The sequence below is a fragment of the Variovorax glacialis genome, from assembly GCF_051216375.1.
In the GTDB taxonomy this organism is placed as follows: Bacteria; Pseudomonadota; Gammaproteobacteria; order Burkholderiales; family Burkholderiaceae_C; genus Variovorax.
Genome location: NZ_JBPJZT010000011.1, coordinates 1 through 115,343, shown reverse-complemented (window position 1 = coordinate 115,343; position 115,343 = coordinate 1). Strand labels below are relative to the sequence as shown.

Below are 115,343 nucleotides of genomic sequence, written 5' to 3'. Positions count from 1 at the left end.
CTTTCTCGTGCTGCTGTTCCCGGCCGCCTTGCTGGCTGCGCTCGCCGCGTGGACCCTGGACGATGGCCGCGTCGATGGCGAATCCCTCTCGAAGCCGCACCTGACTGGCCTTCTGGTCTTGTTGAGCGGCAGTTTCTTGCTCCTGCATGCGCTGCAGCGCTCGGGCTTCGATTTCTTCGTGGAACCCGCCATGCTGGGCGTGGCGGCGGTCCTCGCGGCCGCGGCCCTGTGGTTCTTCATCAACGTCGATGGCCAGCGCAGCCGGCCGTTGTTCCGACTCGGCGACCTCGCGCAACGGCGCTATCTCGCGGGGCTGGGCGTGTTTGCCTTCAGCTACATCGTGCTGGGCGCGAACAACATGGTGCTGCCGGTCCTCCTGCAGCGGGCGCTCGGCCTGCCCCTGGAGCTGATCGGCCGCTACCTGGGCACGGGTGCGCTCGCCGGCGTCGCGAGCTGGATCGTGCTCTCGCGGTTGTTGCCTCGCAGCCCAGGGCCGACGCGCTACTACGTCGTGGGGTTCTCGGCCCTGCTGCTGTGCGGCTGGCAACTCTCGCACCTGAGCGAATCGGCCAACCCGCTGCACAGCGTGGTCCCGGCGCTGCTGTGCAACGGCGCCTTCGTGATCGTGGTGCTGGCGACCACGGCCATGCAGACCTTCCAGACGCTGCAGCGCGACGACACGACCTTTTCGCATGCCAACCAGGTGAAGAACATCCTCGCCCAGTTCGGCGTGGCGGCCGGCACCGCCCTCGCGACGCTGTGCATGCAATGGCGAAGCACCGTGCGCTACACCCGGCTCGGTGAAAGCCTGTCGCCGTCGAATCCGGCGGTGCAACAGACGCTGGACCTGCTGACGCGCCATTTCGCAGCCACGCACGATGCGACGGAAGCGTCCCGGCTCGCGCTCGCCCAACTCGGATGGCAGACGGCGCAGGAAGCAACCTTCATGGCCGCGCTCGACTACTTCCACATGGTGATGCTGGTCGCCGCGGCCTGCCTCGCGCTCGTTCTCCTGGTCAAGGTCGTGCGCAAGCCCTGACCGCGCGCCGCCTCAGGACTTGAGGGTGTTCTTGTGGATCTTGCCGTCCTTCATGACGATCACAAGGCTGCTGCCAGGATCCGCCAGCAGCGCGATGTTCTCGACCGGGTTGCCGTCCACGAGCAGCAGGTCCGCATAGGCGCCTTCCTCGATGACGCCGAGCTTCCCCGGATAGGGATTGCGCGGACCCGACAGGTTCAGCAACTCCGCGTTGGTGGAAGTCGCCATCGTCAGGATCTCGCTGTTCGAATACCACCGCGTCAGATGCGACAGCATGATGCCCTGGCGCGTCGCCAGCGCCGCATTGAACAGCATGTCCGAACCCCAGGCCGTCTTGATCTTGTACTTCCGGGCGAGCTTGTAGGCGTTGTCGGTTCCCGCGAAGACTTGCAGGGCGGACACGAGACTCCCGCCACTCATCGGGCCGGTGTCTTCCTGCGACAGGAATGGCTGGATGCTGAGCCAGACGCCCTTGTCCGCCAGCATCTTCGCCGTCGTCTCGTCCATCAGATGCGCATGCTCGATGCAGCGTGCGCCCGCAGCGATCGCGCGCTGCACGGTCGTGGGCGCATACGCGTGCACGGTCGCATAGGTGTTCCAGTCCTTCGCAACCTCCACGCCTGCACGCAGCTCCGCCTCCGTCAACGTGGTGAGGTCCAGCGGACTCCGCGGTGAAGACACGCCACCACCGCCCACGAGCTTGACCTGCGACGCGCCTTGCGCCAGCTGCTCGCGCGCGCGCAACCGGATTTCGTCGGGGCTGTCGACGATGAACGCCGCGCCGGACCGTTCCATGAAGCTCGGCGTGCCCGGGTTGCGCGGAAGGTCGGACGGGGGACGCATGTCGGTGTGTCCGCCGCTGCCGGTGATCATCGCGCCGGAGGGGTAGATCCGCGGGCCCGGTATGAGTCCTTCGTCGATCGCCTGCTTGAAGGCGAACGCCGGCCCGCCCATGTCGCGCACCGTCGTGTACCCGCGCAACAGCGTTCGCTCCGCCTCGGCGGCGGCCGCGAGATGGATGTAGCCGAGGTTGCCCTGCAAGAGCATCTGCAGCGGCAAGCCTGCAAAGAGCGCGTGCCAATGGGCGTCGATGAGCCCCGGCATGACGACCCGACCGCCGCAATTGATCGTCTGGGCACCTTCGGGCGCCGCCGGCGCTCCGCTGGCCACCGACTTGATCCGGTTCGCCTCGACGACGAGGTGGAGGCCATCGCGGAGCGTGGCGCCCTTGCCGTCGAAGAGGCGGAAGTTGGTGAGGACGATCGGCCTGGGCGGCGCAGGCTGTGCAGGCTGCGCGCTCACACGGAACGGAAGCCCCAGCGTCGCCACCGAGGCGGCCATGCCGACGACGAAGCCGCGCCGCGAGAGATCGGCGTTGATCCGACGGGTCAGGGCCCCGATTTCAGGTCGATGGCAAAAGCAGACGGCACGACTGACCTCGGAGCCGTCGGCCATGGATTCGCATGCGTACATGAATAACCTCCAGTGCCCGACAGTCTGCCGTCGCCCGCACTGGATGCCAAGGCGAACGAGCGGCCTGCACCCAGCGGCGGATCGGCGAACCCGCCAAGCCGGTCGTGCAACCGGAGCCCGCTCGAAGCGGTCCCGGATCTTGAAACCGTGAAAAACGCCCTTATCATTAGCACTCGTTGAAGTTGAGTGCTAACAACACCGGTCTTCAGACGATGTGGCGCCGGCACCACGCCTGTGCCCGAACAAAACCCCGTTTCTTATCAGGAGATGCAATGAAACTTCGTCCTTTGCACGATCGCGTGATCGTCAAGCGCATTGAAAGCGAAACCAAGACCGCCTCGGGCATCGTGATCCCGGACAACGCGGCAGAAAAGCCCGATCAGGGCGAAGTGCTGGCCGTCGGCCCGGGCAAGAAGAACGACAAGGGCGACCTGATCGCCATGAACATCAAGGTCGGTGACCGCGTCCTGTTCGGTAAGTACAGCGGCCAGACCGTCAAGGTCGACGGCGACGAACTGCTGGTCATGAAGGAAGACGACCTGTTCGCGGTCGTCGACAAGTAATTTCTCGCCCCGTCATCCCCCCATCCAACTGAATCTCGGAGAAATCTCATGGCAGCAAAAGACGTAGTCTTCGGCGGCGAAGCCCGCGCGCGCATGGTCGAGGGTGTGAACATCCTCGCCAACGCAGTCAAAGTGACCCTGGGCCCCAAGGGCCGCAACGTGGTGCTCGAGCGCTCCTTCGGCGCCCCCACCGTGACCAAGGACGGCGTGTCGGTCGCCAAGGAAATCGAACTCAAGGACAAGCTGCAGAACATGGGCGCCCAGCTCGTGAAGGAAGTGGCTTCCAAGACGTCCGACAACGCCGGTGACGGCACCACCACCGCGACCGTGCTGGCCCAGGCCATCGTTCGCGAAGGTTTCAAGCTGGTGGCTGCCGGCATGAACCCGATGGACCTGAAGCGCGGCATCGACAAGGCGGTCACCGCCCTGGTCGCCGAGCTGAAGAAGGCCTCCAAGGCCACGACCACCTCCAAGGAAATCGCGCAAGTCGGCTCGATCTCGGCCAACAGCGACGAAACCATCGGCAAGCTCATCGCTGACGCGATGGACAAGGTCGGCAAGGAAGGCGTGATCACCGTGGAAGACGGCAAGTCGCTCGACAGCGAACTCGACGTCGTCGAAGGCATGCAGTTCGACCGCGGCTACCTTTCGCCCTACTTCATCAACAACCCCGAAAAGCAAAGCGCGATCCTGGACAACCCGTTCGTGCTGCTGTTCGACAAGAAGATCAGCAACATCCGCGACCTGCTGCCCACGCTGGAGCAAGTGGCGAAGGCCGGCCGTCCGCTGCTGATCATCGCGGAAGAAGTCGAAGGCGAAGCCCTGGCAACGCTGGTCGTGAACACGATCCGCGGCATCCTGAAGGTCGTGGCCGTCAAGGCACCTGGCTTCGGCGACCGCCGCAAGGCCATGCTGGAAGACATCGCCATCCTGACGGGCGGCAAGGTCATCGCTGAAGAAGTGGGCCTGACGCTCGAGAAGGTGACGCTGGCCGACCTGGGCCAGGCCAAGCGCATCGAAGTGGGCAAGGAAAACACGATCATCATCGACGGCGCCGGCGCCGCTGGCGACATCGAAGCCCGCGTGAAGCAAGTGCGCGTGCAGATCGAGGAAGCGACCAGCGACTACGACCGCGAAAAGCTGCAAGAGCGCGTGGCCAAGCTGGCCGGCGGTGTTGCAGTGATCAAGGTCGGCGCTGCCACCGAAGTCGAAATGAAGGAAAAGAAGGCACGCGTCGAAGACGCCCTGCACGCCACCCGCGCTGCAGTGGAAGAAGGCGTGGTTGCCGGTGGTGGCGTGGCCCTGCTGCGCGCCAAGCAAGCCGTGGGCGACACGCTCAAGGGCGACAACGCCGACCAGGACGCCGGCATCAAGCTGGTGCTCAAGGCCATCGAAGCGCCCCTGCGCGAGATCGTCAACAACGCCGGCGGCGAAGCATCGGTGGTCGTGAACGCTGTGTTGGCCGGCAAGGGCAACTACGGCTTCAACGCCGCCAACGACACCTATGGCGACATGCTCGAGCTGGGCATCCTGGACCCGACCAAGGTGACCCGCACCGCACTGCAGAACGCCGCTTCGGTGTCCTCGCTGCTGCTGACGACCGAAGCCATGGTCGCCGACGCACCGAAGGACGAAGCTGCCGGCGGCGGCGGCATGCCCGACATGGGCGGCATGGGTGGCATGGGCGGCATGGGCATGTAAATCGCCCCCGGCTTCCAGCCAACTGAAAAACCCCCGAGGCTCGCGCCGCGGGGGTTTTTTTCTTTTGGGGACGAGCCCCGGAGTCAGGCGCCGGCGGGCACCGGCACGGGCGGCGGCCCGTATTCGTTCGACTCCGGCTGGCTCGGCTGCACCGCGAAATACAGGAGCACCAGGCCGCCGATGACCGGGATCAACCCCAGCAGCAGCCACCAGCCGCTCTTGCCGATGTCATGCAGGCGGCGCGCGCCGGCCGCCAGTTGCGGTAGCAGGAAGGCAAGCACCACGATCAGATTGACGTACTCGTGGATGAAGCCGCTGACGAACGCGGCGATGAAATACGCCAGGATGAACCACCAGTACTCGGGACGCGATGCCCGGCCCGAAAAGTCGACGTACTTGCGAAAGCAGGTCTGGACGGCCTGTTGAAAGTTCATGTGCAAACTCCTCTCGTTGATTCCCACGGGAAAACCCCGCGGCCATCATATCGAGCGGCCCGCCGACCTCGAATGCTTCAAACAGGCTGGCGCAAGCGTCCAAGCAGCCCGGCGGTGGACGGATCCAGCCCCTGGGCGTTGCCGGAGGCCAGGCGCGGTTCAATGTCCTTGGCCAGCACCTTGCCGAGTTCGACGCCCCACTGGTCGAAGCTGTTGATGCCCCAGAGCGAGCCGCTGGTGAAAACGCGGTGCTCGTAGAGCGCAAGAAAGGCACCGAGCGATTCCGGCGTCAGCTTTTCCATGACGAAGAAAGTGCTCGGGCGGTTTCCGGGGAAGTTCCGGTGGCCGCCCTCGTCGCTCTTGCCGAGCATCAGCGCCTGGGCCTGCGCGAGCGCATTGGCCAGCAGCTTGGGGTGATGTCCTTCAAGGTCGTGCGCGGCATCACGCACCGCGATGAATTCCATCGGGACCACGTCCGTCCCCTGGTGCAGCATCTGGAAGTAGGCATGCTGCCCGTTGGTGCCCGGTTCGCCCCACAGCACGGGCGAGGTGCCGAAGGTCAGTGTCTTGCCGGCCATGTCCACCTGCTTGCCGTTGCTCTCCATTTCGAGCTGCTGCAGGTAGGCAGGCAGGCGCTTGAGGGCGCTGTGGTACGGCGCGATGCCGCGGCTGGTGAAGCGGTGGAAGTTGCGGTACCAGACGTCGAGCAGGCCCAGCCGCACAGGCAGGTTCTGCGCGAGCGGCGCGGTGCGGAAATGTTCGTCCATCGCATGCGCACCGGCGAGCAGGCTGCGAAAGCCTTCCGCACCGATCGCCAGCGCAATCGGCAGGCCGATGGCGGACCACAGCGAATAGCGGCCGCCGACCCAGTCCCAGAAGCCAAAGGTCGTCTCGATCCCGAAAGCGCGCGCCGCCTCGACGTTGGTCGTGAGCGCGGCGAAATGACGCGCGATGTCCACGCTGCCGGACTGCTCGAACCAGCGCTTGGCCGACTGCGCATTCGCCATCGTCTCGGCCGTGGTGAAGGTCTTCGACGCGATCAGGAACAGCGTGTGTTCGGGCGCCAGCCCGCGCAGCACGCCCGCCAACTCGTGCCCGTCGACATTCGAGACGAAGTGGAATCGCTTGCCGGGCGCCGCGTACTCTTCGAGCGCCAGCCCCGCCATCTGGGGCCCGAGATCGGACCCGCCGATGCCGATGTTGACCACGTCGGTGATCGTGTGGTCGGCGCGGATTTCCTCCGCGTAGGCCAGCATCGCGGTCAGCGTCGACTGCACGTCGCCGAAAGCCCCGGCGAGGTTGGCAGGGACGGATGCAGACGCAGGCTGCCTCAGCAGCGTATGCAGCACCGCGCGGTCTTCGGTCGCGTTGATGTGCTCGCCCGCGAACATCGCGTCCCGATGCGCTTCCAGACCCGATTCGCGCGCGACCGCCATCAACAGCTCTTCGGTCCGCGCGTCGGTCAGGTTCTTCGACAGATCGGCGAAGAGGTACGGCGCCGACTGGCTCAAAGCGTCGAAGCGCTTCGGATCGGCGGCGAAAGCCTTGCGCACATCGAAGCCCAGGCCCGCCTTGTCGTAGTGCAACTGGAGGTCGGCCCATGCGGCCGTGCGATCGCAACGCGTTCTGGTCATGAGGCCCCCATCAGCTTCTCGAGCTTCACCGCATCGGCCGCGAAGGCACGAATGCCCTCGGCCAACTTGTCGGTCGCCATCGCATCCTCGTTCAGCGCATAGCGGAAAGCCGCTTCGTCGAGCGTCACCTTGGGGATGTCGAGGCTCTTCGCGGCGCTGGCGTCCAGCGCGTGCGTCAGGGGCGCGTCGCTGGCGGCCAGTTCGGCCAGCAGGTCGGGGCTGATGGTCAGCAGGTCGCAACCTGCGAGTGCGGCGATCTGTCCGACATTGCGGAAGCTCGCACCCATGACCTCGGTCGCAATGCCGTTCTTCTTGTAGTAGTCGAAGATCTGGCGCACCGACTTCACGCCCGGGTCGTTGGCGCCCGCGCTGGCGGCTTCGTTCCAGTTGCTGCCGGCCGATTTCTTGTACCAGTCGTAGATGCGCCCGACGAAGGGCGAGATCAGCTGCACGCCGGCGGCACCGCAGGCCACCGCCTGCGCGAAGGAGAACAGCAGCGTGAGATTGCAGTGGATGCCCTTTTTCTCGAGCTGGCGCGCCGCCTCGATGCCTTCCCAGGTCGACGCGATCTTGACCAGCAGCCGCTTCTCGACATCGACGCCTTCCGCGCGATAGAGCGCCACGATGCGCTCCGCGCGTGCGATGGTCGCCTTCGTGTCGAAACTCAGCCGGGCGTCGACTTCGGTCGAGACGCGACCGGGGATGATGGAAAGAATCTCGGTCCCGAAACGCACCAGCAGACGATCGATCACCTCGTCGACAGGCAGGCCTTTGTGCTTCGTGATGGCTTCGTCCAGCAGGGGACGGTAGTCCGGCTTCTGGACCGCCTTCAGGATCAGCGACGGATTGGTCGTCGCGTCCCGGGGCTTGAACTGCGCCAGTTGACGGAAATCACCGGTGTCGGCCACGACGGTGGTCCATTGACGGAGGGCATCGAGTTGGTTCATGCGGCCATTATCCCGCCGCAAAACTACAGATCGTGTGGTCCCTGGCTGACGCGCCGACAGGCAAGCGGTAACTAATCTTGCGATTTGATCGACCGTCCCCCGGAGGATTTCCATGCCGTCTCGCACCCAACAGCGCCCGCCGCCCACCGTCGTCTTCGATGACCGCGTCCACAGCGCGTCGATCGGCACACTGGCAACGGCCTTCTGCCTCGGCGGTGCTTTGACTTTGCTGGCACTCATGAGCACGCGCGCGGCGCGGGCATCGACCGTGGCCGGCCCCGCCGACGGCGCACCGCTGATGCGTGCCCCCCTCCAGGTGGTGGCGCCGGTCGACCTGAAGCGCTACGCGGGCCTGTGGCACGAACAGGCCCGCCTGCCCAACCGCTTCCAGAAGCAGTGCACCGGGCCCGTCACGGCCGAGTACACCTTGCTCGACGACGGCACGGTGGAGGTGCGAAATCGCTGCATCCTCCCGGACGGAAACTTCAATGAATCCGTGGGCTCCGCCCACGTCGTTCCCGTGGCGGGGCAACCGGGTGCCGGCCGCCTGGAAGTGCGCTTCGCACCCGAATGGCTCGGCTGGTTGCCACTGGTGTGGGGCGACTACTGGATCCTGAAGCTCGACCGCGACTACCAGGTGGCCCTTGTCGGCACGCCGAACCGCAAGTATCTGTGGGTGCTGTCGCGCGCGCCTCGTCTGGACGAAAGCGCGCTGCAGGCCGAGCTCGACTACGCCCGCACGCTGGGCTTCGATGTCGACCAGGTCGAGTTGACGGGCAGGTAGGCGGCCAGCTGCGCCGGTACGGCGCTGGGCCGTTCGCAATGGATGGCGTGCCAGCCGAGTTCGCGCGCGGCAATCACGTTGGCGAGCGAATCGTCGATGAACACGGTTTCGGACGCGACCAGGTCGTAGCGGCTGGCGAGCAACTCGTAGATTTCCCGTTGCGGCTTGATCATGCGCACGTCTCCCGAGAAGATGCCGCCGTCGAACCACTGGAAGAACGCATGGCGGTACTCCAGCACGCGCGCATAGGGCGAGGGCATGTTGGACAGGTAGTAGAGCCGCAGGTCCTCCCCCGCATCCCGGCGTGCCCGCAGGGAAGCCAGCAGCTCCACCGTGACGGCGATGGGCTCCAGCCGCTCGCCCATCGGCGCCAGCACGTCGCTGAGGCGGTCCGAAGGAAGCGCGAGACGCAGGGCCATGCGGCCGATGGCGTCGTCGAGGCTGTGCGTGCCACGGTCGAAGCCGAGCCAGTCCTCGTGATGGAACATCTGCATCGCCAGCGCATGGGCGGCCTCGGCGGTGGGCGCATGCGGCTCGAAGTTCGATTGCACCAGCGCCACCGGCTCCCAGGTCAGGAGCACGGCGCCAAGATCGAAGACGACATTCATAGTGCGGCGGGAACGACGGAGACGCCGTGGTTGGTGAGGGACAGCGTGGTCTGCGCGCCGGCAGCCAGGGGATGGGCCAAGTCGGTCGACACCACGAACACCGAGCCGAGCGCTGTATCGAAAGCGTACTCGTAAAAGTTGCCCAGAAACGCCGCCTTGCGCAAAGTTGCCTCCAGGCCGACGGCCGCGCCGATGTACCAGGCCTCCGGCCGCACGGCGACCTTGACGATGCCCGGGGCGATCGGGTGGCCCGGCGTCAGCATCAGCGGCCCCATCTGCACCCGCCCGTCCGGATGAGCCAGCGCGGGGAACACCATCGCCTCGCCCATGAAGCCTGCGACGAACTCGCTTTCGGGGTGGCCGTACAACTGCTCGGGCGTTCCGCGCTGGGCGATGACGCCATGGTCCATCACGATGATCTGGTCGCTGACCGCAAGCGCCTCGCTCTGGTCGTGCGTGACGTAGGCGACGGTGAGCTGCAATCGCTGCTGCAGGTTGCGGATCTCCTCCCGCATCTCGCGGCGCAGCCGCGCATCGAGATTCGAGAGCGGCTCGTCGAACAACAGCACCGCCGGCTCCAGCACCAGCGCGCGCGCCAGTGCGACCCGCTGCTGCTGGCCGCCGGACAGTTCGCTCGGCAGCCGCTCGTCGAAGCCGACCAGCCCCACGCCCTTGAGCGCATCGCGTGCACGCGCCGCGGCCTCGGTCTTGCGCGCGCCGCTCATCCGCAGGCCGTAGCCCACGTTCTCGATCACGTTCATGTGCGGGAACAGCGCATAGCTCTGGAACATCATGCTCACGTTGCGCTCGGCCGGCCCCAGCGTGGTGACGTCGCGCCCGTGCATGAGGATCGATCCCGACGTCGGCGACTCCAGGCCCGCGATCATGCGCAGGATGGTGGTCTTGCCGCAACCCGAGGGGCCGAGGATGGTGGTCAGCGTGCCCGCGGGCACCTCGAAGCTCACCCCCTTCACCGCCAGCGGTGCGCGCGCGTCGTTGCCGTAGCGCTTGGTGATGTCGCGAAGCTCGATGCCGTTGCTCATTGTTTCCTTCGTCATCAATGCACCGGTGCCGCGATGGCCGGCATCCCGACCTTCCGCCGCCCCAGTTTGCGCTCGCCGACGAGCAGCTGGACGAGCGCGATCGCGACCGACATCAGGATCATCAGCACCGTGCAGTAGGCCAGCGCGAGGCCGTAGTCTCCGTTGCCCACGCGGCCGATGATGTAGGTCGTCGCCAGTTCGTTCTCCGCCGTGACCAGGAAGATGACGGCGCTCACCGTCGTCATGGCGCGGACGAAACTGTAGACCAGCGCGGCCACCAGCGCCGGCTTGAGCAGCGGCAGGACCACCTTGAACAGCGTCTGCGATGTCGAGGCACGCAGCATCAGCGATGCCTCGTCGAGCGAGCGGTCCAGTTGCTTGAAGGCTGCGGTGCCCGCGCGCACGCCCACCGGCAGATTCCGGAACATGAAGCACAGCACGATGATGAGCCCGGTGCCCGTGAGTTCAAGCGGCGGCACATTGAACGCCAGGATGTAGCTCACGCCGAGCACGGTGCCGGGAATCGCGAAGGCGAGCAACGCCGCGAACTCGAAGGCGCCCTGCCCCTTGAATTCATTGCGCGCCAGCAGCCACGCGATCAGCAGCCCGAAGCCCGCCGTCAGCGGCGCCGAGATGGCGGCGAGCTTCACGGTCGTGATCAGCGAGTTCCACGCCGTGCCCGCCCACACCAGGCCGAACTGGCCCCATTCAAGCGCGAACGCATTGCGGAAGTGGTTGAGCGTGAAGGTGTAGTCGCGCCCCCAGGTCTGCACGAAACCGCCCGCGAAGGCAAAGAGATAGACGACCACCGTGAATGCGATCCAGGGCAGCGCGATGCAGTAGATGGTCCAGCGCACGCCGTCGGGCAAGGCCATGGCGATGCCCGCGTCGCCCTTCCCGCTCACCGTGGTGTAGACCTGCTTGCCGAGCACCCAGCGCTGGATCGCGAACACGCCGAGCGCGAAGATCGTCAGCACCCACGCGAGCGATGCGGCCCGGCCCTGGTCGTACTGCGCGCCGACGATCGCGAAGAAGATGTCCGTGGACAGCACGGAGAACTGCCCGCCGACGACGACGGGATTGCCGAAGTCCGCAATGCTTTCGATGAATCCGACAAGGAATGCATTCGCCAGCCCCGGCTTGATGAGCGGCAAGGTGACGGTGAAGAAGGCGCGCCGGCGGTCGGCGCGCAGCATCTGCGCGGCCTCCTCCAGGCTCGGCGACACGCCTTGCACCACGCCGCGCATGATCATGAAGGCGATCGGCGTGAACGCGAACAGCTGGGCAACCAGCACGCCCGGCATGCCGTAGAACCAGCGCGTCGGCTCGATGCCGAAGGTGCTTTCCAGCAGCTGGTTCACGACTCCGGCGCGACCGAACAGCAGGATGAGGCCGAGCCCGACCACGAAGGGCGGCGTGATGATGGGCAACAGCGCAAGCACGCGCAGCGGCCCCTGCCAGCGCCTGCCGCCGCGCTCGGCCATGAGCGCCATCAGCGTGCCGAGGAAGGTCGTGCCCGCGGCGGTCAGCAGCGCCAGCACCAGCGTGTTCCACGCCACGCCGCACCAAACGCCACCCGCGAGACAGCCCAGCCCCCAGATGCGCTCCGTGCCGATGCGCGCGAAGAATGCAACCAATGACCACCGACCGTCTTCATCGAGAAAAGCCCCCGCAAGCGCCTTGCTCACTGGGTACGCGATGAACAGCGCCATCAGCACGCCGCAACCGATCACCGCCGCGGAAACGAACAGGTCGCCCTTGAAGAAGCCGAGTCGTGCCAAGCCGAAGGCGGCGAGCAGCACCAGCGCCGCTATCGCCACGGCGCCCCCTGCGCCGATGCCGAACTGATTGAGCGGCAACTCGCCCAGATAGCTGTTCAGGAAGGGATAGCTCCACCCGCGAGCGCCGATGAGGAACCCGGTCAGCGCCAATCCGATCGCGCCCACCGCGCCACCGACAAGGAGCAACTGGCCTTGCGTACGCCCGGCGCGCAGCAGACCACCGAGGGCGCACACGACGAGGCCGATCAAGCCGATGTAGAGCCAGCTCCGGCCCTGCAGTGCCGCCTGCATCACGCCATTCGCACCCTCCGCCTGGCCGAAGACCTGCGGCAGCGCCTCGTACCACGAGGTGTCCTGGATCGCATACCAGGGCAGCGCGACGTACCCGGCCACGCCGGCTGCGATGCAGGCCCAGACGGGTGCGTTGGCGTGACGGCTCATTCAGCGGGGCAGCGAGTTGACGTCCTTCTCCCAGCGCGCGATCAGCCGGCGACGCTCGGCGCTCGCGCCGTACTTGGCGTAGTCATAGTCGATCATCTTGATCTTCCTGAAGTCCGGTACGTTGGGGTCCACCGGTGTCGCCTTGTTCGAAGGCAATTGGAACTGCTTGGCGGCGGCGCCGAAGGTCTGCGCCTGGGGCGTGAGCGCCCATTCGTAGAACTTCTTGGCCTGCTCCAGGTTGCGCGCGCCCTTCACGATGCTCATGGAACCGATCTCCGCACCCGTGCCTTCCGAAGGCGTGGAGGTCTCGACCGGGAAGCCCTGCATCTTTTCCTGCGGCGCATCATGCACGAAGCTGATCGACACTGCCGTCTCGCCGCGGGCCACCGCCTTGATCGGGCCGGTGCCGGAGCGGGTGTACTGGCCGACGTTGCGATGCAGTCCCTTGAGGTAGTCGAAGGCCTTGTCCTCGCCCATCAGTTGCACGAGCGTGGCGATCATCGTGTAGGCCGTGCCGCTCGACGCCGGATTCGCCACCTGGATGTCGCCCTTGTATTCGGGCTTCAGCAGATCGGCCCAGCTGCGCGGCACCGGCAGCTTCTTCTTCGCCAGAAGCTCGGTGTTGTAGCCGAAGCCGAGCGGCCCGGAATAGATGCCGACAGTCTTGTAGCCCGACTGCTGCGCCTGTTGTTGCGCCCATGGGTAGAGCTGCGACAGCGTCGGCGACCTGTATTCGAGCGTGAGGCCCGACTCGGCCGCCTGCAGGTGCGGATCGCCGGTGCCGCCGAACCAGACGTCGGTCTTTGGGTTGTCCTTCTCCGCGATCAATTGCGCGAGCGCCTCGCCTGAACCCTTGAGCGCCATGTTGAGCTTGACGCCGGTGGTGCGCGCGTAGACCGTCGCGATCATGTTGCACCAGTCCGCCTGGACCGAGCAGATGACGTTGACGGTCTGGGCCGATGCTGCAGTCGACGCGCCCATCAGCGCGATCAATGCCGTGACACTCAGGAGTTTCTTCATCAGGACCTCGAATCAAAACAAAAAAAGGCCCCGCGGGCCGCCTCGCAGCTTAGCGTCGCGTCATGGACGGCCGGATCGGTACAAGTACCATTCGCTGGCGAGCATGCTCGCTCTTCACTACACAAACGGATGTATCCATGAGTTTCGATCTCGTCCTCTTCGGCGGCACCGGTGATCTCGCATGGCGAAAGCTGATGCCCGCCCTGTTCCAGGCATTCCGTCACGGCAGCCTGCCCGAAGACGGCCGCATCATCGGCGTGGCGCGCGACGACCTGTCCGACGATGCCTACCGCGAATTGATCCAGTCGCGCTTCGAGGCCGTCGAAGGCGCCAAACGGCCATCGCCCGAGGAGTTCAAGAAGTTTGCGTCGATCCTTTACTTCCTGCGCATGGACCTCTCGCAGCCGGCGGACTACCAGAAGCTGGCCGAAAAGCTGAAGGCACGCAATGCCGGCACGGTGGTGATGTACCTGGCGACTGCGCCTGCGCTCTTCACGCAGGTCGTCGAGCAGATCGCCGCGGCCGGCCTCAACGGGCCGCAGACGCGCGTCGTGCTCGAGAAGCCGCTGGGCCACGACCTGGCCTCGAACCGCGCCATCAACAAGGCCGTGTGCAAGGTGCTCGGGGAGCACCAGGTGTTCCGCATCGACCACTACCTCGGCAAGCCCTCGGTGCAGAACCTGTTCGCGATGCGCTTCGGCAATGCGCTCTTCGAGCCGATCTGGCGCCGCGAACACATCGCGAACATCCAGATCACGATCGCCGAGGATCTGGGCGTGGAAAAGCGCGGCAGCTTCTACGACCAGACCGGCGCGCTGCGCGACATGGTCCAGAACCACGCGTTGCAACTCGTCTGCGCGATCGGCATGGAGCCGCCGATCAACGCGCATGCCGATGCAATCCGGGACGAAAAGCTCAAGGTGTTGCGCGCCCTGAAGCCATGGACCGCCGAATCCATCGGCCTGCATGCCATTCGCGGCCAGTACGCCGCGGGCACGGCCTACGGCGAACGCGTGCAGGGCTACCGCGACGAACCGGGCGTCGACCCCGAGAGTCGCACCGAGACCTTCGTGGCGCTGCGCACCGAAATCGCCAACTGGCGCTGGGCCGGCGTGCCGCTCTATATCCGCACAGGCAAGCGCCTGGCCTCGCGCGACGCGCGAATCGAAGTGAACTTCAAGCCGACGCCGCATGCCATCTTCCGCGCGCCGGCCAGTTCGGTGAACAAGCTGGTGATCAACCTGCAGCCCAAGGACGGCCTGGAACTGCACATGCTCGCGCAGGCGCAGGACAACCGCCAGCGCAACGGCAATCGCCATGCGGGTCCGCAACTGGCACCGGTGCAACTCGACCTCGATTTCGACAAGCGATTCGGGTCCGAGCGCGTGGGCGCCTACGAGCGGCTGCTGCTCGATGTGATCGATGGCCGGCTGAACCTGTTCGTGCGCAGCGACGAGCAGGAAGAGGCATGGCGCTGGGTCGAGCCGCTGATCGACAGCTGGGCCTCGGACGGTGTGCCGCGCCCGTATGCGGCCGGTACCTGGGGACCGAGCGCATCGAGCGCCATGATTGCGCGCGACGGCTACGCCTGGGGAGAGGAGCAGTAACACCCCCAGGCTTCGCGCACTTCGTGTCGCTTCGCCTACCCCCTTGCAGGGGGCGCCGCCTTGCGGCCCGGCGGAGCCGGTTCCGTGGCGGCTCCCGGATGGGGGAACCTGTTCAGGCTCTGTTTTCTTCTACTGCGTGGCAGGCGACCTGGACGCCGCGCAGCATCTGGAGCGCGGGGCGCTCTGTCTTGCAGCGCTCGTTGGCCAGGGGGCAGCGGGGATGGAAGGTGCAGCCCGTGGGTGGATTGAGGGGGTTCGGAACCTCGCCTTGCACCGGCGTGCGGCGGCGGCCGGTGTGCTTCATCTGCGGGATCGCATCCAGCAGCATGCGCGTGTAGGGATGCTGCGGTGAATCGAAGAGCGCGTGCTTGTCGGCCACCTCGACCAGGCGGCCCAGGTACATCACGCCGACCTGGTCGGCGACGTGGCGCACCACCGCGAGGTTGTGCGAGATGAAGAGGTAGGTCAGTCCCTGCTCGCGCTGCAGGTCCTTCATGATGTTGAGTACCTGGGCCTGCACGCTGACGTCGAGCGCGGACGTGGGCTCGTCGCACACGAGGAACTCGGGCTCTGTCGCCAGCGCGCGCGCGATGGAAATGCGCTGGCGCTGGCCGCCGGAGAACTGGTGCGGGTACTTCACCATGTCGAGCGGACTGAGGCCGACCGACTTCAGCAGTTCGCCGACGCGCGCCTTGAGTTCGGGGCCCTTGTCCAGGATGCCGTGCTCGCGCAGGGGTTCGCCGACGATGTCCTCGACGATCCATCGCGGGTTGAGGCTGGCATACGGATCCTGGAAGATCATCTGGATGCGGCGACGCAAGGTGCGGCCCTGCGGTGTCTTGAAGGCCGCGTGCGCGTCCTGGCCGTCGAACTGCATGCCGCCCCGCGTGGGTGCGTACAGGCCCACCAGCAGGCGTGCCACGGTGCTCTTGCCGCATCCGGATTCACCCACCAGCGCGAGCGTCTTGCCGCGTTCGATCGAGAAGCTCACGCCATCGACGGCCTTCAGCATCACGCGCGGCTTGCGCTCCAGCACGCGGTTGAGCCAAGGCGGCGAGACGTCGAAGCTCTTCGCGAGATCGTGGGCCTGCACCAGCGTGGTCATGCCAGACCTCCGTAGGCAGGCGAAGCCGTGTGGGCTTCGTGCAGCCAGCATGCGGCCCGGGTCGCGCCGGCGTTGAGCAGGTCCGGGCGCTCGACCAGGCAGTGGTCGAACACGCGCGGACAGCGCGGGTTGTAGGCGCACCCCCTGGGGATGGCATTGAGCCGGGGCATCGCGCCGTCGATCTGGTTGAGGCGTTCGCGGTCCATCGTCATGTCGGGGATGGCGGCCATCAGGCCCGAGGTGTAGGGATGGGCGGGTTGATGGATGACTTCATGCACGGGCCCGATCTCGGCCACGCGGCCCGCGTACATCACGGCCACGCGATCGCAGGTCTCGGCAATCACGCCCATGTCGTGGGTGATCAGCATCACGGCGGCGCCACGCTCCTTGCAGATGCCCTTGAGCAACTGGATGATCTGCGCCTGGATCGACACGTCCAGCGCGGTGGTGGGCTCGTCCGCGACGATCAGCTTCGGCTCGGCCGCGAGCGCCAGCGCAATCACGACGCGCTGGCGCATGCCGCCGGAGAACTGGTGCGGAAAGTGATCGATGCGTTGCGAGGCACCTGGAATGCCGGTGTCCTCCAGCAGGCCGATGGCGCGCCGGCGCGCCTCTTCCTCGGTAACCGGGAGGTGCGTGCGGATGGTTTCGATCAGCTGCCGGCCGATCGTGTAGAGCGGGTTCAGCGACGTCAGCGGATCCTGGAAGATCGCGCCGATCTTGCGTCCGCGGATGTGGCGCATGGCCTCGTGGCCGAGGTTGTCGATGCGCTGGCCTTCGAGCACGATCTGCCCGCCCGCCACGCGACCGGGGGGTTCGAGCAGCCCGATGATCGCGGCGCCCGTGAGGGACTTGCCCGCCCCGGACTCACCCACCACGCCGAGGATCTCGCCCGGCGCGATGTCGAAGGAAATGTCGTCCAGCGCGCGCAGCGCACCGCGGCGGTTCGGGAATTCGACAACGAGGTTGCTGACCTGGAGAAGGCTCATGGACGTGCTTCCTTCGTGGTCAGCGCAGCCGCGGGTTGAGCGCATCGCGCAACCAGTCGCCGAGCAGGTTCACGCTCAGCGAGATGAGCACCAGCATCAGGCCCGGGAAGACGGTGATCCACCATTCGCCGGAGAACAGGTAGTCCCGGCCGGTGTTGATCAGCGTGCCCAGCGACGGCGAGGTCGGCGGCACGCCGACGCCCAGAAAGGAAAGCGTGGCTTCGGTGATGATCGCGGTCGCGACGTGGATGGTCGCGAGCACCATCACCGGCCCCATCACATTGGGGAGCACGTGCCGCAGCATGATGCGCACGGAGGGTACGCCGGTGACGCGCGCGGCCTGCACATATTCCTTCTGGCGCTCCACGAGGGTCGAGCCGCGCACCGTGCGCGCGTACTGCACCCATCCGGTGAGCGCGATCGCGATGATGAGCACGCCGAAGGCAAGCGAGCCATGGGCATCGGGAAAGAGTGCGCGGCCGATGCCTGCGATCAGCAGCGCGACAAGGATCGGCGGGAAGGAGAGCATCACGTCGCACAGGCGCATGAGGAAGGCATCGAGCCAGCCGCCGAAGAAGCCCGCCGCGAGCCCCAGGGACACGCCCACCACCATCGACACCAGCACCGACACCACGCCCACCACGAGCGAGATCCGTGCGCCGTACATGAGCGCCGACAGGATGTCGCGCCCCTGGTCGTCGGTACCGAAAACGAACTTGCGCGTACCCTCCGCGCTCCAGGCTGGCGGCAGCCGTGCATCGCCCAGTTCGAGCGAGGCGAGATTGAACGGATCGTGCGGCGCGACCCAGTTGGCGAAGATGGCGCAGAACACGCAGACGAAGGCGATCACGGCCGCGAGCATTGCGACGGGCGAGGTGCGGAAACTGTGACCGACATCGCTGTCCAGCCAACGGGCAAGGGTTTTGTTCATCGTGGGAGCGACAGCAAGCGAAAACGGGGCCCGCGTGGCGGGCCCCCGCACGGATCATCGGGCCATCAAGGCTGCTGTTGCGGCTTGATGCTCATCCACTTGAAGAACATGAAGTTGTCGGCGAGTTGCGTCAGCTCGACCTTCTTGCTCACGCCCCAGGCCAGCGACTGCTGGTGCAGCGGCAGGTGACCGACGTCGTCCGAATGGATCTTGAAGGCTTCCTTGATCATCTCGTTGCGCTTGTCCTTGTCCGTCTCCGACTGGATTTTCTTGGTGAGCTCATCGAGCTTCGGATTGCAGTAGGCACCGAGGTTGAACTGGCCCGTGCCCTTGTCGTCGGGGCAGGCCATCAGCGAGCTCAGCGCGTTGTGCGAGTCGTAGGTGGTGGGGGTCCAGCCGAGCATGTAGAAGCTGGTGTCGCGGCGCAGCACCTTCGGGAAGTAGCTGCCCTTGGTCTCGGCCACGAGATTGACCTTGACGCCGATGCGCGCGAGGCCGGCGGCGACGCCCTGGCAGATCTGGGCATCGTTCACGTAGCGGTCGTTCGGGCAGTTCATCGACACTTCGAAGCCGTTCGGATAGCCCGCGTCGGCGAGCAGCTTCTTGGCGGCTTCGACGTCGTAGGGCAGGCGCTTGTCCTGGTCGGCCGTCCATCCGTTGATGCCGGGACCGACCATCAGCGCGGTCGGCCGAGAGGCGCCGCGCATCACGGTGCGCTGGATGCCGGCGATGTCGATGGCCTGGTAGAACGCCTGGCGGACACGCTTGTCCTTGAACGGGTTCTTGCCCTTGATGTTGGAGTAGAGCAACTCGTCACGCTTCTGGTCCATGCCCAGGAAGATGGTGCGCAGCTCGGGCCCGGTGATGACGCGCGCATTGGGGCTCGAATTGATGCGTGCGATGTCCTGCACCGGCACCGGCTCCATCACGTCGACTTCGCCGGACACCAGCGCGGCGACGCGCGTGGCCGGATTGGCGATGGGCGTGAAGATGATCTCCTGCGCGTTGCCCTCGATCTTGCCCCAGTAGGTCGGGTTGCGGGTGAAGACGGTGCGCACGTCGGGCTGGCGTTCGCGCACGCGGAACGGGCCGGTGCCGTTGGCCTTGAAGGACGCGGTGTTCTCGACGCCCTTGCGCTTGTCGACCGGCTTGGCGGCACCGTTCTCCTCGCACCACTTCTTGCTCATGATCATGGTGAGCGTGATCACGTCGGGCAGGATCGGGAACGAGCCGTTGGTCTCGATGTCGACGGCGTAGTCGCCCGCCTTGCGCACTTCCTTGATGTCGCTGAGCGTGGCTTTCATGTCGGAGCCATCACCCTTCGCGCGTGCGAAAGTAAACACGACGTCATCGGCTGTGAACGGGGTCCCGTCATGGAACTGCACGCCCTTGCGCAGTTCGAAGCGCCAGACGGTCGGCGAGGTCTGCTTCCAACTCGTCGCCAGTAGCGGCGCGAGGCTCAAATCCTTGTTGCGGCCAACCAACGGCTCGTAGGCGTTGGCGGTCACGCTGAGCTGGAGCGACTCGTTGAGCGAATGGGGATCGAGCGAGAGTGCGTCTCCCTGGTTCGCGATGCGGATGGTTTGCGCACCGGCCATCAAGCTCGCCGTCGCCAGGATGGACAAGACTGCCGCGGCGACGATGTTTTTTTTCAGACTCATGAGAGCACTCCTCGGGGTTGGAAAATCTTCAAGTGGCCGCAGAGGCCATCTCGCTTCGGGATGCCCCGGCCGCGGCGGCCAATGGCATGCCTTGTTCGACCAGGCCCGCGTGCAAGGCAGCACCAAGCGGCAGGATCTCGTCGTTGAAGTCGTAGCGGCTGTTGTGAAGGAAGGCGCCGCCGCGCGCGTCCTGCCCGATGCGCAGATAGGCGCCCGCCTTTTTCTGCAGCATGAACGAAAAATCTTCCGCACCCATGCTCGGCTCCATGTTGCGCTCGACGTTGTGCGCGCCGACGAGCGACTGCGCGACGTCGCCGGCAAACTGGGCCTCCGGCGCGGTGTTGATGGTGGCGGGATAGATGCGCTCGAAGCTCACGCGCGCCGTGGCACCGAAGCCGGTGGCAACTGCGGCACAGAGCTCGGACAGGCGACGCTCCACCTGCTCCTGCACCCGCGAGCTGAAGGTGCGCACCGTGCCCACCAGCGTGGCCTTGCCCGGCACGACGCTCATCGCGCCGAGGTCGCCGGCATTGACCGCGCAGATGCTGATCACCGCCGCATCAATCGGCCTCACATTGCGCGACACGATGCTCTGCACGGCAGTGATGATGTGCGCCGACACCAGCACCGGGTCGACCGTCAGGTAGGCGTGAGCGCCGTGTCCACCCTTGCCGGTGACTTCGATGGTGATGCGATCGGCCGCAGCCATCATCGCGCCGCGGTTGATGCCGACAGTGCCGGCCGGCATGCCCGGCCAGTTGTGCATCGCAAACACTGAGTTGACGGGGAAGCGATCGAAAAGGCCGTCCTCGATCATCACGCGCGCACCGGCAAAGCCCTCTTCGCCGGGCTGGAAGATCAGGACGGCCGTGCCATCGAAGTTGCGCGTCTCCGCAAGATAGCGCGCCGCGCCGACCAGCATTGCCGTGTGACCGTCATGGCCGCAGCCGTGCATGAGGCCCTGTTTGGCGGAGCGCCAGGAGAAATCGTTGTCCTCGCACATCGGCAAGGCATCCATGTCCGCCCGCAGGCCCAGCATGCGGCCGCTGGCCGTCGATGCGCCTCGGATCACTCCCACCACGCCGGTCTTGCCGATGCCTGTATGGATTTCGTCGACCCCGCAGGCCTTCAATGCTTCTTTCACACGGCCGGATGTGTAGACCTCTTCGAAACCCAGTTCCGGATGCGCATGCAGGTCGCGGCGAAACGCGGTGATCTCGGGGTAGAAGCGGGAGATGTGGGCGAAGGCCCGCCCCGATGCCTGCAGGCGCTGCTGCGTCATTAGTGACCTCCTGCGTTGCCGATCCGCAACCGGGGATCGACAACGAAATAAAGCAAATCGACCACGAGATTGATGACGACGAATATCAATGCAATCAGGCAGAGATAGGCAGCCATGACCGGAATATCGGCATAGGTGACGGACTGGATGAACAGCAGGCCCATGCCGGGCCACTGGAATACCGATTCCGTGATGATCGAGAAGGCGATCAGACCACCGAGTTGAAGCCCGGTAATGGTCATGACAGGCACCAATGTGTTCTTCAATGCATGTCCAAAATGGATCGCACGGTCGGAAAGGCCGCGTGCGCGAGCGAACTTGATGTAGTCGGTGCGCAGCACTTCGAGCATCTCGGCGCGCACGAGCCGCATGATCAACGTGAGTTGGAAGATGGCGAGTGTGACCGCGGGCAACACGATGTGCATCCAGCCATCGGTCCTCAGCAGGCCTGTGCTCCACCAGCCGAGCCGCACGGTGTCGCCGCGCCCGAAGCTCGGGAACCAGCCGAGCAGCACGGCGAAGACGAGGATCAGCAGGATGCCGATCAGGAAGGTGGGCAACGACACGCCGAGCAGGGAAATCGTCATGAACACCTGGCTCATGAAGGTGCCGCGGCGCAATGCCGTGTAGACGCCCATCGGGATGCCGATGGCCAATGCAAGGACGGCAGCGACGAGTGCCAACTCCAGCGTGGCGGGAAAGCGTTCGCCGATCAGGCGCGACACCTTCGCGCCCTGACGCAGGCTGAGACCGAACTCGCCTTGCGCGGCATTGACCAGGAAATGCCAGAACTGCACGAAGAAGGGCTTGTCGAGACCGAGGCCTTCGCGGAGTTCGCGAATCTGCTCGGGCTTGGCGTCCTGCCCCAGCAGGAACACGACCGGGTCACCGACGTACTGGAAGAGAAGGAAGGCGATGAAGGCGACCGCGACCATCACGATCACGGCCTGGATCAGGCGGCGCAGTACGAAAGCGATCATTCAACGGACGAAGTTTTCAATCATGCTAGCAGAGCAAAGTACGTGCCCATGCGGGGGTTCCCCGGGGGTGCGATGCATGGCTCGCCGCAACGAAAAAAGCCATCCGACTTTCGTCGGATGGCTTTCAAGAACTTCCCTTGATGCTGGCTTGCGCCAGCGTCAGATCAGAAAGCGTGACGGATACCGAAGTCGTAACCCATCGAGCTCTTCGGGGTCACCGGGCCGGTCAAGGCAGAGGGCTGGACGAATTGCGGGCCGCCGGTCACGAGGTCAGCGCCATCCTTGTTGTTGACGTAAGCAGCCGTTGCGTACAGAGCCGTGCGCTTCGACAGGTTGTGCACGTAGCCAACAGCAATCTTGTCAGCCTTCGGATCGGCGAACACACCGAAAACCTGGTTCAGAGGTTGGCGGGTGTTGTCGTACTTGACGGCCGAGTAGGCGATGCGGATCAGGCCAGGACCGACCGGCACGGTCGCACCCAGCAGCCAGCCCTTGGCACGCGGGTCAGAGAAGCCGAACGAATTGAACACCGTAATGGTGGAATTGTCGGTCTTCAGCTTGGCGTCCGAGTATTCGCCGAACAGCTTGACAACGCCGAAGTCGTACGAAGCGCCGATGTTGGCGGTATCGAGGTTCTGCGTGGTACCTGCGTAGAAGTTGCTGGCCACGGTGGATTCACCGTAGGCGATAGCAACGTCGAGCGGGCCGTTGGCGTAGCCGACGCGACCACCGACATAGCGACCGGCACGTGCGTTGTTGCCAACGGCAGCGAGTGCCGGATTGGCGATGATTGCGGCAGTGGTCGGAGGCGTCAGGTTGCCCGGATCGTAGCTCACGTTCTCGTTGAACGCATACATCAACTGACCGTAGAAGCCACCCAGGTTCGGCGGCAGGAAGTAGCCGACCGAGTTGCTGGCGCGCACGTACTGGTTGTTAGCGGTGAAACCGTTGGTGAGCTGGCCGCTGGAGCTAAAGCCGTTCGCCGTCGAGATCAGGTTGGTACCAACGCCGTTGGTGCCGAACGGATCGAACACGGTGTCGTTCCAGAACGTCGGGGTGTAGTCGCGACCGATGCGGACTTCACCGAATGCACCCGACAAGCTCACCGTCGAACGACGGTTGAAGTTCAGGCCACCGCCAGTGACGAACGGAGCATTGCTGCCACCTGCGCCGGTGTCGTTGTTCAGACCGGCTTCCAGCCAGAAGCTGGCTGCCAGGCCACCACCGAGGTCTTCCGTGCCACGGAAGCCCAGACGGCTGGAGTTGTAGCCCGAGGTGGATTGCGCCCACTGGCTCGTCTTGAACTGCTGGCCGAAAGCGTTTTCGGTCTTTTGTTCGTAGTAGCTGACGCCAGCGTCAACCACACCGAAGAGGGTGACAGACGACTGAGCCGAGGCAACACCGGCAACAGCCAGAGCAGCCAGGGCAACTAGAGATTTTTTCATTGCAAGTTTCTCCAAGGTTAAACATAGGGCTCCGGTGCGAAGGGCTCACCGTGACTGGCACTTTCGTGCTCCCACCGGACCCCGGGCCAACCTCCTTTTGGGAAGTTGTCGCTATTGCACCAGAGCCGCTTCATCAGGGCAAAACAATTCGCCCGAAAACATGGGCGCTCCGGGCGTTTCGTTGCAGCAGTGCAACAAAGGTTCTGAGGCATTTGCGACACCACCATGCGGAAGGAATCCATCCCGCAGTTGTGTCTTTTTGTGTTTGGGGTCCAATCCGTTCATGACCCCATCCCTCGACTCCGCCCTGACAGTGGCAGACGCGGCGCTGCGCACACTTTTTGCCAAGCCTCATGCCACCCGGGAAGCCCCCGCGCCGGCAAGCCCCGAAGGCACGCTGACCGAATCCGAGCGACGTGAAGCCGGGGCCTTGATGCGCGTCAACCACGTGGGAGAAGTCTGCGCGCAGGCGCTCTATACAGCGCAAGCGGCCGTGACCAGGGATGCAGGGTTGCGGATGCACTTCAGCGAGGCGGCGCGCGAAGAAACCGACCACCTCGCCTGGACCCAGCAACGGCTCGATGAACTCGGCGCCCATCGCTCGGCGCTGAATCCGTTGTGGTACCTCGGCGCATTCGGCCTCGGCCTTGTTGCCGGGCGGCTCGGCGATTCGCTGAGCCTGGGCTTCGTGGCCGAAACCGAGCGCCAGGTGGAAGCTCACCTCGACGGGCACCTCGACCGCCTGCCCGCGGGCGATACGGCATCGCGCGCGGTCATCAACCAGATGAAACTCGATGAAGCGCGGCACGCGGCGCAAGCCTGGAGCGCGGGCGCCACGGAACTCCCTGCACCGGCCAAGGCCATGATGCGCCTGGCCTCGAAGGTCATGACCACCGTCGCTCACCGCATCTGAGCGACGGCTCCTGCGCCGGCGCTCAGGTTTCGAGCAGATCGAAACTGGTCGTGATCTCCGCGGTCTTGGCCAGCATGACGCTGGCAGAGCAATAGGTGTCGTGACTCAGGGCAATCGCCCGTTCCACGGCGGCCGACGGAATGCCTTTGCCCGCGACGGTGAAATGCATGTGGATCTTCGTGAAGACTTTGGGATCCTTTTCGGCGCGTTCGCTGGTCAGCTTGACGCTGCATCGCTCGACCTGATGACGTCCACGCTTGAGGATGAGCACCACGTCGTAGGCCGTGCATCCGCCGGTCCCGGCAAGCAACGTCTCCATGGGGCGCGGCGCGAGGTTCTGCCCGCCGTTTTCGGGCTTCGCGGCATCGGGCGCGCCATCCATCATGAGGACGTGGCCCGTGCCGGTCTCGGCGACGAAGCCCATCGCCGACCGCGTTCCGGCATTGCCGGTCCAACTCACTGTGCATTCCATCTTTGCTGACTCCGGGACGCGCAACGAGGCCAGGGCGCCCTCGTCGGCGAGATTAGTGTTCGAAAAGCGCAACTCGCTTGTTGCAATGCAACAAACAGTCGATATACTTTATTTCATTGCACACCGACGCGTGTGCGCAGGTTGTCTCCTCCACCCTCCCAATTGGTGGATTTAGCCCCGAGCCGCAAGGCCCGGGGCTTTTTTCTTGGGGCTCCGATCCCCGGCGTCCGCGGGCCTATGATCGCGGCCCTATGTCCACGCCGACCCCGCCTCTCACCCCCGCCGACTACCTCAAGAAAATCCTCAACGCGCGCGTCTACGACGTCGCGGTGGAGTCGGCCCTGGAGCCCGCGCGCGCGCTGAGCGCAAGGCTCGGCAACACCGTCCTGCTCAAGCGTGAAGACCAGCAGCCGGTGTTCAGCTTCAAGCTGCGCGGCGCATACAACAAGATGGCGCATCTCAGCGCGGAGCAGCTCGCCAAGGGCGTGATCTGCGCTTCGGCCGGCAATCACGCGCAGGGCGTGGCCCTCGGCGCCCACAGACTCGGCGCCCGCGCGGTCGTCGTCATGCCGGTGACCACGCCCCAGCTCAAGGTCGATGCCGTTCGGGCGCTCGGCGGGGAGGTGCATCTGCACGGCGACAGCTACTCCGACGCCTATGTTTACGCGCTCGAGCAGCAGAAGCAGCAGGGACTGACCTTCGTCCACCCCTTCGACGATCCGGACGTCATCGCCGGACAAGGCACGATCGCGATGGAGATCCTTCGCCAGCACCAGTCGCCGCTGGACGCCGTGTTCGTCGCCATCGGCGGCGGCGGGCTGATCTCGGGCGTCGCCAACTACATCAAGGCCGTGCGTCCCGAGATCAAGGTCATCGGCGTGCAGATGAGCGATTCGGACGCGATGATGCAATCGGTCGCGGCGCATGAGCGCGTGACGCTGTCCGACGTCGGTCTCTTTTCCGACGGCACCGCGGTCAAGCTGGTTGGCGAGGAGACCTTCCGCGTCGCCAGCCAGTTGGTGGACGAGTTCATCACCGTCGACACCGACGCCGTCTGCGCCGCCATCAAGGACGTGTTCATCGACACGCGCAGCATCGTCGAGCCCGCGGGCGCGCTCGCGGTGGCGGCGATCAAGCAGTACGTCGAGGCCCGCGGCACGCGCGGCGAAACCTACGCGGCCATCCTCTGCGGCGCGAACATGAACTTCGACCGACTCCGCTTCGTCGCGGAGCGCGCCGAAGTGGGCGAGGAGCGCGAGGGCCTCTTCGCCGTGACCATTCCCGAGGAGCGCGGCAGCTTCCGGCGTTTCTGCGAGCTGGTCGGCCAGTTGCCGGGTGCCTCCCGCAACGTGACGGAGTTCAACTACCGGATCAGCGATTCGAAAGAGGCCCACGTCTTCGTCGGCCTGACGACCACGACGCGCGGGGAATCGAAGACGATCGCCGACACCTTCGTTGCGCACGGCTTCGGCGCCATCGACCTCACGCACGACGAACTCGCCAAGGAACACATCCGGCACCTGGTCGGTGGCCGCACCGGCCTGGCCCACGACGAGCGACTGCTGCGCTTCGTCTTCCCGGAACGCCCCGGCGCGTTGCTGAAGTTCCTGAGCCTGCTGCGGCCGAACTGGAACATCAGCCTCTTCCACTACCGGAACCAGGGTGCCGACTACGGACGCATCCTCGTCGGCCTGCAGGTGCCCAGCGCGGACAACGCAGCCTTCGACGAGTTCCTGCAGGCGTTGGGCTACCCCTTCGTCGAGGAAACCGCCAACCCCGCCTATCGACTGTTCCTGCAGGCCTGAGCGGCTAGCGCGGCGCACCCGGCGCGACGACCGGAGCCACCGTCGGCACGGGCGGCGGCGACATGACGGCCAGCGGCCGCGTAGGCAACTGGAGCGTGAATGCCACCGCCGAATTCGCGCTGGCGCCGAAAGACGCGGCGCGCGTGGTGACCGACTGCAGCACGTATCCGTCTGCAACCTTCGCACCAACACGAAACGGTTTCGGCGGCTTGCCATCGACCACGAGGAGCGCCGCGCCCTGCCCGTCGCTGTCCGCGATGACGCCGAGCAGCGAGAAGCGGCTGGCGGCCTCCGGCGTGGCCACCACCGTGGCCTGGCTCGGCACGGCGCCCAGCAATTGCGCCACTGCGGCGGGATCCGCGACCGCCTGGGGCGCGGCCACCGCGGGCGGCGCAATGGCATCGGAAGGCGCAGCCAGCCTCAGTCCCCAGAACACGATGCTCGCAGCGGCAAGCGCCCAGAGACCGGTCGTTGCAGTGGCTACAGGCCAGCGGGCAGGGGCATAGGGAACTGACATGGGGCCGGATTATCATTCAGCGAACGAGGCACGTGCTGCCTTCCTACCCTCTCACCCATCTTTCATGTTCCCTTCTCATCGTTCTCTTTCGCGCAGGCTTCAGCGCGGCTTCACCCTGATCGAACTGATGGTCGTCCTGGTCATCATCGGCGTGCTCGCCGCGCTGATCGTGCCCAACGTCATCGAACGCGCCGACGACGCGCGCGTGACGGCGGCCAAGACCGACGTCAACAACATCATGCAGGCGCTCAAGCTCTACCGGCTCGACAACCAGCGCTATCCCACGGCCGAGCAGGGACTGCAGGCCCTGCTCACCCGCCCCACGAATGGCCCCGCAGCGCCCAACTGGAAGCCCTACGTGGAGAAGCTGCCCAACGACCCGTGGGGCCATCCCTACCAGTACCTGAATCCGGGCATCAAGGGCGAGATCGACGTGTTTTCGCTCGGCGCCGACGGCCAGCCCGGCGGCGAAGGCAAGAATGCCGACATCGGCAGCTGGCAGTAACACGCGCTGCCGCTCACCCGAAAACGCTCGCCGCGGGAACGGCGGCTTCACGCTGTTCGAACTACTCGTGGTGATCGCAATCATCGCGCTGGCCACGGCCGGCGTCGGGATGGCGATGCGGGATTCGGGCCAGGCCACGCTGGATCGCGAAGCGGAGCGGCTTGCCGCCCTGCTCGAAGCCGCGCGCGCGCAATCGCGTGCCGCGGGCGTGGCGGTGCGCTGGCGCCCGACGCCCGACGGGCCGGGCAACTTCAGCTTCGATGGGCTGCCATCCAATTCGCTGCCCACGGGCTGGCTCTCCGACGGGATCACGGCCCAGCCGATGACCGCAGATGGCGTCGCAGCACCGGCACTGCAGCTGGGTCCCGATCCGATCATCGCCGCGCAACAGGTGCTGATCACGTCCGACGGTCCGCCGAGCCGCAGCTTGCGCATCGGCACCGACGGCCTGCGTCCCTTCGCCCTGGTGTCGCCATGATCCGGCAACGTCGCCACCGCATGCTCGGCTTCACCCTCATCGAGGTGCTGGTCGCGCTCGGCATCGTCGCCATCGCGCTCATGGCGGGCACGCAGGCGACGATGGCACTCACGCGCAACGCACAGCGCCAGTCCGACGTGATGCTGGCCCAGATGTGCGCCGAGAACGAGCTGATCAAAGCGCGCCTCGCGCGGCAGCTTCCCGCGGTCGGCGACGCGGGCCTGGTCTGCACCCAGGCGAACGTCAACTTCGGCGTCACGGTCTCGACCACGCCGACGCTGAATCCCAACTTCCGCCGCGTCGACGTCTCGGTGCGCGACGCCGACGAGGCACCGGTGCTGCGCCTTTCCACCGTGGTGGGGCGCTACTGATGCGGAAGACGCGCGGCTTCACGCTGATCGAACTCCTGGTCGCGATCTCGGTCATGGCGCTGCTCGCGCTCATGAGCTGGCGCGGTCTCGACGGCATGGCGCGTTCCCAGGCCCTGAACCGCGAACGCGGCGATGCCGTGCTGACGCTGCAGACCACCCTGTCGCAATGGGGTGCCGACCTCGACGCCACCGTGGCGCTGTCGCAGATTCGCGCGATGGACTGGAACGGCCGCGTGCTTCGCCTCACCCGGCGCAGCACCGGCGGCGCCGCGCAGGTCTACGTGGTGGGCTGGACGCTGAGCGCGGACGCAGCGGGAAACGGTCACTGGCGCCGCTGGCAGTCGCCGGGCTTCACGACGCGCGCCGAGTGGCAGCTGGCCTGGGACCGCGCCGCCGCCTGGGCGGAAAACGGCAGCAACGAGGCGCGCGATGCGCAGGTCGACCTGATGCCGGCCGTCGACTGGCAGATCTACTACTTCCGCAACGACAGCTGGTCGCCCGCGGTCAGCGCCGAGGCACTGGGCACCAACACGCCCCTGCCGGACGGTGTGCGCCTGGTCCTGAGCCTCCCGCCCGGCCCCGCGCTGTCAGGCCTGATCACCCGCGACTGGGTGCGTCCTTCGGTCACGGTGCCCAAGACATGAAGCGCGGCCAACACGTTCCGGCGGCGAGGCGTCAACGGGGCGCGGCATTGCTGACGGCCATGCTCACCGTCACGCTGGTCGCGACCTTCGCGACAGCGGCGCTCTGGCAGCAATGGCGCGCAACCGAGATCGAAGGCGCCGAGCGCGCACGCGTGCAATCGGGCTGGATCCTGCTCGGCGCGCTCGACTGGTCACGGCTGATCCTGCGCGAGGACGCGCGCGCCAACGCCGCGACCGGCGGGGCCGACCACCTCGCCGAGCCGTGGGCCATTCCGCTGGAGGAGGCCAAGCTGACCAGCTTCCTGGCTGCGGACAAGAACATCGCCAGCGATGCGCTCGAAGGCCTGCCCGATGCCTTTCTCTCGGGGCGCATCATCGACGCGCAGTCCAAGCTCAACGTGCGGAACCTGGTGGAAGGCGGCAAGCCGGTCGAGTCGTCCGTCAAGGCCTTCACCAAGCTGTTCCAGCTGCTCGATTTGCCGCCCCAGGAGCTCACGTTGATGGTCAGCAACCTGCAGCGGGCCCTCCCGGTCTCCGTGCCTGCCCCGGCCGCCACGGGCACCACCGGAACGACGGCTACCACCGGCACCGCGGCCGCCACCGGCTCGACGCCGGCAGCCACGACGCCGACGACAACCACAACGACGGAAACGGAATCCTCCACATCCGCCACCGGCCCGCTGATGCCGCAGCGCACCTCGCAACTGGTCTGGCTGGGCCTGTCCCCCACCACCGCGGCGGCGCTTGAGCCCTACGTCACCGTGCTGCCGGTCTCCACGCCACTCAACATCAACACGGCCAGCGCGGAAGCCCTTTTCGCCAGCGTGCCGACGCTCGATCTGGCAGGCGCCAAGCGACTGGTCGAACAGCGCGCGCGCGGCTATTTCCGCAGCCTCGCGGACGCCAACAAGCTGGTTCAGCAGACTTCGTCGCAGTTCAACGAAAGCCAGCACAGCATCGGGACCATGTTCTTCGAGGTCCACGCCCGCCTGCGCCTTGAAAGCGCATGGGTCGACGAACAAACGCTGCTCCGGCGTGACGGCATCGAGGTGCGAATCGTCTGGCGAGAACGTGGCGCGGGCGCCACGGTGGCACCGCCCAAATCCTGAACCCGAGACCCCTGCCGCCCCGATTGGATAAAAAATTAGCGCAGCGCCCGTAGCATCTGATTCAGACGCTATCAATTCTGTAGCATCTGTAACGTCCCCACTTCTACAATAGCGACCCTTTCGTCTTATCCATGGCTTTGCTGCTTGTAACCATTCCTAACACGCCCGGATCGGCTGCCGCTGAATACGGCTGGGCGCTGTGGTCAAGCGATGGTCGCAAGTTGCGTTCGCAGGGCAGCGCCCCCGCAGCACTCCTGCCCACGAGCGACGAAATCATCGTGGGCGTTCCCGCCGCGGCGATCTCGTGGCACCAGGTCACCTTGCCGCAGGGCAGCATGAGCGGCGCGGTGCGTCTGCGCTCGGTGCTCGCCGGGCTCCTCGAAGACCGCCTGCTGGACGATCCCGAATCCCTTCACTTCGCGCTCGAACCCGGCGCCCGCGCGGGTGTGCCCGTGTGGGTGGCGGCATGCGATCGCATCTGGCTGCGCAGCGCCGTGCAGGCGCTCGAAGCCGCAGGCCGCCGCGTCACGCGGATCATTCCGGAGTTCGCACCGCGACCGGCCGGATCGCCTTCGATGGTCTTCGCCATTGGCGAGCCGGGCACCGCCCTGTGCGTGGTTTGCGGCGCCGACGGCGTCGCCATGCTGCCGCTCGATGGTGCCGCCCTCGCGCTCGCGGGCCCCCTGCCCCAGGGCTCGACCGCGCTGGCCGAGCCGGCGGTCGCCGAACTGGCCGAAAGCGTGCTCGGCCAACGCATACCGATCGTCAAGCCCGCGGCACGATGGCTTCAGGCCAGCGAATTGCCCTGGGACCTGGCGCAGTTCGACCTCGCGTCCACCGGCCGCGCCCGTGCGAGCAAGAAGTTCGTCGCCATCGCGCGGGCGCTCTGGCGCGGGCCGCAGTGGCGCGCCGCCCGCTGGGGCGTCGTGGTGCTGCTACTCGCACAACTCGTCGGCCTCAACGCATGGGCCTGGAAAGAGCGCAATGCGCTCGATGCCAAGCGCAGCGCGGTACGCAACATCCTGACCCAGACTTTTCCCGCGGTGCAACTCGTGGTCGACGCGCCGGTGCAGATGCAGCGCGAAGTCGCCGCATTGCAGCAGGCGACGGGCGGTGTCACCGCCAGCGACTTCGAGCCCATGCTCGGTGCGGTGGCCGCAAGCCTCCCGCAAGGGCGCGCGCCCACTGCCATCGACTTCAGCGCCGGCCAGCTTCGGCTGCGCGGTCTCGGGCTGCAGGCCGGCGAACTCGGCAACGTGACGGCCGCCCTGTCCTCGCGCGGCTACAACGCCCGCAGCGAAGGCGACCTGCTGCTCGTGCAGGCGGAGGCCACACGATGAAATGGCTCGAAGCCCTGGAAGCGCGCTGGCAGGCCTGGTGGCCCGAGCTCGAAGCGCGGGAGCAACGCATGATCATCATCGCGGCCTCGCTGGTCGCGCTGGCCTTGCTGTGGTGGGTCGCGCTGGCGCCCGCGCTGCGCACGCTGTCGTCGGCGCCGGCCGAGCACGCGCAGATCGACGTGCAGTTGCAGCGTATGACACAGCTGCAAACCCAGGCCAAGGCCTTGCAGTCACAGCCGCGCGCGAGCCGCGACGACGCCATGCGCGGCCTCGAAACCTCGGTGCGCCAGAACCTCGGCCCCAACGCCCAGATGCAACCCGGCGGTGCCGGCGAAGGCGTGACCATCGCACTGCGCGCCGCGCCGGCCGATGCCCTCGCCCAGTGGTTTGCCCAGGCGCGCAGCAACGCACGCGCCGTCCCGCGCGAAGTGCACCTGACACGTAGCGCCCAGAGCAATCCGCCTGCTTCATCCCCGTCCCCCTCTTCGTCCGCTGCCGCCGCGGCAGCCGATGCGTCGCGCGTCCGATGGGACGGCACGATGGTCATGAGCCTGCCGGCCCGCTGATCCCATGGCGACCCGTCCATCCAGCCCCGACGCGCCCGCCAGGACCGGCTGGCGCTGGGCCGTGCTTGGCATGCTGATCGGCGCCTCGCTGGCTCTCGCGCTGTACGCACCGGCCCGCTGGCTCGCCGCGGGCCTGGCCCGATGGAGCAATGGCCACCTGCAACTGGTCAATGCACGCGGCACGGTCTGGACCGGCACGGCCGGCGTCGTGTTCTCGAGCGGCGCCGGCGGCGCCGAGTCGATCTCGCTGCCCGGCACGCTCGCCTGGACCCTGAGGCCGCGCTGGGATGGCGTGACGGCCGCACTCGATCTCCCCTGCTGCGCAGCCAAGCCGCTGGCGTTCAGGGCGCGTCCGCGGGCGAGCGGGCTCGAGCTCGAATGGAGCGACGGCCAATCGCGCTGGCCCGCCGCCATGCTGGCCGGCTTCGGCGCGCCTTGGAACACGCTCAAGCTCGAAGGCATGCTGGACATCTCCACGCAGGCCTTCGTCGTGCGCTCGAACGGTCCGCAGCTCGCGTTCGAAGGCCGCGCATCGCTCGACGCGACCGACATTTCCTCCAGCCTGTCGACCCTGAAACCCATGGGCAGCTACCGGGTTGCCCTGGAGGGCGGCCCGACGCCGACCCTCCTGCTGACCACACGCGACGGCAGCCTGCAACTCAGCGGCAGTGGCCGATGGAACGGCACCGCCTTTCGATTCGACGGCGAAGCCAGCGCAGCGCCGGGCCGGGAAGACGCGCTTTCGAATCTCTTGAACATCATCGGGCGACGCGAAGGCGCGCGCTCGCTCATCACACTGGGTTGACCATGAAGCAAAAGACTTCGTACGGCATCCGCATCGGAACCATCGCGCTCGCTGCGCAGATGCTGATCGCGGCCTGCATTCCCTCGGCGTTCGCGCAGGAGGCACCCCCACCGCAACGCGGCGAACCGATCACGCTGAACTTCACCAATGCCGAGATCGAATCCGTGGCACGCACGATGGCCGTGGTGACCGGCCGCGACGTGGTGGTCGACCCGCGCGTCAAGGGAACGGTCACGCTGCAGACCGATCGCCCGATCTCCCCGAACGCGGCCTTCAACCAGTTCGCCGCGGCGCTGCGCCTGCAAGGCTTCGCGGTCGTGCAATCCGAAGGGCTCTACAAGGTCGTGCCCGAAGCCGATGCCAAGCTGCAGAGCAGCACGGTGACCACTTCCACGCCCACCACGTCGAGCGTCAACGGCAACCAGATCGTCACGCAGATCTTCAAGCTCAACTACGAGTCGGCCAACAACCTGCTGCCGGTGCTGCGTCCGCTGATCGCGCCCAACAACACGATCAACGTGAACCCGGGCAACAACTCGCTGGTCATCACCGACTACGCCGAGAACATGCGCCGCCTCGCACGCATCGTCGCCGCGCTGGACGTGCCGAACGCGTCCGACATCGAGGTGATCCCGCTCAAGCATTCGATCGCCACCGACATGGTGCCGCTGCTCACGCGGCTGCTCGAAGGCGGCGGCACGACCACCGCGGGCGCCGCCACGCCGGGCTCGGTCGACTCCTCGTTCCGCACCACCCTGCTGGCCGAGCCGCGCGGGAACGCGATCATCCTGCGCGCGGCCAATCCGGCGCGCGCCCAGCTGGTCCGCACGCTGGTCGACAAGCTCGACCGTGCGCCTATCGACAGCGGCAACGGTGCCGCCGGCAACGTCTATGTGGTCTACCTGAAGAATGCCGACGCGGTGAAGCTCGCGACCACGCTGCGCGCGGCGATGTCGGCCGGCACCGGCGCCCTCGGCGCGGGCGCCAGCGGCCAGACCGGCACCGCCAACCAGCCCGTTGCGCAGCAACTGAACACGGCACAAGGCGGCCTGACCAGCGCGGCGGCAACCACGCCGCTCAACAACGCCAACCAGCCTTCGACCGGCGGCCAGGTGCAGGCCGACCCGTCGACCAACTCCCTGATCATCACCGCGCCCGAGCCGCAGTACCGGCAGTTGCGCGCCGTGATCGATCGCCTCGACGGCAAGCGCGCCCAGGTCCTGGTCGAAAGCCTGATCGTCGAAGTCAACGCCGACAAGGCGGCCCAGTTCGGCATCCAGTGGCAGACCGGCCTCGGCAACAGCGGGGACCGGAACGTCGGCTTCCTCGGCACCAACTCCAGCACGCCGGGGCCGAACATCATCGACCTCGCGATCGGCCTGGCGACCGGCAACACCGCGACCCGGCCGGCGCAGGGCTTCAACTTCGGCATCGGCAGCAAGTACGGCGGCCAGTACATCCTGAGCTTCATCGCCAACTTCCTGCAGACCAGCGGCGAGGGCAATGTGCTTTCCACGCCGACGCTGCTGACGCTCGACAACGAGGAAGCCAAGATCGTGATCGGCCAGAACGTGCCCTTCCTGACCGGCCAATTCACCAACACCGGTGCGGCCAACGGCTCGGTGAACCCGTTCCAGACCATCGAGCGCAAGGACGTCGGCCTGACCCTGCGCGTGCGACCGACGATCAACGAGGACAACGTCGTCAAGCTGCAGATCTACCAGGAGGTCTCGACCATCCAGGCCTCGACCGTCAACAACGTGAACGGCCCGACCACCAACAAGCGCAGCATCGAGTCGAACGTGGTGGTGGGCGACGGCAGCATCATCGTGCTCGGCGGCCTGCTGCAGGACGACTACTCCAACAGCACCGACAAGATCCCGCTCGCCGGCGACATCCCCATCCTCGGCAACCTCTTCAAGAGCGAGACGCGCACGCGCAACAAGACCAACCTGATGGTGTTCATGCGGCCGGTGGTGGTGCGCGACAGCGCCGTCAGCGACCAGCTCGCCAGCGACCGCTACGAGACGATCCGCGGCATCCAGCAGGCCGCGCAGCCCGAGAAGAACGTGATGCTGAACAGCGTGGACGAGTCCAACATCCTGCCGCCGCTGCCGCAGCTGCCGGCCGGCATGAATGCAAATCGCCGCGTCGAGGGCACCCGCCTGGTGCCGCCGCCGCTCACGCCGAGCGACACGTCGGCGCTGCGGCCCAGTCCCATGAAGGGCGCATTGCCTCCCACGGCCGACCCGGCGACGGCGCGCGAATTGCCCTAGAGTCCGGTCGTGCGTTATCCCCTCCCCTACGCCTTCGCCCGGGGCCAGCAGCTGTTGCTGGAACAGACGGACGAAGGCAACTACACGCTCTGGATGCCCAAGGTGCCGCCGCGCAGCGCGCTGGGCGAAGTGCTGCGCAAGTACCCGGTCAAGACCTTCGAACCGCTGGCCTCCGAGCAACTGGCGCAGCGCATCAGCGCGGCCTACGCGCAGGGCGAATCGAACGCCGCCGCGGTGGTGAGCGAAGTGCAGGGCGATGCCGACCTCTCGCGCATGATGCAGGAACTGCCCGCGGTCGAGGACTTGCTCGAATCGGCCGGCGACGCGCCGATCATCCGGATGCTCAACGCACTGCTCACGCAGGCCGCGCGCGACGGCGCCAGCGACATCCACATCGAGCCTTACGAGCGCACATCGTCGGTGCGATTCCGCATCGACGGCACCTTGCGCGAGGTGGTCCAGCCCAACCGCGCGCTGCACGCCGCGCTGATCTCGCGCCTGAAGATCATGGCGGACCTCGACATCTCGGAGAAGCGCCTGCCGCAGGACGGTCGCATCAGCCTGCGCATCGGCACCCGCGCCGTCGACGTGCGGGTATCGACCTTGCCGTCGGCGCATGGCGAACGCGCCGTGCTGCGTCTGCTCGACAAGTCCGAAAGCAAGCTGACGCTCGAATCGGTCGGCATGCAGGGCGACACGCTCGCGCGCTTCGAGCACCTCATCGGCCAGCCGCACGGCATCATCCTGGTGACCGGCCCGACCGGCTCCGGCAAGACCACCACGCTCTATGCCGCGCTCAGCCGTCTCGATGCGAGCAGCAGCAACATCATGACGGTCGAAGACCCGATCGAGTACGAACTGCCCGGCGTCGGCCAGACGCAGGTCAACGCCAAGATCGAACTGACCTTCGCCAAGGCCCTGCGCGCGATCCTGCGGCAGGACCCGGACGTCATCATGATCGGCGAAATCCGCGACTTCGAGACCGCGCAGATCGCCATCCAGGCATCGCTCACCGGCCACCTGGTGCTGGCGACGCTGCACACCAACGACTCCGTCAGCGCCGTGACCCGCCTGACCGACATGGGCGTCGAACCCTTCCTGCTCAGTTCGTCGCTGCTCGGCGTGCTCGCCCAGCGCCTCGTCCGCAAGCTGTGCCCCGTGTGCTCCATCCCAGCGCCCGGCACCGAAGGCCAACCCGTCGGCTGCGACGCCTGCGGCCAAACCGGCTACCAGGGACGCACCGGCATCTTCGAACTGCTCGTCGCCGACGACACCGTGCAATCCCTCATCCACAACCGCGCCCCCGAAAGCCAGCTCTTCGTCGCCGCCGAACGCGGCGGCCTGCGCTCCATGCGCGAAGACGGCGAACGCCTCCTCAAGGCCGGCGTCACATCGAGAGCCGAACTCCTGAGAGTCACCAGAGACTAGGCCAGCCGGCGCCCCACCCGCCGCTGCCGCCTTCGCAGGTTGCCGCGGATCCGGCTCCGCCGGTCCGCCAGCAACGCCCCCGGCAGGGGGTGGGCGGCCACACGAAGTGGGCAAGCCTTGGGGGCGAGCAACAGTTTTTGGGGAGAATGAGTGATGCCCGCCTATTCGTTTGACGCCATCGACCAGCAAGGCCAGCCCCGAAAGGGCGTGCTCGAAGCCGATACCGCCCGCAGCGCACGCGGCATGCTGCGCGCGCAGGCGCTGATTCCCCTCACGGTCACGCCGGTCGGCAGTGTCGAGAGCGGCGTACCCGCGACCGGCGGCTGGCGCCGGATGTACGGCGGCGGCCGCATCTTCAATTCGACGACCCTCGCGGTCTGGACGCGGCAGATCGCCGGCCTCGTCTCCTCCGGCCTTCCGCTCGAACGCGCATTGACCGCCCTGACCGACGAAGCCGAGAGCGAAGCGCAGCGGAACCTGGTCGCCTCGCTGCGCGCCGAGGTCAACGCAGGCTCCCCCTTCGGCCGCGCGCTGGCGCAGCATCCACGCGAGTTTTCGCCGATCTATACCGCCGTGATCGGCGCCGGCGAGCAGAGCGGCAACCTCGGCCTCGTGCTGGAGCGCCTGGCCGACGACCTGGAACAACGACAGGCCCTGCAGCAGAAGCTCGTCGGCGCGGCTTTGTACCCGGCGATCGTCACGCTGGTCGCGATCGTCATCGTGATCTTCCTCGTCAGCTACGTCGTGCCGCAGGTCGCCAATGTGTTCGCGGGCACCAAGCGCGCGCTGCCGATCCTCACGGTGGCGATGCTGGCGCTCAGCGACTTCGTGCGCAACTACGGCTGGCTGATGCTGGGGGTGCTCGTCGTCGGCGGCTTCGCCGCCCGCATGGCGCTGGCCCGCGAGGCATTGCGCGAGAGGTTCGACGCGGCCTGGCTCAATCTGCCGCTGGTCGGCAAGCTGTCACGTGGCTACAACGCGGCGCGCTTCGCGAGCACGCTGGCGATGCTGGCGACGGCGGGCGTGCCCATTCTCCGCGCCTTGCAGGCTGCCTCCGAGACGCTCGGCAACCGGGCCATGCGTGCCGATGCGCTCGACGCGCTCGTGCTCGTGCGCGAGGGCGCGCCGCTGGCGTCGGCACTCGCGCAGAAGAAGCGCTTTCCGGGCATCGTGTCGATGTTCGCCCGGCTCGGCGAGCAGACCGGCACCTTGCCGCTGATGCTGCAGCGAGCGGCCAACCAGCTCGGCGCCGAAGTGCAACGCCGGGCGATGCATCTGGCGACGATCCTGGAGCCCCTGCTGATCGTCGCGATGGGTGCTGTGGTGATGTTGATCGTGCTCGCCGTCCTCATGCCGATCATCCAACTCAACCAGTTCGTCAAATGAAGACCACCCCCAGGCTTGCCCACTTCGTGTGGCCGCCCACCCCCTTCGAGGGGGCGCCGCCTGCGGCCCGGCGGAGCCGGATCCGCGGCGGCTCTCGGATGGTGCTTGCTGGCGGGGAGGGGCCGTGGTAACTCTTGACGACAAGCTGGTGGTGGCGATCTCGTCGCGCGCGCTCTTCAACCTCGAGGAGGAGAACCGCATCTTCGAATCGGGGGACGACGCGGGCTACATGAAGCTGCAGCTCGAACGGCTCGATGTGCCGGCCCAGCCGGGCATCGCCTACTCGCTGGTGCGCAAGCTGATGCGCTTCAACGACGACGGCAAGCAGAGGGTCGAGGTCGTGATCCTGTCGCGCAACGATCCGGTGTCGGGGATGCGGGTGTTCCGCTCCGGCGTGGCCAACGGCATCTCGTTGCAGCGCGGGGTGTTCACGCAAGGGCGGCCGCCGTTCGGCTACCTGCGGCCGTTGCGCGCGCACCTGTTTCTCTCGGTCAACGCAGAAGACGTGCGGGAAGCGCTCGTTGCCGGCTTCCCGGCCGCGCGCGTGCTCGTCGAATCGGTGCGAGCGAGCGACGCCTATCCGAACGAGGTGCGCATCGCATTCGACGGCGATGCCGTGCTGTTCAGCGACGAGGCCGAGCGCGTGTTCCAGGCCGAGGGCCTCGATGCCTTCCAGTTGCACGAATCACGCAAGGCCGAACTGCCGCTGCCCGAAGGTCCGTTCAAGCCGCTGCTCGCGGCATTGCACCGGCTGCAACAGGCGAGCAGTCCGGCCATGCGCATCCGCACGGCACTGGTCACGGCACGCAGCGCGCCGGCCCACGAGCGCGCCATCCGCACGCTGATGAACTGGAACATCAAGGTCGACGAGGCGATGTTCCTCGGCGGGCTTCCCAAGGGCGAGTTCCTGCGCGAGTTCGAACCGGACTTTTTCTTCGACGACCAGACCGGTCACGTCGATGCGGCCGCGCGCCATGTACCTTCCGGCCACGTCTCGAGCGGCATCAGCAATCCGCGCTGAGCCGCGCGGTGCCGACGATCAGGCGAGCGTTGCCGGCCGTTCGCCGCGCGCCAGCCTCGCTTCGATCTGGTCGAGCACCGGGAGCAGGTCGGCCACGCTGTCGATCACATAGTCGGCCTTCGCCTCGCGCAGCAGCGCGGTCGCCTTGGCGCGTCGGGCAGTCTGCTCGCCGGCATCGAGCGCTTTCCACTCGGCCTGCGTGAGCCCGAGCGCATTGCCGCTGATCGCCACGCCCACGGTCCACGTGCCGGCGTTCACGCCTTCGGCCACGCCCACGGCGGTGTCGTCGACTTTCACCACCGTGCATGGCGGCCAGACGCCGAGGTCGGCGAAGCTCCGGTACATCATCAGCGGCGACGGTCGGCCGGCCGCGAGGTCACCCGCGCAGACCAGGTTGTCGGGCGTGTAGCCGGCAGCCGCCGCGATCGGCGTCACGACGTCCATGATCGGGCGGTTGTAGCCGGTGGTCGAGCCGATCTTGAGGCCGCGAGCGCGCACCGCAGAGACTGTCTCCAGCGCACCGGGAATGAAGTCCATGTGATCGCGCACGCTGGCGGCGTTCATGGGTGTGAACACCTCGTACAGCCGGTCGACATTCGCATCGACGAAGGGCTTGCCATGGCGTTCCTGCCACTGGGCAGCCACGGCGGGCAAGGTGCCGACGGCCTTGATGTGGTCCCATTTGGCCATGCCCATCGGGCCGCGCGCCTGCTCGATCGTGATCTCGACGCCGAACTGCTCGAAGAGCCTCACGAAGGCGCCCATGGGTGCGCAGGAACCGAAATCGACGATAGTGCCCGCCCAGTCGAAGACGACGGCTTGCAGAGTTCTGGATTGAGCGTTCATTGGAGTTTCAGTGGGAGGCGAAGTCACCAGGCCTGGAAGACGTCGTGTGCGATGCCGAATCCCGTGCTTGCACCCGTGCCGCTCGTGACCAGGACCACGCGCGTGGCGTCGTCGGGGGCATCGATCACGCAAGGCATGTCGGGGGACGAGGGGTAGACGCCCGTCCAGCGCTCGGTCACCTGCGCCTGTTCGAGGTCGAGGGTGGAACGAAGATGACGGAGGATGAGCTTGTCCACTTCCTCCATCGCGAAGGGCTCGGGCGCCGCGCTGTAGTGGTGCGAATCGCCGACCACGAGCGAGCCGTCGGCACTCTGCACGACGATCAGGTGAATGCCATGCGCGAGCGACGCGGCTTCCTCGCTGGCGAGGCGTGCGCGCAACGCGGCGGCCTCCGGCAGCGTGCTGTAGCCCTCGTAGCGCACGAGACTCAGGTCCATCATCACCGAGCCGGGGAGGCGGAAGCCGGGCTCAGGCTGCACGCGCAGCATCTGCAATCGGCACAGGCGAAGCTGGTGCGCCGCGATTCGCTCGGCGAAGAGTCCGTGGAGATCGGTGTTGGTGCACACGACGACGCGCTCCGCATGCAAGGTCCGCCGCGCGGTGCGCACGCGTGGCGTCTCGACTTCGAGCACCGCTTCGCCGAAGCGGAACACCACGCCGTGGACTTCCGACAGCCAGCGCGTAAGAAGGCCGATGGCGGTGCGGGATTCCACCCGCAGTTCGTGCGGACTGAAGAGCACCGAGCGCGCCTCCTCGAGGCGCAGCGCAGGCGCCCTGGCCTGGGCCTCGCGCGCATCGATCAGCTCACAGGCCTCGCCCATCGGCGTGCGAAGGAAGGCTTCGAGCACGGCATGCGCTTCGGGCCGGTAGGCAGCCAGCCACAGGTGGCGGTGGACGATGTCGATGCCGGCTTCAGGCGCGATGGCCGCCCACACGCCGCGCGAGTGCATGGCACGGCGCCAGGTATCGCCGGGCCCTTGGCCGGTCACGGTAATGAACCCGAAATTGCGGATCGACGCGCCGATGCAGGCCGCATCGCGTTCCACCACACAGACCCTCAGGCCGCGCGTGGCCGCCGTGTACGCATGGGCCAGGCCGACGATGCCGGCCCCCACCACGATCACATCGAACCGGTCGTCCGGCAAACTCATCGATTCCTCCATGCCTGGGTCCTGGCGAGCGCCGAACGGCCCGCCAGCGCGAAGATGCCACGCCCGATGGCGGCGGTGAGCATGATGAGCGACGCCATCGCCGCTGCCGGCGCCACGTCGCCCGCATCGTCCATGTTCAGCACCGCGATCGCGGCCAGCGTCGTCTGCGGTGAATACAGGAAGACGACCGCCGACACCGTCGTCATCGCGTTGACGAAGAAGTAGCCCGCGACGTTGAGCACGGTCGGAAGGGCCACTGGCACGTGCACGCGCCACAGCGTGCGCCAGAAGGGCACGCCCATCGACTCCGACACCAGTTCGTACTCGCGGTCCAACTGGCGCAGCGCGGTGAGCGAAGTCAGGTGCGCGACCGAGAAGAAGTGCACCACCGTGCAGATGACGAGGATCGCCATGCCGCCGTAGAGCCCCCGCAGCGGATTCGACGGCGAGTTGAAGAAGAAGATATAGCCCACGCCGAGCACCAGGCCCGGCACGGCCAGCGGCAGGTTCGCCAGCAGGTTCAGCGCCTCTCGCCACAGGCCGAAGTGGCGCGGCTTCTCGACCAGGTAGGCCGAAATGAACGTGGCGATCGCACCCGCCACGGCGGCAAACACCGCAAGCCGCAATGAGTTGAAATAGCTGCCCCAGCCGCCGCCGTCCATGTTGCTGAAGTCGTAGTTCTTGAGCGAGGGCGTGAGCTTGTAGGGCCAGTAGGTCGCCAGCGACGCGAACACCGCCATGCCGATCATCACGACGATGCAGAAGGCGATCAGGAGACACGCGGCCAGCAGCGCGCGGTCGCGAACCGGCACCGGCTCCGGCGCGTAGGGCGTGGCGCGCGCCGACAAGGCCGCGGCCTGCCGGCTGCGCACCCGGCGCTCGACCAGGAAGGACAGCACGGCGGGGATCAGCAGGACGAAGCCGACCACCGCGCCCATCTGGAAGTTCTGCTGGCCCACCACCTGCTTGTAGATGTCGGTCGCGAGCACGCCGGTCTGGCCGCCGACCACCTTCGGCACGCCGAAGTCGGTGATGACCAGCACGAACACGACCATGCCGGCCACGATGAGCCCGTAGCGGGATGCCGGCAAGGTCACGGTGCGGAAGATGCGCCAGCGCGATGCGCCGAGCGTCTGCGCCGCCTCGTAGAGCCGGCCGTCGGACGTGGCCATCGCAGTCGTGAGGATCAGGAGCGCATGCGGCAAGGTCCAGAACACCGAACCCAGCACGATCCCCAGCGGGCCGTAGATCGACACATCGCCGAGCCAGCCCTTGAACACCCCCTGGTTCCCGAACAGGTACACCAGGCTGATGGCCGGCAGCAGCGACGGCGCGAGCAGCGGCATCAATGCAATGGCGCGCAGCAGGCCCTTGCCGCGCATGCAGGAGAGCGTGAGGCCGTAGGCGTACACGTAGGCGATGCCCGTGCACAGCGCGGCGCTCACGACGGCGAGCCAGACGCTGTTGAACGCCGACTGCACGAGCGCGGGATTGTCGACGTAGCGTGCGAAGTTCGAGAGACCGACGAACGCACCCGCGCGATCGAAGAAGCTCTGGCCGACCAACGCGCCCACCGGCAGTGCAACGATCACGATCAGCAGGGCCACCGCCAGCAGCACGCCGGCGCCGGTCAGCCACCGATCACGATCGAAAGCGCTGCGTCGACGCGGCAAGTCGCTCGACGGGGCAACGATCGTCGACACGGCCACGGGATCGACGTGGGTCGTGGCGCTCAACGCGCCAGCACCGACAAGGCGTGCTGCGGCAGGTGGATATGCACCATGCTGCTGGGCACGAGCGGATCCACGGCGCGATGGTCGGCCGGCAGGTCGGCCTCGATCTCGATGCCGAGCGGTTCGCAGACCAGGCGCGCGGCGGTCCGGTTGCCGTAGAACTCCGTGTCCAGTAGCCGCGCGGCAAAGCTGTTGATGCCATGGTCGTCGCCGAAGCGCCGCACCACCACATCCTCCGGCCGGATGCCGATGGTGGCCTGGGCGCCGACGCCGATATCGCCCGGCGCGCAGACGAGTTCGCTGTCGCGCACGCGCATCCGGCCGTCGGGCAGCACCGTCGCGGGCAGCATGTTCATGCGGCCGACGAAGCTCGCGACGAAGCGCGTGCGCGGCCGGTGGTAGAGCTCATCGGGCGTGCCGGCCTGCTCGATGCGGCCGTTGTGCATGAGCACCACGCGGTCCGCCATCGAGAGGGCTTCTTCCTGGTCGTGCGTGACCATGATCGTCACGACGCCGAGGCGCTTCTGCAACGCGCGGATCTCGCTGCGCAGGCTGGTGCGCACCTGTGCATCGAGCGCGGACAGGGGCTCGTCCAGCAGCAACAGGCGTGGATTGGGCGCCAGGGCCCGCGCCAACGCCACGCGCTGCTGCTGGCCGCCGGAGAGCTGCACCGGGTATTTGTCGGCGTGGGCGGCCAGGCCGACGAGGTCGAGCATCTCGCGCGAACGCTTGGCGATCTCCCGTGCCAGCGCGCCGGTCGGTTGCAGGCCATAGGCGATGTTCTGCGCCGCCGTCAGGTTAGGAAAGAGCGCGTACGACTGGAACACGACCCCGAAGCCGCGCGCCGCGGGCGGCAGGCCCGCGATGTCCTGGCCGCTCAGCAGCAGTTGGCCCTGGTCCGCGCGTTCGATGCCGCACACGATGCGCAGCAAGGTCGTCTTCCCGCAGCCGGAGGGACCGAGGAGACACACGAACTCGCCGGGCTCGATATCGAGGTCGATCCCGTCGAGCACCCGCGAATTGCCGAACGACTTGCCGATGCCGCGCAGGGAGAGAAAGCTCGTCATTCGCAACCCGTCACTGCGGCGCCTTCTTCTCCGACTTCGATTCGTAGCGCTTGGACCATTCAGCCAGGATGCGCTCGCGGTTGGCGGCCGCCCAGTCGAAGTCGTTCTTGGCGAGCAGTTTCTCGACGTCGCCCGGCACGAATTCCAGCTTCTCCTGGATGCCCGGCAGCGCGAGCACCGCGAAGTTCTTGGCGTAGAGCTCGTTCGCCTGCTTCGTCACGGCCCAGTCGGCCAATGCCTTGGCGGCCTCGGGCTTCTTGGTCGTCTTCATGATGCCGGTGGCTTCCATGTCCCAGCCGAGCCCTTCCTTGGGCAGCACGATGTCGATGGGTGCGCCGTCGCGCTTGGTCTTGTTGGCGCGGTACTCGAAGGACATGCCGACCGCGAACTCGCCGGCGCCCGCCTGGCGGCAGGGCTTGCTGCCGGACTGGCTGTAGATGCCGATGTTCTGGTGCAGGGCGTCCATGTACTGCCATGCCTTCTGCTCGCCCATCATCTGGATCCAGCCCGAGACCATCAGGTAGCCCGTGCCGGAAGCCGCCGGGTTCGGCATGGTGATCTGGCCCTTGTAGACGGGGTTTGTCAGGTCGGCCCAGCTCGTGGGCTTGGGCAGGTTCTTCTTCTGCGCCTCGGCAGTGTTGAAGCACAGCGCCGACGACCACACGTCCATGCCCACCCACTTGGGCGGGTTCGCGCTGTCGCGCATTGTGGGCTTGATGGCCTCCAGGCCCTTCGGCGCGTAAGGCTGCAGCATGCCTTCCTTGTCGAGCAGCATCAGCGAGGTGGCGGCCAGGCCCCACACGACGTCGGCCTGCGGATTGGCCTTTTCGGCGAGCAGCTTGGCCGTGACGATGCCGGTGGAATCGCGCACGAACTTCAACTCGATGGTGGGGTTGTCCTTCTCGAATGCCGCCTTGTAGGCCTGCACCTGGTCGGCCTCGAGCGCGGTATAGACCAGCAGTTCGGTACGGCCTTGGGCGCCGGCGCCGACGGCGATGGTCAGCAGGACAGCGGGCAGGGCCCATTGGAAAGTGCGACGCAGCATGAGGATCCTCTTTTTGGGGGGCAAAACCTCCGGATCATCGGGAGGCTTTGTGACAGGCATTTGTCAAATCCCCGCTGCCGTGACGCCGTGTCACGGCCTTGTCATGCGGCCGGGACCCCTTTCAGCACGGTTTAAGGATGCGGCGCATCCGGGGCGCTAGGATGAAAGCAACGCGCCGTTCCGGCGTGAACCCTCGCTCACGCCATGACAACCCTGACACGCACCAAGAACCTGTTGTCGATCCTGCGCAACATCGGGACCCTCGCGGCGCCGTACTTCCGGTCCGAGGAAAAATGGAAGGCACGCGGCCTGCTGATCGCCGTGGTTGCCCTGAACCTCGGCTCGGTCTACGTCACCGTCCTGCTCAACGACTGGAGCCGTGTCTTCTATGACGCGCTCGAAGCCCGCAACCAGCCCGTCTTCTGGACCCAGCTGCTGCGGTTCACGTACATCGCCATGGCGGGGATCAGCGTCGCCATCTTCAAGTTCTACCTGACCCAACTCCTGCAAGTGCGCTGGCGCGCATGGATGACCCGCAGCTACATGAGTCGCTGGCTCGCCAACCGCACCTTCTACCGCCTCGAACTGGCGCGCTATGCCCGCCAGCCGAACAGCGCCGGCGGCGCCCAGGCCAACCCGGACAACCCGGACCAGCGCATCCAGGAAGACATGCAGCTCTTCACCGACTACACGGTGACGCTGTCGATGGGCATCCTCAACTCGGTGGTCACGCTGGCCAGCTTCATCGGCATTCTCTGGGGGCTCTCCGGCCCGTTCTCCTTCGCCCTGGGCGGGCATGAGGTCTCGGTGCCGGGCCTCATGGTGTGGGTGGCGCTTGTCTACTGCGGCATCGGTACCGTCATCACGCACTACATCGGGCGGCCGCTGATCGGCCTCAACTACCAGCAGCAGCGCTACGAAGCCGACTTCCGGCATCACCTGGTGCGGGTGCGCGAATACAGCGAGGCCATCGCGCTGGACCGTGGCGAGCAGGTCGAGCATGCACAGCTCGACACCCGCTTCTCCAGCGTGTTGCGCAACTACCTGGCCCTGATCAAGCAGCAGAAGAACCTCGTGGCCTTCACGTCCCTGTTCGGGCAGCTCGCCGTTGTGTTCCCCTTCTTCCTGGTGGCGCCACGCTTCTTCAGCGGCGCCATCCAGTTCGGCCAGGTCATGCAGATCGCCCGCGCATTCAACACGGTGCAGGACGCGCTGTCCTGGTTCGTCGACAACTACGATCGCGTCGCGGTCTGGCGCGCCACCTCGGACCGTCTCACTTCCTTCGATGCCGCCATGCGGACGCACGAAGTGACCGACGGCGCCGTCGAGCGCGACAGCGGCGCGTCGCTGCATACCGCCGACCTCGATGTCGCGCTGCCGGACGGAAGCCAACTGCTGACCGGTGCCGCCCTGGCGGTACAACCCGGCGAGAACGTGCTGCTGCAGGGCCCTTCAGGCAGCGGCAAGTCGACACTGTTCCGATCCTTCGCCGGGATCTGGCCGTTCGCGGACGGCAAGGTCACGATGCCCGCCAACGCGATGTTCATTCCGCAACGTCCCTATGTGCCTGATGGCCGCCTGCGCGATGCGCTGGCCTACCCCGATCCTGCAAGCAAGTACACCGACGCGCAACTCGTCCAGGCCCTCGACGATGCCTTGCTGCCCGACCTCGCCCGCCGGCTCGACGACAGCGATGCCTGGAGCCAGAAGCTCTCCGGCGGCGAGCAGCAGCGCCTGGCCATTGCGCGCGTGCTGCTGCGCAAGCCCGCATGGCTGTTCGCGGACGAGGCGACCAGCGCCCTGGACGCCGAGGCGGAGGAAACCCTGTACAAGCGCCTATCCGCGGGGGTCCGTGCCGCCGGCGGCGCCATGGTGTCGATCGCGCACCGTGCCTCGGTCGGCGCCTTCCACGACAAGCGCTGGACGCTGGTGCCCGAATCCGGCGGTGCAGCGGCGCGCTACAGGGTCGAGGCCACGTAGCGCTCCCAGCCCCGCGCGCGCAACTCGCAGGCGGGGCAGTTGCCGCAGCCGTAGCCCCAGGCGTGGCGCTTGTCGCGATCGCCGAGGTAGCAGGTATGGGTGTCCTCGACGATCAGGTCGATCAAGGGTTCGCCGCCAAGGCGATGCGCCATGGCCCAGGTCGCCGCCTTGTCGATCCACATCAGCGGCGTCTCGATCACGAGGCGCCGGTCCATGCCCAACGAGAGCGCAAGCTGCATCGCCTTCATGGTGTCGTCGCGGCAATCCGGGTAGCCGGAAAAATCCGTCTCGCACACGCCGGTGACGATCACGTCGAGCCCGCGCCGATAGGCCAGCGCACCCGCCAGGGTCAGGAACAGCAGGTTGCGCCCCGGCACGAAGGTATTGGGCAGTCCATTGGCCTGCATCTCGAAGGCGATGTCCTGCGTGAGCGACGAGGCGCTGACCTGGCCCAGCACATCGACCGACAGCATGTGATCCTCGCCCAGCCGCGGCGCCCAGTGCGGAAAGCGTTCGCGCAGATGCGCCAGCACGATGGTCCGCGCGTCTAGCTCGACGCGATGGCGCTGGCCATAGTCGAAACCGATGGTTTCGACGCGCTCGTACTGGTCGAGCGCATCGGCGAGGCAGGTGGTGGAGTCCTGGCCACCGGAGAAGAGGACGAGTGCGGTGGAGTGCATGGGAAGCACTTTAGAGGAAGCGCTCCAGCAGCTTCCGCGACGCACGGTCCAGCGCCTTCACGTCGGGAATTCGGAACTGCACGCCATGCGCGCTGGCGATCAGCAACTCGCCGCCTTCGAGGCGCCGGATGTCTTCCTCGGCCTTGAGCACGAAGCTGCTCTCGCCGCGGTCGGTGCTCACGCGCCAGGTGCTGGGCACGCCGAAACTCGACACGCCGTGCAGCTTCAGCAGCGTCGGGGCGAAGTCGCGCGCGCGGAGGTCCTCGTCGAGCAGTTGGCGCAAGGGCTCGGGCAATGCGTCCAGGCGGTCGATCCACACGAGTTCGCGCCCATCGCTGCCCACCAGCGAGATGCCGTCGTCCGGCGCAGTTAACGGAAACGCGCGCACCGGCACTACGCCGGGATGGCGCACGCCCTCCGCATCGGTCAGCACGAGGCGGCCAAATGCATCGCGCGCCAGTTCGAGTCGGTCGTTCATGCTTCCCCCGCCGGATGGGCCGCGTGGCCGCCAAGCGCCAGCGCCACGGCGGCGCGTTCGTCGGCCGCGCCTGCGCTTTCCTCGTCGGCCTGTCGCAGCTGCGCCTGGTAGAGCCGCCAGTAGGCGCCCTGCTTTTCCATCAGCTCGTCGTGCGGCCCCACCTCGACGATCTCGCCGCGGTCCATCACCACCAGCCGATCGGCCTTGCGCAGCGTCGAGAGACGGTGGGCGATCGCGATCGTCGTGCGCCCCTGCACCAGGTTGTCGAGCGCCTTCTGGATTTCCTTCTCGGTTTCCGTGTCGACCGCCGACGTGGCCTCGTCGAGGATGAGGATGCGCGGGTCGATCAGCAGTGCGCGCGCGATGCTGATGCGCTGGCGCTCCCCGCCCGAAAGCCCCTGCCCGCGCTCGCCCACCAGCGAGTCGTAGCCGTGCGCCAGCCGCAGGATGAAGTCGTGCGCATGCGCGGCGCGCGCTGCGGCGACGATCTCCTCGCGGGTGGCATCGGGCTTGCCGTAGGCGATGTTCTGCGCGATGGTGCCGAAGAACAGGAAGGGCTCCTGCAGCACCAGCCCCACGTGGCGCCGGTAGTCGGCGACCGCGAAGCGGCGGATGTCGGTGCCGTCGACCTTGATCGCGCCGTCCGTCACGTCGTAGAAGCGGCAGATCAGGTTGACCAGCGTGCTCTTGCCCGATCCGCTGTGGCCCACGAGGCCGATCATCTCGCCCGGTTCGATGACGAGGTCCAGGTCGCGGATCACCGCGCGGCTGCCATAGCGGAAACCCACGTCGGCCATCTGGATGCGACCCTCGACGTGCCCGAGCTTCACCGGATTGACCGGCTCGGGCACATTGCTCACGTGGTCGAGGATGTCGAAGATGCGCTTGGCGCCGGCCGCCGCCTTCTGCGTGACCGAGACGATGCGGCTCATCGAATCGAGCCGCGTGTAGAAGCGGCCGATGTACGCGATGAAGGCCGTGAGCACACCGACCGTGATGCGCCCGCGCGCCACCTGCCAGATGCCGAAGCCCCAGACCACGAGCAGGCCGATTTCCGTCAGCAGCGACACGCTCGGCGTGAACAGCGACCAGGTCTTGTTGAGCTTGTCGTTGACCTGCAGGTTGTAGGCGTTGGCGGCATGGAAGCGGCGCGCTTCCCGCTTTTCCTGCGCGAAGGCCTTGACCACGCGGATGCCGGGGATCGTGTCGGCCAGCACGTTGGTCACCTCGCTCCACACGCGGTCGATCTTCTCGAAGCCGGTGCGCAGCCGGTCGCGGACGACATGGATCATCCAGGCGATGAAGGGCAGCGGCACGAGGGTGACGATCGCCAGCAGCGGATTGATCGAGATCAGGATGACCGCCGTCATGACGATCATCAGCACGTCCGTCAGGAAGTCGAGCGCGTGCAGGGACAGGAAGACGTTGATCCGGTCCGTCTCCGAGCCGATGCGCGCCATCAGGTCGCCCGTCCGCTTGCCGCCGAAGTAATCCAGGGGCAACGTGAGCAAGTGTTCGTAAGTGGTGGTGCGCAGGTCGGCGCCAATGCGTTCGGACACGAGCGCCAGCAGGTAGGTGCGCGCCCAGCCCAATGCCCAGCCCACCAGCGCGGCCGTAAGCAGCGCACCGAGAAACATGACGACCTTGGCGACCGCGATCTTCTGGCCGTTCTGGAACGGGATCAGGATGTCGTCCATCAGCGGGATGGTCAGGTAGGGCGGCACCAGCGTGGCGGCGGTCGAGGCCAGCGTCAGCAGAAACCCGATGATCAATTGCTTGCGATACGGCTTGGCAAAGCGGCCCAGCCGCAGCAGCACCCAGGTGGAAGGCGGCGTCTGCAACTCGGTTTCCGCAAGCGGCGCTTCGTCGCTGTCGGACCCCGGGGGTGTCGCCTGCGCGACTCCCTCCGCCTGTTGCTCGAACAGTTTCAGGAGCCGCAATGCTGCAGGTTGGTGCGCGAGGGTGTAACGCCAGCGCGCCAGTCGGCCCTTGTCGTCGACCAGATCCAGCGTCCCGACCCCTGCGTGATCGGCCAGTTGGAGCTCCAGCCCGGGCGCCAGTGGCCACTCTGCCCAGGTGCCGTCCGGCGCGCGGGCCAGGAGCCGGCAATCCGTCAGTGCCAGGAGGCCGGAGGCAAACCGAAGCTGACCGTCGAGGTCAACCGGCAGGGTCGCCAGAACGTTTTCAGCGCCTGTGAGCCGGCTTTTCAGAGCGTCTGAGGCCTCCTCCGTTTCGCCCCCCGGGGTGCCAACTGGATCGTGATGTTGCATTGTGTTTCTGTATCTCTGGCCCGCCAACGGACCCTTCATGGCGCTCGCCGGGCGCCGATTCTGACCGATGACCATGGGCGCGCTTGAAGGTGCCGTGGTGCTCGGTCAAAGCACATCGAACGTTTTCATGACCCGTTTCGACGACATACGCCTGCTGCGCATCAACTATTTGCGCGGCCCCAACCTCTGGACCTACCGGCCCGTGCTGGAAGTCTGGCTCGACCTTGGCGCGCTCGAGGACTATCCCTCCAACAAGATCGACGGCTTCACCGACCGCCTGACGACCCTGCTGCCGGCGCTGATCGAGCACCATTGCGGCGTCGGCGAGCGCGGCGGCTTCATCCAGCGCCTGAACGAAGGCACCTGGGCCGGCCACGTGCTGGAGCATGTCGTGATCGAGCTGCTCAACCTGGCCGGCATGCCGACCGGCTTCGGCCAGACGCGCAGCACCTCGCAGCATGGCGTCTACCGGATGGTGTTCCGCGCCCGCGACGAGCAGGTCGCCCGCGTGGCGCTGGCCGAAGGCCACCAGCTGCTGATGGCGGCCATCAACAACGATCCCTTCGACGCGGCCGACGTGCAGCGCGCGGTCGACGCGGTCAAGGCCAAGGTGGAGGACTGCTACCTCGGCCCGAGCACCGCCTGCATCGTCGGCGCCGCCACCGACCGCGGCATCCCGCACATGCGCCTGAACAGCGGCAACCTGGTCCAGCTCGGCTACGGCGCCAACCAGCAACGCATCTGGACGGCCGAGACCGACTACACCAGCGCCATCGGCGAATCCATCGCCAGCGACAAGGAGCTGACCAAGTCGCTGCTCGCCAGCTGCGGCGTGCCGGTGCCTGAGGGCCAGGTCGTCGCCAATGCCGAGGAAGCCTGGGAAGCCGCCGAGGACATCGGCCTGCCGGTGGCCGTCAAGCCGTCGGATGCCAACCACGGCCGCGGCGTCTCGCTCGAACTCCACACCCGCGAGGAAGTCATCGCCGCCTTCGCCGTCGCGGAGCCCGAAGGCAGCGACGTGATGGTCGAGCGCTTCATCCGCGGATCGGAACACCGGCTGCTGGTGGTCGGCGGACAGGTCGTCGCCGCTGCGCGCGGCGAGATCATCACCGTGACGGGCGACGGAACGTCGACCGTGGCGCAGCTGATCGAAAGCCAACTCAACAGCGACCCGCGTCGCGGCGCGGAAGAGGAATTCCCGCTGGACGTGATCGTCCTCGAGACCGACGCCAAGCTGCAACTCGAACTCAAGCGCCAGGACCTCGAAGGCCATTCGGTGCCCGCGTCCGGCCGGGTCGTCACGATCCAGCGCAACGGCAACATGGCCATCGACTGCACCGACCAGGTTCACCCCGAAGTCGCGCACGCGGCCGTGCTCGCCGCCCGCGTGGTCGGGCTGGACATCGCCGGCGTCGACCTCGTGGCGCTGGACATCTCGCGACCGCTCGCGGCGCAGGGCGGCGCCATCGTCGAAGTCAATGCCGGCCCCGGACTGCTGATGCATCTGAAGCCCGCCGTCGGTTCGCCGCGTCCGGTCGGCCGCGCGATCTGCGACCACCTCTTCCCGGACGATGCACCGGGCCGCATTCCCGTGGTCGGCGTCGCCGGCTCGCGCGACACGGCCGTGCTGTCGCGCTTGGTCGCCTGGCTGATCGGCCTCGGTGGACGCCATACCGGCCTGGCCTGCCGCGACGGTTTGTTCCTCGAACGCCGTCGCGTCGACGCACGCGACAGCGCCAACTGGGCGGCGGGCCATCGCCTGCTGGTCAACCGCGCCGTGCAGGCCGTGGTGATCGAGAACGGCGCCGAGACCATCCTGCGCGACGGCCTCGCCTACGACCGCTGTGAAGTCGGCATCGTGACCGACCTCGACGGCTCCGAAACGCTGGCCGAGTTCGACATCACCGAGAGCGACCAGATGGTGCGCGTGCTTCGCACCCAGGTCGACGTCGTGCTGCCCGAAGGCACCGCCGTCCTCAACGCCGCCGACCAGCGCGTGGCCGGACTGGCGCCCTTGTGCGACGGCGGCGTGATCCTCTATTCCGCCGATCCGCAGGCCGAGGCACTGGGCAAACACCAGTCCGCCGGCGGCAAGGCCGTCCTCGTCCGCCAGGACCGCGTGGTGCTGGCCAACGGCAGCAGCGAATCCTTCCTGCCCGGACTCGGCCGCCTGACGATCTGGCGCGCCACGCATGCGGGCGTCAGCCTGGAAAGCCTCCTTGCCGCTGTCGCGGCAGCCTGGGCGATGGGCATTCCGCTGAACCTGATCGGCGCCGGCGTCGAAGCCTTCGAAGCCGACCTGCAGGCAGCGCTGGCCTCGCTCCAGTTGTCGCAGACCCTGGTCTCACCCGAACATCAATTCGCCTGATTAATGCACACCCCCAGGCTCGCGCACTTCGTGTCGCTCTCCCCCTTGCAGGGGGCAATACCTGCGGCCCGGCCAAGCCGGTTTCGCGGTATTCCACGGATTGCGTTGGCGGGGGGGAGATAAGAACATGGAAGTCACTAGAACTCGCGCCTTGCGCGGTCCCAATTTGTGGAGCCGCCACACTTGCATCGAGGCCATCGTCACCTGCAAGGATGATGAAAATGCCATCGGGCGTCTTGCCGGCTTCGAAGCCCGCCTGCGCGCACTGTTCCCGAACATCGGCGAACTGCACCCGATCGTCCTCGGCCAGCCGCTGGCCCTCGCCCACGTGCTCGAAAACGCCGCCGTGGCGCTGCAGGCCCAGGCGGGCTGCGCGGTGAACTTCGGCCATACCTCCCGCACGATCGAGGAAGGCGTCTACCAGGTCACCTTCCAGTACAGCGAAGAGGCCGTCGGCCGCCGTGCGCTCGAACTGGCGAAGGCGCTCATCGATGCCGCACAGAACGGCACCGAGTTCGACGCCACCGCGGCCATTACCGAGCTTCGCGACCTCGACGAATCCGAACGGCTGGGCCCGAGCACCGGCTCGATCGTCGATGCGGCCGTCGCGCGCGGCATTCCCTATCGGCGCCTCACCTCCGGCAGCCTCGTGCAGTTCGGCTGGGGCTCGAAGCAGCGCCGCATCCAGGCGGCCGAAGTCGACAGCACCAGCGGCGTGGCCGAAGCGATCGCGCAGGACAAGGAACTGACCAAGCAACTGCTTAACGCAGCCGGCGTGCCGGTGCCGCTGGGCCGGCCCGTCACCGATGCCGACGATGGCTGGGCCGCGGCGCAGGAAGTCGGCCTGCCGGTGGTGGTCAAGCCGCAGGACGGCAACCAGGGCAAAGGCGTGACCGTCAACATCACGACGCGCGAGCAGCTCATTGCCGCCTACGACTCGGCCGCCGTCTACGGTGAAGTCATGGTCGAGAAATTCCTGCCCGGCTTCGACTTCCGCCTGCTGGTCGTGGGCGACCGCCTCGTGGCCGCCGCCCGTCGCGATCCGCCGCAGGTGATCGGCGACGGCACGAAGACGATCCGCGAGCTGGTCGACGTGGTCAACCAGGACCCGCGCCGCGGCGAAGGCCATGCAACCTCGCTGACCAAGATCCGGCTCGACGACATCGCCGTCGGCCGCCTGGACGCGCAGGGCCTCACGCCCGACAGCGTGCCCGCGCTCGGCCAGCGCGTGGTGCTGCGCAACAACGCGAACCTCTCGACCGGCGGCACCGCCACCGACGTGACCGACACGGTGCATCCCGAAGTGGCGGCACGCGCCGTCGATGCGGCCCAGATGGTCGGCCTGCACATCTGCGGCGTCGACATGGTGTGCGAGAACGTCCTGCGCCCGCTCGAAGAGCAGCACGGCGGCGTGGTCGAAGTCAACGCAGCGCCCGGCTTGCGCATGCACATCTCGCCGTCCTTCGGCCGCGGCCGCGCGGTCGGCGAGGCAGTGATGGACACCCTGTTCGCGCACGGCGACGATGGCCGCATCCCCGTGGTGGCCGTGACCGGCACCAACGGCAAGACCACCACCGCGCGCCTCATCAACCACATGCTCGCCAGCAGCGGCCTGCGCACCGGCATGACCAACACCGACGGCGTCTACGTCGACGGCCGGCAGACCGACAGCGGCGACTGCAGCGGCCCCAAGAGCGCGCGCAACGTGCTGCTGCACCCCGACGTCGATGCGGCCGTGTTCGAAGTGGCGCGTGGCGGCATCCTGCGCGAAGGCCTCGGCTTCGACCGCTGCCAGGTGGCGGTGGTGACCAACATCGGCAGCGGCGACCACCTCGGGCTCAACTACATCACGACGGTCGAAGACCTCGCGGTGCTCAAGCGAGTCATCGTGCGCAACGTCGCGCCCAACGGCTACGCGGTGCTCAACGCCGCGGACCCGAACGTGTCGGCCATGGCCACGACCTGCCCCGGCAGCGTGATCTTCTTCGCCGCCGACCGGCAGCACCCGGTCATGGCCACGCATCGCGCCCAGGGCAAGCGCACGGTCTACGTCGACCAGGACACCCTCGTCGCCGCCGAAGGCTCATGGCGCGAGCGCATCCCGCTGCGCGACGTGCAGATCACGCGCAACGGCACCATCGGCTTCCAGGTCGACAACGTCATGGCGTCGGTCGCGGCCGCGTGGGCGGTCGGCCTCGACTGGGACACCATCCGCAGCGGCCTCGCCAGCTTCAAGAACGATGCGGCCGGCGTGCCCGGCCGCTTCAACGTGATGGACTACCGCGGCGCGACGGTGATCGCCGACTACGGCCACAACACCGATGCGATGCGTGCGCTGGTTGCCGCGGTCGACACCATGCCGGCCAGGAAGCGCTCGGTGGTCATCAGCGGCGCCGGCGACCGCCGCGACTGCGACATCGTGGACCAGACGGCGATCCTCGGCCAAGCCTTCGACGATGTGATCCTCTACCAGGACGCCGCCCAGCGTGGCCGTGCGGATGGCGAGGTCATGGCCTTGCTTCGGCAGGGCCTCGTCGGTGCGCAGCGCACGCGCTTCATCGACGAGATCCGCGGCGAGTTCATCGCGATCGACAGCGCACTCGAGCGCCTGCAGCCAGGCGACCTCTCGCTGATCCTGGTCGACCAGGTCGAGGAAGCGCTCGCTCACATCGCGAAGCGCATCGCGGCCGGCTGATCCATCTCGCGAAGCCCGCCGCCGGCTTGGCGGGCTTCTGCGAGCCTTCTGCCCGTCCGACTGCGGGATTTGTCCGACAAGAACGCGCGCCTGCGGGGACTGGCCGACGGCTGCCATCTCCCACACACTCCTGACTTTCCGGGGCTGAAACTCGGCACCCATGGCGGTGCAATTCCGCGGCCCCAATCAAAAGGAGTGATTCATGTCCAACGCCCTTCGTTCGTGCCTCGCGGTTCTTGTCGCCGCCGGCGGTCTTGTCGGTGCCTCGTCGGCACTCGCCCAGGGTTCCGTTTCCGGATCCCTCGTGTGCGACGGCGTCCAGCAGAACAAGCAGGCGTGCCTGCGCGAGAAAGGTGCGGCGCAACAGGCAGCGCGGCAAGGCGGACTCTCCAACCCCGACGTTGCGACCCTCCAGGCGAACGCCCTGGCGCGCTGCAACAGGCAACCTCCTGAAGACCGGGCTGCCTGCGAATCACGCGTGATGGGCACCGGACAGACCAATGTCACCGGCAGCGTGCTGGGCGGCGGCGTGATTCGCACGACGGTGGTGCCCGTCCCGGCACGATAGTCAGGTCCGCCGCATCGCCGGCGGGTAGGTCCTATGTTCTACTCCGTCATGCGGCTGTCACAAACGGCGATCGGGCGCTGGCTATAGTCGAGAGCTTGTCTCACGAGGAAAGTCCCCCATGAACGCCATCAAGGTCGCTCGCCGGTTCATTGAAACGGACCCGGCCAACGAGTCGGCAAAGATCCTCGCCAGACTGGTTCTGGCGCTGGAATCGGAGCACAGCTTCGAACTGGTCACGCTGTATGAACTCGACTACAAGAGCTTCCAGTTGGCGATGGACATCCTCAAGGAATGGCGCCTCGACCGCTACTACGCCAGCAAGTCCAAGCTGTTCGACCTGTCGATGCAGGTCAATGAACTGCAGCAGAACTGATCCCGGCGCGCTCGCGCGGGCACCCGCGCCGTGACCGAGTTCGAACTCAAATTCCAGATCGACCCTGCACACCAGGCCGCGGTCGAAACCGCGGTCGCAAGAGGACGCTCCTACCGCACCCGGCTGCGCGCGCGCTACTTCGACACTGCGGATGGCGCCCTGGCGGCGCATCGCATCGTGCTGCGGCTTCGCAAGGAAGGCGGCCAATGGGTGCAGACGGCCAAGGCGCCGACAAGCGGTCCGCTCGAACGTCACGAACACAACTTCGATCTGCCTGCCATGGGTGCTCGCGAAGTGCCCTTGCCGCGCATCGAGCGTCACGAGGGCACGCCCGTCGGCGAACTGATCACGAAGGTCTTGCGCGAGGCGGGACATGACCCGGCGATGGTCGCGCTTGTCGCGCTCTACGGCACCGACGTGTGGCGCACCACGCGCGAGATGCGAACCGGCGACGCACTGGTCGAACTCGCCTTCGACCGCGGCGAAGTGCGCGCGGGCGCCAACGCGAGGGCGCTGTGCGAGCTGGAGATCGAGCTGAAGCACGGCAGTCCACAGTCGATGCTCGAACTCGCGCAGCGCTGGCGCAACCGCTACGGGCTCTGGCTCGACACGGTGTCGAAGTCCGCGCGCGGCGAGCGGCTCGCGAAAGGCATTCAGCACGGTTCGCCCACCAAGGCGCAGCGGCCGGCGCTGGCAGACGATCTCACCGGCGCGCAGATCTTCCGGGCGGTGCTGAACAGCTGCCTGGCGCAGATCCTTCCCAACGCGAGTGAAGTCGCCGCGGGCAGCACCGACGCGGAGCACGTGCATCAGTTGCGGGTGGGCATCCGTCGCCTGCGGACCGCCCTGCGGGAGATGGCCGACCTCGCGCCGAGCATCGATCCGGCCTGGGAGCCGGCGCTGGTCGACGCATTTCGCGCACTCGGTGCCCAGCGCGATCGCGAGCATCTGCTGCAGACGTACCAGCCGCTAATCGAGGCCGTCGGCGGGCCACCCGTCGTGTGGCCGGCGCCCTCCGCCGGCATGCCCGAACCCGCAGAGGTCGCGAGCGGCGCGGCCTTCCAGACGGTCTTGATGCAACTGGTCGCGGCATCCCTTCCCGAAGAAGGCGCGGACGATGACGCCGAAGAAGGCGCCTCCCCCAGCGCGGTGCTGCGGAAGCGGCTTTCCGACCTGCATCGCAAGGTGGTGCGCGACGGCCGACGCTTCGAAGCGCTGGAGCCTACCGCGCAGCATCGCGTGCGCAAGCGCCTCAAGCGCCTGCGCTATCTCGGCGAGTTCGTCGCGCCGCTGTTCGGCGAACGGCAGGCCAGCCGCTACCTGAAGGGGCTGGAGCCGGCACAGGACGCACTCGGCAAGCACAACGACGACGCGGTGGCGATCGCCGCCTACCGTGACGCCGCCCCGCACGACGGGCGGGCGTGGTTCGCTGTCGGCTGGCTCAGCGCGAGGCAACCGGCCGATGCGGTGGAATGCCGCAAGGCACTCGACAAGATCGCCGAAGCCAAGCCTTTCTGGACGAAGCGCTAGCGCCCCCAGCGCAGCACCAGCGGATCGAGCCGCCGCGCCGTCTCGATCAGGCCGGCCCGCGTGTCCGGATGCATGGCCGGCAGCGGATGGCGCGGCGCCTCGCAGTCGATGACCCCGCCCTCCTTCATGAGCGCCTTGCAGGCCAGCAGGCCCGCCTGCCGGTTCTCGTAGTTGATCAGGGGTAGCCACCGCTGGTAGCGCTCGAAGGCCTGCTCCCGCCGCCCGGAGAGGTGGTCCATGATGATCGGCCGGATACCGTCGGGGTACCCGCCGCCCGTCATCGACCCCGTCGCGCCCGCGTCGAGGTCCGGCATCAGCGTGATGGCTTCCTCGCCGTCCCATGGCCCTTCGATCGCATCGCCGCCGAGCCGGATCAATTCGCGCAGCTTGGCCGCGGCGCCGGCGGTCTCGATCTTGAAGTACGCGACGTGTTCGATCTCCTTCGCCATGCACGCAAGGAATGGGGCCGAAAGCACGGTCCCGCTGGCCGGTGCGTCCTGGACCATGATGGGGATGTCGACCGCATCGGACAGGCGTGCATAGAACGCGTGGATCTGCGGCTCCGGCACGCGGAAGGTCGCGCCGTGGTACGGCGGCATCACCATGAGCATGGCCGCGCCCATCTCCTGCGCGCGACGGCTGCGCTCGGCACACACCTTGGTGCTGAAATGCGTGGTCGTGACGATCACCGGCACGCGACCCGCCACGTGTTCGAGGATGGTGCGCGTCAACACTTCGCGCTCCTCGTCCGACAGCACGAACTGCTCGGAGAAATTGGCGAGGATGCAGAGGCCGTCGGAGCCCGCGTCGATCATGAAGTCGACGCAGCGCTTCTGGCTCGCGAGGTCGAGTTCGCCCGATTCGGTGAAGGTGGTCGGCACGACCGGGAAGATGCCCTGGTAGCGGCGCTTCGTCGATGAGGTCATGGGGATGGTCTCCGGTTCAATGCGAATGGCGTGGCACGGCGGCGCCGCGGCAGCCGACGAGAAAGTCGAAATCGCAGCCTTCGTCCGCCTGCAGCACGTGCTCGACGTAGAGGCGCTGGTAGCCGCCGCCCTTGAGCGGCGCCACGTCGGCGGCGATCGCCTCCAGACGCGCGGCCAGTTCGGCATCGCTGATGTCGAGGTGCAGCCGGCCTGCGTGGCAGTCGAGCTCGATCCAGTCGCCGTCTCGCACCGCGGCAAGCGGCCCGCCGTCGGCCGCCTCGGGCGCGACGTGCAGCACGACGGTGCCGTAGGCGGTGCCGCTCATGCGTGCATCGGAGATGCGCACCATGTCCTTGATGCCCTGGCGCAGCAGCTTGGGCGGCAAGCCCATGTTGCCGACCTCGGCCATGCCGGGGTAGCCCTTGGGCCCGCAGTGCTTCATCACCAGCACCGAGTCGGCATCGACGTCGAGTTCCTCGTCGACGATGCGCTCCTTGTAGTGCTCCAGGTTCTCGAACACCACCGCGCGGCCACGGTGCTTGAGCAGTTCCGGCGATGCGGCCGACGGCTTCAGCACAGCGCCACGTGGCGACAGGTTGCCGCGCAGGATGCAGATGCCGCCGTCGTCGATGAGCGGCCGATCGAGCGGGCGGATCACCTCGTCGTTGTGGCTCGGCGCGTCGCGCACGTTGTCCCACAGCGACTTGCCGTTGACAGTGAGCGCATCCGGATGCGGCAGCAGGCCATGCTCGCCGAGCCGGCGCAGCACCGCCGGCAAGCCACCCGCGTAATAGAACTCCTCCATGAGGAAGCGGCCCGAGGGCATCAGGTCGACCAGCGTGGGCGTTCCTCGCCCGATGCGCGTCCAGTCCTCCAGTTCCAGCGGCACGCCGATGCGCCCCGCGATCGCCTTCAGGTGGATCACCGCGTTGGTGGAGCCGCCGATCGCCGCATTGGTGCGGATGGCATTTTCGAAAGCCTCGCGCGTGAGGATCTTCGACAGCGTCAGCCCTTCCCGCGCCATCTCGACCGCGCGCATGCCCGACATCTGCGCCAGCACGTAGCGCCGCGCATCGACCGCCGGAATCGCCGCGTTGTGCGGGAGCGAAGCGCCCAGCGCCTCGGCCATGCAGGCCATGGTCGAGGCCGTGCCCATGGTGTTGCAGGTGCCCGCCGAGCGCGACATGCCCGCCTCCGCCGAGAGGAACTGGTGCACGTTGATCTCGCCCGCCTTCATCGCCTCGTGCAACTGCCAGACCGCCGTGCCGGAGCCGATGTCGCGGCCTTCGAGCTTGCCGTTGAGCATCGGCCCTCCCGTGACGACGATGGCCGGGATGTCGCAGCTCGCCGCGCCCATCATCAGCGCGGGCGTCGTCTTGTCGCAGCCGGTGAGCAGCACGACGGCATCGATGGGGTTGCCGCGGATCGCCTCCTCCACATCCATGCTCGCGAGATTGCGCGTGAGCATCGCCGTCGGTCGCAGGTTCGATTCACCATTGGAGAACACCGGAAACTCCACCGGGAAGCCGCCCGCCTCCGAGATGCCACGCTTCACGTGCTCCGCGATCTTGCGGAAGTGCGCATTGCAAGGCGTCAGCTCCGACCAGGTGTTGCAGATGCCGATGATGGGCCGCCCGTCGAACTCGTGTTCGGGGATGCCCTGGTTCTTCATCCAGCTCCGGTACATGAAGCCGTTCTTGTCGGCCGTGCCGAACCATTCGGACGAGCGCAGTTTTCTCGGGGAGTCGGACATGCGATGGAATTCCGTAAAGGGGGAGGAGGCGTCGTCAGCGACGCTCCGCGGCACGCGCGGAGAACAGGCGTTGCAACAGGCAGAAGACGAAGAGCAGCACGCCGACCACGATGCGCGTCCACCAGGAGCTCAGCGTGCCGTCGAAGGAAATGAGCGTCTGGATGATGCCCAGCATCAGCACGCCGAACAGGGTGCCGACCACGTAGCCGACCCCGCCCGTGAGCAGCGTGCCGCCGATCACCACGGCCGCGATGGCGTCCAGTTCGAGGCCCACCGCGTGCAACCCGTAGCCCGAGAGCATGTAGAAGGTGAACACCACGCCACCCAGCGCGGAACAGAAGCCCGAGAGCGTGTAGACGCCGATCACCGTGGAGCGCACCGGCAGGCCCATCAGCAGCGCCGATTGCTCGTTGCCGCCGATGGCGTAAACGGTGCGCCCGAATGGCGTGTAGTGCGCCACGAACACCGCGAGCGCCACCATCGCCAACGCGATCAGCCCGCTGATCGTGATCGATGCGCCGCCCCACACCGGCAGGCGCCACTGCGACACTTCCGAATAGAACTCGTTGGTGATGCTGATCGAGTCGATGCTGATCAGGTAGCAGAGCCCGCGCGCGAGGAACATGCCGGCGAGCGTGACGATGAAGGGCTGCAGGCGGAAGCGCTCGATCAACAGCCCCATGAAGGCGCCGAACAGGGTGCCCATCACCAGCACCAGCGGAATCACGATGCCCGGGCTCCAGCCGTGCTTCTCGACCAGCGAGGCCGACACCATCGTGGTCAGCGCGATCACCGAACCGACCGAGAGGTCGATCCCGCCCGACAGGATCACGAAGGTCATGCCGACCGCGACGATGCAGAGGAAGGCGTTGTCGATCAGCAGGTTCAGGAACACCTGTGGCGAAAAGAAGCCGTCGTAGAAGACCGATCCCAGCGTCGCCATCAGCACGAAGAGCGAGATGGTCGCGGCCAGCGGCAGGTACTTCGGATTGAGCCGCGTGCGCGGGCGCTGCGCCGGCGCCGGGGGCTGCGGCGAACGTGCGGTGGATTCCGGCACGACGGCACTCATCGCACCATCTCCCCGCGCGGCGGCCGCTGCACCAGATGCCGAAGACTCGCGCGGAACTCGGCGGACTGCAGCAGCATCACGACGAACACCACCGCCGCCTTGACGACCAGGTTGATCTCCGGCGGCACGCCGAGCGAATAGATCCCGTAGGTCAGCGTCTGGATGATGAGCGCACCGATCACGCTGCCAACGAGGCTGAAGCGACCGCCCGTGAGCGCCGTGCCGCCCAGCGTGACGGCCAGGATCGCATCGAGCTCCAGCAGCTGGCCCGCGTTGTTCCCATCCGCGCTCTTGACGTTCGAGCTGATCAGCAGCCCGGCCACCCCCGCGCAGAAGCCGCAGAACATGTACGCGCCCACGATGATCCGCCGCGCGCGCACGCCGGCCACGCGCGCTGCATTCGGATTGATCCCCACCGACTGGATGAACAGCCCCAGCGCGCTGCGCGTGATCGCGAGGTACAGCACCGCGAACACCACCGCCGCGATGTAGACAGAAAACGGCAATCCGAACAGATAACCGCTCCCGATGAAGAAGAACGGCGCGTAGTAGATCGTGATGATCTGCCCGCCCGTGATCAGCTGCGCGATCCCGCGCCCCGCGACCATCAGGATCAGCGTCGCAATGATCGGCTGCATCCCCACGCGCGCCACCAGCAGCCCGTTCCACAACCCACAGACCGCCGCAACAGCCAGTGCCGTCACGATGGCCAGCCACATCGGAAAGCGACTGACCTCGGCGGCCGCGCCGTTGTTCACCACCAGCGACCCGCCGATCATCCAGGCCGCCAGCGCCGCCGCGATCGCCACCACGGCCCCCACGGAAATGTCGATGCCCCGCGTCGCGATGACCAGCGTCATCCCCAGCGAAACCAGCACCAGCGGCGCCGCGCGATTGAGAATGTCGATCAGGCTCCCGTACAAGTGCCCGCTCCGCACCTCGATGTGCAGGAAGCTGGCGTTGAACGCCGCATTGATCGCCAGCAGGATCAGCAAGGTAATCAAAGGCCACGCCAGCCGATGCCGAAAGATCCGCCCAACGATGGACATCGAGTCCGTACTCATGGCACCTCCACCATGCAGCAGAAACCAGAAACACCGCGGAACCGGCTCCGCCGGGCCGCCGGTGTTGCCCCCGGTAGGGGGTGGAGAGCGACACGAAGTGCGCGAGCCTGGGGGCGAGCAACAGCCACCACACGAAGTGCGCGAGCCTGGGGGCGAGTCATATTTCAGCGATCAGGTTGTAGACCGCGTCCTCCGTGGTCCCCGCGGGCAATTCGCCCACCTTGCGCCGTTCCCGCAGCACGGCGATGCGGTGCGAGACCCGCACCACCTCGTTCATCTCGGACGAGATGAACAGCACCGCCATCCCGCTGCGCGCAAGACGAAGGATCTCGTCCATGATTTCCTGCTTGGCCGCCACGTCGATGCCACGCGTCGGCTCGTCGAGGATCAGCAGGCGCGGGTCGATCGCCAGCCAGCGCGCCAGCAAGGCCTTCTGCTGGTTGCCGCCGGACAGCAGGCCGATGGGCGTGTCGACGCTGGCCGTCTTGATGCCCAGCGCCTTGACGAAGCGCTCCGCCAGCGCCGTCTGTTCCGCGCGCGACAAGGTGTTGCGCACGCCGAGGCGGGCCTGCAAAGCCAGCGCGATGTTCTCGCGCAGGGACAGGTCGGCCACGATGCCATCGGTCTTCCGCTCTTCGGGGCACAGCGCGAGGCCGTGCTTCACCGCATCCGCAGGGCTCGCGAGATCGACCGCGATGCCATCGATACGCAGGCTGCCCGCATCGGGCTTCGCGAGCCCGAACAGCAGCCGCGCGAGTTCGGTGCGGCCCGAACCCAGCAACCCGGCCAGGCCCACGATCTCGCCTGCGCGGACGGTGAGGTCCACGGGTTGCAATTGCCCGCGCTGGCCCAGCCCATCGGCCTGCAGCACCGCGGGCGCGCCCGCGTCGATGGGCGGGAGCTGCGCATGGCCGGTGGCCTGCGCGGCCAGTTCGCGCCCGACCATCGCGGCGATCAGCGCCTGCGGTCCCAGGTCGCCCGTCGCCCACTCGCCGACCCAGGCGCCGTTGCGCAACACGGTGATGCGGTCCGACACCGCGTAGACCTGGTTCAGGAAATGCGTGACGAACAGGATGGCCAGCCCCTCTCCCCGCAGCCGCCGCAGCACGCCGAACAGGCTCTTCACCTCCTCGTCGTCCAGGCTCGATGTCGGCTCGTCGAGGATCAGCACCTTCGACGACAACCCCAGCGCGCGCGCAATCGCCACCAATTGCTGGACCGCCACCGAGTAGCTGGAGAGCAGCCGCGTGACATCGATGTCCACGTCCAGCCGCGCCAGCAGCGCCCGTGCCTGCCGGTTCACCTCCGCCCAGTCGATACGGTAGCCCTGCGCCAGCCCCCGACGCGGATAGCGCCCCGAAAAGATGTTTTCGGCCACCGAGAGGTTCGGGCAAAGATTCACCTCCTGGTAGACCGTGCTGATGCCCATGCGCTGCGCCTCGAGCGGCGACGCGGGACGAATCGGCTGGCCGGCCAGCAGCATCTCGCCGCTGTCGGCCGCGTACACGCCGGTCAGGACCTTGATGAGCGTCGACTTGCCGGCGCCGTTCTGTCCCATCAGCGCATGGATCTCGCCCGCCCGCAGCCGCAGCGCCACGCCACGCAGCGCCGGCACGCCGTTGAACTGCTTGTCGATGCCGGTGAGCTGCAGCGCCGGTGCATCGGATGTGGAGGCGCTGTTCATTTGTTCTTGTTGTAGACGTCAATGAACACCGCAGCCAGAAGCACCAAACCCTTGATTACCTGTTGGTAATCGATGCCGATGCCCAGGATCGACATGCCGTTGTTCATCACCCCCATCACGAAGGCGCCGATCACCGCGCCCATGACCTTGCCCACGCCACCCGAAGCCGACGCACCGCCGATGAAGCACGCCGCGATCACGTCCAGCTCGAAGCCCAGGCCCGCCTTGGGCGTGGCCGTGTTGAGCCGCGCCGCGAACACCAGCCCCGCCAGCGCCGCCAGCACGCCCATGTTGACGAAGGTCAGGAAGGCCAGCCGCTGCGTCTTGACGCCCGACAGCCGCGCCGCCTTTTCGTTGCCGCCGAGCGCGTAGATGCGGCGGCCGACGGTGGTGCGGTTGGTGACGAAGTCGTAGGCCACGATCAGCACCGCCATCACGATCAGCACGTTGGGCAGTCCCTTGTAGGTCGCCAGCAGGTAGCTCAGAAGCAGGATGACGGCCGCGAAGAACAGATTCCTGGCGAGGAAGAAGGCATACGGTTCCTGCGCCATGCCGTGCTGCGCAAGCTTCGCGCGCCCGCGCAGCTTGAAGAACACCAGCGCGGCCGCAGCGAGCGCGCCGAGCAGCAGGGAAGTGGTGCGCAGGCTCTCGCCGCCAAACACATCGGGCACGAAGCCCGAGCTCAGTTTCTGGAAAGCCTCGGGAAACGGCCCCACCGACTGCCCCGCGAGCAGTGCCAGCGTGAGCCCCTTGAACACCAGCATGCCCGCCAGCGTGACGATGAAGGACGGGATCCTGAAGAAGGCCACGAACCAGCCCTGCGCCGCGCCAATCACGCCGCCGGCGATGAGGCACACGATGAAGGTCGGCACGAAGTGCCACTCGTACTCCACCATCAGCACCGCCGCGAGCGCGCCGATGAACCCGCACACGGAGCCCACCGACAGGTCGATGTGCCCGGCCACGATCACCAGCAGCATGCCGAGCGCCATGATCACGATGTAGCTGTTCTGCAGCAGCAGGTTGGTGAGATTCAGCGGCCGCATCAGCGTGCCGTCGGTCAGCACCTGGAACAGCACCATGATCGCGACCAGCGAGATCAGCATGCCGTATTCGCGCAGGTTGTTCTTGAGGAAGCCCGGATGCTCGCTCGTCGCACCTGCGTTCGGTTGACCCAGCGACGGAAGCGCTGTGGCGGACTTGTCAGCTTTCATTCGGATGCTCCAAGACCTGCAATGCGAGGCCAGAAACGCCGCGGAACCGGCTCTGCCGGGCCGCAGGGGTTGCCCCCAGAGAGGGGGTGCCCGAGCCACACGAAGTGGGCGAGGCTGGGGGTGAGCCCATGTCATGCATGGACGCTGCTCCCGGAGGCGACGATGACGCGCATTATTTTTTCCTGGCTGGCCTCGGCGGCAGGAAATTCGGCGACGAAGCGCCCTTCGTTCATCACATAGATGCGGTCGCACATGCCGAGCAACTCAGGCAATTCGGAAGAGATCATGAGAATGCCTTTGCCCTCGCTCGCGAGCTGGTCGATGATGGTGTAGATCTCGTACTTGGCGCCGACGTCGATGCCGCGCGTCGGTTCGTCGAGGATCAGCAATTCCGGCTTGGCGAAGAGCCACTTGCTCAGCACCACCTTCTGCTGGTTGCCACCCGAGAGGTTGACCACGCGCTGGTCCACGCCCGCGCAGCGGATGTTGAGCGCACGGCGATAGTCGTTCGCCACCTTGAACTCGCGGCCCTCGTCGATCACGCCGCGCTCCGACACGGCCGCGAGGTTCGCGAGACTCACGTTCTTGCGAATGTCCTCCTCCAGCACCAGGCCCGCGCTCTTGCGGTCCTCGGTGACGTAGGCGATGCCGTGGTCAATGGCCTTGCGGATCGTGCCGACGTCGACCTCCTTGCCGTGCATGTGGACCGAGCCGCTGATGCGCTGCCCGTAGGAGCGCCCGAACACGCTCATCGCGAACTCGGTGCGGCCCGCGCCCATCAGGCCCGCGATGCCGACGATCTCGCCGCGACGCACATGCAGGTCGACGCCCTTGATCTGCTCGCGGTCGGCATGCAGCGCATGGTGCACGCGCCAGTCGCGCACCTCGAAGATGGTCTCGCCGATCTTCGGCGTGCGGTCCGGGTAGCGGTGCGCCATGTCGCGCCCCACCATGCCGCGGATGATGCGGTCCTCGCTGATCGGCGCCGCGCGGCATTCCATCGTCTCGACCGTCGCGCCGTCGCGCAGCACCGTGATCGCGTCTGCGACCTTCGCGATCTCGTTGAGCTTGTGCGAGATGAGGATGGATGCGATGCCCTGCGCCTTGAGTTCCAGCAGCAGGTTGAGCAGCGCGTCGCTGTCGCTCTCGTTCAGGCTCGCGGTCGGCTCGTCGAGGATCAGCAGCTTGACCTCCTTCGACAGCGCCTTCGCGATCTCGACCAGTTGCTGCTTGCCGACGCCCAGGTTGGTGATGAGCGCGGTCGGCTGTTCCTTGAGCCCCACCTTGTCCAGCAGCTCCCGCGTGCGGGCGTAGGCCTCGAACCAGTCGATGACGCCGCCGCGCGCGATCTCGTTGCCGAGGAAGATGTTCTCCGCGATGGACAGCAGCGGCACCAGCGCCAGTTCCTGGTGAATGATGATGATGCCGAGCTTCTCGCTGTCGGCGATGTCCCTGAAGCGGCGCAGCTCGCCCTCGAAATGGATCTCGCCTTCGTACGAGTCGCAGGGGTACACGCCGCTGAGCACCTTCATCAGCGTGGACTTTCCCGCGCCGTTCTCGCCGACCACCGCATGGATCTCGCCGGCGCGTACCGCGAGGTTGACGTTGTCCAGCGCGTTCACCCCCGGAAAGGTCTTGGTGATGCCGCGCATCTCCAGAATCACTTCGTTCACCCTGTCTCCTTCGAGCCTGCGGGGCCGGACGGCCCCGCATCGCATGCCGCGGCTACTTGATCTGGCTCTCCTTGTAGTAGCCGCTGTCGACCAGTGTCTGCTTCCAGTTCGATGCATCGACGCTCACCGGCTTCAGCAGGTACGAAGGCACGACCTTCACGCCGTTGTTGTAGGTCTTGGTGTCGTTCACCTCCGGCTGCTTGCCTGCGAGCATCGCGTCCACCATGCCCACCGTGACCTTGGCCAGTTCGCGCGTGTCCTTGAACACGGTGGAAGTCTGCTCCTTCTTGAGGATCGACTTCACCGAGGGCACTTCGGCGTCCTGCCCCGTCACCACCGGCATGGGCTGCTGCGCCGTGCCGTAGCCCACGCCCTTGAGCGAGGAGATGATGCCGATCGACAGGCCGTCATAGGGCGAGAGCACCGCGTCCACGCGGTCCTTGGTGTAGTAGGCCGACAGCAGGTTGTCCATGCGCGCCTGCGCCACCGCGCCGTCCCAGCGCAGGGTCGAGACCTTGTCCATGCCCATCTGCTTGCTGCGCACCACCAGCTTGCCGCTGTCGATGTAGGGCTTCAGCACCGACATCGCGCCGTTGTAGAAGAAGAAGGCGTTGTTGTCGTCCGGCGACCCGCCGAAGAGCTCGATGTTGTAGGGCCCCTTGCCCTCCTTGAGCTTCAGCGCCTGCTCGATGTAGCTGGCCTGCAGCACGCCCACCTGGTAGTTGTCGAAGGTGGCGTAGTAGTCGACATTCTTCGAGCCCTTGATGAGCCGGTCGTACGCGATGACCTTCACCCCCTTGTCCGCCGCCTTCTGCAGCACATCCGACAGCGTGGTCCCGTCGATCGCCGCGATCACCAGCACCTTCGCGCCCTTCGTCACCATGTTTTCGACCTGCGCGAGCTGGTTCGGAATGTCGTCGTCCGCGTACTGCAGATCCGTCTTGTACCCCTTCTCGTTGAAGTACTTGACCATGTTCGACCCATCGGCAATCCACCGCGCCGACGACTTGGTAGGCATCGAGATCGCCACCAGCCCCTTGTCCTGCGCATGCACCAGCGGCGCCACGCCAACGATCAAGGTCGCCGCAGCACCCGCAAGCAGTGTCTTCAAGAAATTCCGCTTCATATCAAAGTCTCCTATGTGTAAATGATCCACTGCCTTGGAACCCACGCGGCCGCGAAGCGCGCCGCCCTTCGCAGGCTGCCGCGGAACCGGCTTCGCCGGGCCGCAGGCAGCGCCCCCTGAAAGGGGGGAGGCGGCCACACGAAGTGGGCAAGCAACGGGGGTCAGTACTTCCTATTCGGAAATTCGGCCTTCGCCACCTCCATCGGGAAGATCCCTTCCTTCGTCAGAATGCGCTTCGGAATCGGCTTGCCCGCCTTGATGTCCTTCACCGCGCTCATCAGTTGCGGGCCAAGCAGCGGGCTGCATTCGACCGACACGTTGAGCTTCCCGGCCATCATGGCTTCGAACGCGCCCTTCACCGCATCGATCGAGATGATGATGATGTCCTGCGCCGGCTTCATGCCCGCTTCCTCGATGGCCTGGATCGCGCCGATGGCCATGTCGTCGTTGTGCGCGTAGAGCACGTTGATCTTCTTGCCTTCCGCCTTCAGGAAGGCTTCCATCACTTCCTTGCCCTTCGCGCGGGTGAAGTCGCCGGTCTGCGAGCGGATGATCTTGAACTTCGGATCCTTGCCGATGATTTCCTCGAAGCCCTTCTTGCGGTCGATCGCCGGCGCCGAGCCCACCGTGCCCTGCAGCTCGACGATGTTGATCGGGCCCGCATTGCCCTTCTCCTTCTCGACCAGCCAGCGGCCGGCCTTGCGGCCTTCCTCGACGAAGTCCGAGCCCATGAAGGTGACGTAGAGCGAATCGTCCTTGGTGTTGACGGAGCGGTCGGTCAGCACCACCGGGATGTTGGCGGCCTTGGCTTCCTTCAGCACGGTTTCCCAGCCCGACTCGACCACCGGCGAGAAGGCGATGACGTCGACCTTCTGCGCGATGTACGAGCGGATCGCCTTGATCTGGTTCTCCTGCTTCTGCTGCGCGTCGGAGAACTTGAGATCGATGTCGGACTCCTTCGCGGCCGACTTGATCGACTCGGTGTTGGCGGTGCGCCATTCGCTTTCCGCGCCCACCTGGGCAAAGCCCAGGACGACCTTCTTCTGCGCGAACGCCGTGGCGGGCAGCAGCGAGGACAGGGACGCGCTGGCGAGCGCGATGTTGAGCGTGCGACGGTTCAGTTTCATGTTGTCTCCTGGTTGACGTGGTGAAAGAAACTCTTCTTCTCTTTTTCTCTGGTCGCTCAGGCCAGCACGTAGCCGGTCTTGACGGTCGTGTAGAACTCCGCGGCGTGGCGGCCCTGCTCGCGCGGTCCGTAGCTCGATGCCTTGCGACCGCCGAAGGGCACGTGGTAGTCGACGCCGGCGGTCGGCAGGTTGACCATGGTCATGCCGACCTTCGCATGGCGCTTGAAGTGCATCGCCCTCGCGAGTGATGTCGTGCAGATGCCGGCGCACAGGCCGAAGGGCGTGTCGTTGGCGAGCGCCAGCGCGTGCTCGTAGTCGTCGGCGCGCAGCACGCAGGCCACGGGCCCGAAGATCTCCTCGCGCGCCACGGTGTGCTCCGGCCGCGCGAGGAACAGCGCCGGATTCATGTAGTAGCCCGGCGTCGCGCGGTTCACGCGTTCGCCGCCGCCCACGAGTTCGGCGCCTTCCGCGGTCGCGCTCTCGATGGCGGCGAGGTTCCGCTCCAGTTGCTGCCTGTCGACGACCGGCCCGATGTCGGTGCCCTGCGTCAGCGCGTGTCCGATCTTGAGCGCCGCGAGCCGGTGGCGAACGCGCGCCACGAAGGCATCGTGCACCGGCGCCTCGACGATCAGGCGGCTCGACGCCGTGCAGCGCTGCCCGGTCGAGAAGTAGGCGCCCTGGACGGCGCAGTCGACGGCCCGGTCGAGGTCCGCATCGGCCAGCACCACGAGCGGATTCTTGCCGCCCATCTCCAGCTGCACCTTGGCATGGCGGCGCGTGGCCGCCTGCAGGATGTGCTCGCCGGTCGCCACCGAGCCGGTGAAGCTGATCGCATCCACCAGCGGGCTGTCCACGATGGTCTGCCCCACTTCACGCCCGCTGCCCATCACCAGGTTGAAAGTCCCGGCCGGCAGCGCTGCGCGGCTGATGATCTCGGCCAGAGCCCAGCCGCAGGCCGGCACCAGTTCGGCCGGCTTGAACACGACGCTGTTGCCGTAGGCCAGCGCCGGCGCGATCTTCCAGGCCGGGATGGCGAGCGGAAAATTCCACGGCGCGATGAGTCCGACGATGCCCACCGGCTCGCGCGTGATGTCGACCTGCACGCCGGGTCGCACGGAAGCCACAGTCTGCGCGTCGCCGCGCAAAGCCTCGCCGGCGAAGAACTTGAAGATGTGCCCCGCCCTCGCCGCTTCACCAATGGCCTCGGGCAGTGTCTTGCCCTCTTCGCGGGCGAGGAGTGCGCCGAGTTCTTCGCGGCGAGCGAGGATTTCGCTGCCGATCTGGTCGAGCACATCGGCCCGCCGCTGCGGCGTGGTCAGGCTCCAGTGAGGAAACGCATCGGCTGCGGCGCGGATCGCCAGCTCGGTCTGGTTGCGGTCGGCACGCGCGTATTCGGCGACCACCTCGCGGGTGTCGGACGGGTTTTCGCTGATGCCCGTGGTGACGCCCGTCTCCCAGCGGCCGTTGATGAACTGCCGTGCGTTCTGTTGGAGATCACTGCGCTTCAAAGTGGGGCGAGTGTAGGAATCGCACCAATATCTTTCCAATCAATATTTGGATGGAATAGATATCAGAAGCAGCATTCAGGTAAACCCCACATGACCAACTACACGCACTGGTTCATCCGTGCGCGACTCAAGACTCGGCAACTCCTGCTGCTGGTGGCACTGGCCGAGGAAGGCAACATCCATCGCGCGGCCCAGGTGCTGAACATGACCCAGCCCGGCGCCTCGAAGCTCCTGAAGGATCTGGAGGACGTACTCGAAGTCCCGTTGTTCGATCGCCTGCCGCGCGGCATGCGGCCGACCTGGTATGGCGAGACGATGATCCGCCATGCCCGCATCGCACTCGCGAGCCTGAACCAGGCGCACGACGAACTCACGGCCCTGAAGGCGGGCAGTGCCGGGCAGGTGAACATCGGCGCGATCACGGCGCCGGGCCTGGTGCTGTTGCCGCCGGCGGTCGCGGCAGTGAAGCGCGAGCATCCGAACCTCCGCGTGTCGCTGGAGATCGAGACCAGCCCGGTGCTGCTGGAACGACTCGAGCAGGGCAAGCTGGATCTGCTGGTGGCACGGCTTTTCGCGGAGCACGACAAGACGAACCTGCGCTACGAGGCACTCACTGAAGAGCCGGTCTGCGCGCTGGTGCGACCGGGGCATCCGCTGCTGGGCATGACGGGCCTCGGGTTGCGCGACCTGGTATCGGCGGGCTGGATCGTGCCACCTGCAGGCAGCGTGCTGCGCCATCGCTTCGAACTCATGTTCCAGGAGGAAGGACTCGCGCCGCCCATCAACATCATCGAAACGGCGGCGCTGCTCTTCATCACGCGCATGCTGCAGCAGAGCGACATGGTGGCCGTGCTTGCGACCGATGTGGCGCGCTATTACGCGGCGCACGGCATCGTTGCGCTGCTGCCTGTCGAGATGCCTTGCCACATGGATGCGTTCGGGATCATCACGCGTACCGACCGGCTGATGTCGCCTGCGGCCAAGGTGATGATGAAGGCTTTGAAGATTCAGAGCTTCAGTGCTTATGGGAGGCGGCTGGAGGTTGATTGAATTTGCGGTTTTTATCGTTGGGGTGGCGTCGTCGGGCGGTGTGCCCTGGGCTGGCCGACGTCACCGGCCGCTTCGCGGCTGCCCTGCGCTGCTCACGGTACGCGGGGTCCGCGCAAACTCACTCCACTTCGTTCCGTTCAAACACGCGCGGCCCTTTTTCCGCGCACCGCTGCGCTGCTCGGCGGTGCCTCAACGGCCATCCCAGGGCACACCGCCCGACGACGCTGGACGTGATGGTTGAACTGTCCGCATCACACTGCGTGATCACACGCAGGCCGGCGACGTTGGAGACGCACGCAATCGTCGCGCCCCCCCCCGGAGCCCGGCAGGCGGTGCGCCCTGGACGACCCCTCTGCGCCGCTGAGGAGCGCAGCTTCAGGCGGATCAGGGCCGCGCGTGTTTGAGCCGCAGGCGAGTTTGCGCGGACCCCGCCTGAAGCGAGCACCGGAAGGGAGCCCGAAGGGCCGGCGCAGCGGGGTCGCCCAGGGCGCACCGCCTGCCGGGCGCCCGCCCCAACGCATTCATACTTCCCATCCCCCAAAGAAAAGCACACAGTTGCGGCCTTCATCGCAGCGCACGCCACCACCAAAAATAGGAGACAGCCCTTGAACACAACCCAATCGACCGCCTGCCCCCGAACCCCGGCCATCCTGGAAGCCCCCCGCTGCATCTGGCCCGCCGCCGCGACATTGGGCGAAGGCACCCTGTGGTCGCAGAAAGAGCAGGCGCTCTACTGGGTCGACATCCTCGAACGCAAGCTGTACCGATTCGACCCGGCCACCAACGGCCAGACAAGCTGGAGCTTCGACGAGGAAATCTCCGCCGTCGCCGAGCGTGCCCATGCACCCGGCCTCATCGTCACCTTGCGCCGCGGCTTCGCACTCTTCGACCCCGCCACCGCAGACGTTCCACCCAAGTACCTGCACCAGCCCGAACCCGAACTCACGGCCAACCGCTTCAACGACGGCAAATGCGATCCCCAGGGCCGCTTCTGGGGCGGCACCATGGACGCAGCATGCGAGGCCCCGACCGGCTCCCTCTACCGCTTCGACCCCGACGGCCGCTGTACCCGCCACGACCAGGGCTTTGCCGTCACCAACGGACCGACCTGGTCGCTCGATGGCCGCACCCTGTACTTCAACGACACCGTCACCAGTCGCATCTACGCCTACGACTTCGATACCGATTCCGGCAACCTGTCCAACAAGCGCCAATGGCACCGCTTTGCACGCGGCGATGGATTCCCGGATGGCATGACCACGGACGCCGCCGGACGCCTCTGGATCGCCCACTGGGGCGGTGCATCCGTGAGCTGCCACGATCCGGTCAGCGCCAACGAGATCTGCCGCATCGCACTGCCGACCAGCCACATCACCAATTGCGCATTCGGTGGGCCCGATCTGCGCACGCTCTATATCACCAGCGCTACCAGCGGCCTCACACCCGAACAACGCCAGGCCGAACCCGACGCGGGCGGACTCTTCGCCGTGCAACTCGACGTCCCCGGCCTGCCCGCACCGCTGTTCGGCGGCTGAGCGCGGCTCACGCGCGCAGTCGAACGTCCTCCGCCGCCGGGCGCCTGCGCCGGGCCGCACCCGGCGACACACCCATGTAGCGCTTGAAGGACCGGCTGAACGCCGCCTCCGACTGATACCCGAAACGGCTCGCCAGATCGCAGAGCCGCGCATCCTTCTCCTGCAGCGAGTTGAGCGCGAGGTGCATCCGCCAGCGCGCCACGTAGCGCATCGCCGGCTCACCCACCAGCGCCGTGAAACGCGCGGCAAAAGCCGAACGCGACATCGCCACCTCCCGCGCCAGCGCCGCCACCGTCCAGGCCCGCGCGGCGTCCCGGTGGATCAGCGCAATCGCACGCCCGATCTGCCGATCTTGCAAGGCGCCGAGCCAGCCGGTCTGCGCGGCCGGGTCCTTCGCCATCCAGGCGCGGATCGCCTGCACCACCAGGATGTCGGCCAGCCGCGTGATGACCGTCTCGCCGCCCGGTTGCAGCGCCTGCGCCTCGATCGCCATCAGGCGAAGCAGGCTGCCGACCCAGTCGAAGTCGCGCGAGCCCGGGGCGTCGATGCGGATCACTGGGGGCAGCAGCTTCACGAGCTGGTGCGCGGCCGGGTGATCGAAGCGCACCGCGCCACAAACCAGCTGCGTCGGCGATCCGCCGGCGCCATGCCGCAGGATCTCGTAGCGCTCGCTGACCTGCTCGCGCGGCAGGTCGAACAGCTTCGCGGTGGCGGCGCCGGGCTCGCTCGTGAGACAGTGGCCTTCGCCGTGCGGCACGAGCGCGAACTCGCCCGGCTGAAGCAATTGAGGCTCGGCCCCGCCCACCTCCAGCCAGCACTGGCCGGACGTCACGACATGGAACATCAGGCTGTCCCCCATGGGCGGCAGCGCCAGGCCCCAGGGCGCAGTGAACTCCGACCGGCAATAGAAGATGCCGCTCATCCGCAGGAAGTGCAGGGCCTCGCCGAGCGGATCGACTGGGGCCAGGGCGTCCTTGAGGTTCATGCGGCGCAAGTATGCGCAGCGCGCACCCCATCGTCCAGCGCGCCCGGACGCAAGAACATGAATCGCGGACCATTCGACATTGATGCGCCGGCCTTCGGACACGATAGTGGACTTCATGCAAACCACCCTTCAGGAGCAAGCAGCATGAACATCACTGTCATGGGCGCCACCGGCCTCACCGGATCGAAGATCACCCACCTGTTGTTGAAAGCGGGCGTCCATGTTCGCGCGCTGGGCCGAAGCGAGGAAAAGCTCGCGGCGCTGCAGCATGCGGGCGCCGATGCGCGGGCTGGCGATGTCGGCGATGCCGGCTTCCTGTCCGAGGCCTTTCACGGCGCGGATGCCGTCTACACCTTGCTGGCGACGGATCGCCATGCGCCGGACTACGCCGCCCGCCAGGCGCGCGAGGGTGAAGCCATCGCCCGCGCCATCCGCGACAGCGGCGTCACCCGCGTCGTCGCGCTCAGCAGCCTCGGCGCGGACCTGCCCGGAGCGACCGGCGTGATCGCAAGCCTCCGCGCCCAGGAAGAACGACTGCGGCGCATCGCCGGGCTGGACCTGTTCCTGCTTCGCGCCGCGTCCTTCTTCGAGAACTTCATCGAGACCCTGGAATGGGTCCGGCAAACGGGCGTCCTGGCCGATGCCGTCGACCCGGACCTCCCCATGCCGATGGTGGCAGCCGACGACATTGCCGCGGCGGCGGCCGAGGCGCTGCTGGCGCCGGATTGGCACGGCGTCGCCGTCAAGGAGCTGCCCGGTCCGCGCGACCTGAGCCACATCGAGATCGCCCGCATCCTCGGCAAGCGCATTGGCGAGCCCGAACTGCCTTACGTCCGGCTTTCCGATTCCGACATGGCCGACGCACTTGTCGGCGCGGGCCTCTCGGCCGATTTCGCCGGTCTCTATCTCGAAATGACACGCGCCTTTAACGCAAGGATGATCCACTCGGACCCTGGTCCGACCGACCGGAGCAGCACGCCCACGGACTTCGAGGACTTCGCCGCCGGGCTCGCCGCCGCGTACGAAGCTTTACCTTCGCCCCCATCGATCAGTAAGACAAAGTAGCTACATTTTCAAGCCCCATTGGGGGCTCTTACACCAAAGGGCAGGTTGTCATGCACCTTGGGTCCGTGTTCAATGCTCCTCGAATCCTCGCTGTATCAGCGCCAACCTTGAAGGGCCGTCGCGTCGGGACGGGCCCGGGAGACGTGGAATGAGTGAACAGACGGCTTTGAGTCCAGCGGAGGTGGAAACACCCATCATTCGATTGATCGATGACGATGCGTCCTTCCGGCGCGCGGTCCAGAGGCTGCTCCGGACGGCCGGGTATCGCGTCGCGGAGTACGGATCCGTGGGCGAAATGCTGCTCGAAGGCATCGGGAGTGCACCGGGCTGCCTGGTGCTGGACATCCACATGCCCGGCCCCAGCGGGCTGGACCTGCAGGAAATGATCGCCACCCAACCGGAGCCGCTGCCGGTGATCTTCGTGACAGCCGAGGCGACGGTGCACGAAACGCTGCGCGCCATGAAGGCCGGGGCGGCAGACTTTCTTTTCAAGCCCGTGGATGGCGAGGCCTTGCTGTCCGTCGTGAACAAGGCCGTGCAGGAAGACGCCGTCCGTCGCCAGGCGCACCGCCGGCTGTCGGCCTTGCAGACGCGCTACTCGCGGCTGAGCCCGCGCGAGCGCCAGGTGCTCGACATGGTCGTCAACGGCGCGCTCAACAAGCAGATCAGCGCCGAGCTCGGCGCGGCGGAGCGCACCGTCAAGGCCCATCGCGCGCACGTCATGGAAAAGATGGAGGTCAGCTCGCTGGCCGATCTGGTCCGGGCAGTGGGGCAATTGGGCGTGGCGTCCGAGTCCTACGGCCGCGTCAGCGCCTGAGCGCCATCCTGCGCGGCAGGCGCTCGCCCGAATGGGCGGCTGGTCCCAGGCCGGCCACCCGGATTGCGTCGACCCGAGGTTCGCCGCTCGTCGGCGCCTCGCTTCCCTCTCGCCTGCCCCAAAGTGCAGGCGGTGTTGCCCGCAAGGCCGATGGGCAATGCACACTGACGCCTCCATCATCGATTCAATGAGACTGGCGATCCATCATGACGACTGAGCTGAAGAGCGCAACGCGGACCGAAGGCATGGTCTGGATTCCCGACGGCAATTTCCTGATGGGGTCCGACAAGCACTATCCCGAAGAGGCTCCGACCCACAAGGTGGCGGTGAAGGGTTTCTGGATCGACACGCACACGGTGACCAACACCGAGTTCAAGCGCTTCGTGGAGGCGACCGGCCACGTCACACTGGCCGAGCGTCCGGCGCGCGCGGAGGACTATCCCGGCGCCGACCCTGCGCTGCTCGCGCCCTCCTCCGTCGTGTTCCGCAAGACCCCGGGGCCGGTGGACATGGGCAATCCCTACAACTGGTGGACCTACCAGCGCGGCGCCGACTGGCGTCACCCGCGCGGACCCGGCAGTTCGCTGCAGGGGCTGTGGAAACATCCGGTGGTGCACGTCGCCTTCGAGGATGCCGAGGCCTATGCGAAGTGGGCCGGCAAGGAACTCCCGACGGAAGCCGAATGGGAGTACGCCGCACGCGGCGGCCTCGAGGGCGCCGAATACACCTGGGGCGACGAGTTCAGCCCCCGCGGCAAGATGATGGCCAACACCTGGCAGGGCGAATTTCCCTGGCAGAACCTGCTGCAGGACGGCTACGAGTGGACCGCGCCGGTCGGCTCGTTCCCGCCCAACGCGTACGGCCTCTACGACATGGCCGGCAACGTCTGGGAATGGACCACCGACTGGTACCAGGAGCACGGCAAGATCGCCCATGCATGCTGCACGCTCGACAACCCGCGCGGAGCCAGGATCGAAGACAGCTTCGACCCGCGAACGCCGGACGTCCGCATCCCGCGCCGGGTGATGAAGGGCGGCTCCCACCTGTGCGCACCCAACTACTGCCATCGCTATCGGCCCGCGGCCCGGATGGCGCAGCCGATCGACACCGCAACCTGCCACCTGGGCTTCCGCTGCATCGTGCGAAAGGACCCGCCGTCCCCATGAAGGAAAGAACAATGACGAAGCCCTTGCTGCGGCACGCCCTGTGGCCGGCCATGATGATGGCCTCCTTCGGTGCGGCAGCGACCGAGGGCGGCATCGGACGCCCCATCACCGCCCAGCAGGTCTATTCCGATGCCGGGATCGTGCCGCCGACGCCGGGCTTCGCGTTGTCACTGGCCAGCATCTACTTCAGCGGCGACCTCGACGCCTCGCGCCAGGTGTCGCTGGGCCGCACCCTCGGCGTCGGGCTGGACGCGACGGCGGTGTACAACATCGCGAACCTCACCTACGTCTGGAACACGGGGCCGGGCCGCTGGAACTTCGCGTCGGCCATCGGGCTGCCGGTGCAGTACACCAAGGCCGAGATCGGCATCGCCGGGCCCCTGCGCGGCGTCACGGTCAGCGACAGCAACACGCACTTCGCCGACATGCTGTTCAACCCGCTGATCGCGGGCTATCACTTCAGCGAGACCGAGCACATCGCGTTCTCGATCCCCTTCTATGCGCCGACCGGTTCGTACGACCCGGACCGCCTCGCCAACGCCGGCCAGAACACCTGGACCTTCTCGCCGACAGTCGCCTACACCATGCTGCTGAAGAACGGCGGCGAGTTCACCGCGCTGGCGGCCTTCGACTTCTACACGCGCAACAACGACACCGACTACAAGAACGGGGCCGTATTCCGCATCGACGCGATGTGGACCACGACCGTGGCACCCCAGTGGCATCTCGGCGTGGTCGGCGGCTGGATCGAGCAGATCCAGGACGACACCGGCCCGACGGCGGACAAACTCAACGGCTTCAAGGGCCGGGCCATAGGCCTCGGTCCCATCCTCACCTGGAGCGGGAAGATCGGCAACCAGCCGGCCGCCTTCTCGGCGCGATGGGTGTACGACGTGGAGGCCAAGAACCGGCCCAAGGGCAATGGCGTGTCGGTGAGTCTCACCCTGCCCTTCATGTAGGCCCGGACGGGCGGCTCAGTCCGCCTTGGCGCCCAGCGACTTCAGAAGGGCCTGGAACTCCGGCGAGCGCCGCAGCACATCGCGGCCGGCTCCGATGAGTTGCGTGACCTCCCAGCCACTGATCGAGAAGGCCGTCGGCGTCTGGAGCAACTGGCTGCGCGTCTCGCCTTCCGGCGCATCGCGCAGGTTGACCGTCACCACGTGGATTTCCGCATCGGCGGCGAAGGCATCGACGCCATCACCGCGATGCGCCTTGAGGTCCGCCCGCCACTGGTGCGTGATGTCGGCCAGGTATTCCTGCGTCTCGATGGTCGCGCGCGAGCCGGTGCCGAAGAGCAGCGCATCGCCGACCTGGGTGAGGCTGGGCACCTTGTCCTCCGCGTCGATGTTGTCGGCGGGGTCCCGCTCCGAATTGACGGAGATCAGCACCAGCTTGCGCACGCTGCCCGGCGGCAGCCCCACCTCGGTCAGGCTCTTGCGGAGACCGCCGCCGACCAGCGCGCGATCGAGCAACCGGCGCACGCCGAGGTTGTCGGCGAGGCCGCCGTCCACCAGGTGGATGTAGGGGCGCCGCTTCGCGTCGAGGTAGCTCTTGGCCTGCGACCGGTACATGCGCGCGCGGTAGTCCATGCCTTCGCCCAGCATCGCCGGCGGCACGATGCCCTTGGCACGGCAATCCGCCGCATAGTTCTTCAGCCCGATCGGGCTCAGCACGATCGGCACCGCCGACGATGCGGCCACCGCGAAGGCCAGGGGCACGCTGCGCAGGTCGGAGCAGATCAACGCGAACTGCTCCGCCGTGAACTCGAAGGCGGTGCCCAGCGACATGTCGGTCGCCGCGATGATCAGTTGGGTGCGTGGCGGGCTGTCCTCGATGTCGCCGTAGGTGCGGCCTTCGTAGAGCTGGTCGAGGCGCTCCGCGAGGATGTTGCTGCGCCCGTACCAGGGCGACGTCAGCTTGTAGAGATGGGTCGGGCGCAGCGTCTGCGTGATGAGGTTGTCCTGGAAGTTCTCGCGCAGGAAGTCGCGCTCGAAATCCGGCAGCTTGTTGGCGCCGAAGGCCGCGTAGTAGGCCGCGAGGATGCTGCCGCCCGAGACGCCGGTGATGACGTCCGTGGACGACAGCAGGTCGGTGTCCCGGCCGTTCCAGTGGAAGCTGGTGCGGTGCAGTTCGCTGAGCACGCCATAGCCGAAGGCGGCCGCCCTCGCACCGCCGCCCGAGAGCGTCACCGCGACGACCAGGCTCGGATCGGGCGATGCCGCGATCGGCGCGGGGCTTGCGTTGGCGGCGACCAGCGGCGCGTTCATCCATGGACGCACCGAGGAGCAGCCCGCCAGGCAGGCGGCGATCAGGACGCCGCCGAGGACCGTGCGCAACGTGGCCAAGTGCTTCAGCTCACGTCGCCCGGTCGATCACGATCACTGCGGCAGGACGCGCGCGCCCTCGCCGGCGCCTTCGATGTAGACGCGCTGCCCGACACGCAGGCCGGGGTTGATCGGCTGGGTCACGGTCACGAGCACGCCGCTCTTGGTGCGGACGATGATCTGCTGGCCGGGCTGCGGACGGTCGTAGCGCTTCGCGACTTCGCCGCCGGCAACGGCACCGCCGACGGTGCCCAGCACCATCGCCACGTCGCGTCCCGTGCCGCCGCCGATCAGGCTGCCGATGCCCAGGCCGGCGAGGCCGCCGACCACCGCGCCCACGCCCGTGTGCGACGGGCTCTGGATGTCCGCCGGCATGATCTGTTCGATCACGCCCTGCCGCACCTCCATCGAGCTGCTGGATTGCGGCGCCGCGCAGGCCGCCAGCACGAGGACCAGGGCAAGGGCCACGATGCGTGAAAAAAATTGGCTCATGATGAGTTCGCTCCTTCGAAGTTATGGGATCGGTCAGGGAAAGAAATCATGGGCGTTTCAGGCGAAAGCCCGTGACGAGGAACGTCAGCCCCAACGCCAGCGCGAAGAGCCCGACGAGCATTCGTCGACCGTCGAGGGTCGAGAATCCGAACATGAGGGCCACGCCGAAGGCCAGCGTGCACGCGCTCGCGATGGCCGCGGCCGTCGCCCCTTCGCGCGGCCCTGCCGGCGAGGCGCCGCGATTCATCATCACGATGATCAGCCCCACGATGCCCAGCGCAATGCACACGGTGATGAGGGTGCCGAAGAACGCCAGGGCGCCCACGATGCGCTCCTCCAGGTTCGGATAGGCGAAGGCGACGACGCCGGCCACGATGCGCACCAGCGCATCGGCCAGCGCCAGGGCGAAGAGCCATCGGGCCGGCGGATACTTGTTCAGCGCGAACGCCAGGGTCACGCCCAGGGCGCCATCGATGATCCCGAAGTAGCCGTTGCGGCTCAGCAGCTGCTCCGGCTGGGCCGCCGGCGGCGCGATCAGCAGGTACAGCGCGAAGAGCACGCCGAACGCGCCACGCAACAGCAGGACCGAGCGCAGGTTCATGGCGGCCTCGATTCAGTTGGCAAGACCCACGACCTTCCAGGGCGTGGCCTTGGCGGTGCGCTTGTCCTGGTTCCTGCAGAGGATGTAGTTGGCCGTGTTCTGGAGGGAGCCGCTGGTGTTCTCGATGCGCGCCATCCGGCATCCGGGACGCCCCTGCGGATCCTTGGCGGGGGTGATCGAGCCGCTGTTGGACGTGCCGGGCCTTTCCCATTTGACGGTGACGCCGTCCGCGCCGCTGTCCATCGCGCGATTGACGGTCTGGGTCATCAGATCGATGTCGGCCTGCTTGAAGTGCGTGATCGGTAGGTCGCGCATTCCGTTGTAGATGTCCAGCGGCCTTGCCATCGCCGGAATCGCCGCCAGCATCGCCACGGCGACCGCCACCCCCCTCATTCCCTCGCTGACTCGCATGTTGGGCTCCTCATTTCGGCAGAATGAAATTGACCTGGAAGCGCACGAACCAATCCGCCGCATTGTCCGGCCGGACGACGTTGTAGCCTGCGCCGGCCACGAAGTTCATCGGCACGAAGCTCTCCGGCTTGACCAGGAGCGAATATGACACGCCGAGCGGCACTGTCCAGCGCTGGCTCGATCGTTTTTCGTTCCAGTCCGACGTGATGATGCCGATGTACCCGATCGATTGCTTCGCGTCCAGCCGGTAGCTGACGATCGGCTGCAGCGAGAAGGCGCTGACGTTGGGCCGGTCGCTGTCGCCCGCGAAGGACCACACCTGGGTGACCAGCGCACCGACGCTCCAGGCGCCGGATTCCTTGAGGCCGACCACGGCGGGACCGAGTGACCACTTGCCTTGGCCCAGCCGATCGTTGCTCGCCGTCGGCATGATCAGGGCCGGGCCCACGCCCCAGATGAGGCCGTTCTCCCCGGGCGGCGGCGCAATGAAGCCCTCGTACGTGATGTCGCCCAGGCCGTTCGTGCGGCCCTGCCCCGGCAGCACGGCCGGGTTCGACAGCAGCGGGACGATGGCCCGGTTGATGAGCGACCAGCCGCCGTCGAGCTTGATGGGATAGACCGGCTGGATGTTGAGCGTGTGCTGCGGCTTGTCGAACGGGCCGGCGCCGAGGTTGGTCGTCCACTGGAACGGCAGCGTCACGATGTCGGCCACCGGATTGACGAGCTGCTTCTGCAGTTCCGAATCGCTCTGCTGGGCCCATGCACTGCAGGCGCCGAGCGACGCCACGGCCGTCGCCACCCGCATGCAGCGCTCCGCTAGGGACATGGCGTCCTCCACGGTGAATACAGCGGTTGGTACATGCACGGAGACCCGGGGCCGGTTCGGCGACGCACCGATCTTGGGGGGAGGTCGTGAAAGCTGCAAATTGGCCCAACGGGCAGATGCACCTGCACCTTGGGGCAATGGCGGGCACGCGACACCGGGTCTCGAAAGGCCCATCCGATCCGCAATAGTTCACATGGCAGATGGCACAACACGTGGGCGCCCCCTTAGGATGAAACGCGCAACAAGCGTTATGACTCAGGGGGTACACATGAAAACGCGCATCGAAATCGGAGCCATCTTCTCGGCATTGGCTGTCACGCTGCCTTTCACGGCGGCAGCGCAGTCGACCGGAAGCATGGGCGCCGTCCTGTCCAGCGAACAGCAGGAGGCCGACTACCGCGTGATCGCCGCGCGATGCGGCACGCCGGGCTACGAGAAGGCCTTCTTCAGGCAGTCGAAGGCGGCCGTCGCCGCGGGACTGGTCTCGAAGCATCGCGATCCGGTGGAAGTCGAGAAGACCATCACGGCCCTGCGGCGCAGCCCCTTCGTGCTGGTCGCCGCACCGGCCGACTGTGCCGAGCAACTGAAGATGCTGGCGGAGGTGCAGAAGAGCCGCAGCAGCCTGATCAAGACCCGGCGCGGCGCTCAGGCGAGGTAGTCGTACTCGACGGTGCCGAGCGCGAGGGTCATGTCGGCGATGTAGTGCACGGCCGATTCGACCTTGCGCACCGGCAGGTCGGCCACCGGTGCCAGTGCATGCGGATGCAGTTCGAGCGATGCCGGCCCCGACCACGCCCCATGCAGCGTGACATCGACCATGTGATAGCGCACCAGCTCGCAGATGCGGGCCGTGCCGTCGACGTGCGGAATGATCTTCAACAGGAAGTTGGGTTGGGCGATGCCCGCAAGGATCGGTGCGTGTTCGAGCGTGCGGTGCTTGAAGCCCATCGTGGCCTTCGCGATGCGCACCTTGCCGTAGTCGAGGGTGCCGACCACGACATCGGTCTCGTAGTCGAGCACGGGTGACGCCAGCTTCTTCGGAAAGCCCCACAGCTCCCGACCACCGGCGATGGGCGGATGGTCGTCGAGGTACATGGCGTGCACGTAGGCGCCCTGCTCCACGCCCTTTTCGGTGCGCAGCTGCACCGGAATGACCTGCCCGGATTCGGTGTAGTCGCCGAAGCCGGTCGAATCGGGCATGCGGATGAATTCGTACTTGACCAGCGGCTCCACCACTTCGAGCGGCTCGGGCACGACGGACTTCAGCGCGTCCATGTCGGTGCGGTACGTGACGATAAGGAACTCGCGCCGCACGAAGCGGTAAGGCCCGGGCGGAAAGGCCGGGTTCGTCAGCGGCATGGCGAAGGCGGTGCGCTTGACGTCTTCAATGTTCATTTCGGGCTTTCTTGAATCAGCGGCCGCTTGACCTGGATGGCATCCGGGTCGCTCAGGTCGTAGGTGGTCACGCCGTTGTTCTGCGCATCGCTGCGCAGCGATTCGGGGTGGTCCAGCGTGGCTTGCATATCGCGTGCCCCGGCCTGCCAGTGCTCGTCGACCGTGGCACGCGAGAACTCGTAGTCCTTCGATTCGCGCTCATAGGGTTTGTCGCGGTAGATCAGGTGGAAGATGTCGATCGGCTCGTGCGAGAGCTGCTCGCGCACCGCCTGCACGCTCGCGTCCTTGCGCAAGGCGGCCGGCAGCTTGGCGAGCAGGTCCGAAATCGCCTGCTGCAGGTTCATGTTGGCCGCCAGCACATCGGTGTTCATGCGGGTGCGGCTCGAATAGGTGATGTCCTTCTGCCGGCCGAGCACGTCCGACAGCGTCGCCGGCAGCGATCCCTGCGCATTGAACAGGTCGACCTGCAGGACGACCAGCGCCTCGCTGCGCGGATGGCTGTCCAGCACGTATTGCAGCGGCGTGTTCGACACCAGTCCGCCGTCCCAGTAGAACTCGCCGTCGACCTCCACCGGTGCGAAGCCCGGCGGCAGCGCGCCGCTGGCCATGACATGCTCGGGCCCGATCTTCTGCACCATGTTGTCGAAGTAGACCGAATTGCCATTGCACACATTGACGGCGCCGACGCTGAAGCGCATCTCGCGCGCGTTGATCCGGTCGAAGTCGACCAGGCGCTCGAGCGTCAGCCGGAGCGGCGCGGTGTCGTAGTAGCTCTGCAGCGGCGCCGCGCCGCCCATCAGCAACGAGGGAGACGCCCGCGGCTGGAAGAATCCGGGAATCCCGAACAGGGTGGCGAGGTTTGCGCTCCACTGGTTGAGCACCGCCCGCTCGGCCATCCAGGACGGAAGCTGCTGCGATGGACTGGAAGAGACGAGTTCCCAGAATTCGCGAAGCCGCTCGACCCGCTTCTCAGGCGCATTGCCGGCGATCAGGGCCGAGTTGATCGCCCCGATCGACACACCGGCGACCCACTGCAGCTTGCCCTTCTGATGGCTCAGCGCTTCGTAGACGCCCGCCTGGTAGGACCCGAGCGCGCCGCCGCCCTGGAGCACCAATGCCTTGCGGCCGGCACGATGCAGCGCCCCCATCAGAGGGCCCTCGCTTCGTGAACACTGCGTGAAATCAGTTCGCCCATGGGCGGCGATTCTGGATCAAAAGGACGCCGCTGTGGTGACCTGAATGTCCGGGTGTAGGTGTGCGGAGGGACCACCGCTGGGCGATTTCCTACGTTTCGCAAAGCGCAGGAAAGGCAAAAGCCTCTGGCGCCAGGCACCTTGCCGGCGCCGACCAGATTCTCAAGAAAGCATCCATGCGCATCTCTTGCGGCGTTGAATCCCGGGCACGGGCATTGGGCCGGCTGGCTTGTCTTTTCCTGGCGGGCGGACTGGCGGCGTGCGGCGGCGGCGGAGGTGGCGGGGGCGGCGCCTTCCCGGTCCTCCCCGCCCAGGCCAAGCTCACCTGCGACGACACGATGAAGACACGCTTCGCCCCGGACGCGTTGACGCAGGTCCTGCTCGTCAAGTCCTTCAAGGCCGGCGATCCGCTGGTTCTCTCGGGCACGCCAACCGCTAGCACGCCGATGGCCACGAGCGACGTGTGCGTCGTGAAACTGCTGGTCCGGCCAGGCAACCCGGGCCCGGCGGATGCGCCATCCACTTCGCAGGGCATCGGCATCGAGGTCTGGCTGCCCAGCGAGAGCAAATGGAACCAGCGCATCCATGTGAAGGGCGGCGGCGGCTGGGCTGGCGGCGTGCAGACTTCACTGACGGCGCTCGCCGGCATCGCGGGCAGCACCTCCGGCGCGCCGGCCACGACCGCGATGGTCGAAGGCGCGGTCTCCGCGAGCACCGACACGGGCCATGCCAACGCGATCAACGGAGGCTCCTTCGCCATGAATCCGGACGGCACCATCAACACGGTGCTCTGGAACGACTTCGCGCAACGCGGCATCCACGAGATGGCCGTGAAGACCAAGGCCCTGACGCAGGCCTACTACGGCGTGGCGGCCAGGCACGCGTACTGGAACGGCTTCTCGACGGGCGGCCGACAGGGCCACATGGAGGCACAGGCCAACCCGGCCGACTTCGACGGCATCCTGGCCGGCGCGCCCGCCATCAACTGGACCAGGTTCATCACCTCGGAGCTCTATCCGCAGATCGTCTACCAGCGCGACCTCGGCGGCGTGCCCTTGAGCACCGGGCAGATCGCGGCGCTGGGCAATGCCGCGATCAATGCCTGCGACACGGTCGGCAACGCGCACCTCGGCTACATCCCGGACCCGCTGGCCTGCCGCTATGACCCGACGCATGACCTGAACGTGCTCTGCGCATCGAGCGGCGGCAACGCGCCCGCGGGCGACTGCGTGACACAGGCCCAGGCCGTGGCGATGAACAAGATCTGGTACGGGCAGACGGCCGACGGCTCGGTGCCCTCGCCTTCGACCGACAACGGAACGGCGCTCGAACCGCAAGGCACGCAGCGCTGGTACGGCCTGACGCGGGGCACCAACATCGGCGCCCTCGGCGGGCCATCGCCCTTCACCATCGCGAGCGACATGGTGGCGCTGGAGCTCCAGAGCCCAGGCATCGCAACGCCCGGTTTCTACAACGCCACCGGCAGCGGCACGGATCGCTGGAAGACCTTGTCGTACCTCGACCTGTCCAACGCGTTCGACAAGGGCGTGTCGCTACAAGCGTCCTTCGCCAACATCAACACGGACAACAGCGACCTGGGGCCGTTCGCGGCGCGCGGCGGCAAGATGCTCGTCTACCACGGGCTGGCCGACACGCTCATCCCGCCGCAAGGCACGCTCAACTACTACAGCCGGCTGACGGCGAAGATGGGCGGGGAGCAGGTGGTCGGCAACTTCTACCGGCTCTTCCTCGTCCCGGGCATGGCGCACGGTTTTGCCAACGGCACGACCAACGCGGCCGCGACGATTCCGATGCCGACCATCGACCAGTTCTACGTGGCGTTGACGACCTGGGTCGAAGAGGGCCAGCCGCCGAGCCGGATCGACATCGTGTCCCAAAAATCGCCGGCCAGCCCCGTTGAGGCCACACGGCCAATCTGCATGTACCCGAAGAAGCCGGTCTTCACCGGCACGGACCCGCTCGCGGCGAGTTCGTACGACTGCGACTGATGGCGCTATAGCGCGCCGTAGATGCTCGCGTCGGGGTCGGCGTGGTCGTGCTTCTTGGCGGCCGTGCGAAGGCTGAGCACCCACAGGCGCGCGTGACGCTGCTCGCGACTCTCGAAATGTTCGGTGAAGCGCCGGATGCCGGGCCGCTCGATGGCGGCGATGGTCATCCAGTCGGTGCCGCCGAAGGAGGCGGAGTCGCTACTTCGGTCCACCAGGGCCGGCCGCAGCGACATCACCCACTCGGTGGGGACGCGCGGGTCGCGGTCCAGCATGCGCAATGCGATCTTCGCGGCCTTGGGGCTCAGGGCCTGTACCTTGTGCAGGTGGAAATCAAGATCCATGGGGCACCGTCCTTTTCAGACACACAAGGATACATGTGTATCGATTTGGAACGCAAGGGTGCTTTCCTAGGAGCCTCCACTCGTCAGGCGCTTGTATTCGTTGCGCTTCATGGTGAGGTAGTCATTCCGGTCTACCTCGTGCAATTGGCGCGCATAGCGCTCGGTGCTGTCGAACCAGGTCGCGAGACGCGCGGGGAGCTGCTTAGGGTCGGGCGCGCCCAGGTAGGCATCGATCGCGAGGTAGTAGCGCATGGTGTTGCGCTCGACGACGCCCCGCACCCCGCCCACGTAGTCCTTCTCGCCGGATGCACTGGTGCCCGTCGAGGTGAAGCCGACCTTGTCGCTGCCGATGGTCGACAGGTAGCCCTGCATGGCGATCCGCGCGGCGGTCCCGTACGCATAGCTGTAGCCGAGATGGATGAAGGTCTTGCCGCCGTCCAGTGGCGTCGCCTCGAGTTCGATGCGGTAGTCGCGGGTGGACAGCGGCCCCTTGTCCGCACTCAGGCGTGCGCTGAAATAGTCCGGCGACACGGTGGCTGGCTGCCACACGAAATCGACCTTCTGCGCCTCCGACAGCGGCTGGTCGAACTTGCGGCCGACCGCGACGGCCACCGTCTTGGCGCCACCCGATTCGCGCACAGCGCAATGCTTGGTGTTGAGGTGCAGCATCAGCACTTCGCACCAGCCGGCCGGCGTGCCCAGGGCGCTGCTCACCTGATCAAAGGGGTAGCTCACCACCGCGAAGATGTTGCCGCTGAGCTGGCCCGAAGCTTCGGTCGATTCGAGCGCCAGCGGGCGGCCGAACACGTTCTGCTCGAGCTGGCTCTTCACCGCGTCGTGCTTGGCATGCATCGCCGCGGCGCTGCCGAGTTGCGTCTGCGCCAGCGCGATGGCCGGTAGCAGAAGCAACCACACCCAGAGCAATGCCCGTCGAATCGTCGTGTGATTCATGATGCTGGGCATTGTCACGCGGTCTCACTCACCTGGCTAGCAAAGGCGGTTTTCCTATCACCGCGGCGGCCGGTGTCCACCTCGTCGATCAAGGCGTCGCGCCTTAATCGGCGGAGTTGCGAGCCGGTGGCCGCGTTCAGAAACTGCGTGCCGTTCCAACTCCAAGAGGCACGCAATGAACCGGATTTACAAGTCGGTCTGGGATGAACTTTCCGGGACCTGCATCGCAGTGAGCGAATGCGTTGCGGCACGCGGCAAGCGCAGCAGCCTGCGCTCCTCGGGCCGAACCGTCGCTGGCGGCATCTTCAGTGCGGTGCTTTCGTTTGCATTAATACCGCACGCTTTCGCTCAATGCTCGGCGTCCGGCGGAACGATCGGCAGCAGTGTTTCGGACGGATGCACGGTGAGCACGCCTGGCAGCACGCTCAGCATCCTGAGCCCGGCCACTTTCACCGGATGGACGATTTTCAGCGGAGCCAACACATCCCTGGTCATCAATTCAGGCGCCGAGTTCAATGGCGACCAAGCCCCTGCCGGGAACACGACCAGCAGTTTCGTTGCCGTCACCGCTGACGGCTGGTCCCTGACGAACAACGGTTCGCTCGCGAACGCAAGCGCCACCGGCTACGACCTGGTCGGGCTCCGCGCTGCCGGAAGCTATTCCATCACCAACAACGGCACCATCAGCGCCGGTTCCACAAGTGCCGGATCGAACGCGATCGAAGCGGTGACCGCCGGAATCACCCTTCACCTCGTGAACACGGGGACCATCAATGACGACGCGAGCGCGGCCATCAATGTCACGGGAGGAGGCGCGACCACGATCGACAACCAGTCCACGGGCCTCATCTCCGCGTTCGGCCGGGCCATCACCGCAGCAGGCGATCTGAATCTCACGAACCGGGGCACCATCCAGACCCGCGATGCGAGCGGCTTTGCGATCGCAAACACCGGGGCTTCCACCGTTCGGAACAGCGGGACGATCTCGGGGGCCGGCGGCGCCGCCCAGGGGGTGATCAGTTTCGGAGGTGCCGCGGACACACTCATCCTGGAGCCGACCTCGGTCATCACCGGCTATGTCGATGCGGGCGGAGGGACAGACACGCTGGTCCTGGGCGGCACGGGGGCCGGGACCTTCGACGTCGGATCGGTCGGGCCGACGCAGCAGTACCGTGCCTTCGAGACCTTCGAAAAGCGAGAGTCTGGCACCTGGACGTTGACCGGAACGAACAGCGCCGCCCAGGCCCAGAACTGGCAGCTTCTCGAAGGAACGCTTCGCCTCGCGAGCGGCGCATCGCTGGCGGCCGGCAGCACCATCGAGAACCCTTCCACGGCCACCGGCCCGGTGACGCTTGAAATCTCCGGCGCACTTCTTGGCGCCGGGGGTGACGGCATCATCATGTCGGGGAACTACGAAAATCACCTGATCCTCGGTGCAGGAGCAACCTTCGGTGGGCGCACGATGTCGCTGAGCGCGCCACGCACCACCTTGACGGGGCCGACACCCTTCCCCAATGGTGTCGCCCTTACCGGTGGAACGCTGGAGGTCGGCGACGGCGGAGCGGGCACCGGCGGCAGCATCACGGGGCCGATCGCCAACAACGGCGGCACACTGCTCTTCCATCACAGCGACGACCTGGTCTACCCCGGTGTGATCAGCGGTTCGGGCACGGTCGGGCAGATCGGCACGGGCACCCTGACTTTCACAGGCGTCAACACCTACACAGGGCCCACCCAGATCAACGCCGGCACCTTGCAGGGCGGCGTCGCCAACGCATTCGCGAACAGCAGCGCGGTCGCCATCGCCAGCGGCGCCACGCTGGACCTGAACAACTTCGACCAGATTGCCAACAACCTGTCCGGCGCAGGCAAGGTGACGCTTGGCACAGCCGCGCTGACAGCCAACAACACCACGGACACTCTGTTCAGCGGCCCGATCAGCGGCGACGGACAGTTGATCAAGACTGGCGCCGCTTCACTGACGCTCACAGGCCCCAGCACCTACAGCGGACCGACCACTGTCCTGGCGGGCACCCTCAAGACCGGCCTCGCCAACGCCTTGAGTCCCAATTCGGCCTACATCGTGGGGACGAGTGGCACGATCGACTCCTCCGGGCTCGACCAGGCCGTCGCAAGCCTGGACAACGCCGGAACCGTCAAACTGCTCAGCAGCACGCCGGGCCGGACTTTCACGGTGACCGGTCCCTATGTCGGCCGCGGCGGCACGCTGCTGATGGGCACGGCGCTCGGGGACAGTGCCAGCGCGAGCGATCGACTCGTGCTCGATGGCCCGGGCGCCAGCGCCAGCGGCACGACCAAGGTGCAGATCACCAATATCGCCGGCCTGGGCGCACTCACGGCCGGCAACGGCATCGAGGTGATCAGCGCGCGCAACGGCGCCACCACGACCGCGCAGACGACCAAGGACGCCTTCGCGCTTGGCGGCGGCGCGACTCTCCCCGGCATAGCAAACGGAAGCGCCGTGATGGCGGCGCCGCACATCGACGTCGGCGCCTATGAATACCGTCTCTACGCCGCCGATGCCAATGGGGCCGGGGAGAACTGGTATCTGCGCTCGACCACCAACGTTGTCGCGCCGCCGGCGCCGCCGACAGTCCCACCGACCACCCCACCGGTGGGCGAAGTGGCACCGCCACCACAACCTCCCGTGGTCGTTCCCACCTACCGTGCCGAGGTCCCGATGGTTTCGGCACTCGCTTCCCAGTCGCGCCAGGGCGACGCGGCCATGCTCGGCAATCTGCACCTCCGCATGGGCGATGACGACGCGACAAGGGCCGCGAGCGGCGTCACGCCCAACCAACTCGACCGGCGCGCGTGGGGCCGTGCCATCTACACCGACGTGGATATCCGCCAGCAAGGCATTGCCCAGTCCCAGAGCAGCGGTTCCCTGAGCGGATTCCAGGCTGGCATGGACTTGTGGTCGGACTCGTCGTGGCGCGCCGGGCTGTACGCCGGCTACCTCGAGGGCGGCGTGGACGTCACGGGCAACGCCCATGGCGAGATCGGGCCCGTCGGCTCCAACCGCCTGAAGTCGCGTTACCTGGGCGGCTATGCGACCTGGACTGACGCGAACGGGTGCTATGCCGACATCGTGCTGCAAGGCGGCAGCCACCGCTACGAACTGCGCCCCGACCTCAACCCCCAGGTCTCGGGCAAGGGCAGCAGCCTGACGGCCTCGATCGAAGTGGGACGGCCCTTCGCCATCGCCGAGGGCTGGACTATCGAGCCGCAGGCGCAACTGGGCTACCAGAAGAGCACCTTCGACGACCTGCAGCTTGGCGGCGCGCTGGTGCAGCAGCAGACCGATGCCGGCTTGATCGGCCGGCTCGGCGTGCGCGTCAAGGGCGACATGATGACGGGCGTGGGACGCCTGCAGCCCTATGGACGCGTCAACCTGTACTACGCGGGCTCCGGCACCGACGTCGCGCGCTTCGTCACGCCGGCGGCGGTCACCGAGATCCCCACCGGCACCGGCCACACCTCGGCCGAGGTGGCCGCGGGCATGACGCTGGCGCTGAACTCGACGACCAGCCTCTACGGCGAAGTCGGGCACATCTTCGACGTCTCGGGCAATGCCCGGGTCCGTTCGTCGGTGCAGGGCAGCCTGGGCGTGCGGGTCCGGTGGGATTGAGGGCCCTGGTGCCCTCGGGCCCTCAGACCGCCATGATCGACACGGCCTTGGTGACCAGGTAGGCCTCCATGGCCTCAGGTCCGCCTTCCGAGCCGTAGCCCGAATCCTTCACCCCGCCGAAGGGCATTTCCGGCGAAGGGGCGGCGGGCTGGTTGATCCACAGCATGCCGACTTCCATCTGCTGCGACAGGATGTGGGCGTTCTTGATCGACTGGGTGAAGGCGTAGCCCGCGAGGCCGAACGGCAGGCGGTTCGATTCCTTGATCGCTTCCTCGAGCGTGTCGAAGCCGCGGATGGCCGCGATCGGGCCGAAGGGTTCGTTGTTGAACACGTCGGCTTCCAGCGAGACATCGGTGAGCACCGTGGGCGCGAAGAAGTTGCCGTCGGTTCCGACGCGCTCGCCGCCGGTGGCGACCTTGGCCCCGGTCGCACGCGCATCGTCGAGCACCTTGGCCATCGCCGTGAGGCGCCGCGAATTGGCCAGCGGGCCGAGCGTCGTGCCTTCCGCGAGGCCGTCACCGAGCTTCAGGCCTTCGGCGTGCTTGACCAGGGCGCGGGCGAACTCGTCACGGATGCTGTTGTGCACGAGGAAGCGCGTGGGCGAGATGCAGACCTGGCCCGCGTTGCGGAATTTCGCGCCACCCGCCGCCTTGGCGGCCAGGGCGACATCGGCGTCGGCAGCGACGATCACGGGGGCATGGCCGCCGAGTTCCATGGTCGCGCGCTTCATGTGCGCGCCGGCCAGTGCGGCGAGCTGCTTGCCCACCGGCGTGGAACCGGTGAACGTCACCTTGCGGATGATCGGATGCGGAATGAGGTAGCTGGAGATTTCGGCCGGGTCGCCGAACACCAGGCCGACGGTGCCCTTCGGCACGCCGGCATCGACGAAGGCCTGCAGCAGCGCGGCGGGCGATGCGGGGGTTTCTTCGGGCGCCTTGACCAGGAACGAGCAGCCGCTGGCCAGCGCGGCACCGAGCTTGCGCACGATCTGGTTGATCGGGAAGTTCCATGGCGTGAAGGCCGCCACGGGGCCCACCGGCTCCTTCATGACGAGTTGCTGCGCCGACAGGTTGCGCGAGGGCACGATCCGACCGTAGACGCGGCGGCCCTCGTCGGCGAACCATTCGATGATGTCGGCGCCGGCCAGCACTTCGCCGCGGGCTTCGACGAAGGGCTTGCCCTGCTCCTGCGTGAGGATGCGGCCGATGTCGGCGGCGCGTTCACGCAGCAGGGCGGCGGCCTTGCGCATGGTCGCCGCGCGCTCGTTGGCCGGGATCTTGCGCCAGGCTTCGAAGCCGCGCTGCGCCGCATCGAGCGCCCGATCCAGGTCGGGGATGCCGGCGTGGGCAACCTTGCCGATCGCCTTGCCGGTCGCGGGATTGATCACGTTCAGCGTCTTGCCGCTGATGGCGTCGGACCATTCGCCGTCGATCAGGAGTCGGGTGTCGGGGTAGCTGGGGCTGGTCATGCGAGATCCTTGAAATACAGGGATGGAGGGAAGGTTCCGGCGATCCTAGCGCCCTTTTCTGACCGGATTCGCGCGTGGGGCTATGTGGGGTTGCGCCTCGTTTCGGCCGCCGATGCCTCGGCGCGCACCCAGTAGAACTGCCGCGGCACCGGCATGGACGGCGCCCGCATCCGCCGCGGCGGCGTGAGCTGGATCGACCCATCCGTCGCGCAGAAGAGCGGTTCGCCCTCTGGCAGGCTGCGGTGCGCGTCGAGCATGGTGCGCAGCGAAATCCGGGCGCTGTCGCACCACGGGTCGACCGAGCGGACCATGAAGAACTCGCGCGTCGCGATCAGCTGGCTCGGGAAGATCGAATCTCCGTCGGTGTCCGGCGAGCCGATGCCCTTCCACGAGGCATCGACGTCGAAGGCCAGCATCACCGCGTCGGGCGTCTCCATGCCATGCAGCGCACCGCTGAGTGCGGCCGCCATCCAGCCGAGCAACTGCGGGGTGAGGTCGAAACGCACGCATGCGGAGGTGCCGGGCACATCCACGTACACGCTTCGCGCTGTGCGCAGCGCAGCCTCGACCTTGAGCGCCGCCTTCCTGCGACGCGATGAGCGCACCTGGGCCACCGCCACCAGGCCGGCCATCGGTCCCGCCACGGCGAGCACCTTGATGGCATCGATGCCATAGCCACCCAAGCTCATGCCGGGCTCCCCGTTCGAATGCCGCCACGGCTGTTTCCGAATCTCACACTCACTCCTCACGGGGCAGGCTCGTCCGACACGACGAGTTGCATGCACGCGATAGGTATATCGGCGGGGTTTCCGGAAACTTGAGCCGCGCCGGTAGGGGCGGGGCACGGCTACGCGCCGCGCGTCACTCCGCGATGAAGGCGACCGGGCGCGGCGTGATCGAATCGGCGATGTCCACCCAGCCACCGCCCATGGCCTGGTAGACATTCACGACCTGCGTGTAGCGGTCGGTCGTCAACGCGACCGACGCGAGCTCGGCCGAGAAGAGTTCGGTCTCGGCCACCAGCACTTCGAGGTAGCCGATCAGGCCGCTCTCGAACTTCAGGCGCGACAGCCGGGCGAATTCGCGCAGGGCCCGCACGCGCTCGCGCTGGAATGCGACGCCCTCGATGGTCTTCTGCGACCCGGTGAGCGCATCGTTCGTGTCGCGGAACGCGTTCAGGACGGTCTGCTGGTAGACGAGCTGCGCCTGCTCCTTCTGCGCCTCGGCCGACTTCACCTGGCCTTCGATCGCGCCGGCAGTGAAGATCGGCCCCGTCAGGCCCGCGGCCACCTGCCACGCGGTGGCCGGCCCCGACAGGAAGTTGCCGGCCGCGGTGCTGGTCGAGCCGAAGGCGCCGGTCAGCGAGATGCTCGGGTAGTAGAGCGCGCGGGCGGCACCGATGCTGGCATTGGCGGCCACGAGGTTCTGCTCGGCCTGCAGGATGTCCGGCCGCCGGCCCAGCAGTGCCGAAGGCAGGTCGGCGGGGATCAGCGGCGCCGCGAGCTGCTCGATGCTCTTGCCGCGCGGGATCGGGCCCGGGTTCCGTCCGAGCAGGATGGAGATCCGGTTCTCGACCGCCGCGATCTGCTGCTCGATCGCCGGAATGGCGGTCTGCGCCTGCTGGTACTGCGAGCGGATCTGGCTGACTTCCGTCTTCGAGACGAGGCCCGACTTGAAGCGCAGGTCGAAGATCCGCGCCGTCTCGCCGAAGTTTGCTGCAGTACCGACGGCGATCTCGCGCTGGCGGTCGACACCGCGCAGTGCAAGGTAGCTGGTCGCCACGCCCGCTACCAGCGTGAGCACGACACCGCGCTGCGCCTGCTCGCTCGCATAGACCTGGGCCTGCGCAGCTTCGCTCTGGCGCCGTACACGACCGAAGAGATCGATCTGCCAGGTGGCGCCGAGGGCCGCCTGGTACAGCGTGAAATAGGGGCTGGCGGGATCGGGAATCGGCGGCTGCCCCTCGCGGCTCGCACGGGTCCGGCTCGCACCGCCGCTGTAGCCGAGTTGCGGATAGGCCTGCGACCCGACGACACCCAGCGTGCCGATGAACTGGTCGATCCTCGCCGCCGCCACGCGCACGTCGAGGTTCTCGCGAAGCGCCGACTCGATCAGCTCGTTCAGCACCGGATCGCCGAACTGTTCCCACCACTTCGTGTTCGCGACCTCTGCGGCCTTGGGATAGTCGATGCGCCAGGCGGTCGGCGCCTGCACCTCGGGGCGGACGTAGTTCGGTCCGACGGTGCAGGCGGTGAAGGAGAAGGCGGCGGCGACCAGCGCTGCGACGGTGAGAGATCTCATAGCGTTTTCCTCGCTGAAGTTGCGATGGTGGCCATGTCAGGCCAGCAACGCCCAGCCGAACAGCAATGACACTGCCAGCAACGCGATGCTGGCCACCGGCCACCGTCGCAAAAAGGTGTCCGTGCGCTCGAAGGCCGAGCCGGTCCCGCCGCACATCCATTTCAGATGGCCCAGGGCGATGCCGAGATCGCCCGCCGGAATGCGCGGCAGAAGGCGAGCGCCGCGGTCCAGCAGGACGGCGAGCACGGAGCCGGCCAGCACCGGCCACAGCTCCGACCAGAGCGCGGCCGGCGCCAGTGCCTTGGGCAAGGCATCGGCCGACAAGGCAAGCCAGAACGCCCACGGCACCAGCACCGATGCCACCGCCATCCCAAGCCACGAGACGATGAGCGGCACGGGCGCGCGTGCATCGGGGTCCGGGGCCGTCTGCGCCATCAGTCGACGGAGGAAGTGGACCATCAGCAGCGATGAAGCCACCGACGACACGACCGCGATGGTGCCGGCCAGCCCATCGCCCAGGATGTCCTTCGCCGCGTACTTCGTCAGCGCCCCGCCCGTCAGCGGCAGGCCCGCCAGCCCCAGCCCGATGAACGCTGCGGGAAGGAGCATCGGCCACAGGCGGCGCCGGCCCGTGAGCATGATCACGCCGACCGCCAGGAACAACGCCCCCTTCACCAGCAGGTGGTGCGCCGCATAGAAGGCCGCGGCGATGGCGGTCGTGGCATCGCCCGCGGCCAGGCCCATGCCGATCACCGCGACGACGAAGCCCATCTGGCTCACGCTGGAGTACGCCAGCACCACCTGGGGTCGCGACTGGGTGATGCCGATCGCAACGCCATAGAGCGCACCGAACATGCCGATGGCCGCGAGCGGCAGACCGAAATCGGGCAGGGCCGCATCGAACGGCAAGAAGCGGATCAGCGCAATGACGCTGGCCTTGACCACGGCGCCGCTCATCACCGCTGCCGCCGGAATCGGCGCGGCGCCGTACGCGAGCGGCATCCAGAAATGCAGGGGCACCAGCCCCGCCTTCATCCCGAGCCCGATGAGCAACAGCACCAGCGTGAGATCGCGCGTGGGGGACGTCGGCAGTGCGGCCGCGGCATCGCGGATCAGCAGGCTGCCATCCGGTGTCGCCTGCGCCAGCAGGATGAGGCCCGCCAGCAGGAACGCCTCGGCCAGCAACGCCAGGCCCAGGTAGAGAGCGCTTGCGCGCCACGCCTCGGGCCCTTCTCCCTGCAGGACGAGCCCGCTCGCGCCGACGCTCAGCACGGCGAGCAGGAAATAGAAGCCGACCATGTCCGCCGCGAGAAACACGCCGATGCTGCCGGTCAAGGTCATGAGCCAGCACACGATGAAGCCATCGGCATCCGGCCGGTCGCGCACGTAGCGCGCGGCGTAGAGGCCCGCGAGGCTCCACAACAGCGACGCCACGCCGAGCAGCATCGCGCCCGGCGCATCGAGCGCGAGCGTCAGCGCATAGCGCGCATTGCCGAGGATCAGCGCCGAGTCGCTGCCTGCGAAGAGCGCGGCCGCGAGGGCGGGCAGCGGCGCGATGACGAAGAGGCTCGACATCGGGCGGCGCAACGTCCGGAACATGCAGGCCAGCAGCATCAGCAGCGGAATGAGCAGGGCCGCAGCCAGCAGCCCCGCGGCGCCGAGCATGATCAGGAGCAGGCTGGCCGATCCGATGATCATCGCGCCCCCGCCAGTGGAATGTAGGAGCGTCCGATCTGTGTCATGTCGATCGGACTCAGCGCGGCCAGGCCGAGCAGGAAAGAGCACAGGGCCAGCGCCAAAACGGCCACCTGCTGGTAGCGCGGGACATTCGCCTTCGGCGTCCAGCCGGGGTCCGCGGGTGTCATCGCGCGGACCACCACCATGAACACATAGGCGCTCGTCAGCAGTCCGCCGGCGAGCATCACCAGCACCCACCACCATTGCGCCGTCGCGATCGCGGCCGTCAGCAACAACCACTTCGCGAGAAAGCCGCCGGAAGGCGGCAGGCCGATCAGCGATGCGCCGCCGAGCGCGAACGCGACCATCGTCATCGGCAATGCCCGACCCACGCCGCGCAGGTCCGCCACGCGATCGTGCCCAAGGGTCGAATAGATGAGGCCTGCCGCCATGAACATCGCGGCCTTCGCCGTCGCGTGCGAGATGGCCTGCAGAATTCCGCCGCTGACGGTCGACGCGCTGTCCAGTTGCGCGGCGTCCATGCCGAAGACCAGCGGGAACATCAGGAAGAGATAGCCGATCTGCGCGACCGTCGAATAGGCGATCAGCAGCTTGAGGCGCACCTGCCGCAGCGCGACGACATTGCCGACGAGGATCGCCGCCGCGCCGAGCGCCGCCAGCAGTTGCGCCGAGGGCCAGGTCACGACGTTGGCGAACACGTCGAGCCACAGGCGCACCACCAGGAACCACGCGCCCTTGATGACCAGTGCGGAAAGCAACGCGCTCGCCGCGGCCGGCGCACCGGCATGCGCGGGCGGCAGCCACAGGTGCAACGGGAACAACGCGGTCTTGGCAAGCAGCCCGGCCGTCATCAACGCTGCCGCGGCCCATGTCACCGGCTCGGGGCGGACATTCGCGGCCAGCAATCCGATGTCGAGCGTGCCGTACGCGCCATACAGCAGGAAGGCGCCCAGCAGGTAGAACATCGACCCCAGCAGCGCGTACACCAGATATCGCAGCGCCGCCTGCAGCGTCTCGCCGCGGCCGTCGAGGCTGACCAGGGGCACGCCCGCGAAGGTGAGGAGTTCGAGCGCGACGTACAGGGTGAACACATCGCCGCTCACGAACACGAGGTTGAGCGATCCCCATACCGCCAGCAGCAGCAGCCAGAACGTGAAAGGCGCCCGCGCCTCGCGCATGCCCTTCGGCGTGCCGAAATCGCCGCACGCATACACGCCGATCACGCTGACCACCACGGCGACGGCGACGAGCATCACGACGGAGAGCCCGTCGGCCCGCAGCGCGACGCCGAGGGGCGGTGTCCAGCCACCAAGCAGGTAGACGAGCGCATCGCCATGCCGCACCAGCGCCCGCGCAATGGCGAAAGCGATGCCGAGCCCGAGCAGCAGCGTGATCATCGCGACGCGCTGCGCATGGCGCCCGCCCATCACGAGTCCGACGAGCACGCCCATGAACGGCACCAGCACCGCCAGCACGAGCAGGAGGCCGCCGGGTGTCGTCAGGTCCATCGACGCGGAGAGCGGCACCTAGACCTCTCCATCGGCAGCTTTCGCCTTGGGTGGCAGGACGCCGGACAAGGTCGCGGAACCGGCTTCCTCGAACAGCCGCAACAGCAGCGCGACGGCAAGCGCGGAAGCGGCGAAGGCCACGACGATGGCGGTGATCAGCAGCGCCTGCGGCACGGGGTCGCCGCTCATCCCGGCGGCCGCGCCCCGCCGCGCGATCACTGCGCACACGATGAAGATGCCGTTGCCGATCAGGTTGAACGCGAGGATCTTGCGCAAGGGCTGCGGGTTGACGATGAGGCCGTACAGCCCGAGGCCGACCAGCACCGCGGCGCACAGCCCGAAGAGGGTCGTCGGGGTCATGGCGGCGCACTCCGTTGCGGCGCGCCGGCCAGCAGCAGGGCCAGGGTCACCGCGAGCGAGGGCATCAGCGCCGCTTCGATGACGACGATCAGCGGCTTGGCGAAGCCCTCCGGATAGCCGAGGAACGCGCCCGCGATGGCAGCGCCGGTGAAGCCGACGGCAATGAACACCGCCGGACCGCCCACGAGCACGGTGCGCAGCCAGGTGCGGCTCACCGGCGGTGCATCGGCCAGGCCGGCCATCATGACCAGCAGCCACATCGCGGCGAGGATCGTCGCGCCCTGGAACTTGCCGCCGGGGTGATCGGCACCGACCCACAGGATGTAGATGGCGACCACGATGCCGATGGGCGGCAGCACGCGCGCGAAGTACGCGAGGATGCCGTTGGGATCGACCGGCTGCCCCGCCCCCGGACGCCCTCCCCAGGCGCGATCGGGCGCCAGCGACCACACGCCGACCAGCGCGAACAGCAGCACGACCGCTTCGAGCAGCGTGTCCATCGCGCGGAACGAGAGCAGCACCGCCGTGATCGGGTTGCCGACGCCGGTCGAAGCGATGTTGGCGGCCACCTGGGGTGCGAGCGTGGGCGCGGGATCGGGCAGCGCGAGCACGCAGAAGGCGATCACTGCCGCCACGGCCATCGCGGCGACGGCGGCCAATAGCCGCGTGAAAAGCCCCGGACGGTCGGCACGGACCGCGGCCTCGGTCCTGCGCAGCCGCGACGCGGCGCCGACCAGCAATGCCCCGGTCAGACCCGCGCCAATGGCCGCTTCGGTCATCGCGACGTCGATCGCCGACAACTGCAGCCACACGAGAGTGAGCATCAAGCCATAGGGGATGAACCCGGCGACCGACGCGAAAGTGTCGCGCGCAAAGACGGTCCAGGTCGCGAGCCCCAGGAACAACAGCGCCAGCGCAATGTTCAGCGTGAGGTTCATGCTTTCGGCCCCTCGCGACGCACCGCGCGCGCAATGAGCTGGGACACGGTCGCCGACCCCAGGAGCACGAGCAGCCAGATCAGCACCAGCTTGCAAGCGGTCGACAGGCTGTCGACCTGCGGGAGCAGACCGATCACCACCAGTCCCAGCCCGAGGTTGTCGGCCTTCGTCAGCGCATGCAGCCGCGTGAAGGTATCGGGAAAGCGCAGCAGCCCCACGCTGCCGGCGAGAAAGAAGAAGGCACCCGCGCAGATGGCGACGACGGTGAAGATGTCGGCAAGCAGGTTCGTCATCATCCGTCGCTCCCGGCCTCGTCCTGCACCGACGCGGCCCCGGCCTTCACGAAGGCGATGGCCGCGAAGGCGGCAAGGATCGACAGCGTCAGCACCACGTCGATGACGGCGTCCATGTCGATCGCGGCGCCCGCCAGCAGCAGCGCCGCGATGCCCCCGGTGCCGAAGAGCTGCACGGCCATCATGCGGTCGACGTTGCCCGGCCCGCGCAACACGCCGATCAGGCCCAGCGCGACCATCGCGAGCACGAAGGCGGTGGCACCGATCAGGAAGCTATTCATGGCCTTCGCCCGCGACCAGCGCCTTGGCCAGCAACTGTTCTTCCTCGGCCATGTGCTGGGCCAGGGGCTCGGTGACGTCGAGGCTGTGGAACACGATGGTGTCCTCGGTCTCCCCGACCGGCACCGAGCCGGGCAGCAGGCTCATGATCGAGGCGAACTCGTTGCGCGCCAGCCCCGGCGGAAAACCCACCGGACACGAGACGAATCCCGGATTCATCGGCATGCGCGGATGAAACGCGCGACGGGCCACGTCGACCCCGGCAAGCACCGATTGCCACAGGAAGTGCGGAATGAACCCGAGCAGCGCGCGGAAGCGTACATGCCCGGCTTCGCGCGGAAGCAGGTGCAGGCTGGTCCAGGTCGCGCCGGCCGCGGCGACGAGTCCGAACGCGAGATCGACCGGCTCCGCACTCGGCATCAGCACAAGCCAGAGCACCATGAACATCACGCCGCGCGTCAGCGCGGTGCCGGCCAGTGATGGGGTGTTCGACATGGAGACCCCCTGCCCCTCACGCCGGATCGGTGACGGGATAGGGCGCCTCGTCGGGCGGCGGCGGCTTCTCCTTGCCGAACACCGCCACGTACACGGTCGGCAGGAACACCAGCGTCAGCAAGGTCGCCACCAGAAGGCCGCCCATGATGGCGAAGGCCATCGAGCCCCAGAACACCGTCGGCGCGATCGGTATCAGGCCCAGCACCGTCGAGATGGAGGTCAGCATCATCGGGCGCATGCGCGACGTGCCCGAGGCCATGACGGCATCGACCACGCTCTGACCCTCGGCGCGATAGGTCTCGATCTGCACGATGAGGATCACCGCGTTCTTCGCGATCATGCCGATCAGCGCGAGGATGCCGAGGATCGCGACGAAGCCCAGCGGCCGGTTGAACAGCAGCAGCGTCAACACCACGCCGATCAGCCCCAGCGGCATGATGCAGACCACCATGGCCAGCCGGCGGAAGCTCACCAGCAGCACCATCATGCTCACCAGCATCAGCACGATCATCAGCGGCACGACCGCGTAGACCGATGCGCTCGACGCGGCGCTTTCCTCGAACAGGCCACCGGTCTCGACCTTGTAGCCCTTGGGCAGCTTGGCATTGAACTCGGCCATCCTCGGTGCGAGCTTCTCGACCACCTCGTCCGGCAGCACGCCGTGGGTGACGTCCGCACGCACCGTCAGCGTCGGCAGGCGATTGCGCCGCCAGATGAGCGGCAGCTCCTGCTCCTCGGTGAAGGTCGCGAACTGGCTCAGCGGCACCATGCGCCCGGTGGGCGTGGGCACCTGCAGCGAACTCAGCGTCTGGAAGGACACGCGCTGTTCGTCGGTGGCGCGCGCCACGACGTTGACGAGGTAGATGTCGTCGCGGACCTGGGTCACCGGCGACCCCGTGACCGCCGCGTTCAGGATGCCCGCCAGCGTGCGCGTGCTCACGCCCAGTTGCCGCGCCTCGTCCTGGTTGATGTGGACCCGGACCTGGCGCGCGGGCTCCATCCAGTCGTAGTTGACATGACGCACGCGGCCGTCGGAGCCGAGGATGTCGGCCACTTCGAGCGCGTACCTGCGCACCACGTTCGCATCGGGCCCGGTCACGCGGTACTGCAAGGGCCAGCCCACCGGCGGCCCGAGTTCGAGCGGAGACACGCGGGCGACCACGTCCGGGAACTGCTCCGCCAGCGCCTTCTCCAGCTTGAGCTGCAGCCTGTCGCGCGCATCGAGGTCCTTGGCCACCACGACGAACTGCGCGAAGAAGGGATTCGCCAACTGCACGTTGAGCGTGAGGATGAAGCGGATCGCGCCGCGCCCGACATAGGTGCTGAAGTGATCCACGTCGGGGTCGTCCTTCAGGAGTACCTCGAAGCGCTCCGCCTGTGTCTGTGTCGCGTGGATCGAGGCGTTCTGCCGCAAGGTCATGTCGATCGTCAGCTCGGGGCGGTCCGACGCCGGGAAGAACTGCCGCGGCACGAATTGCAGCAGGAAGATCGTCGCCACGAACGCGGCGATGGTCAGCCCGATGGTCAGCCATTTCGCGCGGATCGCGCCCCGCAGGAACTTGCCGTAGTACTCGACCACCTTGCTCGGCTTGGGCTGCGCCGCATCGGGCTTGGGCGCCTTGAGGATCGCCTTGCCGACCAGCGGCGAGAAGATGACGGCGCCGAGCCACGACACGAGCAGCGCGATGGCGACGACGGCGAAGATCGAGAAGGTGTATTCGCCCGCGGAACTCCGCGCGAAGCCGATCGGCACGAAGCTCGAGATGGACACCAGCGTGCCGATCAGCATCGGCGCGGCGAGCGTGCGGTAGGCGAAGGTCGCGGCCTGGTCCTTGGTGTCGCCGGCGGCGAGCCTGTTGATCATCGCGTCGACGGTGGTCATCGCGTCGTCCACGAGCAGGGTCAGCGCGATGATCAGCGCGCCGAGCGATACGCGGTGAAGGTCGATGTGCAGCACGTCCATGATGGCGAACACGATCGCCAGCGTGAGGGGGATGGACAGCGCCACCACCGTGCCCGGCCGAACGCCCAGGCTCACGAAGCTGCACACCAGGATGATGATGATGGCCTGCCACAGCGAGGCCATGAAGTCATTGATCGCCACGTCGACCGTGACGGCCTGGTCCGCGACCAGCGTCGGCTGGATGCCGTGCGGCAGGTCGGCCGTGATGTCCGCCATCTCGGCGCGGATGTTGCGGCCGAGCGCGAGGATGTCGCCCGCATCGCGCATCGCGATCGCCAGCCCGATGGCGGGCTTGCCGTTGACGCGGAACATCGGCTGCGGCGGATCGACGAAGCCGCGCCGCACCGTCGCGATATCGCCCAGGCGAATGATGCGGTTGCCCACGACGAGGTTGACCGCCTCGATGTCGCGCTCCGAATCGAAGGCGCCGGTCACGCGCATGAAGACGCGCTCCTGCTCGGTCTGGATGGTGCCGGCCGGCCGCACGATGTTCTGCGCCTGCAGCGCGCCAACGATGGTCGGATAGTCCAGCCGCAGTCCGGCGAGGCGCTCGGTGGAGAACTCGATGAAGATCTGCTCGTCCTGCGCGCCCATCACCTCGATCTTCGAGACATCGGGCACCTGCAGCAGGCGCGAGCGTGCCGCCTCGACGTAGTCGCGCAGTTCGCGGAAGGTGAAGCCGTCGGCCGTGAATGCGTAGATGATCCCGAAGGTGCTGCCGAAGTCGTCGTTGAAGAAGGGCCCGACCACGCCGGCCGGCAGCGTCTGCCGCATGTCGCCGATGTTCCGGCGCACCTGGTACCAGATGTCGGGAACCGCCGCCGCCGGCGTCGACTGCTCGAGGTCGACGAAGATGGTCGTCTGGCCCGCGACCGTGTAGCTGCGCACGCGGTCGAGATGGTTGGTCTCCTGCAGCGTGCGTTCGAGCCGCTCGGTGACCTGCTGCAGGGTCTCGTCGACCGTCGCACCGGGCCAGCCGGCCGCGACGACCATGGTGCGGAAGGTGAAGATCGGATCTTCCGCCCGCCCAAGGCGAATGAAGGACAGCGTCCCCGCGACCACCGCGATGATCATCAGGAAGATCACCAGCGAGCGCTTGGAGAGCGCCCACTCCGACAGGTTCGGCCCGATCACTGCGCGGCCTCGAGCATGCGGACCTTCTGGCCGGGCCGCAGCGCCTGGACGCCCGCGGTCACGACCACATCGCCGGGTGAAAGGCCCGACGTGACCTGCACGCGTGCCGCGTCATAGGCCCGCACCTCGATGGCACGGGCCGAGACAGTCCCGGCCTTCGGATCGACCACCCACACGGACGCGCTCTTGCCCGAACGGTTGAGCGCCGTCGCGGGAATGTCGATGGCCGGCGCGGCATCGAGCTTCATGCGCCCGTTCACCGTCGAGCCCAGCCGCATCGCGGCGGGCGGGTTGACCAGGCGGACCCTGACGCTGAAGGTGCCGGTCACCGGGTCGGCACGGGGCGACACCTCGCGCACCTGTCCCTGCGCCGTCACGGCCGGATCGCTGACCAGCGAGACGGTGATGTCGGGATTCGACGGGGCGCTGTTCTTCACCTGCGCGGGCACGTCGAAGACCGCATCGCGCGCACCCTCGCGCGCGACCTGCACGATCATGCGGCCGGCCTGCACCACCTCGCCCGGCTCCGGCCCGCGTGCCGTCACGATGCCGGACACGTCGGCGACCAGGCGGGTGTAGCTCAAGCGGTTCTGCGCAAGCGTCACCAGCGACTGGGCCGACTCGACCTGCGACTGCGCCACTTTCAGCATCGCCTCCGCCTGCTCGAAGGAAGCGCGCGAGACAGCATCTTCCTTGAGCAGGTCGCGCAGACGCGCGTGGCTGGTGCGGGCCTCCAGGGCCTGTGCCTGCGCCGCGGCCAGTTGCGCACGCGCGGACTGCAGGCTGCTCTCCTCGTTGAGCGGGTCGAGCCTCGCGAGCACCTGGCCGGGCTTCACCCTATCGCCGATCTCCACGTTGCGCTCGACCAGCCTGCCGTCGATGCGGAAGGACTGGTTGATCTCGGTCTGTGCCTGCACGGAACCGGTGAGGGTCACCGTGTCGCCGATCGCGCGCTTCTCGATCGTCATCACGCGGACCGGCCGGACCTCCGCCACCGGCGCCTCTTCCGCGCGCTTGCATCCGGACAGGAGAACCAGTGTCACGAGCGCGAAGAGCGCTGTCGTCCTGGGCACATGAGCAACTCGTTGGGCAGCGGTAGTCACTGGCACGGATCGTTGTCCTATCGAAGTCGGCGGCGGGTCTGCCGCCGCGCGGGTCGGGGTCGGTTCAGCTCAGAAGTCCACCGCGTCGCGCACGATCGGGCAGGTCATGCAGTGGCCGCCGCCACGACCGCGTCCGAGTTCGGCGCCCACGATGGTGATCACCTCGATGCCCTGCTTGCGCAGCAGCGTGTTGGTGTAGGTGTTGCGGTCGTACGCATAAACCACGCCCGGCGATGCGCACACCAGGTTGGCGCCGCTGTCCCATTGCGTGCGCTCGCGCTGGTAGTCGCTGCCGCCGGCTTCCACGACGCGCAGCTTCTTGAAGCCCAGCGCCTGCGCCACGACGTCGACGAAGGGCTTGTTCTCGGCATGCAGTTCGACGCCGCTCGGATGGCTGCTCGGACGGTACGAGTACGTCCGCGTCTGATTCATGAAGTCCGGCGCGAGCAGCACGCAGTCGCGGTCGGCGAAGGTGAAGACCGTGTCGAGGTGCATCGCCGCACGGATCTTGGGCATGGCCGCGACGATGACGCGCTCGGCCGCCCCTTTCTTGAACAGCGTGGCCGCCAGCTGGCTGATGGCCTGGCGCGATGTGCGCTCGCTCATGCCGATGAGCACGTTGCCCTTGCCGATGGGCATGACGTCGCCGCCTTCGAGCGTGGCCAGGCCGTGGTCCGCGGTCGGGTCGCCCCACCACACGTTCACCTTGCCGGCGAAGTCGGGATGGAACTTGTAGATCGAGGTCGTGAGGATGGTCTCTTCGTGGCGCGCGGGCCAGTAGAGGGGATTGAGCGTCACGCCGCCGTAGATCCAGCAGGTGGTGTCGCGGGTGTAGAGCGTGTTGGGCAGCGGCGGCAGCAGGTACTCGGTGGCACCGGCGGCCTCGCGCGCGACCTCCAGCGCCTTGCCGCCGTGCGTCTCTGGAAAGTCGTGGGTCGACAGGCCGCCGATCAGCGTCTCGGCCAGCGTGCGGTTGTCGAGCCCTTCGAGGTAGCTGCGCAGTTCGTCGATGAAGCCGAGCCCGACCTGGTTGGGCACCACCTGGTTGTCGAGGATCCATTTCTTGCCCTCGGGCACTGCGACGGTCTCGGCGAGCAGGTTGTGCATCTCCAGCACTTCGACGCCGCGGTCGCGCATCTTCGTGATGAAGTCGAAGTGGTCGCGCTTGGCGTTCTCCACCCACAGCACGTCGTCGAAGAGAAGCTGGTCGCAGTTGCTGGGCGTGAGCCGCGAGTGCGCGAGGCCCGGTGCGCACACCATCACCTTCCGCAGCTGGCCTACTTCGGAGTGAACACCGAATGCGGTGGGCTTTGTCTCTGTTGCCATGACGTTCTCCTGTGTCGGTATCCGGCCGGGATGGCTAGATGGTGATGTAACCGGTCGCCAGCCAGTAGATGCCGATGACGGCACCGATGACCGCAACGATGAAGATGATCCAGTCGATGGGCGTGAACACCTGCTTGCCCTGTTCGCGCCGCGCCCAGATGTAGAGGATGGTCCCGGGCGCGTAGAGCACGGCGGACAGCACGAGGAACTTGAGTCCGCCCGCGTAGATCATGAAGACCGTGTAGATGCAGGCCACCCCCGCCATGATCAGGTCGCGCTGGCGCTCGTTGGGGCGCACCTGGTAGGTCTCGCCACGCTTCGAGATCATGAAGCCGTACGCGGCCACGAAGAGGTACGGAATCAGCGCCATCGCGCTCGTGAGGTTGAGCATCAGCGCGAACGCATCGCGCGACCAGTAGGTCGTGATCACGATCAGTTGCACGATGATGTTCGACAGCCACAGCGCATTGGCGGGCACCTTGTTGGCGTTCTCCCTGGCGAAGAGCGCCGGCATGTCCTTCGTCTTCGCGGCCGTGAACAGCACCTCCGCGCAGATGAGCGACCACGCGAGGTACGCACCCAGCACGGAAATGATGAGGCCGATGCTCACGAAGATCGCCCCCCAGGGTCCGACCACCGCTTCGAGCACCGTCGCCATCGAGGGCTGGCGCATGCCGGCGATGTCGGGCCTGTTCAGCACGGCGTAGGGCAGCATGCTGACCAGGACCATGAGCCCCGTGACTCCGACGAAGCCGAGGATCGTGGCCTTGCCGACGTCGGACCGCTCCTTGGCGAAGCGCGAATACACGCTCGCGCCTTCGATGCCGAGGAACACGAAGACCGTGACGAGCATCGTCGCCCGCACCTGCTCGAAGATGCCGCCTTCCAGTCCGGCGCCATAGAAGTTGGTCCGGAACAGGTCCATCTTGAAGGAGAAGATCAGGATGACGATGAAGACCAGGATCGGGATGATCTTGGCCACCGTGACCACGCTGTTGATGAAGGCCGCCTGTTGCACGCCCTTCAGGATCATGAAGTGGAAGAGCCAGATGCCGATCGACGCCACCACGATCGCGACCACCGTGTTGCCGTCGCCGAAGACCGGGAAGAAAGCACCGAGCGTGGACTTGATCAGTACCCAGTACGAGACGTTGCCGATGCAGCTGCCGATCCAGTAGCCGAAGGCCGAGAGAAAGCCCGGGTAGTCACCGAAGCCGGCCTTGGCATAGGCGAAGACACCGGCGTCGAGATCGGGCTTGCGCTCCGCGAGCGACTGGAAGACGCGCGCGAGCATGTACATGCCCGTGCCGGCGATGAGCCACGCGATGACCGCGCCGAACGGTCCCGTGGCGTTCGCAAAGGTACGCGGCAGGGAAAAGATCCCCGCGCCCACCATGCCGCCCACCACCATCGCGGTGAGCTGCATTCGGGACATCTTCTGCTCGGTCGAAGCCATGGAATCTCCTCGCTTTTTTATGCGTTGATTCGCCTACCGACTCCCTGATTTCCGCTTCGCCTGATGCATTCGAGAATGACTGTTTCCCCTGGGAAACAACAAGACGTCGAGCACTACCCTTTCATGCCATTGGCCCTGTCCGAACGAGCATCAGTGGCTCAACTATCTTTGTCAATAGCACTTATGGGCACACGATGCGAGCCCATTGAACAGAGGCTCAGAAGCCCTTGCGCACGTTGATCCACAAGTCTGTGGAGCTGTAGTTGAATCCGACGGAGTTGCTGTGATCCCTGATCCAGAGTAGCTCCGGGCGCAGCGTCCAAGTGGGCGCGAATTCCCAGACCACGTAGAGGCCGACCTCGTAGAGGTTGTCCTTGCGGCGCAGCACGACCGTGTTGTCGAGTGTGTCCGGATGAAAGTGCACGGCATCCTGGTTGAACGCATTGCGCTCCCACCATGCGAAGGTGCCCCAGCTGAAGCGCTTGTTCACCGTGAAGTCCAGCGCGACCGTGGCACCGAAGACGTTCGAGTCGCCGTCGGGCCGGTTCGTGGCGTAGTTGCGGCCGCCGTGCGCGGTGATCGACAGGCTCCCGTCCCCTTCCATGAGCGAGCGGACCCAGCCCGCGGAAAGGAGTGCGGTGGTGCGGCTCAGGTCGCGCAGGTTGCCGTCCGGATACCTGCGCCGCCGCACATCCACGCCCGTCGTGAACTGGTTGTCGGGGTCGTAGCGCATCCGGTAGTCGGCGAAGATCGACACGTCGTTGCGGTAGTCGCCGTTGCCGCGGTAGCTGGTCCGGCCCCTGAAGCCGGCCGCCAGATTGTTCTCTCCCAATGCCTTGCTTCCTGCAAGCCGCCAGCGCAGGTCGGAATCGTTTCGGCTGTCGGCGTTGTCGTAGTGCCTGAAGCGGTAATCGAGGGTGGTGTCGATCGCATAACCGTTCTGCAGTGCGTAGTTGGCGCCGCCGCCCGTGCGCAGGTTGTAGAAGGTATCGCTCCGGTCGCCGCCGCCGAGCGCCCGGGTGCCGGAGGTCTCGTTGACGCGATAGCGGCCGACGCCGGTTTCCGCATAGCCGAAGCCCGTCAAGGCCCTGCCCTCGTCGAGGGATTGCCGCGCCGCCTGGTCGTAGATCTCCACTTGCGACAGGACGTCGGGCGGCAGGTTGTCGAAGCGCAGCACCGTCTCGAACTCGATCTTCGCTTCGGTGTACTTGCCGAGCGCGAAGTAGGCACGGCCGAGTGCCAGATGGGTCGCGACGGAATCCGGTCGCGCCGCGATGCTGCGCTCGAAGAGCGCCTTGGCCTTCTCGTCGCGGTGGGTGCCCAGTGCGGCACGCCCCAGCAGATAGGTGAAGGTCGCGTCGCCCGCGCTGCTCTCTTCGAACGGCGCGAGCAGGTCATAGGCTTCCTGGTACTTGCCATCGCGCACCAGTTGTTCCGCGCGAGGAAGGTCGGGATCGGCCGCATACGCATTCGTGCCCAGCACGGCCATCGAGATGACGAGTGCCCGCATGGCCGAGCGCCACGACGAACGCGATCGAATACAGCGCGCAAGACGGATCACGTTCATTGTCGATGTCTCCTCTGTCCCGGACCTGCCCGAAAACATTAGACACCCGACAACCGGCCGCACGCAATGCGACCTCGGTACATGGCCCTCAGGGCTTGCCGTCGCGCGAGAGCAGCACCGCGAAAGGCCGCGTGCCCGGAAACTCCGAGAAGATGATCGTGAGCATCGCGGTGATCGGCACCGCCAGGAAGGCACCTGGCACGCCCCACAGCGCCACCCACACCGCCAGGCTCACGAGGATCGCGAAGGGGCTCAGGTTGAGCGAGTTGCCCATGACATACGGATCGAGGAAGTTGCCGATGACGAACTGGATGACGGTCAGCCACAGCAGGATCGGCAGCACATGCGACGCATCGCCGAACTGCGCCATCGCCATGGCGGCGGGGAGCAGCACGCTCAGGAACGAACCGATGTACGGGACGAAGTTGAGCAGCACGATCATCACCGCCCAGAACGGCGCGAACTCAAGACCGAGAAAGCGCATGACCGCATAGCTCAGCACGCCGAGCAGCACGCCGAGGAAGGTCTTGAGCGCGAGATAGGCACCCACGCGCGAATTGATGTCGGCGATCACCTGCCGGATGCGCTGCGCATGCTGCGGGCTCCGGGCGATGGCGGAGATCTTCGCGTCGAGATGGCTGCGCTCGACGAGCAGGAAGCATGCGTAGAGCGCCACGATCACCACGCTGGCGAAGACCGACGACACGGACGACAGCGCGGACCCGACCAGCCTTTGCAGGCTCACCTGCGCGAGGAAATCGCGCCGCAACGTAGTCCACGTGGGCTCCGATTCGATGTGCAGGAACACGGCGATCTGCTGGACCGCGGCAAGCAACGACTCCTGGTAGCGCGGCGCCTGTGCGATCACGCTGTCCTTGTTCGCGAGGACCGTGTAGACCACCATGAAGAGGCCGAACGCGATGATCAGCACCGACAGGATCGAGATGACGAAGGGCGGAAGCTTGGGCCCGAGCAGGGGGATCCGGGCGATGAGCCGGGCCAGGCCGAGGATCACGTACACCACGAAGACGCTGAACATGATCGGGACGAACACATCCCTTCCGATGAAGAAGATCCAACCGATCATCAATGCGATGGCCGTGCCATACACGAAGGTTTGAAACCGGTGGTTCATCTTGATTGCAGCTCCGCGAAAACGGGGAAAGGCCGGGGCGGCCGTGCCAGAAAGCGCGCGTGATCTTATGTGATGGCCGGGCGACCCGCGTGCGTCCGGACCGATGATCGACGCCCTCGATCGATGCGCCAAGTGCTTCGCATTGGGCACGGTGCATGGTGTGAACGCGGCAATTTACTGTGTGCAACGCGCCCGCAGATACAGAGGGATACGGTGCAGTGGCGACGCGACGCTGCCGCCGTCAACATCACGTTGCAACGCAGATCACCCCTCTTCCGGATTCCCAAGGAGCCTTCCATGTCAGTCCCATCCAACCTGCCCCGTCGCTCGTTCCTGGGCGCCGCTGCGATCGGCGCGGCCTCCCAACTGGTCGCGGCCATGCCGGCCTTCGCCCAGTCCTCCGCCTCGCCGAATGCTTCGACCGCAAGTCGCGCGTCGCCGCAGAAGCGACTCGAACCACTCAAGAGCATCGACGCCGGCTCACTCAACGTGGGCTACTTCGAAGCGGGCCCTGCCAATGGTGCACCGGTGATCCTTCTGCACGGCTGGCCCTACGACATCCACACCTATGTCGATGTGGCGCCGATGCTGGCCGCGGCCGGCTACCGCGTGATCGTTCCGCACCTGCGCGGCTACGGCACCACCCGCTTCCTTTCGAACGACACCGTCCGCAACGGCCAGCAGGCGGTGGTCGCCGTCGACATCATCGCCCTGATGGATGCGCTGAAGATCGACAAGGCCACGGTCGCCGGCTGCGACTGGGGTGCGCGCACGGCCTGCATCATGGCCGCGCTGTGGCCCGCGCGGGTGAACGCGCTGGTGTCGGTCAGCGGCTACCTGATCGGCAGCCAGGAGGCCGGCAAGATTCCGCTGCCGCCGCAGGCGGAGCTGCAGTGGTGGTACCAGTACTACTTCGCCACCGAGCGGGGACGCGCCGGCTACGAGAAGAACCGGCACGACTTCGCCAAGCTGATCTGGCAGATCGCCTCGCCGAAGTGGGCTTTCGATGACGCGACTTTCGACCGCAGCGCGTTGTCATTGGACAACCCCGACCACGTGAGCATCGTGGTCCACAACTACCGCTGGCGGCTCGGGCTGGCCGAGGGCGAGGCGAAGTACGCCGATCTCGAAGCGAAGCTGGCGAAGGCCCCGGTCATCGCGGTGCCGACCATCACGCTCGAAGGCGATGCCAATGGCGCGCCGCACCCAGAGCCCAGCGCCTACGCGAAGAAGTTCTCGGGGCCCTACGAGCATCGGCTCGTCAAGGGCGGCATCGGGCACAACCTGCCGCAGGAAGCGCCGGAAGCCTTCGCAGCGGCCGTGGTGGACGTGAAGCGCCTCTGAGCGCAGACGCGCTACGCGGAACGTTCCATCGCCGCTTCGTACTTCCCCTCGCTCGCGGCGCCGTTGAGCCGCGCGCGCGTGCGGAGCGCATCCTGGGCGGCCCGCGCCTGGTCGGGCTTTCCTTGCCACGCCTGTAGCGCCGGGTCCTGCAGCGCCCGGCCATAGGAAAAGCTCAGGCTCCACGGCAGCGGCCCCAGCCGATGGAGCGCATCCAGATTGGCCGTGGCTTCGGCAGGCGATTGCCCTCCCGAGAGGAAGTTGATGCCCGGCACGGCCGGAGGCACCGTGCGCCGCAGCACGCGAAGGGTCGCTTCGGCCACTTCGGCGGGCGTCGCCTGCCTTGAATGGGTCTTGCCGGGCACCACCATGCTCGGCTTGAGCAGCACGTGCTCCAGCACGACGCGGTGCCGATGCAGCGCATGGAAGACTGCGTGCAGCACGTCCTCGGTGACCTCGGCACAGCGCGCCATCGTGTGGTCGCCGTCGATCAGCACTTCCGGCTCGACGATAGGCACCACGCCCTCGGCCTGGCAGACCGCGGCGTAACGCGCGAGCGCTTCAGCGTTGGCCTCGACGGCGGCCCTGCCCGGCAGCACTTCGGAGATGTTGTAGACCGCGCGCCACTTGGCGAAGCGCGCGCCCTGCTGCTTGTAGCCCTGCAGCCGTTGCGCAAGACCGTCCAGCGCCAGCGTGATCTCGTCGCCCGGCGACAGCGCCAGCGGGACCTTGCCGGCATCGACCTTGATGCCCGGCACGATCCCCAGCCGCGCCGCAAGTTGCGCGAGCGGCTCGCCGTCGTCGCCGCGCTGGCCCAGCGTCTCCTCGTACAGGATGACGCCGCTCACGAACTGGCCGAGGTCCGGCGTCGACAGCAGCAGGCTGCGGTAGGCGCGCCGGTTCTCCTCGGTCGACTCGACGCCGATCGCCTTGAATCGCTTGGCGATCGTCGGCCCGCTTTCGTCGGCGGCCAGGATGCCCTTGCCCTTCTTGACCAGTGCCTTCACCGTGGCTTCAAGTTCGCTCGAGATGTCCATGTCGGTCTCCGTTCGGAACGGCCAGTCTCCTGCCGGGAGGCGCTTCGACGCAAGTCCCTGTTGGCCGTGATGCCAAAATGCCTTCGGGTGCGAGGCGAAACGAAGGAAGCGAATTGCAGCAGGGCGACGTGTGGGTGCTGATCGTGGGATTGATTGCGGGCACGGTCAGCGGCGTCATCGGCACGGGCTCGTCCGTGATGCTGCTGCCGGTGCTGGTGCATGCCTTCGGCCCGAAGCAGGCCGTGCCGATCATGGCGGTGGCGGCTGTCGTCGGCAATGTCGGGCGCGTGCTCGCCTGGCGCCGCGAAGTCGACTGGCGCGCCGTCGCCGCCTATGCGCTGCCCGGCGCACCGGCTGCGGCGCTCGGTGCAAGGACGCTGTGGGCGATGCCCGCCCATGCCGTCGATGTCGCGCTGGGCGTCTTCTTCGTGCTGATCGTGCCCGTGCGCCACATCCTGCAACGGCGTCAGTGGCGATTGAATCTCTGGCAACTGGCCGTCGTCGGCGCGGGGGTCGGGTTCCTGACCGGCGTGGTCCTGTCGACGGGTCCGCTCAGCGTGCCGGCCTTCTCCGCCTATGGCCTCGTGAAAGGTGCATTCCTCGCCACCGAGGCTGCGAGCGCGCTGCTCCTGTATGCGAGCAAGGTCCTGACCTTCTCGACACTGGGCGCGCTGCCGCTGGATCTGGCGCTCAAGGGCCTGATCGTCGGCGGCGCCCTGACGGCCGGCACCTTCATCGGCAAGGCCTTCGTGCTGCGCCTGCCGGCGGTGGTGTTCCAGCGGCTGCTGGACACGATGCTGCTGCTGTCGGGCCTGGCGCTGCTCGCCGCGGCCTAAGCGCTCGACTTCAAGCCACCCAGCGTCACGCTGAGGTGGCATTTTTTGCCGGCGGTGAAATCTCGCCAGCAGAATCAGACGAATCTCATTTCCTTTTTCGTCACCGGCAAGGCTAGCCTCGGCTCCTTGGAAACGAGACGAAGGAGTACACAGTGATGAGACGAGTTGCGGTAGTTGGCGACCCTCTGCGCCCCGGCGGGCAGGTGCTGCCGTACACCGGGCCGAGTTCGACCATCCATGGCCATCGAATGGCGCTGATTGGCGGCCGGGCCTATTGCGACAGCTGTGGCAGCGTTGGCGTCATCGCGAAAGCGGGTGGCCCGAGGCGTGGCATGTTCTACGGCGCCGAAGTCGCCCTCGAGGGAGATGTGGTCGTCTGCCAATGCCGAACCCATCCGCAGATCGTGTCTGTCCTCCAGACGACGTCGACCTGCGACGACCTGGGTGGAGCGCTGAGTTCTACCCTAGGCATCCCCAACTTCGGTTCGGTCACCGGTTCAAGTGTTGCTGCACTTAAAAAGACGGCGGACGGCCCCTTTTCGCATGAGGCCGAGCCCAGCGAAAGCATCTGCCCGAACATGACGGACAAACAGTTCGCAGAAGAGGTGCTGACGTTGAGGGATCGCGCAGCGGCCCTCGCGACCGAGCGGCTTTCGGACTTGGGTCGCTGGGACCGGAACGCTCAGACTCACGTGAAGAAGTGGTTCGGTCAAGCCAATGACGAGGTTCGGGGCTACCTGCAGAACGGCATTCATGCATGCATTCGTGTGCTTCGAGACTTGAAGGCTACGAACTTCGTACGCTACGTTGAGGGAGACGACAAGCACACTGGATGTTCCTTTCCGAGCAACGCCGACCTCGGGACGGCCGCGGCTGTATGCAAACCCGACCTCGCCACGAGGACCATCGCGATTGCGCCAAAGTTCTGCGCGTTGCATAGGGACAAGGTGATCTTCGGCAGCAGCACCATCAAGCTTGGCGATTCGCAGTTGTTGACGCTCGTTCACGAAGTGACCCACTTCCAGGATGTCTTCAATTCGAACGACACTTGGTACACGAGCAGCGAGTCGCTCTATCAGATCAAGAACGCGTCGAACTACCGGAGGGCGCTTCAGAACGCAGACAGCCTGGCTTCGTACATATTGAACCGCCCCGGATTTTGAGGAGGCTCCTTCGATTGAGAATGGAGCCAAGATGAGAAAGTCACCGAAGTTTTCCCCTGAGGTCATGGAGCGCGCGGTGCGCATGGTCTTTGACGCC

99 protein-coding genes (1 of these 99 running past the window's edge) are annotated in these 115,343 nt (G+C 66.8%); 37 read left to right on the top strand and 62 right to left on the bottom strand.

Going from position 1 to position 115,343, the window contains the following annotated elements; translation table 11 throughout:
- Positions 1-1,039, top strand: partial view of an MFS transporter gene (locus ACSFBL_RS25535; RefSeq protein ID WP_435518616.1) — the 3' portion only. 515 nt of this gene lie to the left of the window's left edge; 1,039 of the gene's 1,554 nt are visible here — the last part of the coding sequence; its start codon lies off the left edge, out of view; it ends in the stop codon at positions 1,037-1,039.
- Positions 1,040-1,051: 12 nt separating this feature from the next.
- On the opposite strand, the gene ACSFBL_RS25530 is transcribed toward ACSFBL_RS25535, so the two are convergent.
- Positions 1,052-2,512, bottom strand: a complete 1,461-nt coding sequence (locus ACSFBL_RS25530; RefSeq protein WP_435518615.1) for a metal-dependent hydrolase family protein — start codon at positions 2,510-2,512, stop codon at positions 1,052-1,054.
- 272 nt (positions 2,513-2,784) lie between these two features.
- Here ACSFBL_RS25530 and groES point away from each other — a divergent pair, with 272 nt between their 5' ends.
- Both groES and groL read left to right on the top strand, forming a co-directional pair.
- Positions 2,785-3,075: a co-chaperone GroES gene (gene groES, locus ACSFBL_RS25525; RefSeq protein WP_435518614.1), complete on the top strand. Its 291-nt coding sequence runs from the start codon at positions 2,785-2,787 to the stop codon at positions 3,073-3,075.
- 48 nt (positions 3,076-3,123) lie between these two features.
- Positions 3,124-4,776, top strand: coding sequence for a chaperonin GroEL (gene groL / locus ACSFBL_RS25520; RefSeq protein ID WP_435518613.1), 1,653 nt, complete (start codon positions 3,124-3,126; stop codon positions 4,774-4,776).
- Positions 4,777-4,859: 83 nt separating this feature from the next.
- On the opposite strand, the gene ACSFBL_RS25515 is transcribed toward groL, so the two are convergent.
- The 3 genes from ACSFBL_RS25515 to tal form a co-directional block, all read right to left on the bottom strand.
- A complete protein-coding gene (locus tag ACSFBL_RS25515; RefSeq protein WP_435518612.1) occupies positions 4,860-5,210 on the bottom strand; it encodes a DUF805 domain-containing protein in 351 nt (116 codons plus the stop codon).
- Between the two features lie 77 nt (positions 5,211-5,287).
- On the bottom strand, positions 5,288-6,844 hold the full coding sequence (pgi, locus tag ACSFBL_RS25510) for a glucose-6-phosphate isomerase (RefSeq protein ID WP_435518611.1): 1,557 nt from the start codon (positions 6,842-6,844) through the stop codon (positions 5,288-5,290).
- Positions 6,841-7,791, bottom strand: a complete 951-nt coding sequence (gene tal, locus ACSFBL_RS25505; protein WP_435518610.1) for a transaldolase — start codon at positions 7,789-7,791, stop codon at positions 6,841-6,843. Before tal ends, pgi begins: the two co-directional genes overlap by 4 nt.
- A gap of 112 nt (positions 7,792-7,903) precedes the next feature.
- Here tal and ACSFBL_RS25500 point away from each other — a divergent pair, with 112 nt between their 5' ends.
- Positions 7,904-8,575, top strand: coding sequence for a lipocalin family protein (locus ACSFBL_RS25500; RefSeq protein WP_435518609.1), 672 nt, complete (start codon positions 7,904-7,906; stop codon positions 8,573-8,575).
- Here ACSFBL_RS25500 and ACSFBL_RS25495 read toward each other — a convergent pair.
- Genes ACSFBL_RS25495 through ACSFBL_RS25480 form a run of 4 tightly spaced genes read right to left on the bottom strand, consistent with a single transcriptional unit; the run spans position 8,521 to position 13,468 of the window.
- Positions 8,521-9,183, bottom strand: coding sequence for an HAD family hydrolase (locus ACSFBL_RS25495; protein WP_435518608.1), 663 nt, complete (start codon positions 9,181-9,183; stop codon positions 8,521-8,523). The genes ACSFBL_RS25500 and ACSFBL_RS25495 overlap by 55 nt on opposite strands.
- Positions 9,180-10,241: an ABC transporter ATP-binding protein gene (locus ACSFBL_RS25490; protein ID WP_435518607.1), complete on the bottom strand. Its 1,062-nt coding sequence runs from the start codon at positions 10,239-10,241 to the stop codon at positions 9,180-9,182. Before ACSFBL_RS25490 ends, ACSFBL_RS25495 begins: the two co-directional genes overlap by 4 nt.
- Positions 10,241-12,448 carry an ABC transporter permease gene (locus ACSFBL_RS25485; protein ID WP_435518606.1) on the bottom strand — a complete coding sequence of 736 codons (2,208 nt, stop codon included), beginning with the start codon at positions 12,446-12,448 and terminating at the stop codon, positions 10,241-10,243. Before ACSFBL_RS25485 ends, ACSFBL_RS25490 begins: the two co-directional genes overlap by 1 nt.
- Positions 12,449-13,468, bottom strand: a complete 1,020-nt coding sequence (locus ACSFBL_RS25480; protein ID WP_435518605.1) for an ABC transporter substrate-binding protein — start codon at positions 13,466-13,468, stop codon at positions 12,449-12,451. It abuts the gene before it with no gap.
- A gap of 137 nt (positions 13,469-13,605) precedes the next feature.
- On the opposite strand from ACSFBL_RS25480, the gene zwf reads away from it, so the two are divergent.
- The gene (zwf, locus tag ACSFBL_RS25475; RefSeq protein ID WP_435518604.1) at positions 13,606-15,075 is read left to right on the top strand and encodes a glucose-6-phosphate dehydrogenase; all 1,470 of its coding nucleotides are present in this window, start codon (positions 13,606-13,608) and stop codon (positions 15,073-15,075) included.
- 112 nt (positions 15,076-15,187) lie between these two features.
- On the opposite strand, the gene ACSFBL_RS25470 is transcribed toward zwf, so the two are convergent.
- The 7 genes from ACSFBL_RS25470 to ACSFBL_RS25440 form a co-directional block, all read right to left on the bottom strand.
- Complete coding sequence (locus tag ACSFBL_RS25470; protein WP_435518603.1) at positions 15,188-16,180, bottom strand: ABC transporter ATP-binding protein; 993 nt, start codon at positions 16,178-16,180, stop codon at positions 15,188-15,190.
- Positions 16,177-17,169 (bottom strand): ABC transporter ATP-binding protein, encoded by a 993-nt coding sequence (locus tag ACSFBL_RS25465; protein WP_435518602.1) that lies wholly within the window; start codon positions 17,167-17,169, stop codon positions 16,177-16,179. Before ACSFBL_RS25465 ends, ACSFBL_RS25470 begins: the two co-directional genes overlap by 4 nt.
- A gap of 19 nt (positions 17,170-17,188) precedes the next feature.
- A complete protein-coding gene (locus ACSFBL_RS25460; RefSeq protein ID WP_435518601.1) occupies positions 17,189-18,100 on the bottom strand; it encodes an ABC transporter permease in 912 nt (303 codons plus the stop codon).
- Between the two features lie 65 nt (positions 18,101-18,165).
- Positions 18,166-19,761: an ABC transporter substrate-binding protein gene (locus ACSFBL_RS25455; protein ID WP_435518600.1), complete on the bottom strand. Its 1,596-nt coding sequence runs from the start codon at positions 19,759-19,761 to the stop codon at positions 18,166-18,168.
- 28 nt (positions 19,762-19,789) lie between these two features.
- Complete coding sequence (locus tag ACSFBL_RS25450; RefSeq protein WP_435518599.1) at positions 19,790-21,043, bottom strand: M20 aminoacylase family protein; 1,254 nt, start codon at positions 21,041-21,043, stop codon at positions 19,790-19,792.
- Positions 21,043-22,023: an ABC transporter permease gene (locus ACSFBL_RS25445; protein WP_435518598.1), complete on the bottom strand. Its 981-nt coding sequence runs from the start codon at positions 22,021-22,023 to the stop codon at positions 21,043-21,045. Before ACSFBL_RS25445 ends, ACSFBL_RS25450 begins: the two co-directional genes overlap by 1 nt.
- 164 nt (positions 22,024-22,187) lie before the next feature.
- Positions 22,188-23,468, bottom strand: a complete 1,281-nt coding sequence (locus tag ACSFBL_RS25440; protein WP_435518679.1) for a porin — start codon at positions 23,466-23,468, stop codon at positions 22,188-22,190.
- Positions 23,469-23,751: 283 nt separating this feature from the next.
- On the opposite strand from ACSFBL_RS25440, the gene coq7 reads away from it, so the two are divergent.
- Positions 23,752-24,381 (top strand): 2-polyprenyl-3-methyl-6-methoxy-1,4-benzoquinone monooxygenase, encoded by a 630-nt coding sequence (gene coq7, locus ACSFBL_RS25435; protein ID WP_435518597.1) that lies wholly within the window; start codon positions 23,752-23,754, stop codon positions 24,379-24,381.
- A 22-nt stretch (positions 24,382-24,403) separates the two neighbouring features.
- On the opposite strand, the gene ACSFBL_RS25430 is transcribed toward coq7, so the two are convergent.
- Positions 24,404-24,853, bottom strand: coding sequence for an OsmC family protein (locus tag ACSFBL_RS25430; RefSeq protein ID WP_435518596.1), 450 nt, complete (start codon positions 24,851-24,853; stop codon positions 24,404-24,406).
- A 251-nt stretch (positions 24,854-25,104) separates the two neighbouring features.
- On the opposite strand from ACSFBL_RS25430, the gene ilvA reads away from it, so the two are divergent.
- Positions 25,105-26,658, top strand: coding sequence for a threonine ammonia-lyase, biosynthetic (ilvA, locus tag ACSFBL_RS25425; protein ID WP_435518595.1), 1,554 nt, complete (start codon positions 25,105-25,107; stop codon positions 26,656-26,658).
- A gap of 4 nt (positions 26,659-26,662) precedes the next feature.
- Here ilvA and ACSFBL_RS25420 read toward each other — a convergent pair whose 3' ends face one another.
- Positions 26,663-27,175, bottom strand: a complete 513-nt coding sequence (locus ACSFBL_RS25420) for a type II secretion system protein N (protein ID WP_435518594.1) — start codon at positions 27,173-27,175, stop codon at positions 26,663-26,665.
- A 64-nt stretch (positions 27,176-27,239) separates the two neighbouring features.
- Here ACSFBL_RS25420 and gspG point away from each other — a divergent pair, with 64 nt between their 5' ends.
- The 12 genes from gspG to ACSFBL_RS25360 all read left to right on the top strand — a co-directional run bounded on the left by gspG (position 27,240) and on the right by ACSFBL_RS25360 (position 39,104).
- Entirely contained in the window at positions 27,240-27,680 is a 441-nt protein-coding gene (gene gspG / locus ACSFBL_RS25415; protein ID WP_435518593.1) for a type II secretion system major pseudopilin GspG, read from the top strand.
- Positions 27,655-28,158, top strand: a complete 504-nt coding sequence (locus ACSFBL_RS25410; RefSeq protein WP_435518592.1) for a type II secretion system protein — start codon at positions 27,655-27,657, stop codon at positions 28,156-28,158. The genes gspG and ACSFBL_RS25410 overlap by 26 nt, the downstream gene beginning before the upstream one ends.
- Positions 28,155-28,529, top strand: a complete 375-nt coding sequence (gene gspI / locus ACSFBL_RS25405) for a type II secretion system minor pseudopilin GspI (RefSeq protein WP_435518591.1) — start codon at positions 28,155-28,157, stop codon at positions 28,527-28,529. The genes ACSFBL_RS25410 and gspI overlap by 4 nt, the downstream gene beginning before the upstream one ends.
- Entirely contained in the window at positions 28,529-29,173 is a 645-nt protein-coding gene (locus ACSFBL_RS25400; protein ID WP_435518590.1) for a PulJ/GspJ family protein, read from the top strand. The genes gspI and ACSFBL_RS25400 overlap by 1 nt, the downstream gene beginning before the upstream one ends.
- On the top strand, positions 29,170-30,282 hold the full coding sequence (gene gspK, locus ACSFBL_RS25395; RefSeq protein WP_435518589.1) for a type II secretion system minor pseudopilin GspK: 1,113 nt from the start codon (positions 29,170-29,172) through the stop codon (positions 30,280-30,282). The genes ACSFBL_RS25400 and gspK overlap by 4 nt, the downstream gene beginning before the upstream one ends.
- Before the next feature lie 131 nt (positions 30,283-30,413).
- Positions 30,414-31,622, top strand: a complete 1,209-nt coding sequence (gene gspL, locus ACSFBL_RS25390) for a type II secretion system protein GspL (protein ID WP_435518588.1) — start codon at positions 30,414-30,416, stop codon at positions 31,620-31,622.
- On the top strand, positions 31,619-32,188 hold the full coding sequence (gene gspM, locus ACSFBL_RS25385) for a type II secretion system protein GspM (RefSeq protein ID WP_435518587.1): 570 nt from the start codon (positions 31,619-31,621) through the stop codon (positions 32,186-32,188). Before gspL ends, gspM begins: the two co-directional genes overlap by 4 nt.
- 4 nt (positions 32,189-32,192) lie before the next feature.
- Positions 32,193-32,993, top strand: a complete 801-nt coding sequence (gspN, locus tag ACSFBL_RS25380; RefSeq protein ID WP_435518586.1) for a type II secretion system protein N — start codon at positions 32,193-32,195, stop codon at positions 32,991-32,993.
- A 2-nt stretch (positions 32,994-32,995) separates the two neighbouring features.
- Positions 32,996-35,269 carry a type II secretion system secretin GspD gene (gspD, locus tag ACSFBL_RS25375; protein WP_435518585.1) on the top strand — a complete coding sequence of 758 codons (2,274 nt, stop codon included), beginning with the start codon at positions 32,996-32,998 and terminating at the stop codon, positions 35,267-35,269.
- A gap of 9 nt (positions 35,270-35,278) precedes the next feature.
- Positions 35,279-36,697: a type II secretion system ATPase GspE gene (gspE, locus tag ACSFBL_RS25370; RefSeq protein WP_435518584.1), complete on the top strand. Its 1,419-nt coding sequence runs from the start codon at positions 35,279-35,281 to the stop codon at positions 36,695-36,697.
- Positions 36,698-36,850: 153 nt separating this feature from the next.
- On the top strand, positions 36,851-38,083 hold the full coding sequence (gene gspF, locus ACSFBL_RS25365; RefSeq protein ID WP_435518583.1) for a type II secretion system inner membrane protein GspF: 1,233 nt from the start codon (positions 36,851-36,853) through the stop codon (positions 38,081-38,083).
- Positions 38,084-38,207: 124 nt separating this feature from the next.
- Positions 38,208-39,104: a 5'-nucleotidase gene (locus ACSFBL_RS25360; RefSeq protein ID WP_435518582.1), complete on the top strand. Its 897-nt coding sequence runs from the start codon at positions 38,208-38,210 to the stop codon at positions 39,102-39,104.
- Positions 39,105-39,122: 18 nt separating this feature from the next.
- Here the strand turns inward: ACSFBL_RS25360 and phnX are convergent, their stop codons facing one another.
- From phnX to ACSFBL_RS25335, 5 genes are read right to left on the bottom strand one after another with little or no spacing between them, the layout of a single operon-like run.
- On the bottom strand, positions 39,123-39,950 hold the full coding sequence (gene phnX / locus ACSFBL_RS25355; RefSeq protein ID WP_435518581.1) for a phosphonoacetaldehyde hydrolase: 828 nt from the start codon (positions 39,948-39,950) through the stop codon (positions 39,123-39,125).
- Positions 39,951-39,973: 23 nt separating this feature from the next.
- Complete coding sequence (locus ACSFBL_RS25350; protein WP_435518580.1) at positions 39,974-41,101, bottom strand: TIGR03364 family FAD-dependent oxidoreductase; 1,128 nt, start codon at positions 41,099-41,101, stop codon at positions 39,974-39,976.
- Positions 41,098-42,795, bottom strand: coding sequence for a putative 2-aminoethylphosphonate ABC transporter permease subunit (locus tag ACSFBL_RS25345; protein WP_435518678.1), 1,698 nt, complete (start codon positions 42,793-42,795; stop codon positions 41,098-41,100). The genes ACSFBL_RS25350 and ACSFBL_RS25345 overlap by 4 nt, the downstream gene beginning before the upstream one ends.
- A gap of 38 nt (positions 42,796-42,833) precedes the next feature.
- Positions 42,834-43,901 (bottom strand): ABC transporter ATP-binding protein, encoded by a 1,068-nt coding sequence (locus ACSFBL_RS25340; protein WP_435518579.1) that lies wholly within the window; start codon positions 43,899-43,901, stop codon positions 42,834-42,836.
- 10 nt (positions 43,902-43,911) lie between these two features.
- Positions 43,912-44,946, bottom strand: a complete 1,035-nt coding sequence (locus tag ACSFBL_RS25335) for a putative 2-aminoethylphosphonate ABC transporter substrate-binding protein (protein ID WP_435518578.1) — start codon at positions 44,944-44,946, stop codon at positions 43,912-43,914.
- Between the two features lie 204 nt (positions 44,947-45,150).
- Here ACSFBL_RS25335 and ACSFBL_RS25330 point away from each other — a divergent pair, with 204 nt between their 5' ends.
- Positions 45,151-46,926 carry an ABC transporter ATP-binding protein/permease gene (locus tag ACSFBL_RS25330; RefSeq protein ID WP_435518577.1) on the top strand — a complete coding sequence of 592 codons (1,776 nt, stop codon included), beginning with the start codon at positions 45,151-45,153 and terminating at the stop codon, positions 46,924-46,926.
- On the opposite strand, the gene queC is transcribed toward ACSFBL_RS25330, so the two are convergent.
- Genes queC through ACSFBL_RS25315 form a run of 3 tightly spaced genes read right to left on the bottom strand, consistent with a single transcriptional unit; the run spans position 46,905 to position 50,354 of the window.
- Positions 46,905-47,606 carry a 7-cyano-7-deazaguanine synthase QueC gene (queC, locus tag ACSFBL_RS25325; protein ID WP_435518576.1) on the bottom strand — a complete coding sequence of 234 codons (702 nt, stop codon included), beginning with the start codon at positions 47,604-47,606 and terminating at the stop codon, positions 46,905-46,907. The genes ACSFBL_RS25330 and queC overlap by 22 nt on opposite strands.
- Before the next feature lie 10 nt (positions 47,607-47,616).
- Positions 47,617-48,084: a cyanophycin metabolism-associated DUF1854 family protein gene (locus tag ACSFBL_RS25320; protein WP_435518575.1), complete on the bottom strand. Its 468-nt coding sequence runs from the start codon at positions 48,082-48,084 to the stop codon at positions 47,617-47,619.
- Entirely contained in the window at positions 48,081-50,354 is a 2,274-nt protein-coding gene (locus ACSFBL_RS25315) for a cyanophycin metabolism-associated ABC transporter (protein WP_435518574.1), read from the bottom strand. Before ACSFBL_RS25315 ends, ACSFBL_RS25320 begins: the two co-directional genes overlap by 4 nt.
- A 127-nt stretch (positions 50,355-50,481) precedes the next feature.
- Between ACSFBL_RS25315 and ACSFBL_RS25310 the strand changes: the two genes are divergently transcribed.
- The 5 genes from ACSFBL_RS25310 (at position 50,482) to ACSFBL_RS25290 (ending at position 57,888) form a co-directional block, all read left to right on the top strand.
- Entirely contained in the window at positions 50,482-52,722 is a 2,241-nt protein-coding gene (locus ACSFBL_RS25310) for a cyanophycin synthetase (RefSeq protein WP_435518573.1), read from the top strand.
- A 127-nt stretch (positions 52,723-52,849) separates the two neighbouring features.
- Positions 52,850-55,417 (top strand): cyanophycin synthetase, encoded by a 2,568-nt coding sequence (gene cphA, locus ACSFBL_RS25305; protein ID WP_435518572.1) that lies wholly within the window; start codon positions 52,850-52,852, stop codon positions 55,415-55,417.
- 202 nt (positions 55,418-55,619) lie between these two features.
- Positions 55,620-55,985, top strand: coding sequence for a hypothetical protein (locus ACSFBL_RS25300; protein ID WP_435518571.1), 366 nt, complete (start codon positions 55,620-55,622; stop codon positions 55,983-55,985).
- A gap of 118 nt (positions 55,986-56,103) precedes the next feature.
- Positions 56,104-56,358, top strand: coding sequence for a hypothetical protein (locus tag ACSFBL_RS25295; protein WP_435518570.1), 255 nt, complete (start codon positions 56,104-56,106; stop codon positions 56,356-56,358).
- Between the two features lie 30 nt (positions 56,359-56,388).
- Positions 56,389-57,888, top strand: a complete 1,500-nt coding sequence (locus ACSFBL_RS25290; RefSeq protein WP_435518569.1) for a CYTH and CHAD domain-containing protein — start codon at positions 56,389-56,391, stop codon at positions 57,886-57,888.
- Here the strand turns inward: ACSFBL_RS25290 and ACSFBL_RS25285 are convergent.
- The 10 genes from ACSFBL_RS25285 to ACSFBL_RS25240 form a co-directional block, all read right to left on the bottom strand.
- Complete coding sequence (locus tag ACSFBL_RS25285; protein ID WP_435518568.1) at positions 57,885-58,814, bottom strand: dihydrodipicolinate synthase family protein; 930 nt, start codon at positions 58,812-58,814, stop codon at positions 57,885-57,887. The genes ACSFBL_RS25290 and ACSFBL_RS25285 overlap by 4 nt on opposite strands.
- A gap of 16 nt (positions 58,815-58,830) precedes the next feature.
- Complete coding sequence (locus tag ACSFBL_RS25280; RefSeq protein WP_435518567.1) at positions 58,831-60,567, bottom strand: IlvD/Edd family dehydratase; 1,737 nt, start codon at positions 60,565-60,567, stop codon at positions 58,831-58,833.
- Positions 60,568-60,601: 34 nt separating this feature from the next.
- On the bottom strand, positions 60,602-61,636 hold the full coding sequence (yjfF, locus tag ACSFBL_RS25275) for a galactofuranose ABC transporter, permease protein YjfF (RefSeq protein WP_435518566.1): 1,035 nt from the start codon (positions 61,634-61,636) through the stop codon (positions 60,602-60,604).
- A complete protein-coding gene (locus ACSFBL_RS25270; protein ID WP_435518565.1) occupies positions 61,633-62,700 on the bottom strand; it encodes an ABC transporter permease in 1,068 nt (355 codons plus the stop codon). The genes yjfF and ACSFBL_RS25270 overlap by 4 nt, the downstream gene beginning before the upstream one ends.
- A 157-nt stretch (positions 62,701-62,857) precedes the next feature.
- Positions 62,858-64,384, bottom strand: a complete 1,527-nt coding sequence (locus tag ACSFBL_RS25265) for a sugar ABC transporter ATP-binding protein (protein ID WP_435518564.1) — start codon at positions 64,382-64,384, stop codon at positions 62,858-62,860.
- Positions 64,381-65,598, bottom strand: coding sequence for a multiple monosaccharide ABC transporter permease (mmsB, locus tag ACSFBL_RS25260; RefSeq protein WP_435518563.1), 1,218 nt, complete (start codon positions 65,596-65,598; stop codon positions 64,381-64,383). The genes ACSFBL_RS25265 and mmsB overlap by 4 nt, the downstream gene beginning before the upstream one ends.
- A 131-nt stretch (positions 65,599-65,729) precedes the next feature.
- The gene (gene mmsA / locus ACSFBL_RS25255; RefSeq protein ID WP_435518677.1) at positions 65,730-67,250 is read right to left on the bottom strand and encodes a multiple monosaccharide ABC transporter ATP-binding protein; all 1,521 of its coding nucleotides are present in this window, start codon (positions 67,248-67,250) and stop codon (positions 65,730-65,732) included.
- A gap of 73 nt (positions 67,251-67,323) precedes the next feature.
- Positions 67,324-68,397, bottom strand: a complete 1,074-nt coding sequence (gene chvE, locus ACSFBL_RS25250) for a multiple monosaccharide ABC transporter substrate-binding protein (RefSeq protein WP_435518562.1) — start codon at positions 68,395-68,397, stop codon at positions 67,324-67,326.
- 161 nt (positions 68,398-68,558) lie between these two features.
- Complete coding sequence (locus ACSFBL_RS25245) at positions 68,559-69,524, bottom strand: ABC transporter substrate-binding protein (protein WP_435518561.1); 966 nt, start codon at positions 69,522-69,524, stop codon at positions 68,559-68,561.
- Positions 69,525-69,580: 56 nt separating this feature from the next.
- Entirely contained in the window at positions 69,581-71,032 is a 1,452-nt protein-coding gene (locus ACSFBL_RS25240; RefSeq protein WP_435518560.1) for an aldehyde dehydrogenase family protein, read from the bottom strand.
- A gap of 90 nt (positions 71,033-71,122) precedes the next feature.
- Here ACSFBL_RS25240 and ACSFBL_RS25235 point away from each other — a divergent pair, with 90 nt between their 5' ends.
- Entirely contained in the window at positions 71,123-72,082 is a 960-nt protein-coding gene (locus ACSFBL_RS25235; protein ID WP_435518559.1) for a LysR family transcriptional regulator, read from the top strand.
- A gap of 605 nt (positions 72,083-72,687) precedes the next feature.
- Positions 72,688-73,617 carry an SMP-30/gluconolactonase/LRE family protein gene (locus ACSFBL_RS25230; RefSeq protein ID WP_435518558.1) on the top strand — a complete coding sequence of 310 codons (930 nt, stop codon included), beginning with the start codon at positions 72,688-72,690 and terminating at the stop codon, positions 73,615-73,617.
- A gap of 7 nt (positions 73,618-73,624) precedes the next feature.
- On the opposite strand, the gene ACSFBL_RS25225 is transcribed toward ACSFBL_RS25230, so the two are convergent.
- Positions 73,625-74,719, bottom strand: coding sequence for an AraC family transcriptional regulator (locus tag ACSFBL_RS25225; protein WP_435518557.1), 1,095 nt, complete (start codon positions 74,717-74,719; stop codon positions 73,625-73,627).
- Between the two features lie 27 nt (positions 74,720-74,746).
- Here ACSFBL_RS25225 and ACSFBL_RS25220 point away from each other — a divergent pair, with 27 nt between their 5' ends.
- The 4 genes from ACSFBL_RS25220 (at position 74,747) to ACSFBL_RS25205 (ending at position 78,609) form a co-directional block, all read left to right on the top strand.
- Complete coding sequence (locus ACSFBL_RS25220; protein WP_435518556.1) at positions 74,747-75,667, top strand: NmrA family NAD(P)-binding protein; 921 nt, start codon at positions 74,747-74,749, stop codon at positions 75,665-75,667.
- 148 nt (positions 75,668-75,815) lie between these two features.
- Positions 75,816-76,484 (top strand): response regulator transcription factor, encoded by a 669-nt coding sequence (locus tag ACSFBL_RS25215; RefSeq protein ID WP_435518555.1) that lies wholly within the window; start codon positions 75,816-75,818, stop codon positions 76,482-76,484.
- 206 nt (positions 76,485-76,690) lie between these two features.
- The gene (locus ACSFBL_RS25210; RefSeq protein WP_435518554.1) at positions 76,691-77,650 is read left to right on the top strand and encodes a formylglycine-generating enzyme family protein; all 960 of its coding nucleotides are present in this window, start codon (positions 76,691-76,693) and stop codon (positions 77,648-77,650) included.
- A gap of 11 nt (positions 77,651-77,661) precedes the next feature.
- Entirely contained in the window at positions 77,662-78,609 is a 948-nt protein-coding gene (locus tag ACSFBL_RS25205; RefSeq protein WP_435518553.1) for a SphA family protein, read from the top strand.
- Positions 78,610-78,624: 15 nt separating this feature from the next.
- On the opposite strand, the gene ACSFBL_RS25200 is transcribed toward ACSFBL_RS25205, so the two are convergent.
- Genes ACSFBL_RS25200 through ACSFBL_RS25180 form a run of 5 tightly spaced genes read right to left on the bottom strand, consistent with a single transcriptional unit; the run spans position 78,625 to position 82,304 of the window.
- On the bottom strand, positions 78,625-79,995 hold the full coding sequence (locus ACSFBL_RS25200; protein ID WP_435518552.1) for a patatin-like phospholipase family protein: 1,371 nt from the start codon (positions 79,993-79,995) through the stop codon (positions 78,625-78,627).
- Between the two features lie 33 nt (positions 79,996-80,028).
- A complete protein-coding gene (locus tag ACSFBL_RS25195; protein ID WP_435518551.1) occupies positions 80,029-80,466 on the bottom strand; it encodes a glycine zipper 2TM domain-containing protein in 438 nt (145 codons plus the stop codon).
- A 46-nt stretch (positions 80,467-80,512) separates the two neighbouring features.
- On the bottom strand, positions 80,513-81,067 hold the full coding sequence (locus ACSFBL_RS25190; protein WP_435518550.1) for a hypothetical protein: 555 nt from the start codon (positions 81,065-81,067) through the stop codon (positions 80,513-80,515).
- 12 nt (positions 81,068-81,079) lie between these two features.
- Positions 81,080-81,478 carry a hypothetical protein gene (locus ACSFBL_RS25185; RefSeq protein WP_435518549.1) on the bottom strand — a complete coding sequence of 133 codons (399 nt, stop codon included), beginning with the start codon at positions 81,476-81,478 and terminating at the stop codon, positions 81,080-81,082.
- A 10-nt stretch (positions 81,479-81,488) separates the two neighbouring features.
- The gene (locus tag ACSFBL_RS25180; RefSeq protein ID WP_435518548.1) at positions 81,489-82,304 is read right to left on the bottom strand and encodes a transporter family protein; all 816 of its coding nucleotides are present in this window, start codon (positions 82,302-82,304) and stop codon (positions 81,489-81,491) included.
- Between the two features lie 268 nt (positions 82,305-82,572).
- Here ACSFBL_RS25180 and ACSFBL_RS25175 point away from each other — a divergent pair, with 268 nt between their 5' ends.
- Positions 82,573-82,962, top strand: a complete 390-nt coding sequence (locus ACSFBL_RS25175) for a hypothetical protein (RefSeq protein ID WP_435518547.1) — start codon at positions 82,573-82,575, stop codon at positions 82,960-82,962.
- Here the strand turns inward: ACSFBL_RS25175 and ACSFBL_RS25170 are convergent.
- Both ACSFBL_RS25170 and ACSFBL_RS25165 read right to left on the bottom strand, forming a co-directional pair.
- The gene (locus ACSFBL_RS25170) at positions 82,950-83,699 is read right to left on the bottom strand and encodes an acetoacetate decarboxylase (RefSeq protein WP_435518546.1); all 750 of its coding nucleotides are present in this window, start codon (positions 83,697-83,699) and stop codon (positions 82,950-82,952) included. The genes ACSFBL_RS25175 and ACSFBL_RS25170 overlap by 13 nt on opposite strands.
- Entirely contained in the window at positions 83,696-84,847 is a 1,152-nt protein-coding gene (locus ACSFBL_RS25165; RefSeq protein ID WP_435518545.1) for a DUF3734 domain-containing protein, read from the bottom strand. Before ACSFBL_RS25165 ends, ACSFBL_RS25170 begins: the two co-directional genes overlap by 4 nt.
- A 221-nt stretch (positions 84,848-85,068) precedes the next feature.
- On the opposite strand from ACSFBL_RS25165, the gene ACSFBL_RS25160 reads away from it, so the two are divergent.
- Positions 85,069-86,901, top strand: coding sequence for a tannase/feruloyl esterase family alpha/beta hydrolase (locus ACSFBL_RS25160; protein WP_435518544.1), 1,833 nt, complete (start codon positions 85,069-85,071; stop codon positions 86,899-86,901).
- A 5-nt stretch (positions 86,902-86,906) separates the two neighbouring features.
- On the opposite strand, the gene ACSFBL_RS25155 is transcribed toward ACSFBL_RS25160, so the two are convergent.
- A complete protein-coding gene (locus ACSFBL_RS25155; RefSeq protein ID WP_435518543.1) occupies positions 86,907-87,242 on the bottom strand; it encodes a hypothetical protein in 336 nt (111 codons plus the stop codon).
- 66 nt (positions 87,243-87,308) lie between these two features.
- Entirely contained in the window at positions 87,309-88,193 is an 885-nt protein-coding gene (locus ACSFBL_RS25150; protein ID WP_435518542.1) for a hypothetical protein, read from the bottom strand.
- Positions 88,194-88,368: 175 nt separating this feature from the next.
- Between ACSFBL_RS25150 and ACSFBL_RS25145 the strand changes: the two genes are divergently transcribed.
- Positions 88,369-91,845: an autotransporter outer membrane beta-barrel domain-containing protein gene (locus ACSFBL_RS25145; protein ID WP_435518541.1), complete on the top strand. Its 3,477-nt coding sequence runs from the start codon at positions 88,369-88,371 to the stop codon at positions 91,843-91,845.
- A gap of 22 nt (positions 91,846-91,867) precedes the next feature.
- Here the strand turns inward: ACSFBL_RS25145 and ACSFBL_RS25140 are convergent, their stop codons facing one another.
- From ACSFBL_RS25140 to ACSFBL_RS25065, 16 genes are all read right to left on the bottom strand, one after another.
- Positions 91,868-93,313, bottom strand: coding sequence for an NAD-dependent succinate-semialdehyde dehydrogenase (locus ACSFBL_RS25140; RefSeq protein ID WP_435518540.1), 1,446 nt, complete (start codon positions 93,311-93,313; stop codon positions 91,868-91,870).
- Positions 93,314-93,393: 80 nt separating this feature from the next.
- Positions 93,394-94,002: a hypothetical protein gene (locus ACSFBL_RS25135; protein ID WP_435518539.1), complete on the bottom strand. Its 609-nt coding sequence runs from the start codon at positions 94,000-94,002 to the stop codon at positions 93,394-93,396.
- Between the two features lie 172 nt (positions 94,003-94,174).
- Complete coding sequence (locus ACSFBL_RS25130) at positions 94,175-95,614, bottom strand: efflux transporter outer membrane subunit (protein ID WP_435518538.1); 1,440 nt, start codon at positions 95,612-95,614, stop codon at positions 94,175-94,177.
- 36 nt (positions 95,615-95,650) lie between these two features.
- Positions 95,651-97,312, bottom strand: a complete 1,662-nt coding sequence (locus tag ACSFBL_RS25125; RefSeq protein WP_435518537.1) for a proton-conducting transporter transmembrane domain-containing protein — start codon at positions 97,310-97,312, stop codon at positions 95,651-95,653.
- Entirely contained in the window at positions 97,309-98,838 is a 1,530-nt protein-coding gene (locus ACSFBL_RS25120; RefSeq protein ID WP_435518536.1) for a complex I subunit 5 family protein, read from the bottom strand. Before ACSFBL_RS25120 ends, ACSFBL_RS25125 begins: the two co-directional genes overlap by 4 nt.
- Positions 98,839-99,180 (bottom strand): NADH-quinone oxidoreductase subunit K, encoded by a 342-nt coding sequence (locus ACSFBL_RS25115; RefSeq protein WP_435518535.1) that lies wholly within the window; start codon positions 99,178-99,180, stop codon positions 98,839-98,841.
- Positions 99,177-100,118 (bottom strand): hydrogenase subunit MbhD domain-containing protein, encoded by a 942-nt coding sequence (locus ACSFBL_RS25110; protein ID WP_435518534.1) that lies wholly within the window; start codon positions 100,116-100,118, stop codon positions 99,177-99,179. Before ACSFBL_RS25110 ends, ACSFBL_RS25115 begins: the two co-directional genes overlap by 4 nt.
- Positions 100,115-100,414 (bottom strand): cation:proton antiporter, encoded by a 300-nt coding sequence (locus ACSFBL_RS25105; RefSeq protein ID WP_435518533.1) that lies wholly within the window; start codon positions 100,412-100,414, stop codon positions 100,115-100,117. Before ACSFBL_RS25105 ends, ACSFBL_RS25110 begins: the two co-directional genes overlap by 4 nt.
- Positions 100,411-100,692, bottom strand: coding sequence for an MrpF/PhaF family protein (locus ACSFBL_RS25100; RefSeq protein WP_435518532.1), 282 nt, complete (start codon positions 100,690-100,692; stop codon positions 100,411-100,413). The genes ACSFBL_RS25105 and ACSFBL_RS25100 overlap by 4 nt, the downstream gene beginning before the upstream one ends.
- Positions 100,685-101,185: a Na+/H+ antiporter subunit E gene (locus tag ACSFBL_RS25095; protein ID WP_435518531.1), complete on the bottom strand. Its 501-nt coding sequence runs from the start codon at positions 101,183-101,185 to the stop codon at positions 100,685-100,687. Before ACSFBL_RS25095 ends, ACSFBL_RS25100 begins: the two co-directional genes overlap by 8 nt.
- 16 nt (positions 101,186-101,201) lie before the next feature.
- Positions 101,202-104,282: an efflux RND transporter permease subunit gene (locus tag ACSFBL_RS25090; RefSeq protein ID WP_435518530.1), complete on the bottom strand. Its 3,081-nt coding sequence runs from the start codon at positions 104,280-104,282 to the stop codon at positions 101,202-101,204.
- A complete protein-coding gene (locus tag ACSFBL_RS25085) occupies positions 104,279-105,355 on the bottom strand; it encodes an efflux RND transporter periplasmic adaptor subunit (RefSeq protein ID WP_435518529.1) in 1,077 nt (358 codons plus the stop codon). The genes ACSFBL_RS25090 and ACSFBL_RS25085 overlap by 4 nt, the downstream gene beginning before the upstream one ends.
- Before the next feature lie 99 nt (positions 105,356-105,454).
- Entirely contained in the window at positions 105,455-106,645 is a 1,191-nt protein-coding gene (locus ACSFBL_RS25080) for an arginine deiminase (RefSeq protein ID WP_435518676.1), read from the bottom strand.
- Between the two features lie 100 nt (positions 106,646-106,745).
- On the bottom strand, positions 106,746-108,167 hold the full coding sequence (locus ACSFBL_RS25075) for a basic amino acid/polyamine antiporter (protein WP_435518528.1): 1,422 nt from the start codon (positions 108,165-108,167) through the stop codon (positions 106,746-106,748).
- A gap of 217 nt (positions 108,168-108,384) precedes the next feature.
- Complete coding sequence (locus ACSFBL_RS25070) at positions 108,385-109,734, bottom strand: tetratricopeptide repeat protein (protein ID WP_435518527.1); 1,350 nt, start codon at positions 109,732-109,734, stop codon at positions 108,385-108,387.
- 88 nt (positions 109,735-109,822) lie between these two features.
- Entirely contained in the window at positions 109,823-110,869 is a 1,047-nt protein-coding gene (locus tag ACSFBL_RS25065; protein WP_435518526.1) for an AI-2E family transporter, read from the bottom strand.
- A gap of 297 nt (positions 110,870-111,166) precedes the next feature.
- Between ACSFBL_RS25065 and ACSFBL_RS25060 the strand changes: the two genes are divergently transcribed.
- Positions 111,167-112,213: an alpha/beta fold hydrolase gene (locus ACSFBL_RS25060; RefSeq protein ID WP_435518525.1), complete on the top strand. Its 1,047-nt coding sequence runs from the start codon at positions 111,167-111,169 to the stop codon at positions 112,211-112,213.
- A gap of 11 nt (positions 112,214-112,224) precedes the next feature.
- On the opposite strand, the gene ACSFBL_RS25055 is transcribed toward ACSFBL_RS25060, so the two are convergent.
- Entirely contained in the window at positions 112,225-113,247 is a 1,023-nt protein-coding gene (locus ACSFBL_RS25055; protein WP_435518524.1) for a class I fructose-bisphosphate aldolase, read from the bottom strand.
- Positions 113,248-113,360: 113 nt separating this feature from the next.
- On the opposite strand from ACSFBL_RS25055, the gene ACSFBL_RS25050 reads away from it, so the two are divergent.
- Positions 113,361-114,083: a sulfite exporter TauE/SafE family protein gene (locus tag ACSFBL_RS25050; RefSeq protein ID WP_435518523.1), complete on the top strand. Its 723-nt coding sequence runs from the start codon at positions 113,361-113,363 to the stop codon at positions 114,081-114,083.
- A 155-nt stretch (positions 114,084-114,238) separates the two neighbouring features.
- Complete coding sequence (locus ACSFBL_RS25045) at positions 114,239-115,246, top strand: M35 family metalloendopeptidase (RefSeq protein WP_435518522.1); 1,008 nt, start codon at positions 114,239-114,241, stop codon at positions 115,244-115,246.
- Positions 115,247-115,343: the final 97 nt, after the last annotated feature.

Bases quoted from the DNA above. Each gene is read 5' to 3' on its own strand.
- ACSFBL_RS25530 (WP_435518615.1), bottom strand. From the start codon at position 2,512: ATGTACGCATGCGAATCCATGGCCGACGGCTCCGAGGTCAGTCGTGCC.
- groES (WP_435518614.1), top strand. From the start codon at position 2,785: ATGAAACTTCGTCCTTTGCACGATCGCGTGATCGTCAAGCGCATTGAA.
- groL (WP_435518613.1), top strand. From the start codon at position 3,124: ATGGCAGCAAAAGACGTAGTCTTCGGCGGCGAAGCCCGCGCGCGCATG.
- ACSFBL_RS25515 (WP_435518612.1), bottom strand. From the start codon at position 5,210: ATGAACTTTCAACAGGCCGTCCAGACCTGCTTTCGCAAGTACGTCGAC.
- pgi (WP_435518611.1), bottom strand. From the start codon at position 6,844: ATGACCAGAACGCGTTGCGATCGCACGGCCGCATGGGCCGACCTCCAG.
- tal (WP_435518610.1), bottom strand. From the start codon at position 7,791: ATGAACCAACTCGATGCCCTCCGTCAATGGACCACCGTCGTGGCCGAC.
- ACSFBL_RS25500 (WP_435518609.1), top strand. From the start codon at position 7,904: ATGCCGTCTCGCACCCAACAGCGCCCGCCGCCCACCGTCGTCTTCGAT.
- ACSFBL_RS25495 (WP_435518608.1), bottom strand. From the start codon at position 9,183: ATGAATGTCGTCTTCGATCTTGGCGCCGTGCTCCTGACCTGGGAGCCG.
- ACSFBL_RS25490 (WP_435518607.1), bottom strand. From the start codon at position 10,241: ATGACGAAGGAAACAATGAGCAACGGCATCGAGCTTCGCGACATCACC.
- ACSFBL_RS25485 (WP_435518606.1), bottom strand. From the start codon at position 12,448: ATGAGCCGTCACGCCAACGCACCCGTCTGGGCCTGCATCGCAGCCGGC.
- ACSFBL_RS25480 (WP_435518605.1), bottom strand. From the start codon at position 13,468: ATGAAGAAACTCCTGAGTGTCACGGCATTGATCGCGCTGATGGGCGCG.
- zwf (WP_435518604.1), top strand. From the start codon at position 13,606: ATGAGTTTCGATCTCGTCCTCTTCGGCGGCACCGGTGATCTCGCATGG.
- ACSFBL_RS25470 (WP_435518603.1), bottom strand. From the start codon at position 16,180: ATGACCACGCTGGTGCAGGCCCACGATCTCGCGAAGAGCTTCGACGTC.
- ACSFBL_RS25465 (WP_435518602.1), bottom strand. From the start codon at position 17,169: ATGAGCCTTCTCCAGGTCAGCAACCTCGTTGTCGAATTCCCGAACCGC.
- ACSFBL_RS25460 (WP_435518601.1), bottom strand. From the start codon at position 18,100: ATGAACAAAACCCTTGCCCGTTGGCTGGACAGCGATGTCGGTCACAGT.
- ACSFBL_RS25455 (WP_435518600.1), bottom strand. From the start codon at position 19,761: ATGAGTCTGAAAAAAAACATCGTCGCCGCGGCAGTCTTGTCCATCCTG.
- ACSFBL_RS25450 (WP_435518599.1), bottom strand. From the start codon at position 21,043: ATGACGCAGCAGCGCCTGCAGGCATCGGGGCGGGCCTTCGCCCACATC.
- ACSFBL_RS25445 (WP_435518598.1), bottom strand. From the start codon at position 22,023: ATGATCGCTTTCGTACTGCGCCGCCTGATCCAGGCCGTGATCGTGATG.
- ACSFBL_RS25440 (WP_435518679.1), bottom strand. From the start codon at position 23,468: ATGAAAAAATCTCTAGTTGCCCTGGCTGCTCTGGCTGTTGCCGGTGTT.
- coq7 (WP_435518597.1), top strand. From the start codon at position 23,752: ATGACCCCATCCCTCGACTCCGCCCTGACAGTGGCAGACGCGGCGCTG.
- ACSFBL_RS25430 (WP_435518596.1), bottom strand. From the start codon at position 24,853: ATGGAATGCACAGTGAGTTGGACCGGCAATGCCGGAACGCGGTCGGCG.
- ilvA (WP_435518595.1), top strand. From the start codon at position 25,105: ATGTCCACGCCGACCCCGCCTCTCACCCCCGCCGACTACCTCAAGAAA.
- ACSFBL_RS25420 (WP_435518594.1), bottom strand. From the start codon at position 27,175: ATGTCAGTTCCCTATGCCCCTGCCCGCTGGCCTGTAGCCACTGCAACG.
- gspG (WP_435518593.1), top strand. From the start codon at position 27,240: ATGTTCCCTTCTCATCGTTCTCTTTCGCGCAGGCTTCAGCGCGGCTTC.
- ACSFBL_RS25410 (WP_435518592.1), top strand. From the start codon at position 27,655: ATGCCGACATCGGCAGCTGGCAGTAACACGCGCTGCCGCTCACCCGAA.
- gspI (WP_435518591.1), top strand. From the start codon at position 28,155: ATGATCCGGCAACGTCGCCACCGCATGCTCGGCTTCACCCTCATCGAG.
- ACSFBL_RS25400 (WP_435518590.1), top strand. From the start codon at position 28,529: ATGCGGAAGACGCGCGGCTTCACGCTGATCGAACTCCTGGTCGCGATC.
- gspK (WP_435518589.1), top strand. From the start codon at position 29,170: ATGAAGCGCGGCCAACACGTTCCGGCGGCGAGGCGTCAACGGGGCGCG.
- gspL (WP_435518588.1), top strand. From the start codon at position 30,414: ATGGCTTTGCTGCTTGTAACCATTCCTAACACGCCCGGATCGGCTGCC.
- gspM (WP_435518587.1), top strand. From the start codon at position 31,619: ATGAAATGGCTCGAAGCCCTGGAAGCGCGCTGGCAGGCCTGGTGGCCC.
- gspN (WP_435518586.1), top strand. From the start codon at position 32,193: ATGGCGACCCGTCCATCCAGCCCCGACGCGCCCGCCAGGACCGGCTGG.
- gspD (WP_435518585.1), top strand. From the start codon at position 32,996: ATGAAGCAAAAGACTTCGTACGGCATCCGCATCGGAACCATCGCGCTC.
- gspF (WP_435518583.1), top strand. From the start codon at position 36,851: ATGCCCGCCTATTCGTTTGACGCCATCGACCAGCAAGGCCAGCCCCGA.
- phnX (WP_435518581.1), bottom strand. From the start codon at position 39,950: ATGAACGCTCAATCCAGAACTCTGCAAGCCGTCGTCTTCGACTGGGCG.
- ACSFBL_RS25350 (WP_435518580.1), bottom strand. From the start codon at position 41,101: ATGAGTTTGCCGGACGACCGGTTCGATGTGATCGTGGTGGGGGCCGGC.
- ACSFBL_RS25340 (WP_435518579.1), bottom strand. From the start codon at position 43,901: ATGACGAGCTTTCTCTCCCTGCGCGGCATCGGCAAGTCGTTCGGCAAT.
- ACSFBL_RS25335 (WP_435518578.1), bottom strand. From the start codon at position 44,946: ATGCTGCGTCGCACTTTCCAATGGGCCCTGCCCGCTGTCCTGCTGACC.
- ACSFBL_RS25330 (WP_435518577.1), top strand. From the start codon at position 45,151: ATGACAACCCTGACACGCACCAAGAACCTGTTGTCGATCCTGCGCAAC.
- queC (WP_435518576.1), bottom strand. From the start codon at position 47,606: ATGCACTCCACCGCACTCGTCCTCTTCTCCGGTGGCCAGGACTCCACC.
- ACSFBL_RS25320 (WP_435518575.1), bottom strand. From the start codon at position 48,084: ATGAACGACCGACTCGAACTGGCGCGCGATGCATTTGGCCGCCTCGTG.
- ACSFBL_RS25315 (WP_435518574.1), bottom strand. From the start codon at position 50,354: ATGCAACATCACGATCCAGTTGGCACCCCGGGGGGCGAAACGGAGGAG.
- ACSFBL_RS25310 (WP_435518573.1), top strand. From the start codon at position 50,482: ATGACCCGTTTCGACGACATACGCCTGCTGCGCATCAACTATTTGCGC.
- cphA (WP_435518572.1), top strand. From the start codon at position 52,850: ATGGAAGTCACTAGAACTCGCGCCTTGCGCGGTCCCAATTTGTGGAGC.
- ACSFBL_RS25300 (WP_435518571.1), top strand. From the start codon at position 55,620: ATGTCCAACGCCCTTCGTTCGTGCCTCGCGGTTCTTGTCGCCGCCGGC.
- ACSFBL_RS25295 (WP_435518570.1), top strand. From the start codon at position 56,104: ATGAACGCCATCAAGGTCGCTCGCCGGTTCATTGAAACGGACCCGGCC.
- ACSFBL_RS25285 (WP_435518568.1), bottom strand. From the start codon at position 58,814: ATGACCTCATCGACGAAGCGCCGCTACCAGGGCATCTTCCCGGTCGTG.
- ACSFBL_RS25280 (WP_435518567.1), bottom strand. From the start codon at position 60,567: ATGTCCGACTCCCCGAGAAAACTGCGCTCGTCCGAATGGTTCGGCACG.
- yjfF (WP_435518566.1), bottom strand. From the start codon at position 61,636: ATGAGTGCCGTCGTGCCGGAATCCACCGCACGTTCGCCGCAGCCCCCG.
- ACSFBL_RS25270 (WP_435518565.1), bottom strand. From the start codon at position 62,700: ATGAGTACGGACTCGATGTCCATCGTTGGGCGGATCTTTCGGCATCGG.
- ACSFBL_RS25265 (WP_435518564.1), bottom strand. From the start codon at position 64,384: ATGAACAGCGCCTCCACATCCGATGCACCGGCGCTGCAGCTCACCGGC.
- mmsB (WP_435518563.1), bottom strand. From the start codon at position 65,598: ATGAAAGCTGACAAGTCCGCCACAGCGCTTCCGTCGCTGGGTCAACCG.
- mmsA (WP_435518677.1), bottom strand. From the start codon at position 67,250: ATGCGCGGCATCACCAAGACCTTTCCGGGGGTGAACGCGCTGGACAAC.
- chvE (WP_435518562.1), bottom strand. From the start codon at position 68,397: ATGAAGCGGAATTTCTTGAAGACACTGCTTGCGGGTGCTGCGGCGACC.
- ACSFBL_RS25245 (WP_435518561.1), bottom strand. From the start codon at position 69,524: ATGAAACTGAACCGTCGCACGCTCAACATCGCGCTCGCCAGCGCGTCC.
- ACSFBL_RS25235 (WP_435518559.1), top strand. From the start codon at position 71,123: ATGACCAACTACACGCACTGGTTCATCCGTGCGCGACTCAAGACTCGG.
- ACSFBL_RS25225 (WP_435518557.1), bottom strand. From the start codon at position 74,719: ATGAAGTCCACTATCGTGTCCGAAGGCCGGCGCATCAATGTCGAATGG.
- ACSFBL_RS25220 (WP_435518556.1), top strand. From the start codon at position 74,747: ATGAACATCACTGTCATGGGCGCCACCGGCCTCACCGGATCGAAGATC.
- ACSFBL_RS25215 (WP_435518555.1), top strand. From the start codon at position 75,816: ATGAGTGAACAGACGGCTTTGAGTCCAGCGGAGGTGGAAACACCCATC.
- ACSFBL_RS25210 (WP_435518554.1), top strand. From the start codon at position 76,691: ATGACGACTGAGCTGAAGAGCGCAACGCGGACCGAAGGCATGGTCTGG.
- ACSFBL_RS25205 (WP_435518553.1), top strand. From the start codon at position 77,662: ATGACGAAGCCCTTGCTGCGGCACGCCCTGTGGCCGGCCATGATGATG.
- ACSFBL_RS25195 (WP_435518551.1), bottom strand. From the start codon at position 80,466: ATGAGCCAATTTTTTTCACGCATCGTGGCCCTTGCCCTGGTCCTCGTG.
- ACSFBL_RS25190 (WP_435518550.1), bottom strand. From the start codon at position 81,067: ATGAACCTGCGCTCGGTCCTGCTGTTGCGTGGCGCGTTCGGCGTGCTC.
- ACSFBL_RS25185 (WP_435518549.1), bottom strand. From the start codon at position 81,478: ATGCGAGTCAGCGAGGGAATGAGGGGGGTGGCGGTCGCCGTGGCGATG.
- ACSFBL_RS25180 (WP_435518548.1), bottom strand. From the start codon at position 82,304: ATGTCCCTAGCGGAGCGCTGCATGCGGGTGGCGACGGCCGTGGCGTCG.
- ACSFBL_RS25175 (WP_435518547.1), top strand. From the start codon at position 82,573: ATGAAAACGCGCATCGAAATCGGAGCCATCTTCTCGGCATTGGCTGTC.
- ACSFBL_RS25170 (WP_435518546.1), bottom strand. From the start codon at position 83,699: ATGAACATTGAAGACGTCAAGCGCACCGCCTTCGCCATGCCGCTGACG.
- ACSFBL_RS25165 (WP_435518545.1), bottom strand. From the start codon at position 84,847: ATGGGGGCGCTGCATCGTGCCGGCCGCAAGGCATTGGTGCTCCAGGGC.
- ACSFBL_RS25160 (WP_435518544.1), top strand. From the start codon at position 85,069: ATGCGCATCTCTTGCGGCGTTGAATCCCGGGCACGGGCATTGGGCCGG.
- ACSFBL_RS25155 (WP_435518543.1), bottom strand. From the start codon at position 87,242: ATGGATCTTGATTTCCACCTGCACAAGGTACAGGCCCTGAGCCCCAAG.
- ACSFBL_RS25150 (WP_435518542.1), bottom strand. From the start codon at position 88,193: ATGAATCACACGACGATTCGACGGGCATTGCTCTGGGTGTGGTTGCTT.
- ACSFBL_RS25145 (WP_435518541.1), top strand. From the start codon at position 88,369: ATGAACCGGATTTACAAGTCGGTCTGGGATGAACTTTCCGGGACCTGC.
- ACSFBL_RS25140 (WP_435518540.1), bottom strand. From the start codon at position 93,313: ATGACCAGCCCCAGCTACCCCGACACCCGACTCCTGATCGACGGCGAA.
- ACSFBL_RS25135 (WP_435518539.1), bottom strand. From the start codon at position 94,002: ATGAGCTTGGGTGGCTATGGCATCGATGCCATCAAGGTGCTCGCCGTG.
- ACSFBL_RS25130 (WP_435518538.1), bottom strand. From the start codon at position 95,614: ATGAGATCTCTCACCGTCGCAGCGCTGGTCGCCGCCGCCTTCTCCTTC.
- ACSFBL_RS25125 (WP_435518537.1), bottom strand. From the start codon at position 97,312: ATGATCATCGGATCGGCCAGCCTGCTCCTGATCATGCTCGGCGCCGCG.
- ACSFBL_RS25115 (WP_435518535.1), bottom strand. From the start codon at position 99,180: ATGACCCCGACGACCCTCTTCGGGCTGTGCGCCGCGGTGCTGGTCGGC.
- ACSFBL_RS25110 (WP_435518534.1), bottom strand. From the start codon at position 100,118: ATGAACCTCACGCTGAACATTGCGCTGGCGCTGTTGTTCCTGGGGCTC.
- ACSFBL_RS25105 (WP_435518533.1), bottom strand. From the start codon at position 100,414: ATGATGACGAACCTGCTTGCCGACATCTTCACCGTCGTCGCCATCTGC.
- ACSFBL_RS25100 (WP_435518532.1), bottom strand. From the start codon at position 100,692: ATGAATAGCTTCCTGATCGGTGCCACCGCCTTCGTGCTCGCGATGGTC.
- ACSFBL_RS25095 (WP_435518531.1), bottom strand. From the start codon at position 101,185: ATGTCGAACACCCCATCACTGGCCGGCACCGCGCTGACGCGCGGCGTG.
- ACSFBL_RS25080 (WP_435518676.1), bottom strand. From the start codon at position 106,645: ATGGTGTGCGCACCGGGCCTCGCGCACTCGCGGCTCACGCCCAGCAAC.
- ACSFBL_RS25075 (WP_435518528.1), bottom strand. From the start codon at position 108,167: ATGGCTTCGACCGAGCAGAAGATGTCCCGAATGCAGCTCACCGCGATG.
- ACSFBL_RS25070 (WP_435518527.1), bottom strand. From the start codon at position 109,734: ATGAACGTGATCCGTCTTGCGCGCTGTATTCGATCGCGTTCGTCGTGG.
- ACSFBL_RS25065 (WP_435518526.1), bottom strand. From the start codon at position 110,869: ATGAACCACCGGTTTCAAACCTTCGTGTATGGCACGGCCATCGCATTG.
- ACSFBL_RS25060 (WP_435518525.1), top strand. From the start codon at position 111,167: ATGTCAGTCCCATCCAACCTGCCCCGTCGCTCGTTCCTGGGCGCCGCT.
- ACSFBL_RS25055 (WP_435518524.1), bottom strand. From the start codon at position 113,247: ATGGACATCTCGAGCGAACTTGAAGCCACGGTGAAGGCACTGGTCAAG.
- ACSFBL_RS25045 (WP_435518522.1), top strand. From the start codon at position 114,239: ATGAGACGAGTTGCGGTAGTTGGCGACCCTCTGCGCCCCGGCGGGCAG.